Raw genomic sequence first — 115,343 nt, 5'->3', positions numbered from 1 at the left:
TGTAAATCAGGATAATTTTCACGCATGACCTCAATGACATAATCTGCCACAGGTCTTAACTGCGTTAAATCGCAGCGAAAATGTTCTAGGCGATCTTCACGCGCTAAATCAAATAAAATACCACAGCGATCGCGAATTGCTTTAGCCGAACGTAAGTACGCAATCTCCTTTTGAGAAGACACAATTTTCAATTCCTTCACGCGATTAATCTAAGCTTCGCCCTTTAATCTCAGATAAAGTTGCGGTATCGGCGACTTCGCCATTGGTATAGTATCCCGCCGCCTTTTTCGCTTCAATTTCTACGCGTGCATCTTGCGGAATCAACTCCTCTGGAATCGGTACGCGTTCCACAATTTCGATCCCAGATTGCGTCACTGCGTCGTATTTCAAATTGCTCATCGACACCATGCGATCGATGCGCGTAATTCCCAGCCAATGCAAAACATCAGGCATCAACTCTTGAAAGCGCATATCTTGGACGCCTGCAACGCATTCGGTACGTGCAAAGTAAGCATCAGCGCGATCGCCTCCAGATTGGCGTTTGCGTGCGTTGTAAACTAAAAATTTTGTCACTTCTCCCAAGGCGCGTCCTTCCTTACGGCAATAGACGATCGCACCCGCACCACCTGCTTGCGCCGTTTGGACGCACACTTCAATACCATGAACTAAATAAGGACGACACGTACAAATATCCGAACCAAAAACATCAGAACCGTTACATTCATCATGGACTCGCACCGCTAAAGGTTTATGCGGATCGGCGATCGCAGCGACATCTCCCACAATGTACACGGTAATGCCGCCAATTGGTGGCAAAAAGACTTCTAGATCCGACCGCGTGACTAACTCAGGAAACATACCGCCCGTTTGTTCAAACAAGGCGCGGCGCAAATCAGCTTCGGTAATTCCAAAGCGCTTGGCAATTCCTGGTAAGTACCACACCGGATCGATAGCGGCTTTTGTAACGACCAAATCACCGCGTGGTTTGAGAATTTTACCATCGATGCGTAATCGTCCGGCAGTTACTGCATCTTGTAGCTCTGGCATATTGATGTGAGCTTTGGTAATCGCAATCGTCGGTCGGATATCATATCCTTGCTCGTAGTAAGTCTTAAATGCTTCTCCTACCATTGCCCCAAACGGATCGAGCGAGACAATTTTTTCAGGATCTGCCCAGCTGGGATGCGGTCCAATTTGCTCGACGGGAGAGGTGTTTGTTAAATCCGCGCGATAATCTGATTGCAGCACTCCTCTAGCAACTGCTAAAGCACGATAAACAGCATAACTACCCGAATGCGTACCAATCACATTGCGGTGGGCTGGATTGGTTAATGTCGCGACGATCGGACCGCGATCGCGTGGGTCTGCGGCTCCCCAAGAAATCGGAATCGGTTTAGGACCAAATTGGCTGGGATGGGAAGTGAGAACAATATGCCGAGGAACGTGCTTTTTGTTTGGCATAAGTGCAACTATGAAGGTGGTGTTTTAAAACTGAGTGTGGAACTGCGATGAGTTTAAATTCACCATCATAGGACTTTTGTCAAGGAGTTGCCAAGCAGGTGTTGATACTGTTTTAGAGTTGCTTCATAAGCAAAAGCGATCGCGCTTTAAACCCAAGCTAGTCAAACGGCGATCGCTTCGTATTGTGTCTAGTAGAAGGAGATGAGAAACCACCGAGGTTCAAGTCTTCTCTATCCCTAACCTCCGAGTTCCGACCTCTTCGTTAAATATCTTGTTCGCCCAACTCGCTGGTCATATAGTCAAACGGCTCATCGACAAAACTCGTATCCTCTACTCCAGCTGCGGCAACTTGCTCTTTAACAATGTCCTTCATTATTTGGATACCTTGAATCGTTGGACCAATTGGTACTCCTAAGGAATTGTAAGTTTCTCGCAAACCTTGCAGCACGCGTTCATCTAAGACATCCATACTGCCAGCGACGAGTGCATAGGTAGCATAGCGCAGGTAGTAGTCCATATCGCGCAAGCAAGCAGCGTAGCGCCGTGTGGTGTAAGCATTTCCACCAGGACGAATGAGTTCGGGCAGTTCTTCAAATAATCGCGAACCTGAACGCTTGACAATGGTTGCGGCGTTGCTATTAATTGCTGCTGCGGCTTGGACTCGTGCTGTCCCTGTTTCAAAGTAAGATTTCAGCCGTTCCATAGCATCGCGGTCAAAATATCGACCTGCGACATCGTAAGTTCCAATTAAAGATGTAATCGCGTCCCGCATGAAATTGCTCTCCAAATATTTCCTATTTGTGGTTTGATATTCTTACTCGATTTTTTCGTACCTAGTATTTATGACTATGGTGCCTGAACTATGAAATAGCGATACAGGCAATTTACTGGCTACTTATGGATTCTATGCTAATTTGACGACTGATTTGAGATTTTCTGAATAATGATGTCGTGATGTACTGGATCTTTGAGCGTCGTACTCGATGATATTCAACTTTACAAGCCGTATTGTTGGGCAAAGCGAGTCAATCTGACAATCTTTCGCAAAGAATCCTAATAGAATCAGTAAAAGTAGGTTTTTGTATAATAAACTACAAAATTGCCCTAACTCTATCCTTAGGATGATCCAAAAGTGGCACAGTTTTAGTCTGAACCTAGTGGCGGCAGCAGGATAAAAAAGTTAAGGAGTTACCCATGTCTGAAGAGAAAACCCCGCAAGATGTCTTGAAGATGATTCAAGACGAAGGTATAGAACTGATCGATTTAAAATTTGTCGATCCCTTAGGTACGTGGCAACATCTTACGGTGCACAAATCGCTCATCGAAGAAGAAAGCTTTGTTGAAGGGGTAGCGTTCGATGGATCTAGCATTCGTGGCTGGAAGTCAATTCACGAATCAGACATGGCGATGCGACCAGACCCCAATACTGCCTGGATCGATCCATTCATGGCAGACAAAACGCTCTCGATGATATGTACAATCTTAGAGCCACGTACAGGAGAACTTTACTCGCGCTGTCCGCGAGCGATCGCACAAAAAGCGTTAGATTTTCTCAAAGCTGCGAACCTTGGCGATACTGCCTACTTTGGTCCTGAAGCCGAATTTTTCATCTTTGATGATGTCCGCTTCGACCAAACCGAAAACAAGAGCTACTACTACGTTGATTCCGCTGAAGGTCGTTGGAATTCGGGTCGCGAGGAAACAGGCGGTAACTTAGGCTATAAACCGCGCTATAAAGAAGGTTACTTCCCTGTTTCGCCTACCGACTCGTTGCAAGATATGCGCAGTGAAATGCTGCTGACAATGGCAAAGTGTGGTGTTGTCATTGAAAAGCATCACCACGAAGTGGCGACAGGCGGTCAGTGCGAGTTAGGTTTCAAGTTTGCCCCGCTCATCAAAGCCGCCGATCATTTGATGACGTACAAATATGTCATCAAAAACGTTGCGAAGAAATACGGTAAGACGGTCACTTTTATGCCCAAGCCGATCTTTAACGATAACGGTTCGGGTATGCACACGCACCAATCAATTTGGAAAGATGGTCAGCCTTTATTTGCAGGCGATCGCTACGCCGGCTTAAGCCAAATGGCATTACATTACATTGGTGGTATTCTCAAACACGCTCCTGCGCTGTTAGCCTTTACTAACCCCAGCACCAACTCATATAAACGTCTCGTCCCTGGTTTTGAAGCACCCGTAAACTTGGCATATTCCCAAGGAAACCGTTCGGCTTCGGTGCGAATTCCCATCGCTTCTAGCCCCAAAGCGAAGCGTTTGGAGTTCCGTTGTCCTGATGCTACCGCTAACCCCTATCTCGCGTTTGCAGCGATGTTGTGCGCGGGTATTGATGGTATCAAGAACGAAATTGACCCTGGCGATCCTTTGGATGTCGATATCTACGAACTCAGCCCTGAAGAGTTAGCTAAAGTTCCTTCGACACCAGGTTCGTTGCTGGAAGCCCTACAAGCACTCGAAGACGACCACAGCTTCTTGACGGCTACTGGGGTTTTCACCGAAGACTTTATCAACAACTGGATTACGTACAAGATTGATAAAGAAATCAACCCGATGCGGCTGCGTCCTCACCCTTACGAGTTTGCCCTCTACTATGATGCGTGATCTCTGTTACTGAAACACGATCTTGCCACCTGCACAGGTGGCTTTTTTATTGGCTATCGTTCGACTACTTAATCAAAAAACAAAAACATACATATCTCAGGGGATATTTGACTATGGGCAAATTCGTTACAATTATTCACAGTAAATCGCCGTCATCAAGATAATTTACGCCATTCTCATGCCTGATACTTTAACCAAGCTGACTTATCAAACTTTTCAGCAGGGCAAAAACTACTTTGGTCTAGCGCACAAAATACTCAGTACTCGGTTAATGAATTTGGTTTCTCCCACTGAAACTCAATCTAGACCGATACCGCCCGAAGTTTTATTAAAAATTCAACAAAGGCTAAATCAGCTACTCGAAACTGACTGGCAAGACGCAGAACAAGGTGTATATCCTAAAAGTTTATTATTTGATAATCCTTGGGATGAGTTTTTTCTTTACTATCCAGCCGTTTGGTTAGATCTACCGCAAATTTGGGAACGGGCAAAGCAAAAGCAACACCAAGACTTTCCGCCAGACATCAATACCGAAGGTTATCCAAATTACTACGTCCGTAACTTCCATCATCAAACGGGTGGCTATTTTAGCGATTTCTCTGCCAAGCTTTATGATTTACAGGTAGAAATTCTTTTTGGTGGAACAGCCGATCCTATGCGACGGCGCATTCTTGCACCACTTAAGCAGGGCTTGCAAGCGTTTGCTTCGGTTTTGCCGCACCAAGTACGTATTTTAGACGTTGCGTGTGGTACCGGGCGCACGCTCAAGTTAATTCGCGCCGCTTTACCTGAAGCATCGTTATTTGGAACAGATTTGTCACCAGCGTACTTGCGGAAGGCGAATCAACTACTATCGCAAAACCCTGGCGAGTTGCCACAATTGTTGCAAGCAAATGCCGAGGAGTTACCTTACCTCGATAATTATTTTCATGCAACAACTTGCGTATTTCTATTCCACGAGTTACCAGGTCCAGTACGTCAAAAAGTGATCGACCAATGCTTCCGCGTGACTCAGCCAGGGGGTGTATTTGTTATTTGTGATTCAATTCAAGTCAGTGATTCCCCTGAAATGACTCCTGTTATGGAAAGTTTTCATGAAACTTTCCACGAGCCTTTTTACAAGCACTATATGACCGATAACATGGTTGAACGCTTGGAAAAAGCAGGTTTCCAAAATGTTACGACTCAAACTCATTTTATGAGTAAAGTCTTTGTCGCGCACAAACCTGCGTAAAGAAGAGGTCAGGGATCAAAGGTCAGAGTTTGAGGTATTAAATTAGACTCTGACCTCTGCTACAAATTCCTTAACTCATTTTTTCAGGAGCGCGTTTACAGACGATACATTGGGTCTATACCGTTTTGCATTGAGACTGAATTTGGCATCTGTCCCAATCATGGCAGTCTTGAAATTAAATGGTATGAGTACATTTCATTAATCAGCACAGATCTAAATTTCTATGACAAGCTATCAAGCTGATCCGGAAACAGTTGCTACTCAATCGTTATCTACAAACGAAATGATCGATGAGTTGATCGATTCAGCAACCAGTGACGACCCTGTAGCCGTTATTCAAACTGTCATCGCGAGCCTAGAAGAAGATGACACTGCGATGGTCAGCCATACTCAAGAAGGTCATTTATGGAAGTTCAAGTACGGTAGTGTTGAAGTTTTTGTTCAACTGACAGGTCTAAGCGACGACGATACTCTTACGGTTTGGTCTACTGTCCTACAACTTCCCGCAAAAAATGAGCCGCAATTAATGCGGAAACTCATGGAAATGAACTGGTCAGGGACTTTTGAAGCCTGTTTTGGAATTTTTAACGACCAAGTTGTTGTTGTCGCGACACGAACTTTAGCAGGCGTTTCACCAGGTGAGATTTCGCGGTTGATTACCATCGTCGCTACGATCGCAGATGATAACGACGAAGCCTTACAATCTGAGTTTGGACAATAAACACATTACCAAAGATACTTGGCGGCTGATTCCGCTTTTCGCAGCCCCAGGGCGGGTGCAAATGGCAATTGATCGCTGGTTAGTTAAACAACACGCTGCAGGTTTGCATCCGTCTACTTTACGATTTTATACGTGGTCGCCACCTGCCATTTCTTTAGGGTATCACCAGCATAAATATCCAGAAGCTTGGCAGTATATAACTTATCAAGGTCAGTCTATTGATTTAGTGCGTCGTCCTACCGGTGGACGTGCAGTTTTACACCAAGGCGATCTCACCTATGCGGTAGTCACATCTGGTCTAACTGGTAGTCGCGTGCAAGTGTATCAACAAATTTGTGAATTTTTGATTCGTGGCTGGCGATCGCTAGGCGTCGAGTTACACTACGGTACAGCAGGACGCGGCTATATTCACAATCCCAACTGTTTTGGTACGGCGACTAGTGCGGATTTGGTTTTAGCCAATGGCACAAAGTTCATTGGTAGCGCCCAACTATTTTATCAAGGTGCGGTCTTACAACACGGTTCGATTCGTTTAGAACCTGATACGGCGCTGTTTGCTGAAGTTTTTGGTATCAATTTAGAAGCGATCGCGTTACCCCAAGATGTATACAAAAGCTCGATTGTCGAGATGACAAAGACTTTGAGTACTGCTGCAGAAGACTGCTTTGGCGTTCACTTTGAAGTACAACCGCTTTCCGTAGACGAGTGGAAGGCAATTAAGCGCGAATTAAGTGAGTAATAAACCAATCTAAAGAATTGGTCATTGGTAACTGGTAATTGCATATTACCCATCACTCACTTGAGTACAAATAGCTATTACTTAGTATAGATTTTGTAAAAAAAGTGATAAAAGCGATCGCGCCAACATTCAAATTGTAAATAAGTGCGTTACACATAGAGTTGGTGTTTAGCTACAAAAGTTCATGAATTGTTCTAACTGTCAGCACCGTGCTTCTATTGCTTGTCCTTTACAGCAAAGAGTACTGTTCGTTCCTGAGACACGCGATGCAATCTCCAAAGGCTTTTGCTCGCATTGGACGCCCAAAAACCATCATGCAAGCGTTTGAGTCCAATGAAGTGCGTAATGATTTTTAGAAGTGGCACAAATGAGTAAAGATGCAAGTTTTGATTTGCTGGAGGTACAGACCGCATCAACCCAAGCAACAGCAACCAAAAAACACCAAAAAACACTTCACTCAGCAATTCTGCGCGGTCCCTATCTGCAGCAGGGAACGCACTCTAGTATCATTATCCGTTGGGCGACTAACACTCCAGTCCAAGGAAAAGTATTGTATGGTACTGCACCAGATAAACTGTTGTTAAGTGCGACAGAAGCAGCCGCAACCTGCGACCATACAGTAAAACTCCAGGAACTTGAGTCAGATACAAAATACTATTACGCGATCGCGCATTCAACTGAAATACTTGACGAAGGTTTCTTTTTTGTCACCGCACCAAAACAAGCAAAACCAACACGGATTTGGGTTGTTGGCGATTCAGGGCGCGGAAACGAGATTGCTGCACAAGTACGCGATGGATACTTAAAGTTTACTGGCACCCGTCATACCGATTTATGGTTGATGCTGGGGGATAATGCCTACGACACTGGAACTTGGGATGAGTATCAGCGGGGAGTTTTCGAGATGTATCCGCAAATTCTCCGCAATAGCGTACTGTGGACAGCCATTGGCAATCACGATGCTGGAAGTGCGAGTTCCGAGTGGCAAAGTGGACCGTACTACGAACTATTCAATCCTCCCACACAAGGCGAAGCAGGTGGTATAGCGTCGGGAACGGCAGCGTATTATTCGTTTGACTACGGTAATATTCACTTTATTTGTCTCGATTCTTACGGTAGCGATCGCGCGTCTACAGGCGCAATGCTATCCTGGGCAGCTGAAGATGCAACATCGTCTGATAAAGATTGGAAAATTGCCTTCTGGCATCATCCACCTTATACGAAAGGATCGCACGATTCAGATACAGAAATTGAACTGATTGAAATGCGCGAACGTGCTTTGCCCATTTTGGAAGCGGCAGGTGTAGACTTAGTGCTATCTGGTCACAGTCATTCCTACGAACGCTCGTACTTAATCGATGGACATTATGGCACCTCAGACACGTTTAGTGCTGAAATGAAGAAAGACCAAGGTAGCGGTCAAGAAGATAAGTCAGGAGCATACTATAAGTCTTCAGCACCTCATGCAGGCACAGTGTACATTGTTGCTGGAACTTCGGCGCGTGCTGATGAAGTTTCACCGCACCCTGCAATGCATACATCATTAAGCATTCCTGGATCGTTAGTCATCGATGTACAAGGAAAAAGGCTCGATGTCATGTTTGTTGACGATCGCGGTGAGGTGCAAGATTACTTCACGATGAAGAAGAGGTAATTGGTAATGGGTAACAGGTGATAGAGATTTAAATTTCGACACTTGGTTGCAGTTGGTTGTCGCCAGTAGCGGGAAAGATTAATGCTTCTTGCCATTCCCAGGAAAGGAAAACGCGATCGCCTTCTTGGTATGGAGTTGCGCCGCGTCGCCGCAGTTCTAAAACGTGAAATTCTACACCAGACATGTCAACAAGGTAACTTGTCGCATAACCGAGATACTGACTTTGAATAATCTTGGCTGCATATGCTGTATGGCTAGCTTCAGCAGTAAGATTGATATTCTCTGGACGTATTACGACTGTTACAGCGCTATTGGGCGCAATTTCCGCTGCTAAAGTTCCTGTAACAACTTGGTTGTCTATTTTTACTTGACCTCGATCGCCCTCAACTTTTACGAGAACTCCTGCTAAAAAGTTAGCGCGACCAATAAATTCTGCGACATAAAGGTTGACAGGATGCTCATAAACTGCTAGAGGAGTGCCTACTTGTAACAGTTCGCCATTGTGCAGTACAGCGATGCGATCGGATAATGCTAATGCTTCTTCTTGGTCGTGCGTTACATAGATAAAGCTAATTCCAGTTTGGCGCTGAAGTTGTTTCAATTCCTCGCGCAGTTCAACGCGAATTTTAGCATCCAAAGCGGATAAAGGTTCATCTAACAGCAACACATCAGGACGATCGACAATTGCGCGGGCGATCGCAACTCGTTGGCGTTGTCCGCCAGAAAGTTGAGAAGGAAGGCGATCGCGCATTTCTAAGAGTTGAACTAATTTAAGTGCGTCAGTCACGCGCAAATAAATGTCATCACGCGGTAATCGTTTAACTTGTAAAGAAAAGCCGACGTTTTCAAACACCGATAGATGAGGAAATAGCGCATAATCTTGAAACACAGTATGCACGTTACGGCGGTACGCAGGTAAACGGCTGACATCGCGATCGCTAATCCAAATTTTGCCACTATTGGGAACTTCAAAGCCACCAATCAGCCGCAAAAGCGTCGTTTTCCCACAACCAGAAGCGCCAAGAAGCGTAAAAAATTCCCCTTGGTTGACTGTAAGACTAACTTCCTTAACGGCTTGTACTGTACCGTAACTCTTGCTAACTTGTTCTAATTTAACTGCGACTGTGTTCATCTAATATCTATGTAGAACTTACGCAATAACCCTCTCAAACTCTTATTCTTTGCGTCTTAGTGGTTTGTATAAAAAAGGGCAGACAAAGCCTACCCTACAAAATCATTCCGCATCACCAAATGCAGTAAAGTGCCAAGGTTTTCTCACATCTCCACTGAGATCGAACATAATATGTTTCGCGATCGTATACTCTTCCATGGCGTAGCGCGATAAATCTTTGCCAAAACCCGATTCTTTAAAACCGCCATGCGGCATTTCAGACGATAAAGGTAAGTGATCGTTAATCCAAACTGTGCCAAATTCTAACGCACTAGCAACGCGCCAAGCTTTGGCAACGTCTTTAGTCCAAACAGATGCAGCTAAGCCGTATTTGACATCATTAGCAACCGCGATCGCTTCTTGTTCAGAATCAATGGCATTGACGACTACCACTGGACCAAACACTTCTTCTTGCATAATTTCACTTTGGGTTGGTGCATCAGTGAAGATTGTTGGTTGATAAAAAAAGCCTTTACCATCCGGCATTTCTCCGCCTAATTTCAGAGAAATACCATCATTTTTGGCACGTTCGACAAAGCCATGAACTCGTTGTCGCTGGTCGGCAGAAATTAAGGGTCCCATGTCGGTAGTTTCGGCTTGCGGCGTTCCCAAACGCACTTGCTGTGCCAATTCAGTAAATGCACTGAGAAACTCTTGATAGCGCGATCGCTCGACTAAAATTCGCGTAGCAGCAGTACAATCTTGTCCAGTATTAATATAAGCACCGACAACTGCACCTTGCGCGGCGGCGGCGATATCCGCATCCGCAAAAACAATAAACGGCGCTTTCCCACCGAGTTCTAAATGTACTCGCGTTACTTTTTGTGCGGCAAGTTCCATAATGCGTTTTCCGGTACGCGTCGAACCTGTAAACGACACCATCCGGACATCAGAATGCGATACTAATGGTTCCCCTACACTCGCACCACCTGTGACAACATTAATCACACCAGGAGGAAAGCCGACTTCTAACGCGGTTTGTGCCAACATCAAAGTCGTTAACGGTGTTTGCGGCGCAGGTTTAATAACTACGGTGTTTCCGGCGGCGATCGCTGGGGCAATTTTCCACGCTGCCATCATAATCGGATAATTCCACGGTGCGATCGAGGCGACAACTCCCACTGGTTCGCGACGAATTGTGGAGGTGTAGCCAGAAACAAATTCTTTTGTGGCAATTCCATCAATCACTCTTGCTTGACCAGCAAAGTAACGGATATTATCAATCGCAAAAGGAACGTCACCATTAGCAACGAGTTTCATTGGTTTACCCGCGCTAAGACTTTCCATTTGGGCAAGTTGGTCGGTTTTTGCTTCTAAAGCGTCGGCGAGTTTATAAATTAATGTACTGCGTTCTCCTGGACTTAATTGCGACCAACTTGTAAAAGCAGATTTTGCGGCTTTGACCGCGTTATCAACGTCAGTATAGTCAGCTTGGGGAACCTCGGCGATTCCATCTTCGGTTGCGGGGTTAATGACAGTTTCCCAATTGGCGCTTACCGCTGCTACGGCTTCGCCATTGACGATCATCTTGTACTGTTCCATAGCAAGTATCCTACTCGCGGGCAAATTTTTGACTTAACAACACCAAACAAATCGAAAACAAAAGAATTAATGTCACTGTAGCGTTGATTTCGGGTGTAATTCCAAAACGTAACCTTGCCCAAATTTCCATTGGTAAAGTGTTATCTTGACCTGTGAGAAAAATTGTGACAATGATTTCGTCAAAGCTTAAGGTAAAAGCTAACAGCGTTGCTGAAATCAAAGCTGAACGTATTCCTGGAAATACCACTTTCCAAAATGCTTCCCAAGGCGGTGCTCCTAAATCAGCGGCGGCTTCTTCTAAACTGCGGGGTAACTGTGAAATCCGCGCGGCGACAGTATTAAAAACGACAGGAAACCCAAACGTGGCGTGACCGATAATGACGGTTAAAAGTCCGAGCGGTAAATCTAATGTTGAGAAAAAACTTAACATCGCCACACCAGTGACGATTCCAGGCAAAATTATGGGTAGTATGGCGGCGGTACGAAACGCATTTTTACCGAAGAATTGATATTTTTGGATAGCAAAAGCGGCGAGTGTTCCTAAAATAGCGGCGATGGATGTGGCGGCGATCGCCACTCGTATACTATTAAATAAACCTGCTTGTAAGCGATCGTCGGATAAAGCTGCACTGTACCAATCTACTGTCCAACCTTGAATCGGCAACGCTAACACCCTTCCCTGACTGAAGCTGAAAACAACAATCACCAAGATGGGTAGATACATGAACAAGTAAACGAGAATTGTCCACCCACCTAAAAGCTGTTTCATAAATTCTCCAGTACGCCTTGACGCGAGAGAATTGTCATTAGCCCAAATAATAACAGTAGAATTACTAAGGCAAACGCCGCACCCAATGGCCAATTATCTGCTACACCAAACTGACTAGCAACAATATTTCCCACAAGAATATCACCCGCACCACCAACTAATGAAGCGGTAATGTAGTCTCCTACAGTTAAGCTAAAAACAGATATTCCCCCTGCCAAGAGTCCAGGTAATACCAAAGGAAATGTCACTTTGCGGAAAGTATACCAAGGATTTGCGCCTAAATCTGCTGATGCTTCGAGTAAGTTTCTCGGCAATCTTTCTAAGGCGGTAACTAGCGGCAAAATCATAAATGGTAGCCACACATAACACAGCGTCACTACCATTGAAAATTGATTGTAGAGAAATAAAGAAGAAGGTTCGGCGAGAATTCCTATTGAAATCAAGAAGCTGTTAAGAACTCCGTTGTAACCTAAAATAATTCGCCACGCAAATACTCGTACTAAGTAGCTTGACCATAGTGGTAATAATATTAATAGCGTTAGCAATTGTTTGTTTTTTCCTGCATATAAAGCAATAAAATAAGCCACTGGAAAGGCTAGTAATGCATTAATTACTGTGACGATTGTGGCGATGTATAAAGTACGAAATAATGTATTTCGATACCCTGAATTATTGATAATTTGAATAAAATTTTCCCAAGTAAATTTGGGAATAATTTGCACGTATTCGTGCTGCATAAAGGCGTAGCTAAGTAAGACTATTATGGGAATGAAATAGAAGCTAATCATCCACAATGAAGGTGGAAAAAAGCTTACCCAAAATCCTGTTGGTAAGTTTTTTTTTGGCTGTTGTTTGAAGAGAGTTGATGTTGTCATTGAAATAGGATTTTGAGCGAACCACAAACACGCAAAGAAAGCGTGAATTACCTTAGCCTAAAACATTTCTAATCGCTAACCACTAGCCGCTTCTACTGTCCTCGGAATTCGTTCCACAGTGCTACCCAGTTATCGTAGTTAGGAACTGTTTCCCAAAAGTGAATTTTGTTGTAGAAGTTTTCTACGTCGTCAAGATGCAATTCTGCTTGTTGTTCAGCAGTAAGCAGTGGTAAGATTTGGCTGGAGACTGGCCAGTAACCTGTAATCTCGGTCATTTGTTTTTGGGCTGCACCAGTCAGCATATAGTTCATCCAAGCATAAGCTATATCTTGATTGGGTGAGTTTTTAATCATCATCCAAGAGTCACTCCAGCCAGTTGTTCCTTCTTGGGGAATTGTTGCACCAACAGGAAAGTTAGCGCGTTTAAGTTCTTCAATGGCAACGGGCCATCCCCAGGCTAGTGCTATTTCTTTATTTAAAAATAATTGTGCGAGTTCGCCTTGACTATTCCAAAACTTACGTACTTGCGGACGTAGTGGAAAAAGCTTTGGTTTTATCTCTTGTTCTAACTTTTCTTGACTTAATTCAAAGATATTTGAATACCCATTCCAAAGCGCAACGTCTGCATTAAAAATTGGGTAATCGGGTAGCGAAACTTTACCTTTGTATTGCGGTTCGTAGAGAATTTTCCAAGTTTGTGGTTCTGATTTAATAACTGTTTTATCATAAATCAGAAAATCTGGTCCCCAGGCAATTGAAACACCGTAAGGTTGACCGTTAAAAGTATTGTAAGGTGGTTTTTGGAAAGTTGGTAGCAGGTCTTGATAGTTTGGTACTTTGGATAAATCTAGCGGTTCTACTAAGCCAGCATCGTATAATCTTTTTGTCAAGTCTCCTGATGCTGTCACTAAATCGTAAGTTTTACCTTTACTTGCTTTGATCTTGGCGTACATTTCATCTGAAGAACCTGCATAGGTAGCAACAACTTTACACCCATACTTTTGTTCAAATGGCTTAGCAAACGATTGATCCATGTATCCTTCCCAGCCGATTATCCGCAAAGTGCAGTCTTTGGCTTGTGCGGAATCTGGAAAGCAGAAAGCCACTAAAGTTACAATGCAAATACTGAGAATAAACATTAATGGCTTGTTTTTCATCGTTTGTTATTCCTAACGAGTAGCTGTTTTTGAATCGAATGCTCACCTAGCAGTAACTTATTTGAGACCAAACTCAATAAGCTTTTTCCTAATAGCAGATTAAAACCTAGCTTGTAGAAGATAATGCTTTCTATAAATTTTGCTACATTCTGCAATAAATATTCAACGATTTTTGCCGATTGGCTGCGTAGCGGATGAAATGCTAAATTAACCCCCGCTGACTGGCGGAATTAACACTACCTCATCACCGTCATTAAGCAGCGTTTCTGGTTCGACAAATTGCAAGTTAATGCCAAACCGAGTAATGTCGCGCCATTGGTTGAGTTCTGGGTGTTCTTGGATGAGGCGATCGCGTACCTCTACTACTGGCGTACCTTGCGGAAATTCTAATATCAATTCTGACGTGCCACAGGCTTCTTGATACGCAGCGAATAATTTAACTGTCACCTGAATTTTCTCGTTAGACATAGTAAGTATTAATAATAACTTTCTTCAAGCAAAAAAACGTAGGAATTACTGTTACGCGAGTGAATAATTAAGAAATGTTAGCAAACTAGATTCTTGGGGAATAACAATAGAAACCTTGAATATATAGAAAGTCTATGCTAACTCACTGGCGCATACCACTAGGAATTATTAGTGTAGTAACTATCCTAACAGGGTACTCAGATATTACTTTAGCTTTACCTGATTCCAACCTGAGTGAACTATTAAGTCAGTCTTGTCAGATTTCAAAAACTAAGCACGATCGCCAACTTAATACCGCGTTAACGGATACTAATGCATTTATTAAACTTAATCCTAGGTATGCACCAGCGTGGGTGAGGCGTATCGAGGCGTAGCGCGTCGTCAAGCTGGAGATTTACAAGCAGCGCTTGTGGATTATCATATGGCAATTCAGTTAGCACCAAACTACGCGATCGCCTACTATGACCGAGGAGTTCTTTATGACGAACTAGGAGACAAGCAAAAAGCGATTGCAGATTACACTCGTGCTATACAACTCAATCCCAATTATGCTGAAGCTTATTATTATCGAGGTATCATACGGTATAAATTAAATGACAAACATGCCTTAAGCGATCTTTTTACAGCAAAAAACTTGCTAATTAAGCAAGGGAAATTAGACTTGTACCAACAGGCAGTTGAAATTATTAAATCTATAGAATAAGTATTAGCTCTCAACTAAAATGAGGGCAATTTATCTAAAAATTCTTTCCATCCGGCGAAAATCGCGTTCGACTTCAGACCATAATGAACGGTTGTGCGGATCGGTTTTTAAAGCTTTTTTGAGATAAATTCTCGCAGTTTCCAGTTGGCGATCGCCGATCAATTGTCGTCCCCAGCGTTGATAACTGCTGGCTAGCCACGATCTGACTTCAGGGTCTTGCGGGAGTTTTTGGGCGAGGGTTTCCGCAAGAGCGATCGCTTGGGTAAATCTGTTCTTCTTCCACAATTTCTGCAATTCTCGATAAGAATTCCACTTCACTTGAAATTCAAATGCAGATAGCGGAGGTACATAAGGAGCGGTGTCTTTACGAGTAACTTTTGTTGCGGAAGACTTGCGTTGTACTGACGGTTGCTTTTTAGCGTTATCTTGTTGTCGTGCTTGTGTTGATTGCACTGAGTCAATTAGTTTTTTATAAGCCTCTGTAATCGCAATAAATTTCTCCCTTGCTTGCCGATCGCCAGGGTTAAGATCAGGATGATACTGCTGTACTAATTTACGGTAAGCTGCTTTAATTTCCTCAAGAGTTGCTTCCGCTGTTAATCCTAATACTTGGTAATAACCTGTCATTTTCCTTATGATTTACAATTAGCCATTAGCTATTAGCAAAAAGCTACTAACTAATGGCCAACTTCTACGGTCTTTCTTCAATCACTTTATCAATCAAACCGTATTGCTTCGCTTCTTCAGCGGACATGAAAAAGTCACGATCCATGTCTTTTTCGATTTTTTCGATCGGCTGACCAGTATTCTCAGCATAAATCTGATTTAACTGGTGACGAATGCGGAGAATTTCCCGCGCTTCAATTTCAATATCGGTTGCTTGTCCGCGAGTTCCACCCGAAGGTTGGTGAATCATGATGCGCGAATGCGGTAATGCAAGTCGTTTCCCTTTAGTTCCAGCTGCTAGCAAGAAAGATCCCATCGAGGCGGCTAAACCGACGCAAATTGTCACGACATCTGATTTGATGTGCTGCATCGTGTCATAGATTGCCATACCCGATGTTACCATCCCACCAGGCGAGTTAATGTAAAGGTAAATATCCTTGCCTGGATCTTCGGAATCTAGATACAACATCACCGCGATGATTTGGTTAGCAATTTCGTCATCAACCTCTCTACCCAGAAAAATAATACGTTCGCGGTAAAGGCGATTGTAGATGTCTATCCATTGTGTATAAGGTTCCCCAGGCATCCGATAGGGGACTTTAGGAACGCCAATTGGCATATTACACTCCAAGTTTAGTAGGAAGTTAAGCTATTGATATATGAGTGGCTAGTGATTAGAATTTGATGCTCAGTGGAATCTTGAAACAAGAGTGGCTAGTGATTAGTTACTAGTGGTTAGAACTTGATGCTTAGTGAGATCTTAATACTAGGCTGCTAGCCACTAGCTACTAGTCACTAAATAACTCCTGCGGGTAGTTGCGGACTCGCGAGGTCTTCTTTCGTCAACACGCGGTCGATCAAACCATACTCTACAGCTTGCTGCGGAGATATGTAGAACAACCGATCCATATCCTTTTCAATCTTTTCACGGGGTTGACCAGTGGTGCTTGCTAGGATATCGAGCATTGCAGCTTTATTTGCTAGCACTTCTTTGGCGCGAATTTGAATATCAGTAGCTTGACCTTGAGCATAGCTCTTTGGTTGATGCAAGACGATGGTTGCATGAGGTAAGCTAGCACGACAGCCTTTTGTTCCCGCACTGAGTAACATCGCAGACATTCCCATTGCCATCCCAATACAAATCGTATGGATCGGAGGCTTGATGTACTTCATCGTGTCGTAGATTGCAAAAGCTTCGGTTTCAAAACCAACAAGTTCGCCACTGTAACCTGAAGTACCGGTAGAGTTGATATAAATTCGAATCGGCTTTTCGGGATCTTCTGATTGGAGGTATAGTAGTTCGGCAATGAGTAATTCTGTCACTGCAGGAACTAACGGCATCCCTAAGTAAACGATTCGTTCCTTCAGTAGTAGAGAAGGTAAGTCGGGTGGCGGTGTACGGTAGAAGTTATCGCCGTAGTAGGGCGCTTGAACAGCCTTGATGGGTGATTCCATAGACAATTAATTGCCTAAAATATCGCTTTGATCTTTAGTACATCCTAACGCGTGCTGAAACGAAGCCGGAGTACGGTTTACTCGCTATCAGTACACTTAAGCCTGCAAACAATTCCAAGCTTAGGATATTCTGAGTATTAGTTATAACTGTTTATATCAGTATTTCGTAAAAATAAACATCTTCAGGATGGTAACTGGTCATTGGTAATTGGCAAGAATATCGATTACCGATTACCCATCACTGATTACTCTAAAGAAATAGGAATTTAAAGTTATGAAGGTCTCTATTCAACCAGCGCTGAATGATGCCAATTTAGATGCAACTCAAGCGAACAGTCAACGGCAGTTAGCGATCGCGATCGCGGCGGATACGCACGCTGACTTTGAATTCAATCGCAGTGTACCACTTAATCTTTGTCTGATCCTCGACCACAGCGGTTCGATGAAAGGGCATCCTTTAGAAACTGTAAAACAAGCAGCGAATGAACTTGTCGATCGCCTTACCCCTGGAGTCGATCGCTTAAGCGTTGTCGTTTTCGATCACCGTGCCAAAGTGTTAGTTCCAAATCAAATTGTTGACGATCCCGAAAGCATCAAACGGCAAATTAAACGTCTTTCAGCAGCAGGGGGAACTGCAATCGACGATGGTATGCGACTAGGAATCGAAGAACTTGCCAAAGGTAAAAAAGAATCGATTTCCCAAGCATTTTTATTAACCGATGGTGAAAATGAACACGGTAACAATCAACGCTGTCTCAAATTTGCAGAACTTGCGGCAAGTTACAATCTCACGCTTAATACTTTAGGCTTTGGCGATCGCTGGAATCAAGACGTCTTAGAGCAAATTGCGGATGCTGGTGGTGGGACTTTATCGTATATTGAGTATCCTGAACAAGCCGTCGATGCGTTTAGTCGCTTGTTTAATCGGATCTCAACAGTGGGGTTGACCAATGCTTATTTGCTATTGTCACTAATGCCGAAAGTGCGCCTTGCAGAACTTAAACCAATTGCCCAAGTTGCACCGGATACGATTGAGTTACCAGTTCAACAGGAAGCTGATGGACGCTTTGCGGTGCGTTTAGGTGACTTGATGAAAGTACAGCGCGTTGTCTTGGCAAACTTGTATATTGGACAGTTACCCGAAGGTAAAAGAGCGATCGCGCAATTGCAAGTCCGTTATGACGACCCAGCAATGAATCGTACAGGCTTACTTTCAGAGACGATCCCTGTGACGATCAATGTAACGCGCGCGTATCAACCCGCGATTAATTCACAAGTGCAAACGCATATCTTGGCATTAGCAAAATATCGCCAAACGCAACTTGCTGAGACAAAACTCCAACAAGGCGATCGCGCAGGCGCAGCCACAATGCTACAAACCGCCGCCAAAACTGCACTACAAATGGGCGACAAAGGCGCGGCGACTGTCTTGCAAACCTCTGCAACGCGATTACAAGCCGGAGAAGAACTCTCCCAAGGCGATCGCAAGAAAACGCGGATCGTTTCTAAAACAGTCCTACAAGATTCGTAATCACAATTCAAGGTTTAAACAAGGCTTTCATGCAAACTACAGGAATTCATCACGTTGCAATTATTTGTTCGGACTACGAACGATCTAAAAAATTTTATGTCGAAGTTTTAGGCTGTTCGATCATTAACGAAACTTTTCGAGCTGCCAGAAACTCTTACAAACTAGATTTACAAATTGGCAAAGACCAGATTGAGTTATTTTCCTTCCCCAATCCTCCCACAAGACCGAGTACCCCAGAAGCTTGTGGTTTAAGACATCTTGCGTTTGCGGTGGAAGATTTAGAGAAAACTGTACTCGAATTACAGTCAAAAGGTGTCGAGGTAGAACCAATTCGCGTTGATGAAATAACAGGTAAACGCTTCACTTTTTTTCAAGATCCCGATGCCTTACCTTTAGAAATTTATCAGTTGTAGGGCAGGTAAATTTAATCAGCCTGGCGAATAAATTCGCGGCTAAATCAACAAAGTCCACCCAGGTGGACTCATACAAAAATGATAGTTTATCAATAGATCTCCTATCAGCGTGCTGCCTTGCATACTTTGCTTAATAAGCCCCTGACTTCAGTCGGAGGACTTCTACGATTGAGACACGCATAATTATTTCTATCAAAACCACACATCATTTTCGCGCTTTCCAAGTACCACCGTAAATGTAATACGGATTATTTTGACTCAACGGTAGCCAACACTGAGGACAAACAAAAATCCACGTACCAGATTCGTCAAACCGAATACGATATAAAACCGGCGCAGGTTGTTTGCACCGGTTACAGAATTTGATGCGCGATCGCAACGCCATATTCTTTGTAGCTGTCGATCATCTCCTCAAGCCAATGCTGAAGCTTGTGGTTTGGCAAAAATCATTCTTCCGGCGGTCGTTTGCAGCGCACTTGTCACAATCACCCTCACTTCCCCACCAACGTAGCTACTGCCTTCTTCTACCACGACCATTGTGCCATCTTCGAGATAACCGATACCTTGACTTGGTTCTTTACCTTCTTTGAGAACTTTCAAGTCAATGCTATCACCAGGTAAGTAAGTCGGACGTACTGCTTGCACCAGATCGTTAATATTGAGGACTGGCACTTTCTGAACGCTCGCAACTTTAGACAAGTTGTAATCATTCGTCACCAACGTACCATTGATCTCTTGGGCAAACCGCACTAATTTAGCATCAACTGTCGGTACATCATCATAATCTACCGGATGAATCAAAATTCGATCCGCGTAAGTTTCCTTCAAACGATTGAGGATTTCTAACCCCCGCCGCCCGCGAACGCGCTTTTGATCTTTAGCACCATCGGCGAGTTGTTGCAGTTCTTGTAAAACAAATTGTGGAACTAAAATTTGTCCTTCTAGAAATCCTGTTTCTAGCAGTGTTTCCAGACGCCCATCGATGATACAGCTAGTGTCTACAACTTTGGTCGCAGCTGCTTTGAGGGTTCCTTCGGCTAGCAATACCGACTCGACATTGTTGAAATTAATCAGTCTCAGTAACGCAGGACCGTGAGTATCTGCTAAACTCACTCCCGAAAAAGCAAACATAACACTGCCTAACACCGCGATCAATGGCTTGATGAAGCCAAAATCTGCAGGAATTGGTAGTAAGAACAACGGAGCCAACATTAAATTGGCAATGAGTAATCCCATGACTAAGCCGATCGCTCGTGTCAAAATTACCTCAATCGGCATTTCTCTGACTTGTTTTTCGATGCGACGATAGCTAATCTGGAAACTCAGTCCCGCAGCACCACCAATCAAGGCGGCGAAAGCCGCAAAAACCAAGCGCAAAGCTTCAACGTTAGTCACCTGCTGCTGCACGTTTCCAGGCAGCAGTTCTATGCTGTAATAACCTATGCCTGCGCCTGCTACAATGAATGAAATGATAATAATTGCGTCAAGCATTGTGCAAATCCAAGTTATTTAAGTTGCAAGTCTGTTTTTTCAGGATGCAACAACTGAACTTTTGTTTCCTCACCCGTTTGGTTGAGTACTTTTATTATATCTTTAGTGTTCTTCACCACAGATTTACAGTTGTTGTATCAGATCGCTCTTATTAATACAACATTACGGAAATGAGTAACTTAGCTAACATAATGCGTAATTGATAAGTTTGTTGCATTTTAATATTCCTCCGTTATGTTTCTTTTAACAAGAATATTTTGTAAGCTAGCACAGCTTAATGCGTATGACTTTGATAAATTCTTATCTACTGTGGTCGTCTCTCATATTGATTTAGATACAATAGTCACATTTTAATTAGTGAATTTTATCTATCTGTCTTTTATCTTGATTTCACACCTCTTCAAGTAGTGAAGATAATGAGATATCTGCAACGTTAGACAGTAAAATAAATATTTCATCGCTCGTCATCTGAGAAGAATTTACAAGAAATATTTAATTTTTAGAAAAAGAGTTTACACTTATTCACCATTATTTTTATTTTCATAGAAAAGTGCGTGTTAGCTAAATTAGATTTAAGCAAAAACGTCATTAATGACACTCAGCCAACCTCCGCCTATGTACATATTCCTTTTTGTAGAAGGCGGTGTTATTATTGCGACTTTCCGGTATCAGTTGTAGGCGATCGCCTAAATGGCGAAAACTCTGGCACAATTTCGCGTTATGTAGAAGTGTTGTGTCAAGAAATTGCTAACACCAACGCAGCAGGCGAACCACTCAAAACGATTTTCTTTGGTGGTGGAACTCCTTCGTTATTATCGGTGAATCAACTGCAACAAGTTGTTAATACGCTCAAATCACAATTTGGAATCGCCAATGGTGCTGAAATTTCGATAGAAATTGACCCAGGGACGTTTACTTTAGAACAGCTACAAGGTTATTGTCTTGCGGGAGTGAATCGCGTTAGTCTCGGTGTCCAAGCGTTTCAACCAGAATTATTAAAGATTTGCGGGCGATCGCATACTGTTGAAGATATTTACACCGCAATCGAGATGGTGCGAACAGTCAATGTCCCTTCATTCAGCCTTGATTTGATTTCTGGTCTACCTTATCAAACCTTAGCACAGTGGCAAGATAGTTTAGATCGAGTTGTGGCGATCGCCCCCAATCATCTTTCAATTTACGATCTGCAAATCGAACCTGGTACCGCATTTAATCGTTACTACGAAGCTGGAAAACAGCCCTTACCAACTGATGATACGACAGCGCAGATGTACCGCATGGCGCAGCAAGTTTTAACATCCGCTGGGTACGAACACTACGAAATCTCTAACTATGCTCAACCTCTTCATCAGTGTCGTCACAACCGCGTATATTGGCACAATCAACCATACTATGGCTTTGGGATGGGTGCGACTAGCTACGTTCGTGGACAACGATTCACTCGTCCGCGCAAGACACAGGAATATTATCAGTGGGTGAAAGATTACATTGCTGCTGATGGCGTACTCGATTGTCCACAGACACCTTTAAATGAGGTTTTGTTGGAAACACTCATGTTAAAGCTGCGCTTAAGTGAAGGTATTAACCTTGCTACACTCGCGCAACAATTTGGTGTGGAGACGGTGGCAAAAATTTGGCAATGCTTACAACCCTACTACGAACGAGGTTGGGTGGAAATTGTGGGAACTGAACAAATACGCCTAAGCGATCCCGAAGGATTTTTATTTTCCAACACGGTACTAGCAAGGTTGTTTCGTCAGTTAGGGAGTGAACTGGAGGTATCATAGAGGTTAGACAGGTGCTACTCTTTTCAATCCCAAACATTGTGTTGCTGACGATTGTGGTGGCGTTCTTCTAACCAAATTAAAACTTCTGGTGCTGAGTTGAGTTGCAATGTGCGATCGCTTTCGGGATCGTAAACTCGCCACTGCATTTTGCCATCAATAACAATTTCTCGCACTTGAGGTTCATTGCTAAACGCGAACAACTGGGAGAAATAACGCCCCAAACGATCGAGCAATGAATTGAATTGACTTTGCGTAGATTTCGCTGCAGGTTTTGACCGAGGAACTAGCAGTTCTTGTTCTCTGTAGTTGAGCCACTGTTGGTAGTTCATATATACTCCTCACTCGAGTTATCTGAATCGATTCAGATAGCTTACGTTAACCATTGTAACAACTTTTCTTGATCGATCAAGTCAATGTGTGTTTCAATTACAGGCAAAAAGAGGAACAGTATCCTAAAAAATGCATGGAACACGACAAAGCAAGAAAATCCATCAAACTTCAGGATATTGCTCAAGCTATCGGAGTTTCGCGGACAACAGTATCAAATGCGTTCAATCGACCGGATCAACTTTCCCCAGAACTGCGCGATAAAATCCTGGAAACAGCCAAAGAAATGGGCTACCCAGGTCCTAATCCGATGGCGCGGATGCTGCGGACAGGGCAAACAGGTGCGATTGGCTTAGTATTTGGAGAATCGCTACCGTACGCATTTAATGACTTAGCGGCGATCTCTTTTTTAAGAGGAGTTTCAAGAGTTTGCGAACGCGTCAAAGCAAGTTTGCTCATCGTACCCACACTCGAAAGCGATGCGGCGCAAAAGACAATTGAGCAAGCCACAGTAGATGGGTTTATTATTTATAACCTCCCTGATGATAGTGAAGCACTCGTACGTGTTTTAGACCGTCAGCTACCAGTTGTCGCCGTCGATCAGCCTTCGTTAAAAAATGTCCCGTCAGTTGGAATTGACGATCGCCAAGCTGCAAGAAAAGCTGCAACGCACTTATTAAGTCTTCATCACAAGCAAATCGCCATTATTGCGATGGAGTTACTTTCTGATTTATACGTTGGTTTAGTAGACGCTCAACGACTCGAACAAGCGACGCATCAAATAACTAAGCTACGATTGCAAGGCTACCGCGATGCGATCGAAGAGGCGGGAATTGACTTTAGCCAGATTCCCATTTACGAATGTCGCAACGACGAAAATCATGCACGAGAAGTCGCCACGACTGTATTGCAGCGCCATCCTCGACCAACTGCCATTTTAGCGATGAGTGATATTTTAGCTTTTGGTGCTTTGCGCACTGCACAGCAAATGGGTTTAAAAGTGCCAGAAGATTTATCAATCGTCGGCTTTGATGATATTCCCTTAGCTTGGCAAATCCGCCCAAGACTTACAACCGTACAGCAACCACTGATTGAAAAAGGAGTCGTTGCAGCAGAATTATTATTGAGTAAATCACTAACGAAAACTGCCAAAGTTTTGGGAACAAGACTTGTAGTACGCGAATCGTCAGGAATTGCACCAGTTACTTAGATAGGTGCAGAGGAGATCTGAGGAGAATTTTTCTGATTCAAAATTGATCGCTAACCACTCAAGACCGATCGCTAGTCACTAACCAGAGGTCAAAGATCGGGGAAATTTCGATTGAAAAGTGGATGATTGCAGATTAACGCCTCGATCAATGCAAAATCTCTCTTTGATACCCAATCCCTAAGTCCTACCACTTGCGATGAACATTTTCAGGGTGGTAACGTCTAGGAGCTACTTAGACTTATGGAGCTAAGCTACCAGAAATATGAAGCGATCGCTTGTTAGTCTGACTTTAATTTCAACTTTTATCGCCTCTTTTCCTTTAATTGCCTTGGCAACGCCGCCTCGAACTGCGGATCAAACCGTAGAGTGCGAACTCTTAGTAGCTGGAGGTGGTCTTGCGGGTGTGGCGACAGCGTATGAAGCCTTGTTAGCCGGAAGGACAGTTTGTTTAACTGAAATCACCGATTGGGTGGGAGGACAAATTTCCGCACAGGGAACCTCCGCACTTGACGAACGCACAACGCAACGACAGCGATTGTTTTACTCGCGTGGTTATTTAGAATTACGTCGGCGGATTGAACGCAAATATGGCAAGTTAGACCCTGGTGATTGTTGGGTCAGTGAGTCTTGCTTTTTACCGCGTGATGGTCACGTTATCCTTTCAGAAATGTTACGCGACGCTGCAAGAAGAGGGCGCGGAGAATTGAAATGGTTTCCGACAACAGTTATTAAAGATTTACAAATTGCCCAAACAGGTGCCGAAAAACGCATTCAAAGTGCGATCGCAATTCAGCACCAACCTGCTAAGGGCGCGCCACCGCTTAATACTTATCCGCTATCGCAAACAATTACCGATGCTTATAGCTATCAAAACTCGCGCTTGTTTACTAAAAATATTGTGCGGTTTGTCCCTGCTGCCAAGAGGGGTGAGTCTACTTCTGTTCCTAACTGGTATGTAATTGATGCAACGGAGACGGGCGAACTGATTGCGCTTGCAGATGTTCCTTATCGCTTAGGTATCGATCCGCGTTCTCATCTCGAACCGTCTTCTTCTAGCGCGACTAACGATCCGTATTGCACGCAAGGCTTTACTTACACTTTTGCGATGGAAGCGACTCAGCAGCCGCAAATACACGTAGAACCACCATTTTATCAACAGTATGCCAGTTACTACAGTTATGAGCTACCGCGACTTGCCAGCTTTCCTTTAGTCTTTACTTACCGTCGCATCTGGAGTCCGCGCCAAGGTGAAAATATGCGCTTTGGCGGTATCTCTTTCACGGCTCCTACTCCAGGCGATATCTCGATGCAAAACTGGACTTGGGGTAACGACTACCGCCCTGGTACGGCTGCTGATAACTTAGTTTATACGCGCAACCAACTACAGACGACAGGACAGTTGCAACCTGGTGGTTGGATGGGCGGCTTGCGTGTCGAAACGTTGCGTAAAGGGGAAGAACACGCTAAAGGCTTTTTTCATTGGCTTGTTGCCGGAACGACCGATTCGCAACTTGGTCCTGGGGTGAAGGAACCGCAGCCAAACAATCGCTACCTTGCAGGACTCGATTCGCCGATGGGAACGGCGCACGGATTATCTAAGTATCCTTATATGCGCGAGGGACGGCGGATTTTAGGACGTCCTACCCTAGCCTATCCTCAAGGTTTTACGGTATCAGAAATTGATATTTCGCGTCGCGATTATAGTGATAGTTACTATCGCTTGGTTTTATCACCGCAAAGCTATCGCAGTCTCAAGGCTGCATTAGCGGGTTTGGAAGCTGCATCGGTGATTGCAGGAAAGATTCCTCCCAGAGATGTGATGCGGCGGACGCGCTCTACGATTTATCCTGATGCTGTTGGTATTGGTCACTATGCGATCGACTTCCATCCTTGTATGCTCAAAAGTCCTGCGGAACTTCCTGGTAATATCGAGCGCCCTGGCGAACGGCTCGGTGCAGGTCAAGCGTATCCTTTTCAGATTCCGCTGCGGGCAATGATTCCTCAGCAAATCGATAATTTACTCGTGGCAGGAAAAAGTATCGCTGTCAGTCATATTGCGGCGGCTGCTTATCGCGTACATTCTTTTGAATGGTCGGTTGGTGCTGCTGCGGGGACTACCGCCGCTTTCGCCTTGGAACGCGCGATCGCACCCTATCAACTCATCGCCCGAATCCCGTTTCCCGAACCGCAGCTTGAAGCCTTACAGCGCCGTCTAGTCCAAAATGGCAATCCTACCGCTTTCCCCGATACTTCGATTTTTAATGAAGCTTGGGAAGATTGGCAGTAATCTGGAGGTCAGGTTCAAAAACAGAGACAATTTACCTGTGATTGAGGTAGTGATTTCCTCAATCTTTACTCTTTGAGAAACTTATGTTATTATCTACTTCATAATGGAAATCTATGCCGTTTAGAGAGCAAGCTTATACTTCCATTGTTTAAATAATTGTACTATAACTACAACGCATTCTGCTATTGCCTAGAAACTATTTATCCACTCAAAATTTTAGTTAAACTAGGTACTTAAAATGCACTCATTTGAAAATTCGTTTAGCTAGCTTATGACTATGAGATTTGCGACAGGTGTTTACGCGATGGCAGCCTCACCAACAGTAGCTCCTGAGAAATCGAGTCAAGTTACGCCAAAGCTGTATCCTAACTACAAAATCATCGTGTTGAATGATGATTTTAATACTTTCCAGCACGTAGCAGAGTGTCTGGCAAAATACATTCCTGGAATGACCAGCGATCGCGCGTGGGAACTTACGAACCAAATCCATTATGAAGGGCAGGCGATCGTGTGGGTAGGTCCCTTAGAACAAGCCGAACTTTATCACCAGCAGCTGCGACGTGCAGATTTAACAATGGCACCACTAGAGGCAGCATAATTTAATGAATAATCCCGCTAGTGGCAGATTGGTCTTAAACCACTCCACACACATTCCTGGTTTAATTCCTGTATTAGAACGCCTCACTAAAGTTGAAGGCATACAAACTATTACTCCAGGAGTGATTGGGCGGGTTAAAGGTCACATTCCCCGAATGCAACTGCGCGTTTCTGTTCCCATTCGGGGAGGCTTCAAAGTGATTGTTCGCCAAGGTAAGACTGTCCAAGAAGTATTTATCCTGACTACATTGAGCCAGGATAAACTTGAAGGTGCGATCGCGATCGCGTTGAATAAATAAGTTTATATTATCGGTGTAATTAAACAAGTTTCGATTGGATAGCTATTCTTCAACTTGTTTGACCGCGACTCGATGCAACGGCAAACAAACGATGCAAGCAAACGTTAGAAAGTAAGACAACGCTGCGGTTAATTTGACACTAAGCGCTAAGATTTCCCAATCTGGAAGAATCAGCTTTTGTGCAACACAAGCAATACAATAGACCAGCCAGTAAGCAAAGCTCATTCTAAACAAAATGAGTTCAGTTTCTTCTAACTCCTCGACTTGTGCTTGATTTGTTTTAGCTAGCAAGATTAAACCAACAACACTAGCAAAGAAAGAAAGCGATAGGATGACGTCGTGCCAAACAGAGTGGAGTATTTGCATATAGTTGTATATTAATAATCCAATCGCAAATCAGTCTAAAGGATTAGTGTCTTGGTATACAAAAATAGTTACAAACCTCAATATTATGAACGAGTGTTAAGTGGTTAGTGGCTAGTACTTTGATGCTAACAATCTGATTGTGTTTCACACGCACCGATGCTAACCCAGCTACTCGAACCATCTTGCCAATATTCTTTTTTCCAGATAGGTGCTTGGTGCTTTAAGGTATCAATTGCATAACGACACGCTTCAAACGCTTCCGACCGATGCGGACAACCAACCGCTACCAGTACGCTAATTTCACCAACGTGTAAGCGTCCAACGCGGTGATGAATTACAACTCGATTGACATCAGACCAAGTTTTGCGAATTTCAGCAGCAATTTGGCGAAATACTTGCATCGCCATTGGTTCGTAGGCTTGATACTCTAAAGATACGACTTGCTTACCATCAGTTTGATTGCGCACCATCCCACTCATGACAACGATCGCCCCATTTGCAGCGTCATTTGCAAGCGCATAAACTTCTTCAAGTGATAGAGGCGCGAACGTGATGGCAAAGCTATCTTCAGCTTGTTTAGATATCGGGGTGGCAAAAGGTGTAGTCAATTGATTCATTATTCATCGCAATTGAGCTTATTCACAAATTATTACAAATCGCGCCGATTCCTCAACAATTAACCTCGCCCCTAGCTTCCGACCTCATTTATCGTCACAATAATCAAAGTGTTTATTTGATTTGCTCAGTAAGAGACGTTAGCAAACTTTTATGACCTTGAAAGAAAGTAACTCCAAAGAATCTTTTTGGTTGCGAGTATGGCACAGCCAGAAGGAAAACTTGATTTTAATTCTGATTGCCTTAGTTTTAGCATTCTTGATTAGAACGTTTGTGGCGGAACCGCGCTACATTCCTTCCGATTCCATGCTACCGACATTGCACATGGGCGATCGCTTAGTTGTCGAAAAAGTCTCTTACTGGTTGCATCCGCCAATGACGGGCGATATTATCGTTTTTGAACCGCCCCCGAAACTACAAACGATGGGTTATGCCAAAGACCAAGCGTTTATTAAGCGCGTAATTGGTAAACCTGGCGATATTGTAGCTGTCGCCAATGGCAAGGTCTATCTCAATAATCAGCCATTAACCGAAGATTATATTGCCGAACCTCCGGCGTATCAATGGGGACCCCAGCAGGTGGCGGAAAATGAGTTTTTTGTGATGGGGGACAACCGCAACGATAGTAATGATTCGCACGTTTGGGGTTTTTTACCAAGAGAAAATATTATTGGACGTGCTTGTTTTCGCTTTTGGCCTTTGAAGCGTATTGGATTTGTATAAGTTATAGTAGAGGAAGCTTCAGGTGCAGAAAAGATCTAAGGAGAATATTTTTCGCGGTCTTCAAAATCCATAACTAGTCACTAGCCAAGAGTTATAAGTTAGCTGGAACAAATAATTTTAGGTTCCTCGATGATGTATTGCAATATCAAAAACACAGATAATGCATCAACTTGCTAATTGTGACTCCGGCTAGTGATAAGCGGCGTTGCAGGTCTACAAGATTGCGGTATGGTCCTAAGGATGTGCGATTTTGTACTATAGCTGCTGCTAATGCCCGATCGATGACTGGAATTTGGGCAAGCATTTCTATTGTCGCTGTGTTGGGGTTGACTAGCGGCTGTAGATAACGTTCTTCGTCGTAGTAGCAAAACTTTAATACAACTTCCAAAGGCTTCAGTCGCTGTAACGGCATATTTAATGCGGCTGCAATATCTTCAATACAGTAAAATTGAACGCCACTGCGACGTAATTCTACAAGCGATCGCGCTTGGTGAATAGAGATTCCTGGTAGTCTTAGCCAATCATCAACACTCGCTTGATTAACATCGATGCGGATACCTAACGCCGCGGCGATCGCAATTTCAGCTAGCGACTCCATGCGGTAGTATGGGTCATTGAGGAGCTTGGCGCGGATTGTCTGAGACTGCAACCAGTTCTGAAGCATGGTGGAGTCAGGGTTTACTTTGTGAAGCCTATCTCTATTCAAACAATTTTATTTAACAATTGGCGGCGTTTTTGCTCAAATTCGTACTCAGAAATTAATCCATCTTGGCGTAGATCGTCGAGTTGACGCAACGCATCAGCGATCGCACCAACGCGGTTAGGAGTTGCGGATTGATTTGGCGTTGCTGCGAAAACTTCGATATTTCCTTCAGATTGGTTAAAATTTCGGTCAAATTCCTCTGAATCTTGGGCTAGATACCAAACTCCTTCAATCGCACTTGCAACGCGCGGAATTGGCGTCCATGATAAGAGTAAATACAACACGCCCCACAGAGGTTGTCCTAGATAGAACTTGTGTAAACCGGCGATCGGTATGACTGTGCCACTAAAAGCTAAAAGTGCGGCAATTTTTCTACTTTTTAGTTTACCTAACATAGATATAGCAGTCGGAGGTCAAAGGTCAGAGGTCAGGGGAAGAAAAGTTATAAATGAGCCTTGAGTGTTGAGGTAAGAAATTCTGTAATTCAAAACTCATAACTCAAAACTTTAATATCCTAACCAGATTGACATTGCTACAAATAATATTGATTGTTCTAACACACAAAAAGTCGAGTTAAAAGCAGCTCGCGAAGATTGCTTTTATTTAAGTATGAGTTGTTGACAATATAACGCCTGTCAGCACATTCGGTGGTGGAGAACTAGCTTTATTATTTTAGACCTTGGAATTCTAACCCGTGACTTCTGACTCTTAGTTTGTCAAGTGTTGAAATCTCGACAACAATACTATGAAGTGTAGCCTTTGAGTCTAGACTAGAATGATACCAGATGCAACAGTAAAGTCTCCTGAGTGATAGCACTCAGTTGAACATAAGTGCCATGGGATTTTTTGACTCTGAGATTGTTCAACAAGAAGCCAAGCAGCTTTTTGAAGATTACCAGTCCTTAATCAAACTTGGTCAGAACTACGGCAAGTTTGACCGCGAAGGTAAAAAGATATTTATCGAGCAAATGGAAGCTCTGATGGAACGTTATCGCATTTTTATGAAGCGATTTGAACTATCAGAAGACTTCATGGCTCAGATGACGGCGCAGCAACTGCAAACGCAGTTAGGACAGTTTGGAATAACACCACAGCAGATGTTTGACCAGATGAATCTAACACTGCAACGGATGAAAGCCGAAGTCGATAAACAGCCATGAAAGAGGGATCGTGGGTCGGAGGTCAGTTGATTTAACTTTAACTTTTTCTGTTTTTTACCCCGATCCTTAGCCCCTCTTCGTGCTGTTAGTTAGCACTAGGACGCTGAAATTGCGAAGGCGAGCGGAAGTACTCAACTCGTTGATCTTTTAGTGCTTTCTGCATAAAGTCACGCCATACAGGCGCAACAAAACCACCACCAGTTGAGCCTTTGCCTAACGGTCGATAATTATCGTTTCCTACCCAAACGGCAGTTGATAGCTGTGGTACGTAACCGACAAACCAAATGTCACGCTCTGAAGACGTGGTTCCTGTTTTACCAGCAGCTTGACGGTCAAGTTGTGCTGCTCTACCAGTACCGTTGTTAATAACTCCTTGCATCACACTATTAAGTGAAGCTGCTGCCCAGGGGTCTAGTACGAGTTGAGGTTTAGGCGTGTTGTCGAGTAATACATTACCACTACTGTCACTGACACGGACGATCGCGGTCGGCGGCGAGTACCAACCATAATTCGCGAAAGCCGCATAAGCGCTAGCCATTTCTAACGGTGTTACCCCAATAGCTCCTAAGGGTAATGAGATGACTGGCTCCATTGGACTATTAATTCCCAGAACCCGACAAATTTCAATAACTTTATTCAATCCAACAGCTTGTCCAATTTTAATTGCCGGAATATTTCGCGAAACTTCTAGGGCTCGGCGAATCGACATTGGTCCTTGGAAGGAATTGTCATAGTTCTTAGGTACGTAGCGTTGCGCGCTACCATCGTTATAGCTAACTGGGGTATCATCCACAATTGAGTTAGGAGTATACTTGCCAGAGGCAAACGCTGCGTAATACACAAACGGTTTAAACGCTGAACCAGGTTGACGCTGTGCTTGTGTCGCGCGGTTAAACTCGCTTTTTCTTGGATCGACGCCACCAACGAGTGCTTTGATAAACTGAGTTCGCGGATCGACTGCAACTAATGCCATTTGATCGCCGTTGACTCCTTGGGCGCGAATTCGCTTATGCCACGTTGCTACAGTCTCTTCAGCCATCCGCTGCATATCAGCATCGACAGTTGTTTGCACGCGCATTCCACCTTTAAGTACCGCATCGCGACCAAAGCGTCTTGCTAACTCTTGCGCGGCTGCATTGGTAACATAAGGCATCGCACTACCTTGGAAGGAGCGGATGCGACCAAGTTTGATTTCTGTGTTACGCGCAGCAGCTTCTTCTTCTGGTGTAATCCAACCCAACTGCAACATTCGGTTGAGCACGACTTCCTGGCGTTGCTTTGCCCGTTCCATGCTATTAAACGGACTGTATTGCTCTGGGGCTTGAATCAAACCTGCCATCATTGCTGCTTCAGCCAAATTAAGATTCGCTGCTGATTTATTAAAGTACGTTCGGGCTGCGGTTTGGACGCCGTAGTTATTGTGTCCCCAATAAACTTGGTTGAGGTACAGTTCCAGAATTTCTTCTTTACTCAGAACTTGCTCAAGGCGAACAGCTAAGACAGCTTCTGCAACTTTACGACTAAATTTTCGCTCGGGCGACAAGAAGATATTTCTTGCCAACTGCATCGAGACAGTGGAGCCTCCTTCCGCGACAGCACCGCGTTGCCAATTGACTAGTAACGCCCGACCAACGCTGCCAACATTGATACCGTGATGATAATAAAAGTGGCTATCTTCGATCGCCATGACAGCGCGTTTGAGATCCGGCGAGATGCGGTCTAACGGAACAACTTCGCGGTTTGCTTCGCCGTGAATACTGGCAAGCAGTCTACCTTTAATGTCGTAAATATAAGATGTTTCTGAGGGAAAATAATTACGTAAAGCTCTAACGTCGGGTAGGTTGCGGAAACTGATTGCTAACCCAATTAATCCCCCAGCTACAACAGCACTCGTCAGCATGGTAATTGCCAATAATGTGCCGCCAGTTACCTGACCGACTTCTTTGACAAACTGATAACTGGGTGAAGAGCCTCGTTGTTTTTTATTATGAACAATACTAGAAGACACGGCGGTTTAACTTCCTCACTTGTAGACAAGGGTTGAAATTGAGTGATGCGCTAAAAAAAAATATTTTTTGCAATTATAGTAATCTGACATCTGAGCGAATGCGAACGCGCGCGATTCTGAATCAATTATATGAAGACCAGACAAGCTATCAAGTTCCTAGTATGACGCAAAGCCAAGGAGAAACTACAATTCAACCAACGATGGAGCGTGCCGTAAAAAATTTTACGTGGCTACGCCGTGGTGTCAGCGAGATCTTTCCCGAACAAGTTGATTCGGACGATCCGCTGGAAAATCTCGAAAAACGCTTGACAATTACGCATCGACCTTTGCGCGTCAAACTGGGCATCGATCCTACGAGTCCCGACATTCACCTTGGTCATAGTATTCCTTATAGAAAGCTCCGAGCTTTTCAAGATGCGGGGCATACAGCAGTACTTATTATTGGCGATTTTACTGCAAGAATTGGCGATCCAACAGGTAAATCAGAAGTTCGTCGGCAATTAAGCGAAGAAATTGTGGCACAAAATGCCAAAACATACTTAAATCAGTTGCGTCCTATCTTAGATTTTGACACGCCAGGCAGGCTAGAAGTTCGCTACAACTCCGAGTGGCTTTCCAAGTTGGATTTGGCAAAAATTTTAGAGTTACTTTCTACGATGACTGTCGGGCAGATGTTAGCTAAAGAAGGATTTGCCGAGCGTTATGCTCAAGAAAATCCCATTTACTTGCATGAGTTTTTATACCCGATTATGCAAGGGTATGATTCGGTAGCAGTCGAAGCTGATGTGGAATTAGGGGGTACAGACCAAAAGTTTAATATTGCGGTAGGGCGAGATTTACAACGCCACTTCGGGTTTCCACCGCAGTTTGGGGTACTGATGCCTATTCTCATTGGAACCGATGGAACGCAGAAAATGTCCAAGTCTTTGGGAAACTACATTGGTTTATCCGAAGACCCACTGACAATGTATTCCAAATTAGAAAAAATTCCCGATCATCTGCTAGAACAATACTTTGAGTTGTTGACGGATTTACCTTTAGACCGTTTACCAGAAAACCCGCGCGATCGCCAAAAGCTCTTAGCATTAAATATCGTCGCTCAATATCACGGTCAAGAAGCTGCGGTAAAAGCTCAGCAAACCGCAATGTCGCTGATTCAAGGCGCATCAACGGATACATCATCTGTGCCAGAATTTTCTTTATCACAGGTAGAGTTTCCGGCGAAGTTGTTTTATATTCTGAGTGCCAGTAAATTGTGTAAAAGCAGTTCCGACGCTCGCAGACAAATTCAAGGGGGTGCAGTGCGATTGAATAGCGATCGCATTACACAAATTGATTTAGCCTTTGAAAAACCTGAACAACTATATGAAAAAGTTCTACAAGTTGGAAAAAATAAGTTTGTCCGCCTTGTACCGTGATTAAATTGAGTGACTAGTGGCTAGTTGTAAAGGGTAGGAGTATAAAAGCGCAGAAAAGCTCTAATTACCACTTGTCTTTCCCCAACTCAAATACCCGCCGCACCGCTGCAAACCCGACCCCTGACCCCCATAATGTCCCCAGACCGCATTATTGTGCCTTTAGATGTCGCCAGCGAAGCCGAAGCGATCGCTTTACTGGAAAAACTACCAGAAGTCACTTTCTGGAAAGTTGGTTTAGAACTTTTTGTCAATAGTGGTCCAGGTATCTTAAAAATCCTGAAAAACCAGCAAAAGCGAATTTTTTTGGATCTGAAGTTTCACGACATTCCCAACACAATGGCGGGTGCGTGTCGGGCGGTGGGGCGTTATGGAGTTGATTTGCTCACCATTCACGCCACAGCCGGGAAAGATGCGATCGCCGCCGCGCATCAGGCGGTACAACAAGGGGCTGCATCAGCTGGCGTAACACCCCCGAAAGTGCTAGCGATTACACTGTTAACGAGTATTTCGGCGCGACAGCTGGCGTTTGATTTAAAAGTTCCGTTAGAGTTACCTGAATACGCGCTACAAATGGCGCTATTAGCCCAAGCAGCAGGTTTAGATGGCGCGGTTTGTTCGCCGCAAGAAGTCGCGCAGTTACGTCAAATTTGCGGTGACAATTTTTTACTCGTTTGTCCTGGGGTACGACCTCTTTGGGCAGAAGGGGGAGATCAAAAGCGATCGCTTACTCCCGCACAAGCCCTCAAAGCTGGAGCCGACTATCTTGTGGTTGGGCGTCCCATTACAGCATCTGAAGACCCAAAAACAGCTTGGATGCGCATTTGTGAAGAGTTAGCAGCCTCATGATAGCGGTGAGAAGGCTGCGGATTTCGATTTACGCTGTTTACTTATTTGCTTATAGCTTCAACCTAGAAATTATCGGAATAAAGCCAGTCAATAATACATATCTTCAACAATCGATAGGATTTGCTCAGCGATCGCCGCAGTGTCAAACCGAAGATGTAGAAACCTTAACTGCACAACTGTTGCCAGTTTTACCAAGCTATGCGAATCGAATTAGCCAACGTACTCGTCGTCGCGATGCGATCGTTGATATTTATACTTACGTAATTATTGCTGGACGTCCTGAGTTTGCACCGCTAACGCTTGGTCCTGGCGAATATACTCCTGATATAGAAGCAACAAATGCACAACAGCCGCAACAAGTCTTTATCACAACGCTCGAACGACAGTATATCGATGGAAAACCTGTCGAACTACAACAGTTTCATTGGCTATTTTTCACGCGTACCGAAGGTACTTGGCGACTCGCCATCATGTTTTCGCGCACAGGGTCGTATCCTTCTCAAAGACCTGTGACACCTCCTAGAGATAGTAGTAACGGCATTATTGCCCAAGCAATACGGACATGGTTACGCGATTGTCAAACTAATTTGTAAGTATGCGACAATAAGCGTACTTAAAAGCTGGAAACTGGTAACTGGTCAATAGTAATTGGCGATCGCAAAGAATATTAAGCAACAATGACCCATTACCCAGATTTACACAAAAGGTCTATTGCATCTCATCTAACTTGGCACGTACTGCTTGGATATCTTGCCACATCAACCATTTGGGACTACCGCGTTCGCGAGAAGGGTTGCGCAATAAATAGGCTGGATGAAAAATTGGCATGCATAAGCGTCCTTCCCACTCAATCCAGTTTCCGCGAATTTTACTAATTCCGCGTTTTTCTCCTGTCAAGCCTTTAAGAGCCGTTGCACCAGTAAATAGAATGATTTTTGGGTCAACCAAACGAATTTGTTCTAGAAGGTAAGGTTTACACGCGCTGATTTCGTCAGTGGTGGGAACGCGGTTGTTAGGCGGACGGCATTTAATGATGTTACAAATATAAACGTGTTCGTCTGTATCGAGTTTTACAGAGGCTAGAATTTTATCAAGAAGTTGCCCTGCTTTACCAACAAAGGGTAATCCGGTTTCATCTTCATTTTGCCCTGGTGCTTCACCAACGAGCATAATCGGTGCTTGCAAATTTCCGCGTCCAACTACGGCGTGCGTGCGAGTTTTGCCAAGCCCGCAGCGATGACATGCATTGCAATGCTGCGCAATTTCCGTCATTGTAGAATACGTACCGGGGGGAATCGGAATTTTAGCGTCGGTTGGAATTAATTCAGGCTGCGCTGCTGCCGATGTTTCTGAAGCAGTGTTAGGATCTGGAAAAAGACTAAGTTGCTCTTCGCTGCTAGTCATGATGTGGAATAGCGTCGTCAGTTGAAATAAAATGCGATTGCGCTTCGCGCAGCATCCTAGTTGCCCCTCAATTTTACTGTAGTGCGATCAATTTCAGGATCGTTACACTCAAAAGCTAAAATCAGTCATCATAGAAATAAGACTATCGCGCTTTTATAATGTTAGGCGCACTCATGTCAGATTTTCCTCTCTTTCGCGATCGCATTGATGCTGGCGAACAGCTAGCACAAGCCATTGCTTTTGCTTTAACTCAGCCACCACTATCAACACTTGATGCTCAACCAATTGTCTACGCACTACCACGCGGCGGTATACCTGTAGGTCTGCCAGTTGCACAATTATTACATTGTCCTTTAAGTATTTTAGTTGCTAAAAAAATTAGCCATCCTAAAAATCCCGAATTGGCAATTGGTGCTGTTACTGCTGATGGTAACGTGCTGTGGGCTGAGGAAACGCCATTTTTCATTCCTCATTCGCGTCAAGGAAAAGCCGCGCTAGCAGAAGCTACGGCAAAAGCACAAGCACAACTTGCCCAACTTGCGCCTGCGTGTCCCGAAGTTAATGCAGAAGGTGCGATCGCGATTATCGTTGATGATGGTATTGCTACCGGAATGACAATGGCTGTTGCTGCTCAAGCTTTGAAAGCCCAAAATCCCGCCGCCATACTGTTATGCGCGCCAGTTGCACCACACGGTTTGATTCCTTGGCTAGAACGGTGGGGCGATCGCGTGATTGTGTTGGAAACACCGCGATTTTTTATGAGTGTTAGTCGCTTCTATGCTGATTTTCCGCAAGTGGAAACGGAAGAAGCTTTGGCTTATTTACAACAACATAAAGAAGCAGAGGAGCAGAGGAGCAGAGGAGAATAGTTCAGAACGAATTGGTATTATTATGTCAATCAACCATCAATCGCAAAATCAAATTCTTCAAGTGACACTGCCACGAGTTTTAGAACCAGAAGTGATGGATAGCTGGGAAGAGGCGGTAGAGTACGATGCAATGGACTTTACAGAAGTTAATACTGCCTTTGCCGAAAGCGTGATTGAGTTAGGACCTCGTTGTGCAGCGAAAGTTCTGGATGTTGGTACAGGTACAGCAAGAATTCCCTTATTAATTGCCGCAAAGTGTCCGCAATGGCAGATATGGGGTATTGATTTAGCTCAAAATATGTTACAGCTTGGCTGGCAGCACGTTCAAAACGCTGACCTAGAACAACAGATTTTTCTCGAAACTGCTGATGCTAAAAAAATGCCTTATTCTGACGGACAATTTCAGATGGTGATTTCTAACAGCTTAGTACACCACTTGCCAGATCCTCTACCCTTTTTTCATGAAGTAGCACGCGTACTACAACCACAAGGCGCTTTATTTATTCGTGACTTGATTCGTCCTGCAGATGTCGAGACAATGGATGCTTTAGTTGCAAGTATTGGTGCAGAATACGACGAACAACAAAAGAAATTATTTCGCGACTCGCTTCATGCTGCGCTGACTTTGGATGAGGTTCGCGATTTGATAAAGCAAGCCAATTTACGCAATGTAAAGGTTTATCAATCTTCGGATCGACATTGGACAGCAGCAAGAGCGTGGCAAGATTAAACTTGAATTCAAAATACGAGTGGGATCTCTACAAACTGGTCATTCGACCTGTACTATTTACTGGATTAAAGACTGATCCAGAATGGTTGTATCAAAGAACGATTAGCGCGCTTAGCTTCTTAGAAAATTCACCACAGCACCCAGTGACAAAGTCAACGCAAAGTGTATTACAAAAATCACTGTGTTTAACCGATACGCGGTTGGAACAAAAACTATGGGGAATTCATTTTCCCAATCCTGTTGGTTTAGCCGCTGGATTTGATAAAGATGGTGTGGCGGCTAGCGTGTGGGAAAACTTTGGGTTTGGCTTTGCGGAAGTTGGTACAGTGACATTTCACGCGCAACCAGGAAACCCCCGCCCGCGCTTATTTCGTTTACCACAAGATCGCGCGGCTTTAAATCGCATGGGATTTAACAATTCTGGTGCGGCGATGATGGCAAAACGATTACAAAAGGCTTCTCATTTGATACCGCTAGGAGTCAATTTAGGAAAATCAAAAATTACTCCGCTAGAAGCCGCAGCCTCAGACTATTTAGAAAGTTTTCGATTACTCAAAGATTTGGGAGATTATTTTGTTGTCAATGTATCTTCCCCCAATACACCAGGGTTGCGATCGCTGCAAAATACTGCCGAATTAAGTTCAATTCTGGATGCGTTACAACAAGAAAATCAAGCTTCTAAGCCAATTTGCGTCAAAATTGCTCCCGATCTTGACTGGGAAGAAATTGCGGCGATCGTAGAAATTGCTCAAAGCTATCAACTTGCGGGGATGATTGCGACAAATACAACCATCAGTCGCGATCGCATCACTACAAAAATATTGCCACAAACGGGAAAACCGATTACCGAAGAAGCTGGCGGAATCAGTGGTTTACCCGTACGCGATCGCGCTACTGAAATTATCCGGTTTATTTACCAACAAACACAAGGACAGCTTCCGATTATTGGCGTTGGCGGAATCTTTACGGCGCAAGATGCTTGGGAGAAAATGATTGCAGGTGCGAGTCTCGTGCAAGTTTACACTGGTTGGATTTATGAAGGACCGTGGATGGTACGCCGGATCTTGCAAGGTTTGCTGCTCAAACTCGAAGAACACAAACTCGATTCAATTGTCGATGCGGTAGGATTACACTCAACCAAAAACTTATGATTGCACTTACGCAACGTCAGCCATCTAATTCTGATACTGTAGTAAATTTTACGTTAGCACTCACTGCGGAAGAACGAACTCGGAGTCGCTATCGCATTGAAACTCAAGACGAAATTGTATTTTTACGTTTACCAAGAGGTACAGTACTGCGCGATGGTGACTTACTGCAAACTGAAGATGCAAGTGTTATTGTACGGGTAGTGGCTAAACCAGAACCTGTACTTGTGGTAACGGCAACTCCAATGTTACTCCTGAAAGCTGCATATCATTTAGGAAATCGTCACGTACCTGTAGAAGTTGCCCAAGATTATTTGCAGTTGTCACCCGATCCAGTTTTACGCACCATGCTAGAACAACTCGGAACGCAAGTACGCGAAGCCGTGTTACCATTTCAACCAGAAATTGGCGCGTACAGACATCATCATTAGCAGTTAGCCTTGGTCATAAACAATTAATGACAATTGAACCGATACTGTATCTTTTGCAACTTGCTAGCCCAGCATTACCTGTGGGTGCATATAGTTATTCCGAGGGAATCGAAGCACTGGTAGATGAGGGTACGATTAGCGATGCACAAAGCTTACAGCATTGGTTAGAACAAGAACTGCGTTATGGCGCGATTCGGCTAGAAGCCGCTGTGATGGTGCGGGCGTATTCTGCGGTACAAAACAAAGATACAGAAGCTTTAAGCTATTGGAATCATTGGCTATCGGCGGCGCGAGAAACCGAGGAATTACGTTTATCAAGTTGGCAGATGGGGCGATCGCTTGCTAAACTCCTCTTACAATTACAACCGCAGGTATTGCCAATCGTTGATGCGGTAGAACCTTGTAATTATGCGATCGCGTTTGGCATGGCGGCGGCTTCTTGGCACATAGAACCGCTATCGTCAGTTGTTTTGGGATATTTACACAGTTGGACGACGAACCTTGTCACCGCTGGAGTGAAATTGATTCCCCTAGGACAAACGGCAGGACAACAAATAATATTAAATTTATTTCCCGATCTGATGAATGCTGCGACAGAGATTATCAGCTTAAGTGATGATGACTTGTCTAGCTGCACTTGGGGATTGTCGCTAGCGAGTATGGCACACGAAACTCAGTATACAAGATTATTTCGTAGTTAGTATACAGTTTAGAATAGTGAGCAAAATTCTGATAACTGCTAATCGCTAATTATGAGTGCGTTTCGAGTAGGTGTCGCAGGTCCTGTCGGGTCGGGGAAAACGGCGTTGGTTGATGCGTTGTGTAAAGCAATGCGCGAACAGTATCATCTAGCGGTAGTGACCAATGATATTTATACGCAGGAAGATGCCCAATATTTGGTACGTTCTCAAGCGCTGAGTAGCGATCGCATTTTAGGTGTGGAAACTGGAGGATGTCCGCACACGGCAATTCGCGAAGATGCTTCAATGAATTTAGCTGCGATTGAACAACTCGAACAGCGCTTTGGCGATCTTGATTTAGTTTTTCTCGAAAGCGGCGGTGATAATTTAGCTGCTACCTTTAGCCCCGAATTAGTTGATTTAACGATTTACGTCATCGATGTTGCTGCTGGCGATAAAATTCCGCGCAAAGGTGGTCCAGGAATTACTAAGTCAGATTTATTAATCATTAATAAAATTGATTTAGCACCTTTAGTCGGAGCCGATCTTAATATTATGGAACGCGATGCTAAGCGAATGCGAGGCAATAAACCTTTTGTTTTTACAAACTTAAAAACTCACGAGGGACTCGCAACAGTCATTGATTTCGTGCGAATGAATTGTGAGGAATGTTGAATAACTTTAAAATAGGGACAAAAATTGGGGCGAGTTTTGCTTTGGCATTAATAATGCTAAGCACAATTGGCATAGTTTCTTATCGCAATACAGTACAGCTGATCGATACGGCACGTAGAGAAAATCATAGCTACCGAGTTATTACAGAGTTAGAAGATCTCAGTTCAAGAATTAAAGATGCCGAAACTGGACAAAGAGGCTATATTCTGACAGGCGATACACGCTACCTTGAGCCTTATAATGCAGCAATGGCAGTGATAGACCAAAACCTTAACGCTCTGCGTCAACTCACATCAGATAATCCCAGCCAACAAAGTAGAATTGCTGTTTTGGAACCGTTAGTTAATCGCAGAATAGCACTGATTCAACAAACACTAACCCTACAAAAAACGCAAGGTTTTGAAGCAGCACGGCAAGTTATCCTGACTGGTGAAGGCAAAGATTTGATGGATCGCATTCGCGCGATCTTAGCCGATATGGAGGTAGAAGAACGCGAATTATTACAGCAGCGATCGCAACTAGCCACAGCCGCAACGCAACAAACAATTTACACTATCCTTTTTGGTGTTCCCCTCGCTTTTGGCACGTTAATTTTAATCGCTTATTTTCTGAGCAAAAATATCTCACAACCTCTCGCCGAAGTTTCTACAGTGGCGACAAAACTAGCCGCAGGAGATTTATTTGTTAGTGTTCCTGAACAAAATCGCCAAGATGAAGTTGGCGTCTTAACTCGGACATTTAATCAGATGATTGCGAGTTTACGCACAACAACGATAAAAAATAATGAGCAAGCATGGCTGAAGTCGAACTTAGCAAAGTTTGCGCTCATGCTTCAAGGTCAAAGAAATACCAAGAAAGTTGCTGAATCTGTTTTAGCTGAATTGGTTCCATTAGTAAATGCCCAACAAGGTGTTTTCTACGTGATGGATACTCACGATGAAAAACCAGTTCTGCGACTTTTAAGCAGCTATGCACATCAAGAACAGATACCACAAAAATTTCAATTAGGCGAAGGTTTAATCGGACAATGTGCCTTAACACAGCAAAAAATCATAACTGAAGTACCAAGTCACTATCTGCGAATTCGTTCAGGTTTAGGTGAAGCAACACCGCAAACGATTATTGTTTTACCGATAGTATTCAATTCCCAAGTTAGCGCCGTTATTGAACTTGCATCATTACAACGCTTTAGCGAACTGCAAGTGACATTTTTAGAGCAAGCAAGTGATAACTTAGCGATTGTTCTCAATACGATCGCTTCTGACGCGCGCACGCAGCAACTACTACAGCAAGCACAGGCTTTAACGACTGAACTGCAAGCGCAGCAAGAAGAACTGCGAAACAGCAATTACCGCCTCGAACAACAGCAAGAAGAATTACAGCAGACAAATGAAGAACTGCAGCAACTCAACGCAGAACTTGAAGAAAAAGCCGAATTACTAGCGGCGCGAAACCAAGAAGTAGAACAAAAAAACCAAGAAGTTGACCGCGCCCGACAGTCTTTAGAGGAAAAAGCTGCCGAATTAGAGCGAATTTCGCAATATAAATCGCAGTTTCTCGCGAATATGTCCCACGAACTGAGGACACCGCTCAACAGTTTATTAATTTTAGCGAAACTACTTGCGGATAATACAGCAGGCAACTTAACCGAAAAACAAGTTGAATACAGCCGCACGATTTATGCTTCGGGAAAAGACTTACTCGGACTGATTAACGACATTCTCGATCTTGCCAAAATTGAGTCGGGAACGATGTCAGTTGATGTCAATCCGCTGACGTTAACCGACTTGCGTGTCAACATTGAGCGGACATTTCAGCAAGTGGCGCAAGACAAAGGGTTAGAGTTTAGCGTCGAGGTGGATCGCGATCGCCTACCTGACGTTATCTATACCGATGGTAAACGCTTACAACAAGTTTTAAAAAATCTGTTGGCGAATGCTTTTAAATTTACTGAACAAGGAAAAGTTAGCTTTAAGATTGATATCGCAACAGAAGGATGGAACCCCGAACAAGAATCGCTAAATCGTGCGGATGCAGTGTTAGCTTTTGCAGTAGAAGATACCGGAATTGGTATTGCACCAGATAAGCACGAATTAATTTTTGCAGCGTTTCAACAAGCCGACGGTACAACAAACCGTAAATACGGCGGTACTGGCTTAGGCTTATCAATTAGCCGCGAAATCGCCCGACTTCTTGGCGGAGATATTCAGCTTGTTAGTCGTTTGGGCGAAGGTAGTACGTTCACGCTGTATCTACCGCTTAACGATCCAGAAATCAGAAGTCAGCGATCGGAGGTTAGGGAAAAACAAAAAAATGAACAAGAGAGAAAAATTCCTCGCGCCTTCCTGCAAGACGATCGCAACGAAATTCAACAAGGCGATCGCGCGCTGTTAATCGTTGAAGACGATCTCAACTTTGCCCGCGTATTACTCGATATGGCGCAACAACACGGGTTCAAGGTTCTTTTAGCACAAAATGCCAACGATGGACTGTTACTCGCCCAGCAGTATCAACCAAATGGCATTATGGTCGATATCAACTTACCGGCTCTTGATAGTAGTGCCTTATTAGAGCGTCTCCAGCAGCATCCTAAAACGCAACGCATTCCCGTACATACAATTGCGGGACGCGAACATTTTACCTACAGTTTGTCTCCTGGAGCGATCGCTTATCTACAAAAGCCGGTTAACAGTGAAGCTTTAGCGAAAGTTCTTGCTGATATTAAAGAAATCGCCGCCCATCAAGTCAAAAATCTCCTCATCATTGAAGATAACGCCGCGCAGCGTCAAAATATTGCCGAGTTGATGGAAAACAAAGATGTTGAAGTGATGGCTGTGGGTACGGGCGCAGAAGCCTTAGTCGCACTGCAACAACAGCGTTTTGATTGCCTAATCCTCGATCTAGGGCTACCCGACATGAGCGGGTTTGAACTCATTCAAGCGATTAAACAGCAGGATAATAGCGAGATCCCTATCATTGTCTATACGGGTATCGAACTTACGCGCCAAGAAGAAACTGAACTCAAACGCATTGCCCAAGCGATTGTTATTAAGGATCAACCTCAAGGAAGCGATTTGCAACTTGGTGTTTCCCTAGAACGATTATTAGATGAAACCGCGTTATTTTTGCACCGCGTGCAAGCCACTTTACCTGCACCTAAACCTCACGAACCACCAACACAGCGCGATAGCCTGCTAACAGGAAAACGCGTTTTGATTGTTGATGACGATGTACGCAATATTTTTGCACTCACAAGCGTGTTAGAGCGCTATCAAATGCAAGTTTTATTTGCAGAAAATGGTAAAGAAGCAATTGCCCTGTTAGAACAAACCCCAAATATAGATATTGTGCTCATGGATGTGATGATGCCAGAGATGAACGGTTATGAGGCAATGCAGGCAATTCGCGCCAAACAACAGTTTCAGTCTCTACCCATCATTGCGCTGACGGCGAAAGCGATGATCGGCGATCGCGAAAAATGTATCGCTGCGGGTGCATCAGATTACATTACTAAGCCCGTAGATATTGAGCAACTGCTATCGCTGATGCGAGTTTGGTTGTATCAACGAACCAACTAGCAATATGAACGAACTTGAAGATATTGAAATTCAGCTATTGCTAGAAGGTATATTTCAATACTACGGTTTTGACTTTCGCCGTTACGCTCCTGTTGCGATCAAGCGCCGCATTCAGAATATTTTATATTTAGAAAAGTTAGCCAATGTCTCAGCGCTGCAAGAAAAAGTTTTGCACGATCGCGCTTTTTTCGAGCAATTTCTTGGCTACATGACAGTCAATGTTACTGCAATGTTCAGAGACCCTAGCTTTTATCTCAGCTTCAGACAAAAGGTCGTACCTCTACTCAAAACTTATCCGTTTATACGCATTTGGTGCGCGGGGTGTTCCACTGGTGAAGAGGTATATTCACTAGCAATTTTGCTGCATGAAGAAAACTTATATCATCGTTGTCGCATTTATGCAACAGACATGAATGAGACAGTATTAAGAACTGCCAAAGCCGGAATTTTTCCGCTGCGACTGATGCAAGAATATACTCAGTATTATTTTCAAGCAGGAGGTCAACAATCATTTTCTGAGTATTACACCGCAGCCTACGACCAGGCGATTTTCCGTGCCTTTCTCAAAGAAAACATTGTCTTTTCGCAACATAATCTGGTGTGCGATCGCTCGTTCAATGAATTTAATGCAATTTTGTGCCGCAATGTCCTTATTTACTTTAATCAATCGCTACAGCAGCAAGTTCACAAGCTTTTTTATGAAAGTTTGTGCTTATTTGGCGTTTTAGGCTTAGGAAAGCAAGAAACACTCCCTTTGAGTCAGCGAGAAAGATACTATAAACAAATAGCAGGACGCGAACGCCTTTACCAAAAAATCAGTTAGTAGCGTTTCAGGTCATCATTTGCTAAAAAAAGATCATTGTCAAGTGAGAGTTTATTCATAATATCTATTTGATTGCGAAGGTAAGTAAAAGCGACTAGTAACTAGCGATCAACCACTAATTACTCTTCATCCCCTAAATTGTCTATTCAAGGTGAAGCAATGCCATCAGAACCGAAAGTCAACATTCTTATGGTAGATGACCATCCAGAGAATCTCTTGGCGCTGGAGGCTATTTTAGAAGGATTGGGGCAAAACCTTGTCAAAGCACATTCGGGGATGGAAGCGCTGCGTTGCTTATTAAATCAAGATTTTGCTGTCATTTTGCTCGACGTGCAAATGCCTGATATGGATGGCTTTGAAACCGCTACACTCATCCGTCAACGGGCGCGATCGCAACTAACACCCATTATTTTCCTGACAGCTTTTAGCACGAGCGATACGCTACAAATGCGGGGTTATTCGCTAGGGGCAGTAGATTATTTATTTAAACCGATTCAACCAGAAATCTTAACTTCCAAAGTTTCTGTTTTTGTCGAACTTTACCAGAAAACCGCGCAAATTGAAAGACAAGCTGCCGAACTTAAAAAAAGTGAAGAACGCTTTCGGCGCTTAAGTGCAAATTCTCCGGTAGGCATTTTTTTAATTGATCCCGCCGGAAAATGTACGTATATGAACTCGCGGTGTCAAGCGATTTGTGGGTGTACCCTAGAGCAAATTAGCGAAAATTGGTGGCAAATCATTCATCTTGAAGAACGCGATCGCATCTTTAGTGAATGGTCGGCGTGTTTTCAGCGCGGACAAGAATACTCAAACGAGTTTCGCATTCAAACACAACAAGATATCGTACGCTGGGTACATTTGCGCTCGTCACCGATGCTTGATGACAAAGGCGATGTGATTGGTTATGTTGGAACTTTAGAAGACATCAGCGATCGCAAGCAAGCAGAAGAAGAACGCAGTAAACTGATTTACGAGCAAGCTGCACGCGCCGAAGCTGAAGCCGCAAACCGCATGAAGGATGAGTTTCTCGCAGTTCTATCGCACGAACTACGTACCCCTTTAAACTCGATTCTTGGTTGGGCGAGACTTTTACGCACGCGCAAGTTTGACGAAAAAACAATTGCCAAAGCCTTAGAAACAATCGAACGCAACGCCAAATCGCAAGCCCAACTCATCGAAGATATCTTGGATATTTCGCGGATTATTCAAGGTAAACTGCGGTTGCATCTTTGTCCAGTGCATTTAATACCAATTGTTGAGGCTGCAGTCAACGCGGTACGCCCAGCTGCTGAGGCGAAAGCAATTCAACTTGAAACGTATTTCGACACCACTGGCAATCTTGTCTGTGCCGATCCTGAACGTTTACAACAAGTTATCTGGAATTTACTCACGAATGCAATTAAGTTTACACCCGAACGCGGTATCGTTGCGGTACGTGTAGAAGCGGTTGACGCCGCGCATATGCAGATTCACGTACAAGATACTGGTATTGGCATTAGCCCTGATTTTCTTCCCTATGTCTTTGACACTTTTCGCCAAGGCGATAGCACCACAACGCGCAGTCACGGCGGGCTTGGTTTAGGATTGGGCATTGTCCGTCATTTAGTAGAACTACATCACGGCACAGTTGCAGTTTATAGCGCTGGTGAAGGGCAAGGGACAACTTTTACGGTAACGCTACCTGTATTAGAAAAAATTCCGGGGACGGCATTAGAAACTTTACCCTCACTTTCTTAAAAAAAGCTAGCCGTGTTGCGACTAGCTGGAGGTTATGCATAGAGACACATCAAGTTAGTAGGCGCCTTTTTTACCCACAATCACCATGACGGTTTGCAGCAAGATTTGCATGTCTAACCATAATGACCAATTTTCCATGTAAGTGACGTCGAGGCGGATTACCTGTTCAAAATCCGTAATATCTGATCTACCAGAAACTTGCCACAATCCTGAAATTCCTGGTAAAACTTCCTGGCGAATAAAATGATGTTCCGAAAACTTTTCGACGTCTCTCACTGGTAACGGACGCGGACCTACCAAACTCATCTCGCCAAACATCACATTAAACAGTTGCGGTAACTCATCTAAGCTGTAACGGCGGAGAAACTTACCCACACGCGTAATTCGAGGATCGTCCTTAATCTTGAAGAGAATTCCGTCTTTATTGACGTTTTTGGCTTCGAGTTCTTTTTGCAATTTCTCTGCATTGACAACCATCGTCCGGAACTTCCATACCTTAAATGGCTTACCATGCAAGCCAATGCGAGTTTGCTTGTAGAAGATAGGACCTGGAGAGTCAATTTTAATCAGTAACGCAATTAAGAGATACAGCGGTGAAGCGAGTAAAACAAAGCTTGTGGCACAGATAAAATCAAAGCAACGCTTCATCAAAAAGTCACTACCAGTAATTAATGGAGGAGACAGCTTGAGTGCTGGTAATCCACCTACCATCTTGAGTTCTAGATTTCTTTGAATTCCTTCTAAATCAACATCAATTGGCAAAATATGTAGCGTAATTCCAGCATTCCTTAGTTTCCAGTAAAGAAACATCCGACTTTTAATCGATGCCCACGAACAAACAAAGACTTCGGATACGCCTAAACTGCATATTTGCTCGATCGTCGCGTCGAGGCGATCTTTATCTGCTACCAAAGCACTCACATCAGCCCAGCCTAAAACTTTGTAGCAATTTTCTCGCGCAAGCAATCGATTCGCTTTCTCTCGATCTTCTGGGCGCGAAATGATAAAGGTACGATAACAAACCGCTCCTTGCTTGCGTACGTATTCTACAGTGCTATCAAAGGCAAAACGAGCAACAAACGTTAGCGATATACTAAATACCCACGACAAAACAAAAGTAGAACGCGAAACAAAGCCATTTGGTTGATAGAAAAATGCTGCGAGTAACAAGAGTAGGTGCGCGATCGTCAGCGCCTTGACAAGATTGAAGTAATCTCGTCGCTCTTGCCTTGCATCATACAGTTTTTTAGCTGCGATTAACCCAATTTCAGTTGCTATGATTGGCAAAATCGAGAACGGATTGTAAGCCGTGTTCCAGGGAGAATCGAGTGGGGTGCCAAGCTTTTCTGCCAAGTGCCATGCTGTGTATAACATAGCGGCATCAAGTGACATCAATGATATGACACGCAGCCACCTGACACCTGTGCCTCTGCGAAATCTCGTGAATACGGGAGCGCGGAGATCTAATTTGTTAATTGATAAGGAAGTCGTAGACGTCATTAGCTGCACCTCCACCCTAGAACCTGGGAAAATCTTTTGTTGTCACCATTACATCAAGAACTTTGTTTAACTTACGGCTTCCCTAGTAATAATTCGGAATATTCATCACTACAAGGTACACTTTTTTACACATAATATTTAATTCATTTTGAGAACGTTGTGCAATAAACAGTTACTGATTGTGTGAGGGTTTACCGAGACATGGACTGAATCCTGGAAAATAAGTTCCTTGCTTTATTAACTTTTATGTAGGAGTAAGATTGCTAAAGTTTACAATAACATCGAGTTTTTGCCTCTATTTAGCAGCATTTCTGATACTTTGGTTAATTTTAGTAAACATATTAGCTCGATTTTATGCTTCTCGCTACATTTACGGAGTCTATATTTGTTATCGATAAGCGCTGCAATGACGAAAGAAACATGACTTTAGTTACCAGGAAGGAGTAAAAACAGTGTGTATTGCAAGTCACACTTCACAGAAACTTTAACAAATAGCCGCGCAAAGGACGATAATTTCTAGCAATCTTTACATACTCTTCACATACAAGTGTCAGTAATCTGTAGACTTCCTAGCTATCTCTTTGTACTTCTACTCATATTCGTCCGCTTTCTTAAAGACAACTACATCAAAAAAAGTTCAAAAAAAACTTTTTGGCACCTTCCTTAAGAGAGAGCTTTTAATTTAACTTGCAGTTAGCTGATTTGGCTATAGGTGAAAGAATGTGAAATTAAGCAATTTACTTTTTTTTAATATTCCAGATTTTCTGGCGGTAATTCTGTAGCAAACTTGCTAATTTCTGGCTGTAATTGATGACGCGCACTCTTTACAAGTAAGCGTTGTTCGGCGCGAACGATCGCCTGATACGTCACTTCTACTGCATCGGCTTCTACTGAGATTGCTGTAATCCCCCAGTCCACCAAAGAATCGATTAATTCGGGATACAAAACAGGTGCTTGACCGCAGATCGCGCAAGGAATGCCTGCTTGTTTCGCTTGTTGAATAATTTGGGCAATCGCGCGCATGACTACAGGGTGGCGGGCGTCAAAAGTTGCTAAATGCTCAAAATCGCGATCGACTCCTAGTAGTAACTGCGTTAAATCATTGGTACCAATCGAAACACCTTGAACTCCAGCTGCAACGTATTCTGGAAGCAAAAACAACACCGATGGTACCTCTGCCATAATCCACAGTTGAAACTGCGGAGATTGAGTTAATCCGACTCGCTCAACTCGCTGCCGACAAAAGACAAATTCTTCTACCGTCCGCATAAACGGTAGTAACAAGTGAATATTATCGTAACCTGCTTGTCGTACACCTGCTAAAGCGGTCAGTTCTAAATCAAACAGCGTGGGGTCTTGCAAATAACTCACGATGCTATGATAGCCGGAGGTAGAATCGATTTGACCTGTCGATATCGCTGGATGAGAAAGTACTTGAAACTCAGGCGATCGCCAATCGAGCGCGCGGTAAAACACTGGTTTTGGTGCAAAGGCGCGGGCAAACTGCGCAATGCGTTCTTGCCAAAGTTCGAGTAATTCTTGCTGGCGCTGCGGCAACCATCCGAGTATCGATTGTCCCTTTAGCATATTCAATACCATCAGCTCAGACCGTAACAAGCCTAAGCCATCCACTGGTAGATTTTGTACTTTATCTAAGAGATGATGCTGGCTTAAGTTGAGGAAAATTTGAGTCGCGATTGGTACAGTATAATTTGTTACAGATTTATTGACTTGTCTGCGAATTGCTTGAGAACGGTTATTTGGTACGAGAAGGCGAGGCGTTGTCATCAAGTGCGATCGCGTTTGATACCCTCTTAAACGATGAATTTCTCCCTGATTGCCATCAAGATCGATTAAATCATTGGTTTGCAGGATTTGAGTTGCTTTGGCTACATTGACAACGGCAGGAATTCCCAGTTCTCTAGCTAAAATCGCACTATGTGAAGTTAAGCCACCGCGCTCAGTAATAAAGCCCGCAGCGTGTTGTAGTAAGGGTAACCACTCGGGTGCGATCGCGGTTGTGACGACAATAACTCCTGGTGGTAAGTGCGGTGTCTTTTGAAGATCGCAAACAACGTACGCAGGCGCAATCGAGCGTCCTGGGGCAGCGGCTAGCCCTTGCAGCAATGCGGAAGATGGTGCAGGCATTATTTGAGCGTGGGTTTCTCCTGCAACCAGAGAATCGCGGCATTGCGCGATCGCTAACTGCGGCTCAATGCCTTCGCCTTCTATTTCTAACGCCCACTCGCAAATTGTTGCGGAATTGGTGATACGAATCAGTTCCTGTCCTAGATGAATTAATCGCTGTAAATCTTGTTGCAAGACATATCGTTGCTGTTGTTCGGTGTTGAGTAGATAGACTTGTAAGTCATTCTGGTTGTTAAAAGATGTATGACGTATAAATCCTGCAGGTACGGGTAGGTGAGCAACACCATAAGCAATCGTTTTGTATCCCAGCTTTTGCGATCGCACTATTCCCGATTTTGGATCTACCAAGTAAAAATCAGGAATTACCTCACCACGAGCGATTGCTAGCCCTAATCCATAACTTGCTTGAATTTCTAATTTGTCAGTTTGACAGTTGAGTGTTCCAGAAGCGATCGCATTGTGTAATGGTTGCACGAGGATAGCCACATCAAGTTGTTGTAAATCAATACCAACCCGCTGCCAATAAAATAAATTTCTCGCACTCAATAACTGACTCCAAGTGCGTAGCAAAGCTTGGGCGATCGCTGTAGGATGATGAGTACTTACTTGCGATTCCAAAACATTTTGTAAGTTTTGCGGTGTTCCTGCTGGTAAAATGAGATCCGGATGCCAAATGAGTGTCGTCCAGTGCTGCGCGGCTGTCGCGATTGTGTGGCTTAAATCAATAACTAACGATGCTTGCGCGACGAGCGCTTGACGTAATTTTTGTGCTACTTGTTGTAGCTGCTGCCAATCATCGACGTTGAGGTGAAGATAAGCATCTAGTAGAGTATCAGTTGAACTTAAAAGCTGTGCTAACAACGTTCGCCATACTTGGCTCGATACGACAAAACCTAGTTTGACTGGATAGCCGCGTTGGCGCCATTGGCTCAGTTGTAATGCTCGATTGCCTACTAAAGTACGCTGCGAAGGTTGAATTTGCTCCAGCCAGTGTATCTCTTCCACATTTTTAACGTATGATTCGCTTTGGCGATCGCGTTTGACTGCGCGACATCAGATCTTCGGTTGCGACATTTTGAATGTTCCACAGTGGAAGTTTCACAATAAAAGTCGCTCCGCGTCCAAATCCAGCACTCTGAGCCTCAACAGTGCCACCGTGTAATTCTACCAGTTGACGTACGATCGCCAGTCCCAGTCCTAAACCGCTGCTTGAGCGAGTTGTCGCCCTTTCGGCTTGGCGAAAGCGATCGAAGACATGCGGTAGAAACTCAGGGCTAATTCCAATCCCTGTGTCGCTAACTTGAATTTCAATATAACGATCGACACAATTCAGTTTAACTTCAACTTGACCGCCTTCAGGAGTAAATTTCACCGCATTTGATAACAGATTCCAAACAATTTGTTGTAGGCGATCGCTGTCACCCCAAACTAAACCAACATCCTCAGAAGTAGTAGTTTTGATTTGAATTTCTTTTGTTGCTGCTGCTGGTTGTACAGTATTAATCGCAGCTTCTATGACACGGGCTACATCCACAGGACGCATTTGTAGATGTAACTGACCGCGCATCAAACGCGAAGTATCTAAGAGATCTTCAACAAGTTGCGTTTGAATTTTCGCATTGCGTTCGATCACTTCTAGTGCTTTCGCCGTTTTTGCTTCATCAAACTGACGACTCCGCAATAATTGTACCCAACCAAGCATGGCATTTAATGGCGTGCGTAGTTCGTGCGATACGACTGCTAAAAAGTCATCTTTCAGGCGATTTGCTTCGGTGAGTTCTTCAGCTTGGCGGCGTAAAGCAACTTCTAACTGCTTGCGTTCGGTCAGATCGAGGACAAAAGCAATACAAGTATCTTGACTGCCTTCGATAATTGCACCGCCGAGTAGAACCGGAATGCGCTGACCATCTTTGCGGATATATTCTTTTTCAAAAAGACGACAAGCGCCAGATGTTCTAATTTCCTGACTTGCCACCTGATCTAAATGCTGATATTCAGCTGGTGTCAAATCGTCCCACCGCAATCCTGCTTTGAGGTCATCTTTGTCGTATCCCACCATGCGTAAAAACGCATTATTAGCTTCCAGGATTTTACCGTCTAAATCAGCCGTAATAATACCGATAATATCCGCTGCAACTAAGCAGCGAAAACGCGATTCACTCGTCCGCAGTGCAGCTTGCGATTCGTGCATTTGGGCAACTGCGTTTTGGGCTATCGTTTTAGCACGAGCTTGCGATCGCGTCAATCCAAATAATACTAGACTAATTGCGACTCCTCCGAAGAAGATGTACGGTACTGAACCAGCCTCGGAAGCACTAGCAAACTCAGGGCGTGTTGTAAAAACTAAACTCCAGGTACGTCCGGCGATATCAATAGTCGTTGTTTTTGTGAAGCGCGGTTGATTGTTAGTATTGTCTGGATGCGAACGATGCAGTAAATTTTGCGGCGCAATTGCAGTGCCATCATATACCGCAAAATCTACGTAGGAATATTTATCTTTACTAACTATACCATGCAGTAAGTCATCTGCCCTAAATGGACTGTAAACAAATCCTAGTAATGCATCTTGTCTTTGCGCGACTGTTTTCGGGTTTGAATTGTTTCTGTAAACAGGGAAGTAGATTAAAAATCCTGCTTGTTTGTGACGGTCAATTTCTTGAACAAGCGTGACTTTTCCCGATGCTGCAGCGTTACCTGTATCTCTTGCCCGTTCCATTGCCGCACGGCGAACTTTTTCTGTAAACATATCGAACCCAATTGCGGCTTGATTTCTGCGGTCTAGCGGTTCGAGGTAAATAATTGAATGGTATTCGCTACGCTCGTATTCTGGACGAATTGTTAGCTGTACGCCTTGTTGACGCAATTCGGCAATCAGGGCATCTTTTTGTGCCGCTGACACTCTTACACTAAACCCGATACCTTGAATTCCTGGATAGCGATCGCGAAGTTGCAACTGATTTACATAAGCACGAAAATCGGCACGAGTCACCGCATCGCTTGCTGCAAATAAACCACTTCCGCTACGTAGCAGCGAAATATAGGTATCTAGGCGATTTTGGATATCATCTTTGGTACGCTCAACGGCATTGTCAAAGCGCAATTGGTCTTTGGTTCTTGCAGTGAGTGCTACGTAGTAAGTTGCCATTCCAGTTAGTAGTAAGGTCACTACTAATACAAAATAAGGAATCCAAGTGCGACGTGGTTGGTGTAGATTCGAGGGTAAGTCCGGTTCCATGAAACGTTTGAATCGCGCAAAAGCCTATTTAAGTAGAATTACTTATAAGTCGCACTCGCGAGCAACTGCGATTAAGTTACCAATGGCTTTATAAACTTTTTATAGTATCTATAGTATTCCTTCTGAGCAGATTAGTTAATTTGTGCCATAGCTTAGCCCTCAAAAAATCAGGATTTACAAACTAACACATAAATTCTGCGATCGCGTACCCCTACGATTCAAGCTTCGCCTATCGGCATAGCTCTTTAGTGATATAGAGGTAATTTACTGCTAGATATAAATTAAATTTGTGAGCGTTGGAGTGAAAAAAACTTTGACAAGTATTTACTATGTTTCTCCGAGCGACTTAGGAAGTGTTGTTTTCAGAATATGTATTGCACTCGTTGTGGGAGCAATCATTGGCTTAGAACGCGAACTTAGCAAAAAACCAGCCGGTTTAAGAACTCATATGCTCGTCAGCTTTGGTTCGGCTATATTCGTACTCATTCCACTACAAATGGGTATGACTTCAGAAAGTCCTGATGCTCTCAGCCGCGTGATTCAAGGTATTGCTGCTGGTATAGGATTCCTCGGTGCAGGTGAGATTCTGCGTGCAACGCGCGATCGCAATCGTGATGGCGAACTTGCAGATATTCGCGGGTTAACTTCAGCAGCAGCGATTTGGGTGTCGGCGGCTTTAGGTGTTGTCGCTGGATGTGGATTATGGCAGCTAGCGCTAATTAGTGCAGTACTCGCTTTACTCGTTCTCAGTTTATTTAAGCAAATTAAACGCAGAATTTAATAGAGATGCTTGGTTGTAAAAACAAAGTCCACGACTTAGGACTATATTAAGTAATCTAATACTATTGCTCCCCTGCGCCTCTGCTTTTGAAGCCTCTGTGCTTCCTCACCTTAGTTCTATGCGATCTGTCCTGATTCAACGTGCAGAATTTGAGAGGCTTTGAGCCATTGAGCATCAAACGAGCCTAAATGTGTCGTTGTAATCAACGTTTGAAAGCGCTCTTGAATGGCATCGAGTAATTGATTTTGGCGGTGAAGGTCGAGTTCAGCTAAGACATCATCGAGTAAGAGTAAGGGGGACTCGCCAACTACTTGTTCAATCAGTTTGAGTTCTGCAAGTTTGAGCGCGAGAACTAAAGTTCGTTGCTGTCCTTGAGAGCCATAGGCGCGCGCGGGTGTTTGGTTAATTGTTAACTCAATTTCATCGCGGTGGGGACCTACCAAAGTTGTCCCTTGATGCTGTTCGGCGATCGCTCTTGTCGCAATTTTTTCTACAAAAGCTTGCTGTAATCCTTCTGATTCGTCTTCCCAAACGACATTAGGTGTATATTTCACCTGTAACACTTCAGTACTACCACTAATACTTTCGTGCCAATTAGCCGCAACCGGAGCTAAAAGAGCAATTGCCCGCGATCGCCTTCTAATCACTCGCACACCGGCGTTGACTAATTGCTCGTTCCAAACTGCCAATTCTTCTAAATTCTGATTGCCAGCTTCTGCACTTTGAATTTTTTTTAACAAAGCATTTCGCTGGCGTAACACTTGGTTATACTGCTGCAAAATATGCGCATAGACAGGCTCTAGCTGAATTAACAATGTATCTAACCAATTGCGGCGCTGATCGGGTCCGCCACGCACTAAATCGAGGTCGAGACTAGAAAATTGGACGGCATTCAGCGTGCCCAAAAAGTCCATTTGTCGCCTGATATTTTCACTGTTGAGCGCAATTGTTCGTCTACCATTGCGCCGCAGCGTTAACGACAAGTCAGCGATACCTGTTTGGCGTTCTAATGTTGCGCTAATTCTGGCAATCAATTCTCCGTCGCGAATCAAATCGCGATCGCGCGGACTGCGATGCGATCGCAATGTTGCTAGCAGTTCTACCGCTTCTAATAAATTTGACTTGCCTTGCGCGTTATTACCCACCAAAATCGTTTTTGGCGCCAAAAAATCAACCCACTGCTCTTGATAGTTGCGAAATTGTTGTAAATGTAGTGTTTTTAGGTACATAGTCATTCAGGAAGCAGAGGGGTAGAGAGTGCAGGGGAAATCACTACGAGCTTTTATAGTGTCCTCACGCTATTGACTGGGGCTAGTTTCTCTTTCATTAATTAGCTCGAACTTGCCACTAGCTACTAGCCACTTACTCCTAGTGTCTTTTTACAATCCGAAAGAACAGCTTTTCTAATTCGACCCATACAAATAGTAAGGTACTAAAACCAAAGCAAATTGCCAGTTCCAATGGACTGAGCCAAAAAGTATCAAAAAATGCTCTTAGTGGTGGCACATACACGAGCATCAGTTGCAAAATCGCTGTGACGATAACAGCTGCAAGCAAGTAACGGTTCGAGAAAAGATTTAATTCGATGGTCAATCTGGTGTTAGAACGAACGGCTATTGCATGACCCATCTGTGCTAAACACAAGGTAGTAAATACCATTGTTCTCCACGTTCTAGGATCGCGAGGATATTCAGGGGTATGCGTCTGGTAGTAAGCCCATACCATCAAAGTAATCGAGATGATTGCAAAGATAATGCCAATGCGCACCATGTAAAATCCTAGCCCGCGGGCAAAAATACTTTCTCGCGGACTAAACGGAGGGCGTTTCATCACATCTGGTTCAGCAGGTTCGACGGCTAAAGCAAGCGCGGGTAAACCATCTGTTACTAAATTCATCCACAAAATTTGTAATGGACTTAGTGGTACGCCACCTAAACCAATTAGTGGTGCAGCGGCAATGGTTAAAACTTCACCGATGTTACTGCCAAGAATGTATTTAATAAATCGGCGAATATTAGTATAAACAACTCGACCTTCTTCGGTGGCGGCGACAATGGTTGCAAAGTTATCGTCAAGTAGTACCATGTCGCTTGCTTCTTTACTGACATCGGTACCAGTAATTCCCATCGCGATGCCGATATCGGCTTGTTTCAATGCAGGTGCATCGTTGACGCCATCACCTGTCATCGCCACAAACCTACCGCGTTTTTGTAGCGCTTGGACAATGCGTAATTTATGTTCTGGGGAAACTCGCGCGTAAATGCTGACAAGATCGACTTGTTGTTCGAGTTCAGGTTGGCTTATATGTTCTAGTTCTTGACCTGTGAGGACGCGATCGCCCAACTGGGCAATTCCTAAATCAGCAGCGATCGCCTGTGCGGTTAATTGGTGATCTCCAGTAATCATCACCGGACGAATTCCCGCCTCGCGACACCGCGCCACAGCTTCGCGGACTTCAGGGCGTGGAGCATCGAGCATTCCGACTAATCCTAGCCAAACGAGTTCGCGCTCGGATGTGTCTTCAGAGCCTTCGTCGGGTAATGTGGCAAGTGGCTTGTAGGCAAAACCCAGCACTCTTAATCCTTTACCTGCCATAGCATTATTTTGCGCCAGAATTTCTTGCCGTTGGGCTTCGGTGAGTGGTATCGCGCGATCGCCGCGATGAACTTGAGTACAGCGCGCTAACGTTAATTCGGGCGAACCTTTAGTAAACATTAAATAAGGTGTAGTATTACCCAGCCCCATTGCATCTTGTGCTTCGTGCTTAGTACTGCAAATAACGCTCATGCGCTTGCGTTCCGAAGAAAAGGGAAACTCTGCCACGCGCGGTAATCGTGCTTCCCATTGGTCTTTTTCGATACCTGCCTTACCCGCAAGTGATAGCAGTGCGCCTTCGGTGGGATCTCCTAAAATAATCCACTGCGATTGCTCTTGCTGTAAAACGGCATCATTACATAAAACGCACGCGACAAGCAAAGCATGAACTTCAGGATATTCGGCAACTTCGATGTTTTGATTATCTAGCAGAAACTGCCCCCGAGGAGTATAACCTTCGCCAGTGACTTGGAAGTATTTGTCATTAGTGTAAAGTGCTTGCACCACCATCTTATTTTGGGTCAAGGTGCCTGTTTTATCCGAACAAATTGTCGTGACACTGCCTAAAGTTTCGACGGCTGGTAGTTTGCGAATCAATGCATTGCGGCGTACCATGCGCTGCGTTCCGAGTGCCAAAGTAACAGTAATGACAGCAGGTAGACCTTCGGGTACGACAGCAACTGCCATACTTAATGAAACTTCCAGCAATTCGTTAAAGTTACTAAAGTTAAGATTTGCCAGGTCAAAATTACTGTTTTGCAGAACCCCACCTGCAACTACTAAAGCAACTAAAACTAGCGAACCACCAACTAGCACATTCCCTAAGTGCGACATCCGTTGCTGTAAAGGCGTAGGTTCATTTTCTACTGACTGAATCATTGCGGCTATGCGCCCAAGTTCAGTCTGCATTCCTGTCGCCGTAACGATTGCCTTGGCGCGTCCTTGGACAACTTCAGTGCCTTGAAATACCATGTTGAGGCGATCGCCAATGCCAGTATCTTCCTGAAGTTGAATATCGGCTTGTTTTTCCACCGCTTGGGCTTCTCCGGTCAGCGCGGCTTCGCGGACTTGTAAGTTTTGTTCTTCAATCAAGCGTCCATCGGCGGCTAGCTGCACGCCTGCTTCCAAGAGCATAATATCTCCTGGGACAAGTTCTTTGGCTTCGACTTCAACAATTCTGCCGTCACGCATCACACGCACTAATGGCGCGGAAAGACGCTTAAGCGCCGCTAAGGCTTTCTCAGCACGACTTTCTTGCAAGTAGCCAAGAATACCATTGAGGACAACAATTAAACCAATTGCGATCGCGTCTTTAGGAAATTCATTATCCTGCAAGTCCAAGAATGCTGATATAATTGCCACCACGATCAGCATCACGAGCATGATATTTTTGAACTGATCGAGAAAAATTACCCAGGAACTGCGACCGCCCGTGTCTTTCAGTTCATTGAGTCCGTATTTTTGCAAGCGTTGTTTAACTTCTTCTGAGGTTAAACCTGTACGATCGCTCGCTAATAGCTGTAAAGTCTTCTCAACATCCAAGGCATGCCATACAGGTGTTGACTCAGGCAGAGAATGTGCAGACATGAAATAGCTCTCGGCAAAGGAGTATAGACATTAATCATAGATTAGCTACTACCTGTGAGCTATATGTATACTGACTTATCTACAAGGCTTTACTCTAGACTTAGTTCTTTGGCAAGACGCGTGGGATTGCGATCGCAAGCTAATCTGGGTGAACTAATTGCAAATTCATGCTTTGAGTCAAGGGTAAAAATCAATGTAAAGTCAAACTAGTCATTAATAAGAAAATTACTCCTTTAATTTGGAGTGTTCCTACTAAACAGTCAGAATTTCTGCTACGCATTTAGCATTAAACTGAGTTCTGTATAGCATCAATACAGGCTGGAGTTTCATGGGGTGTCTTCTCAAATTTTTGTAAAGTAAAGCGTCCAGACATTCGGTAAAGGCTTATTTATTGTGTCTATGACTTCCGCTACACCCACTTCTTCTAGCAACCTACGGCGTACCATCCGACCAATCGGTGCTGCTGCCTTGCATGGCATTGCGTTTGTTGACAGTAAACTTATTGCTATCGATCCGGTCAAAGGACACTTACTACAAATCGATCCTACCAACGACAACACAACGATCGTCAATCCCCACGCGACTTCCGAATTTGTTGATGTCACAGGAATAGCTTTGTGGAAGGATACACTTTGGTTGACGCGCGAAGATACAGTGTATTTTTGCCACTTCAATGATTTTAAGTTACAAGAGTTTGTGACTTTACCTTATCCTGCAAATGGCGTTGCGGTGTGGGAATCAACCGTCTATGTAACGTGTCAAAAAATTGGCTATATTTTGATCTTTGACCGCGAAACAAAACGTCAAATTACGCAGTTTTATGCGCCAGGCGTTGGGGTAGAAAATATTACCGTTCGCGATGAAGAATTGTGGGTTTGCGATACAACCGAACAAAGTGTTTACTGCCTAGAACGCGCCACGGGAGACATCAAGTTTAGCGTGTTGACTCCGTTTGCGTCTCCTACAGGTTTAGCATTTTATCCTCATCAAGGTGGAGAAACGCTGTATGTTGCGTATGCTGATGAAGAAGCCTACATCCGCGATAACCCTAATGCCGAGCCATCGCATGAATTAACGTATCGCGATCGCACGTTTGTCCATCCTTTGGATTATTACTACAATCCCAGCGAACACTACGCGCTGTCAAACGGCTACTTGCTAGAGATGATTTATGCGGAGGAAATTGCTCCGTTAGAAGATGTTTATGCTTTAAAGCAAGTTGAGTGGCGCATCGCTCTACCCGCAGAAACCGATCGTCAAAAAGTCAAACACGTCGAGTCGATTGGTTTACCTTTCACCGAGGAAGTTGTCGAAGGACAGCGCGTTGCTGTCTTCAAGTTTGATAGACTTGAACCGAGTGAAAGACATATCTTTGGTTGGAGAGCACTCATCGAGGTACGCGGTATCAAATATCGTCTTACTCCCAGAGACGTTGAAAATCTTCCCAACTTATCACCAGAATTTCAGTCGCGGTACTTGGTAGATGATGATGAGTTAGCGATGGATCAGCTCATTGTTCGTCGAGCAGCTAAAGAAGCTGTTGGTACCGAAACGAATCTTTTGCGTAAAGCTTACAAAATTCGTAACTATGTTTACGATGAATTATCCTACGGTATTAAACCGCATATCGATACGCCCGATGTTGTTTTAGACCGCGGTATTGGTTCGTGCGGTGAATATGTTGGTGTTTTACTGGCGCTGTTGCGGCTTAATGGTATTGCCTGTCGTACAATTGGTCGCTACAAGTGTCCTCCTTATGCCGAACAACGAGGCGTTCCCTTGCAACCAGACTTTAATCACGTTTGGTTAGAATTTTACGTACCAGGGTTAGATAAATGGTTGCCTATGGAGTCTAACCCTGATGATGTGGTAGAAAATGGACCTTATCCTTCGCGCTTTTTTATGGGCTTAGCTTGGTATCACATCGAAATTGGTAAAGGCATACCGTTTGAGACGATAACAAGTAAAGGCTTACCACTCGCAGAAATTTCGCTGGGTGATATTGCCATCAATCACATCCGCTTTACAATTTTTGAAGAATTGCCACCGCTATAAAATGTAGCAGCAGACGTTGAAAAAATAGAGTTGATAATCGATTTAGGGGAAATCAGGGTATTCTGAAGCTCCAAAAGCGTTGCTAAAATGAGTTTTTATTCCTGACTCTGCTACATTGTAAATTTGAATTGCTCTGACGCGTTATTCCATACCCCTCTCGCTAAATTTTGTGTTAAATTAGCAGCCGTGAGTCAGATTCGGTTGAAAGCTTTGTTTTTGCTACAGAACATTTTTTCTGGGTTGACGAGCATATCTCCGAAACTGGAGCTTTACTAACGAAATTGATTTTTGGAGATATTGCATGTCGATCTACGTAGGTAATTTATCCTACCAAGTTACCCAAGAAGATATCCTTGCAGTTTTTGGAGAGTACGGCAACGTCAAACAAGTTCAAGTTCCCACCGATCGCGAAACAGGTCGTCCGCGTGGTTTTTGTTTTGTAGAAATGTCTTCTGAAGCCGAAGAAACCGCAGCGATTGATGCTTTAGATGGCGCTGAATGGATGGGACGTAGCTTAAAAGTTAACAAAGCTAAGCCGCGTGAAGACAAAGGCAATCGTTATCGTGACAATCGTGGCGGTAGTAACGGTAAGTTCTCGCGAGGACGTTATTAAGTAAGAGCGAGCGAGGGGCTAGTGGTTAGTGATGGGTGGCTAGTGAATAGTTACTAGTTTCGAGAAATTTCTTAACTCCTCTGCTTTCCTGCTTCCTCTGCTCTATAACTGACCTCTAAGCTATGTTTAAGCTGTACTTTTAGATCGACCTAAAGCCGCATTACAATTAGATTAGTTGTATTCAGAAAGGAGCAATAATGACCCAAGTGGTTCTAGGAGAAAATGAAGGTATTGATTCAGCTTTGCGGCGATTTAAGCGCCAAGTTTCAAAAGCTGGCATTCTCGCAGATGTGAAATATCATCGGCATTTTGAAACACCGCAAGAAAAGCGCAAGCGTAAAGCAGTTGCAGCGCGGCGGAAGAGACGTTTTAGATAAGATGTTTTGTTACCAGTTGTGCTTGATCTCGTTGAGTTCGGCAAGCCACTGGAAGAACATCAAAAGAATTCATGAATGTAAGTGAAAAGAGTGGACTTTGCGATTGCAAAGTCTGCTTTTGCTTTTGTTGAGTCAGTTAGAAATCTTGAGTTGCAACTAAATCAACTGTATTGTAGCGATTCATTGCTTTTTCGACTCCCTGCTTTAAACACAGTTCAACACACTCAACGACTAAGGGTAAAAGTTTAGTGACAACTTGATTTTCTGAGGGAGAGAATCGCCCTAAAACGTGCGAAATCGTATTACCGTTATCAGCAACTTTTTGTGGCTTACCAATGCCAATCCGCAGACGGGGAAAATTTTGCGTACCAAGGTGCGCGATCGCGCTTTTCATGCCATTATGTCCTCCCGCCGAACCGGATAAACGCAACCGGATTTTTCCGACAGGTAAATCCATATCATCGTAAATCACTAAGATTGACTCAGGAGGCAGTTTAAACCAATCAGTAACCGCACGAATTGCCTGTCCTGAATTATTCATGTAAGTCAAGGGCTTAAGTAAGCGAATTTTTTCATGATTTGGGCTGACGCCTTCGCCAAATTCTCCCTGAAACTTACGATTTTCTGATAGGGGTATTTTCCAGGAACGTGCTAAAGCATCTACCGCCGCAAAGCCGATGTTATGTCGAGTTTGTTCGTATTTCGGTTCTGGATTTCCCAATCCGACAATCAGTTGCGGAATAACCACTGATTGTGGAGTCGCTTTGGTCATGACTAGCTTGTTTCTCTTTGACTCAGATCCCAAGCTTAACTTTGTGGCGACGAAGTTGTATTGTTTTCTGAAGCTTCAGCCGCTGCGATTTGCTTGGGTTCCAATTGTGCGGTTGTCTGAACTGCTTGTTCAATTTGTTCAGCTTCGCGCTTGAATTCCTGCTCAAATTCTTTAGAAGCCTCTTGAAAACTGCGGACTGCTTTTCCCATACTGCGACCGATCTCTGGTAGTTTCTTAGGACCAAAGATTAACAGCGCCACAATCATGATGACAGCCATTTCTGGTAAACCGATTCCAAAAATATTCACGCTTTTGTTCTCCTTGAGTCACTAACTACCTATTCTCCAGTATAAAACTTCATAAAAAAACCCGGTCGAACCGGGATAAATCATTGCTTCCCGCTTGATGAGAAGCGGAATTAACCGCCCATGTTTGTCCAATCTGGAGAAATGTCTGGTCTTTCAAAGAGTAGAGAAGAGTTGTAGATTTGCAGAATAATCAGCAAGAATACAAAAAATAACAACATAAATACTGCCATAAGTGGCGTCGTTCCCCACCCACGGGTCACTTTACCATATTCAGAATTCAAGGGTTTGAGAATATCTCCCAACCAAGTCCGTTGTGCCATGAGTCACCTTAAGATTCGTTACAACAGCATTTTTTAATCTTCTGTAATATTCTATAGGAATAGGACTCATAATTTTAATCTAGCCCATGGAACCCGCAACAGTTCTTAGCATTTCTCTTGCCGCCATTGTTATCGCGATTACAGCATTGTCGATCTATACCTCATTTGGTCCTCCTTCTAAGGAGTTGAGCGATCCTTTTGAAGACCATGAGGATTAAGACTTTGGCGTAAAGTACAAAAAGCTATTGTGGTGAATCTGACTTTGCTACGATAGCTTTTTCACCGTAAAAGAAGAAATTTTCCAAGGCGCAACGTTGTAAGTTGGCGATCGCGCAGTAGATGTTGTTTGCTCTAATAAATCAACCGTTTCGGCGATCGCTAAATCTAAGCCACTCTTGAAATCCAACTGTGCCGATTCTCCGTGACATTCATAACAACGCAAAATCCATCGCTGTGAATTGTCTTCGGACTGCTTGAATGCCATCACAATCAAGTTGTCTGCTGATAAATCAAGAAAACAGCCTACTGGCGGTAAGTTTTGCGAAACGCGATCGCCTTGTGACACTAACATCACCTGTAGCGGGTAGTTTAGCTCGTATCCGCGTCGTACTGTTTGGGCTTGTTGCCAACTACCTTGATGCGGATAAATCGCGTACGTGAATTGATGATTTCCGCGATCTGCGTCTGGGTTAGGCCATTCTGCACCGCGTAATAAAGTCAGGCGTAATTGATGAGGTTGGCTATCGTAGCCGTATTTGCAATCATTGAGCAAACTCACGCCATAATCATCTGTACTCAAATCTGCCCAGTGTAACGCTGGTACTTCCCATTTAGCTTGTTCTGCTGGTGTTTTAGGTTGAGTAGGACGTTGAATCGCGCCGCAAGGAATTTCATACGTTGCATAGTCAGTTTCAAAGTTGAACGGAAAAGCTGCTTTTACCAAAACATGACGCGCTCGCCAGTGAACATGAGTCTCTATTTTTAATAGCGGTAAATCGGCTTGTAATACATAATCTTGACAAAATTCTGATTCTCCGAGTTGACGCACAACGCGAATGCGACTTTGAATGATTCCGCGTTCTAACCACTGAATTGATTTGAGTTGCGCTGGTGGTAAGGGATATTGTGCGTAGTTTGGGTCAATGTTCCATGCATCCCAATATTGACCACTATCGGTAAATCCTTGTAGTTGATTACCTCCGTCGGAATGCAAGATTTCGCGATCGCACGTCTTATCAACAAGACTCTTTAAATTTCCATTTTCACAATCCACAATGACCCGTAAAAATTCATTTTCTAGCGTCCACTCTTCAGATTTTTTTCTGTTGTCAGAGTAATACTCAACACCTGATATAATTTTTGTATTATTGCCATTTTCTTGCTCATTTTTTGTTGTATTATTTAATACATCGGTAACATTAGCTAGCGATCTAGGTGCTACCAACCAAAAAACACGATAGCCTGTAGCAGGAATATTTTTAGCACTAAATAATAGAGTTTTGGGGGCAAGAATTTGGCTAGGTAGCTGATTTCCATCTAAGTCGCAAACGCCCCAACCTTGTGCGTCGGGTAATGTCACGCTCACAACTTCAGAACGTTGCCAGTTGAGCGAATTAAAGACAACCAAGGGTTGAGCGTCAGGATAGGGGGGTGGCGGTAATTTAATTTGAGATGCGATCGCACAAAGTGATTGCTGGGTGATTTCGGTTGTAACTTGTTCAACTGCTTCCCAAGTTGGGTTAACCTCGGCGTAGACTTCCGGAATGGAAGAACCAGGGAGAATATCGTGAAATTGGTTAAATAAAACTTTCTTCCAAGCCGCTTCTAGTTGAGCTTGGGGGTAAGTCATGTTAGCAGTGATATTAGCTAGTGCGGCAAACAACTCTGCTTGATACAAAAATCTTTCACAACGGCGATTCCAGCGCTTTTGATCGGCATGAGTAGTGTAACAACCGCGATGAAATTCGAGATAGAGTTCATCTTGCCAAACAGGGAACGCGGGGTGAGTTGCATTTTCTGCGATTTGCTGGAGATACTTTTGGGCTGTCGCGAATTGCAGTTGCGGGAAGAAAGCGGAATTTTGCCACCTTTGAGCGACTTCTAACATATCGCGAGTCGGACCACCACCATGGTCGCCAACTCCAGGAAGCCAGAGTGAAGCTTTGAAACTTGTTTGCTGTTCCCAATTGCAGGCATAAGTTGCCATTTTGATTGGGTCAATACCTTCACCAATCGGGGCAGACATGAGACTTAGTATTGCACTTCCATCCAGCGATCGCCACCAAAAAGCACCATAGGGAAACTTGGTTGTATCGTTCCACAGTAACTTTTGCGTGACAAAATACTCGATTCCGGCTTGCTGGAGAAACTGCGGTAACGTAGCGCAAAAACCAAAACTATCGGGTAGCCAAGCTACGGTAGACATCGCGCCAAATTTAGCTAAAACATAGCGTTGACCGTACAATAGCTGACGGACAATCGATTCGCCACTAATTAAATTAAGTTCAGGTTCTACCCACAATCCGCCTACTATTTCCCAGCGCCCAGCATTTACTTGTTGTTGAATTGCAGCGAATAAATCAGGACGATGTTCTTCGATCCAGGCATAAAGCGCAGGCGTAGAATGACAAAATATCAGTTCGGGAAAATCTTGTTGGAGATTGAGAACTGAAGTAAACGTACGTTGTGCGGCTTCCCAGGTATCGCTAATTGCCCACAACCAAGCTAAATCTAGGTGTGCGTGACCGAGAAGTTGAATTTGGCGTTGCTTAATCTCGCGTGCTAAATATTGCACTGAGGAACGAATTGCGAGGAGCGATTCTGTAAATGCGTGCTTGTTGGGTAGAATTGACCAATCAATTTGTGCAAGCGCTGTCGCGAGGATTGATAATTTTTCAGGATCGAAGGTTTCTAAATATAGCTGTAAAACCGCGAATTCATCTGCAATAAAGCCTGGTTCCGGATAGGCGGTGTCGGTGGATTCATAAATGCAAAGCGATCGCACTAAAGCTCCAGCATCGTGTTTAGGACTTACCAAGCGTAAACTCACTGTGATTTCTTCGCCTGGCGTTGCTGCTGAACTTAGTAATACGCGCGTTGAACAATCAAATAAATCGCCTTCTTGGACAAGTTGACCGTTAACATAGATTTGTGCAGCTTCCGCCCACCAAGTAAGCGCTAAGCGCAAACTTAAATCTGCAATTGGATACCCTGATAAATCGTTGGGAATGACAAATTTTTGGGTTAACCACAGTACTTTTTGCCCCGCTGACCAAGCAATGTGTTCTCTTGCATTAAGTTTTACTTCAGTTTGCGATTCATCTAAAATTCGCCAACGTGGTTGAACATTGACTTGAGTACAAAGACGAAGTCTCTCAATAGTAGAGGAGATTAAGTTGCTATAAGTTTGAGGTACTGTGGAGGTCATGTTTTCGATAAAATCAGATTGTTACATGAGTAAGTAACAATTAACGTAACAAGAAGACTGGTCACTGATAATTGGTAATTGGAAAAAATACTTATTACCCATTACCCATTACCCATTACCCAACCCTAATCCCTAATTATGGCTTCGGCTTCTGGTCGCTATCAAAGCAAACTCTTCAATTTTATTCACCAGCAATCGCGGCGGTTTACAGAACAATGCGATCGCGCTTTTCGCCAAATTCAATTTGCTACCAGTTGGATAGCACCAGCCGTCTTGTATCCTTTCTACGTTTTATTTCAATCAACGCGGAAGCTTAAATTTGCTCAAAAGCCAGCGTCACCACAACTACAAGTACCTCAACAAGATTCTTCCCCGCCAGCAACTCCCAGCGCTGACACGCCGATTCAGCAAGTGTTGCAGCTATTTGAAACACCTACTGAAGAGCTTGAGGTACCCCAGCACGATGAGCAACCCCAATCAAATATCCTCGCTTGGTTTTTACCACAAAGTCTCATTCATCTAGTTAAACAGACTAAAGAGTTATTCCAACCCCGCCAAGCTACAAGCGCTTCACCTGTAGAGTGGATACCTATTGCTGCAAAATTGAAGAACAACCGACGAGTCATTCGCGCAATTGCGACTGAACTTGCCAACCGCAATTTAGTCTTAGTGACAACAGAAAATGAGGTTCTTGATGTTTTTACACCGCAACAGCAGGAACAACTACAAGCAAAGATTGAGGGAGAAGTCGCAACCTACTGGCGCTGTCAACGTTTAGCGCATGCTTCCCAGACGCTAGGACAAATGAGCGGTGAGACAGATTCAGGTAATTTACTGACTCCAGCAAAATCACCGCTAACATTGCTAGATCGCGTTCTTGCTGAAATCGAATCGCATTCTTTCGCAATCACTCAACATTGGCAAAACAAGTTAAATAGCACAACTATACTGGCGAATACAGTAAACCAAAACAATATTGAATCTGAAAATTCTAAAAATCAAACTCTCCAAATTCAAGCATTAATTTGGGCAGCAATTGATTTCTTTTTTGGAAGTAGCGGTAACACAATAGGAAAAGATACATCAGCAACAAAATCTTTGCAATTCTCTAGAAAGACGCAACCCAAAAGAATACCCTATCGCCCTGTATCTCAATTACCTGCTGTTTCCTTACCAACGATAGAAGATCCTTGGTTATCGCTGAGTGACCTATTTGGAGAAGTAGAAGCCCAAGCCCAAGCAACAGCATCGACACAAATACCAAATAAAGCGCTTCCTGAAAATAAAACAAGTGATTCCCTGCGCAAGAAATTAATTAATGGTTGGCAAAGATTCAAGCCAAAAATTAATGCAGTTACTGCATTAGTTAAAGTAAGACGAACCAAGGCGATCGCTTCTGTCACTTCTGAACCACCGCCACAACCGCATCCCGCCCAAATTAATCCTACTTCTGAGTGGATCGACGTTAATGCGATCGCTGTAGGTTATGTCAAGCATCCTTTAGAGCAAGTCCTCGAATGGCTAGACCATGCGATGCTGTGGCTAGAAAAATTATTATTCAAATTCTGGCAGTGGTTAAAGCGATTCGACATCAGAAAGAGGGATCAGAGACTAGGAAAATCTTCTTGATGTAAGCTCAGGAATGAAGTAATGAATGCGCGAAAAGGACGGGCTTACTTAACATATAGAGAGACATGGTGACGGCGTAACTGGGAATTAATATTAATTGGTGCTTCCCATTACCAATTACCAGCTTTGGAATTATATTTATTTTTCCCCACTTACTAAATTTAGCTATCTACTGTAATCACTGGAATCGGACTCATTTCTAAGACCGCTTGAGACACAGAACCAAGAACGACTTCTTCCCAAACGCGGTGTCCGCGTTTACCAATAACAACATCTGTGACTTGACGCGCTTGCGCAACTTGCACGATCGCCTCTGGAACTGCACCCGACTGCGTGAGAAACTCATAGCGAATATCTGCCAGGACTTGATTAGCTTTGCTTTTTAGTTCGTCTACAGCGCGTTTGTCTCCCAAGTTATCAACGTACAACACAATCACTTCACCGTTGCTACGTCGTGCTAAATCAGCCGCTTTGCGGAGGACTTGAATTGCCAGTGGGGAAGTATCTACTGCTGCTAGAAACACAGGACGACCTGTAACTGCAACTTTGGTAGGATCGACTTCTCCTTTTTCTAAGAGTTTGGGAGCAAATACTTGCGTCGCCCATGCACCAATGGGAGCCGTTGTCAAGATCGAGAGCGCGGCGATCGCCAAAATAATTTCGCCACCTTCAATTCCTGCGGCTAAAGGTAATGCACCAATTGCGGCTTGTACTGTCGCCTTTGCCATATTTCCTGGAAGCAAGAAGACTTTTTCTTTCCAAGTCCAGTTGCTACCTAACGTGGAGAGATACCAACCAATTCCACGACCAATAACTAAACCGACTGCTAAAAGTAACAACCCAGGTAGTAGGACATTTCCTAATACCTGAAGCTGAATAGTTGCTCCTAGTAATACAAATAAGACAATCTCTGCTATTGTCCACAATACGTCAAATCCACCACGAATCAACCGCGCTAGGGGTGCATCAAATTCAATTAAAAAGAACCCCATCGCCATGACAGCCAGATAACCAGAATAGTAGGGAAAGACTTCTGTGAAAATTACAAGTAATAGTGCTGCACCTGCTGCAATAATCATGTCCTGAACAATATTGCGCGTCCAGTTTTGCTTAACTAACACAAGTACCAATAAGCGCGCAAAGACAAAACCTGCAACTAATCCCAAAACAATTTCTAGAACTATCTGAAACGGTAAAAGTTGTACAGGAGATAATGTAATTCCGAAAAGTGTTACTAGTTCCCCTTCCTGCTGTCCTAAGAAGTTAAGTAATAAGCTAAACACCAATAAAAGTAAAACATCAGATAGCGCACTTCCAGTCAAAATTGCATCGGGAATACCTTTAGCAACTCCCCAACCCAAACTCTTGAGTCGCAACATTCCTGGTACAATTACCGCAGGCGATTCGGCTCCGACAACACAGCCTAACAGTAAGCCAGTCAAAAAATCAAAGTTAAACACAAGCATCGACAAGAAAGCAACAACGACTGCTTCGGTTGACGCAGGGAGAAACCCTAATCGTAATGCTACAGTTCCTTGTTGTGCTAGCTTTTCTCGGTCTAACCCTAGTCCTGCCTTCATCAAGATAATCGTGACTGCAACTAATCGCAACTCATCAGCTGCACCTAAAACCTCAGGACTAATAAAATCTGCGAATTGCGGACCAATTGCAATTCCGACTAGGATCATACCAATGAGGGGCGGCGCTCCTAATCGTTGGGCAAGTTGACCTGCAAAAAAGCCCATGAATAAAATCCACAGCGCACTAGCTAACACTTCTTTCTCCTTCAAAAATCACTATGATTATGATGATGTTGCCAAAAGGAGTAACAGAAGCGTTAACAGCAACGGTCCTACCTTCTGGCAAGCCAGAATAGTAGGAGCCATCAGCCTTATCTAATAGGCGGTTATGGTGAGCTCCATCACCCAGTTCAAAAGCAAGAATAACACAATTTTGTTCGCACTTTACCTAAAACGGCGATCGCACCTCAGAACCTGAGAAAGGATCGGTACCGCCAACCCAGTTGAAATCACTGATTCTCAAAGTCAGCGAACCTAACTCGAGTGCTGGATTATAGCGGAGGACAACGCCATAAGTACGGCGACTGTATTCGAGAGTATAGTCGGTACTAAGTTCTTGACCTGTATCGACATTAATCGAAGTCTGCACGCCCAAGCGAAACGGTCCATAAATTTGCTGCGAGATTCCGGCGGAGAGAATTCGCGTATCCGCAGCGCGATCGAATAAAAACGGTGACGCTCCGCTTAAAATACGTTGAGAGTAGGCAAGGTTAAACCCAGTATAGTCTAAAAATGGTCGCGAAAAATTACCGAACTGCCCTTGGATGCCAATAGTTCCGGTTAATAAAGTTTGTTGGTCGCCACTTGTATAAAAACTCGCATCGCCGCGCACTCCAGCGTACAGTTGTACGTAGGGAACGATGGGTGTGGGGGTATAACGCAATCCTTGCGTTGCAGTTGCGGGTAAAGCATTTCCTTGCCAAAGTAAGAATCCGCGACTGAGTGCTGCACTACCTTGCAAGCGCCCCAGAGAGATCCGATTATTATCGCGGATTGGTTCGAGTAAATCAATGCGATCGCTATCGGCGGTAATGTATTGCGCTCCTGCTTGATAGCTGAGATTGAATCCGGTGTCTCCTAGGGGAATGACTGGCGAAGTTACAATTCCACCGATACTACTACGTACTGTTTGATAACCTAAGGAACCGTTGTACAAGCGATCGCGATAACTATACTCTACTGTTAAGCCATGCGGTCTTTCGAGAAGATTGACGGGGGTTCGCAGCCGCAAACTCGCGCGTAAGTTGTCTGCAATATCTGTCAACCCTGGAAGTACTGCTAAGCCTGTTAGTGTTGTCTGCGGTCCTAAAGTTGCTTCTAAGCCACCCCTGATGCCAAATAAATCGGGGCTAAAAATGTTACCGCCACTTTCGGTTATTGCTTGTTGCACAAAAACTTGTGGCGTGACACTAACGCGCACTGCTTCACTGTCAATCACATCGAAACTGCGTTCAACGTACAATCCCCCGCGATCCTCGCTATCGTAACCCAAGTTGACTAATCCTGGAGTTACTTGCCGTTGGCGGCGGTCAATCACTTGTTCGTTGCGCGGAATTGGGATGGATAAACCTTGGTCAAAAACTAAGCGCTGTCCTGTTGTTCTGATGCGATCGCGCGTGGGTGTCTCGCGTGTCAAGGTTAATGTATCCGCGCGTAGTTCCAACTCTGGCGGCGAAAACGGATCGTTGGTGATGCGGACATTCGTTGCTTGCCAACCTTGAGGATCGAAGTCAATTGTGTCGGCTTCGACGCGCAGGCGGCGGATTTGTCCTCCTTGTGGTACAGACCCTGTACCAATGGTAATACCACCAGGACTTGTGACTTGTTGTAGCGGTTGATTAGCAGTGATGCGATCGCTGAGTGGTTGTGGTGCGATTCCTCCAGCGGTGACATCTGTAGGTATCGGTGTAAAATCTGTCCCTGCGGTAGGAATGAAAACTTCCCCACTTGCATTCAGCACATTTCCTGTATCTTGAACAAGGTTGTAGGTGAAGCGATCGCCGCGTATCACTTGTTGTCCGCGTGTTAGTGCCACATTTCCTTCGCCAACACCGATCAGATTTTCCAAGTTTACCTGAAGGCGATCTGCATCTAACACTGTGCCATCGTACCGCAGCAAAACATCACCCTCTGCTGTGACAATTTGCCGTTGTGCGTCGTACTCTTGATAATTTGAATTTAACTCGATGATGCGATCGCGTCCTGCTGGTGCAGGTTGACTTGGCGGCGTCTGTACTGGTGCTGCTGGCTCCGGCGCACTAAAATCTAGTGTTCTTATACTACTATCACTATTTTCTTGTGCTTGAGCAATCGTTTCGCTGGCAATTTTTTTTAACTTCGCAATCGTGCGATCGCGAAGTTCAACGTCACTAACTTGCAACGGTGGAATAGGGCTAGAGGAAGTTTGTGGCGCGGTATTATTTTGCTCAACTTGATAGCCAATCGAAACAGCTTCGCCCAAAAGTGTAGCGTCTTTAGCTGCGGCTAATTGCGATCGCGCCGATGATGTTGATGAAATTGCCGTAGACGACAAATGCACAACATGATGCGATTCAGGGGGCGGTGCTGCGTGAGTCATATTTCAGTCAAAATAGGCAAACAGACAGCCCAGTGCATAACCTCAAGCGCACTTTTAACCCTTCAGCATTAAACAAATTTCACTGAACTTGTGCCTTTTGGTCTACGGCATCTTGCCTGTGGTTATTCGAGATCCCGACGACCAGGGTTACGTGCTGGGTCATTGGACAAAAAGCCAAAGACGAATAAGCCAACGAAGAAGGTAACAACTATATATACAACAACTTTAAGCGTCAACATAAAAGTATCTCCAACTCTGAGAAGCTAAAGGAAACTGCGATGCGCAGATAGTCCTTTTCATCATACCCAAATGTTGTCGCTTTTTTGGTTGATATTGTTTGACTGCCTGCAAACTTTGACGTGAGTTTGATGTTAAGGTTTCACTAGAATGGCAATCGCCGCAGTCATACTTAAATTAAAGTATTCATCGTTGCCACCTTGCGGCAGAAGTAGTTAAACAATTTTTCGATAACCGATTCGATAACCGAACACAAATCTGCCATCTTATGCAACCAATCTACACATTCAACGTCTCTCCAGCTTTGCCGCCTCATTTAGAAAAATTGCGGCAGCTTGCCTACAATCTTTACTGGGACTGGAACACCGAAGCTAAAGACTTGTTCCGCCGCTTAGATCTCGATCTGTGGGAATCGAGTCACCACAATCCTGTATTGATGCTAGGAACAATTAGTCAAACACGGCTGCAAGAAGTTGTGGAAGACGAAGGCTTTCTCGCACAAATGGATCGAGCCGCGCGCCAGTTAGAAGAATATTTGCAAGAAGCCACGTGGTATGAACGAAATCGCCCGCAGAAATCCGAGTGTTACGCGTATTTTTCTGCAGAATTTGGCTTAGTTGATTGCTTACCTATCTATTCTGGAGGTTTAGGCGTTTTAGCAGGCGACCACCTCAAATCAGCTAGCGATTTAGGATTGCCACTCGTAGGAGTTGGCTTACTGTACCAGCAAGGCTACTTTGCGCAGTATCTTAACCCTGACGGTTGGCAACAAGAACGTTATCCGATCAATGATTTTTATAATATGCCGCTGCATTTAGAGCGTAATCCTGATGGGTCAGAGTTGCGCATTGCGGTTCCTTATCCTGGGCGTACTGTTTATGCGCGGGTATGGCGCGTGCAAGTAGGCAGAGTACCGCTATACTTACTCGATACTAATATTGAACCAAATAACCCGTACGACCACGACATCACCGATCAGTTATATGGCGGTGACATTGATATGCGCATCCACCAAGAAATTATGTTGGGCATTGGTGGGGTGTTGATGCTCAAGGCATTGGGATACAAAGTGACAGCGTATCATATGAACGAAGGTCACTCGGCTTTTCTGACGTTAGAGCGTATTCGGAGCTTAATGCAAGAAGGGCTAGATTATGCTACCGCAAGACAAGTCGTCATTTCGAGTAATATTTTCACAACTCATACTCCTGTGCCGGCGGGAATTGACTTATTTCCACCCGATAAAGTTTTGTATTACTTAGGGCATTATGCCGATGAGTTTGGATTATCCAAGGATCAATTTTTGGGGTTAGGACGAGAAAATACAGGCGATCTCACTGCACCCTTTAGTATGGCAGTTTTTGCGCTGAAAATGGCAACATTTGCTAACGGTGTGGCAAAACTGCATGGTGTCGTGTCGCGCGAGATGTTTCAAGGTTTGTGGCGCAATTTACCGGAAGATGAAGTGCCGATTACTTCAATTACGAATGGCGTTCACGCGCGCAGTTGTGTTGCTAAATCAACGCAAGAATTATACGATCGCTACCTTGGTCCTACTTGGTCATCAGCACCAGCGGAGCATCCACTCTGGGAACGCGTCGATGCTATCCCCGACGAAGAATTATGGCGCAATCACGAACGCTGTAAGGTAGAAATGATTGTCGCGGTGCGCGAACACTTAGTTAAGCATTTACGCGATCGCGGGGCTTCTTTTCAAGAAATCGCGCAAGCCCAAGAAGTTCTCGATCCCGCAACGCTGACAATTGGTTTTGCGCGTCGCTTTGCAACTTATAAGCGCGCAACACTGTGGATGCACGATGTCGAGCGGATCAAGCGCATTCTCATGGCAAATAAAGATCGCAAAGTACAACTTGTCATTGCGGGTAAAGCGCATCCGAAAGATATTCCTGGTAAAGAACTGATTCGCGATATTAATCACTTTATTCAGGAACATGGTGCCGAAAAGCAAGTTGTCTTTGTGCCTAACTACGATATTCACATCGCCCGTTTACTCGTTGCAGGTTGCGATGTGTGGTTAAATACGCCGCGCCGCCCTAGAGAAGCTTCAGGTACGAGTGGAATGAAAGCAGCGATGAATGGATTGCTGAACCTCAGCGTGCTGGATGGTTGGTGGGATGAAGCTGACTATGTTCGCACTGGTTGGGCAATTGGACACGGTGAAACTTACGACGATCCCCACTATCAGGATGAAGTCGAAGCGAATGCTTTTTATGAGTTACTCGAAAAAGAAGTGGTTCCCTTATTCTATAACCGCGATGCTGACGGGCTACCGCGTCAATGGATTGCCAAAATGAAAGCAGCAATTCGTTACAATTGTCCCTTTTTTAATACTGCGCGGATGGTGCGCGATTATGCAACAAAAGCCTATTTCCCCGCGAGCGATCGCTACCATACTTTAACTGCGAATCACTATAGTCCGGCACGCGAATTAGCGCAGTGGAAAATTAATCTTCTCGATCGCTGGTTTAATATCAAAATTGTCAATATTGATATTGCTGCCGATTCTGACGTGCAAGTCAATCAAGACATCTCAGTAAAAGCCCAAATTGACTTGGCGAGTCTCTCGCCGGAAGATGTGCAGGTAGAACTCTATCAAGGTGCTGTTGACGCGAGTGGCGAAATTGTCAATGGAATCGCGCGCGAAATGAATTACCAAGGTCGCGATCAACAAGGCTATAGCATTTATACTGGCACGATTACTTATACAACTTCCGGTTTACATGGGCTATCTTTGCGCGTTTTACCGAAGCACGCGCTGCTTTCAAGTCCTTATGAGCCTAGGGTAATTATGTGGGCAAACCAGTAGTTGGTTTTTTGGGGACTATGATATAACCTGTTGTGCGATCGCCGAGAACTAAGTTTCGTTCGGTTCCCCAGTACCACCAATAAGCGGCTACGTAAGCGCAGATGAGGCTGTCGAGTTTGTCTTCGAGTGCTTTGAGGGCTGTGATGCTGGGGATTTCTTGGGGAAGCGAACCACAAAAACACATAGAGCGCAAAGAAGGTTGTAGCGTAGGTAGGAAATTATGAATGTAGTTGAGGAGTTTTGCGAGTTCTAGACAGCGATCGCTGAGGCGTCCTTTTTTGTATTTGAGGATGCGGTTAAGGTTGAATAAGTGAACGATCGCGGGATGTGGGAAAACTTCGATTTGGTATCTTCCGAGTTTTTGTGGCTCGATTTGCGGGGCGTGGGTGAAGCCTCTGGCTTCGAGTTCTAAGCCAAAGTTAATGGTGCGTTGGGCAAAGGCTAAACTTTGGTTTGCTGGGTAGCAGCCTGCGTGGTATTTGCCAAAGTATTTGTGCGTGAGTTTATCGGGTAAACGCGTTCCTGTCTTATTGGGAATGATTGTAGGAGCGTCTACGGCTACGATCGCGGGGGCTTCGCGCGCTACTTTAGTATCAATCCAGATAAAGATGTCAGCGATCGCTTCTTTTCGGTCTAAATCGACGAGTTGTAACGCGTTATCTTGCCACTCTAAGCAGCATAAACCACTTGGCTGCGATCGCCATCCAAAATCAATACCTATAAATTTCATCGTAGAGTGAGGTTATCCGCTTAGTAATATTATTGAAGGGCTAGTTATTTGGTAAAGTGCTTACCTTGGTTGTGATTGGCCGGTATATGATGGCAACTAATTATTATCTAAGTCTGTTGACTTCAACTGATTCATCAAAGGATCAGGAAATTTACTAAATTGTGGCTAAATAGCTTTCCTGCTAATAGCGGTGGTTTGATAAACTCAATTTTTTCTATTTTTTTGAGAAATCTATCGAAAGACATAGTAAAATAAACCTAGTTTGAAGGGGAGTAGCTACTGACACGTATTTTGTCAGTACACTTGAATCAACACACTGGCGGATACGCCTGGTTCGAGTGACAACTTAGCAACTATGGCAATTAAAGGGATGCTTAGGACATGATAAAAGCTCAGTTTCAGTATGATTAAGCTAGCTTTTACCTTTGACCTCTGATCCTTGCCATAGCATCGAGTGCGCTAATTTGGAAGTGAGACCTTCACTGAGTTCACAGCAGTTCTGTGTGAGCTTGGTGGGGTCACTTGGCTGTCATCAAGCTCTCTAGCTGCAGTTAGTCTAGTTTGAGGAGCTTGATCAGGTGCTATCTGCATTCATTGCGGGCTTTTTACTCATTGCAGTTTCTGAGCTAGGAGATAAAACGTTCTTTATCGCCGCAATTTTGGCAATGCGCCACTCACGGAGGCTGATTTTTGTTGCGGTGTTGGCGGCTTTAGCAGCAATGACGGTGCTATCTGTCGTTGTGGGACAAGTTGCATCGCTGCTGCCACCAAATTACATTTATTACGCTGAAATCGTTTTGTTTATTGGCTTTGGTTTTAAACTGCTGTACGATGCGAGTCAAATGCCAGCGAATACTTGTGATGCTGAAATTGTCCAAGAAGCAACAGACATTGTGGAAAAAGCAGAAGGTCATCTCTCCCAGCCAACGAATTGGGCCATTTGTGCCGAAGCCTTTGTTTTGACGTTTCTTGCCGAGTGGGGCGATCGCACGCAAATTGCAACGATCGCTTTAGCCGCGGGCAATAATCCTTTTGGGGTAACGACGGGTGCCATATTAGGTCACGCGCTTTGTGCTGCGATCGCAGTTATCGGTGGTAGAATGCTCGCTGGTCGCATTTCCGAACAGGCACTGACAATCTTTGGTGGCTGCTTGTTTTTGCTCTTCGGGTTAGTTGCGTGGTGGGAAGGTTCTTAGTTAGCAGGGCTAGGAGTTGGCGTTGTACTGGGTGCGACTTGTGGCGCGATCGCGAGTTGATTGATGCGTTCTTTGTATTGTGCAGGAGCTAAAGACGCAGCGCTATCGAATAAAGGTTTAGCTTCCTCACTTTTGCCTTGTTGCTGCAGAGCCATTGCTTTTGCTAATACTGGACGAAAGTCTTGTTTGTTATTGCTAATTAATTCGTCGTAGATCGCGATCGCCTCGTCGTAATTTTGCTGTGTGGCATAAACTTGCGCCAATAGTAGCCGAACGGCATTAACGTCGATACTGGACTGATTTCGATCGGCTTGTTGCGCGTTGGCAAGGGTATTTTGGAGTAATGTCACCGCCTCCGCTGGTCGTTTTTCGCGTAATTGAATATTTGCGAGTCCTTCGAGCGCTTGAAGATTACCTGGACTTTCTGCAAGAATCGAGCGATAAGCTGCCGCTTCACCTTCGCGATCGCCTAATCTTTGCTTAACTTCTGCTAAAAGTAGCCCGTATTCGGTTTCTGTCGGATTCAATGCTGCCAATTTCTCTAGAGGAGCAACGGCACCTTGAAGGTCCAACAACTCAAGTCGCGCTTTGACGAGTCCCCGTAGCGCTGTTTGATTTTCTGGTTCTCGCTGAAGAACAACTTCATAGCCGCGTGCTGCTGCTGTAAGTTGTTGCGCCTGATTTGTGACAGGTGCTTCGCCTGCTGGTTGACTAGCACGAAATGCGGTACTGAACAACGGAAGCATGGAAAACCCAATAAAGGCAATGATTGCCAGCACCAGAACTATACTAATAAACCAGCGTCTACGTGGTTGAGACACAAAACTGCCTTGAACTCTAGATTTAAAATAATATTATCTTTAACGCAATAGTGCATTACTGAAAAATGCTTTAACTTTGCCAAAGTATTTAGACCTACAAGTTAAAATATCTCCAATGTGACTCAAGTGGGTACTTAAAACAGATTTCAACCAATTTTTTTTGTGGGAACGCGCTGTGAAATAGAATTTGAACTTGACGAACGCTTAGAACAATGCACAGAACCTTTAGATAATGTTGGGAATGTGATGGTAGTTCTGTGTTTGATGACTAGACGGTATGTACCTGTGCTATGCTGCGCACACTGGACTTTGCAAAATGCGTTTAAGCTACTGTTCTTGCCTAGAAGCTACAAGTGCGTACTTCCTGGCAGTTTACAGCTAATGTGCAAGTGCCCAAGAAAATCTCAATTTGGATGTGTCTCCGCCGCAAGGAGTTTTTATGAATTCCTCTGTTAATCCGTTTTCCGAATCGTCTAATGCTGCTTTTGAGCGCGTCACGATCAGCTCTCAAACAAATACCGAAGCTGAATCGTTACCAAATGCACCAGAAACTACCTTAGAATCTGTCAATCGACAGCAACCGATTCCACCTCCGAGCGAACCAATGCAGTATCGCGCGATCGGGTTAGTTCGTGGCAAGTACATCCCTAGCAGCGAACAATTCACCAAAGGTCTTCTGTTGACCAGCGATCGCATAGAAATTAATACTGTCCTTCTTGGCAGGATTATGAGTTTAGTGCGGAACCACCTCGATTTATCGCAAGAGCATTTGTGGGTAGTGTATCCGCGTACGCAACAGAAAGAAGGAAGCTTACACCTACAAGTTGTCGGTGTTTGGGAACCAGATAAGTTAGCAAAACAGCAAAATACAATAGACCAAGGAGCAAAAAGCGGAAATCAAGGTGAAGAATTTCCTGCTACGCCTGAGGAAACGACATCGACTACGCCGCTACTGGAAGACGGTTATTTTTCGGTGCGAGGAGAGATCGTTTATCAGTCTGCGCCCGACGAACACTTCATTGTCAAAATCAAGCAGGCTCCGCGCAAGGACTCAGAAAAGCCTAAGTATTTTAAGTTAAAACTTCATGGCAATCTAGGAACTAAAGCGGTTGGTCAGTTTTGGGACTTACATGCCAAAAGACAGGACAAAGCTCTTGTACTAAAAGAAGGAAATGCGATCGCCATTCTGCCATCGAAGCCTAAATTAAAGCGCGGCGCTCCTCCACGTAAAGGAGGTTATCCCCTACCTAAGCGTAATGCAGAAACACCGCGCCCTGTGCGTAAAACTCTAGACTCCAAGCCGACAGCACGACCGATTCCCAAATCATCTGTTCCTAAACCAATCAAACGCCCGAAGCCACCGAACTGAAGCAGAAGAAGCAAAAGAGGAGTTATGAGCTTGAGACAATTCTTGTCCTTCAAAACTCTCAATTCTTTGCAAACAAAACTAATTACTAGCTCCTCTTTCACTCCAACGCAACTTGGGCGCCCCAAATATCTTGAGGAAGAAAAGACCGTTCTTTGGGAATAGGGGCAACAGGTTCAGTAAGTGTAAATTTTCCTGCTTCAATCCATTGTTTGAGGGTAATGGCGACTTGACGCGACAAAAACAAACTTGCCAGGGGAGCTACGCGCACAGGCTTGCCTTCAATTGTGATTCGTCCAGACTTAAGCTGTGCGTAGCTAACTAAACCAAACGTAGGACGCACGCGACGCGGAATTGAAAAATCGACAATAGGCGCAACTAAGTCGTTGTCTTGAACTGCACAGTGGGCAACGACTTCTTCATTTAAAACCGGTATTGGTACTCCGACACCAAGCATGAGTGAAGGACCATAGCTTTTAAAATAGCAACCACGTACCCAACGAGCATCCATTTGCTTAGCATCGCCAATTAACGCTAAAGTTGCCGCAGGACCAATTGGGGTATGGTTGGGAAGCCGCTTTTGTAAAGGAAAGTGCTGCGTCCCTTCCCACGCGACATAGCCAATTCCACCACCTAAAAAGATTCGCGTACCAATACCAATTGTTTGTAAATCAGGATCGTTTAATAGTGGCGAAAGCGCACCAGGGTTAGAGTAAACTGCATTACTTAAACGCGGTTGTAGTGGACCTAGATACGTATATAAAGGGCGATCGCCGCCGTTGACTCCTACGATAAAATTTTGATATAGATTTCGAGGATTAAATAAATAAAACTGGTTAATTGTATCGCGGGTAATGGTCGTTTCAAAGCTCGCACGCGGATAGCAATCGGTGACTTGTCCTACAGCACGTAACTGAACTGGTAATCCTGCAATTAAGTCAGAGATTACGTGACCGCCGCCTTTTTCTCGTGCTTCCTCACCATCAAAGGCTTCAACTGCTTGCGTTGCACCCAAATACAAGTCCACTGCACCAAAACCTGAATAAGCCGGAACACCATCGAGCCAACAACGACGAATTTTGATTGGAGGGTCGGTATGCCCTAAATTAATAATGGCTCCCGATGATTCCATCGGCTCAAATGTGCCTGTTGTAATTACATCAACTTCTTGGGCTGTTTGCGCGATTCCGACGACTGCGACCCTTGCTTTTAATTCTTCAACAGTCAATACTTTGACACTCTGGTTGGCAATTTTTTCATTAATTTCAGCGATGGTACGCATAAAAAGCAAAAGCTCGCGTTCAGCGAGAGAACAAAATAACAGGAACTTAAAAAACAGACAGGAAGCAAAAGCACCTGATTAATCGCTTATTCTGAGTGATGTAACTGCTGATAGTATCGTCGGTAAAGCGCGATCGCCATAACAATACTCGGCAGCAAAACAATCACTAAGGCATTAGTTGCCGTTGGTAAAATTGGTAAATAAGCACCGCCATACTTGATTAAAACTGATATAACAGCAGATAACAACAGGATTTTGAAAATAAACCCAGTCTGATTCATGAATCAAAGTTATAATTTTGAAACTTTAATAACAATTTAATCTGTATTTGTGTAGATTAACGCTTGCCTTACTAAAATGCCAACACGCGACTTAATTTTCTTTGAATTCGTACCAGTCTTCTACTAATTTGAAAATAGAAATTAGTTATGATTCAGGTTTTCGAAGATAATTGATCCTCCAAAGCGCTATCGCTGCTCAAAAAAATCGCTGCGCGTGAAGGAACATTTGTTACAAACAATACTGAAAATTCAAAGTTAATGCTAATAGGTGCGCGATTAGTAGGCAAAACCGTACTTTCTGATTAGCGTTTTCTTCCCAAGGAATCTGAGTTTAGGTCGATACAATCAAAGTGCGACTTAAGTAATGCTGTAACTAAATACAAGTTGCGATACGGTTACAGCATTATCAGGAGAGCAAATAGAGTATGAAAAATCAACTAAGAACCGTCGCTTTGTTAGGCTTGTTAAGTGGTTTACTTATTGCCATTAGCTATTGGGTAATCGGCGGCTTTGGAGGCGTCGCGATTGGAATTGCACTGGCGGCGGTGACAAACTTAATGTCATGGTATCAATCAGACAAAATTGCGCTAGCAGCATATCGCGCGCAACCGGTGAGCTTCAATCAAGCGCCAGAGTTGTATCAAATGGTGCAACGATTGTGCGATCGCGCGAACTTACCAATGCCAGGAATTTATATTGTTCCTAGCCCTGCTGCGAACGCGTTTGCAACCGGGCGAGATCCAGAACACGCTGCTGTTGCGGTTACAGAAGGTATTCTACAGATATTACCTAAAGATGAACTTGAGGGTGTTATCGCACACGAGCTTACTCACATTGCCAATCGCGACACGTTAACTCAAGCTGTCGCGGCTACTATTGGTGGTGCAATTTCTATGTTGGCGCAAATTGTGAGCTATAGCTTGTGGTTTCCCTCTTCCCGTGATGGAAATCGCAGTGCAAATCCTCTAGGCTTACTCCTGACGATTTTTTTAGCCCCAATGGCAGCAACTGTTATTCAGCTTGCTATCTCGCGTACGCGGGAGTTTGAAGCAGATGCAGGGGCTGCTAGAATCACGCGTAATCCTAGAGCATTGGCGCGTGCTTTACAACGCTTGGAGAGTACTGCACGTCAGTTACCTCTGAATGCTAATCCAGCGTTTGAGCCATTATTGATTGTCAATTCAATATCTGGACAATTCTTAGGTAATTTATTTTCTAGCCATCCACCTACCGAAGCACGAATTCAACAGCTATTGAAGTTAGAACAGGAACTTCCGCAATCGCCTTCTGAATTTTCCTTTGGACAATAATTGTCAGAATTTTCTAGTCAACCTTAAATTTAGGAGCAATAACAATGACTGCTGACCCTAACAACACTGATACTTCTGTAGAAGTACAAATTATCCCGCAAACGACAAATCAAATAACTCCCCAAACAAATGAACTTGTCGAAACTGAAATGGCTGGGGAAAGTGACGATCTCAAAAACGAAACAAAAGCTTTGATTGATGCACTCAAAAAACGCGCCCAAGCCGAAGCTCAATCCGCAGGAACACTGACACGCGAGGCTTATCTCAACGCTGTACGTCGAGCGCGAGAAACGATTGAAGGCAATCAACTGATTGAGCGCGATCGCATCGAATACTCTTTCTCTTTGATTCAGAAGGAAGCAGAGAAAAACTGGCACTCTGTTGTTAAAGAAGTTGCTGAATTAGGCGATCGCTTAGCAGATGCTGCCAAAGCGGCTTGGGAGGTGCTGACGGCTCCTCGTCCGCGTTAGTTGATAGGTATTGTCTTTTTGAGAGTGCTGGGATAAGTGTTTCCAGCACTTTTTTATTTTTGTTAGCAAATCTTACCTAATCGATGTGCGCGATCGCTTTGGAGATAACTACAGTCACATGTCAACAGACCAAACTTGCTCAATGCTAGAACTTACACGGGATATTTATATCTGTTGCGTGCAGCACGCGGTAAAGCTCTGGCTTGGAAGGCGGTTAGCTTTCGCGTCGATTCAATTTAAGAAAATATTTAGAGATTTTTTAAATTTGCTGACTTGCGATCGAGTTGGTGGTAAGTTAGCAGTTGGTTTATTAAAAATAAAAAAGCGATTTGTACTCTTTACTACAAGACGCAAAACAGTTACGCTAGAAGCGCTCTAACTGAAGTTCAGTATGCTGGCAGTAAAGGAGTGAGTAGCGATCGCGCTATGAGCGTTTTGTTACTGCTTACAATGAGTGTCATTGGTTTGCGCAGTTTAGGAGACAAAAAATGCCAGCAGCAGTTGGTATGGTTGAAGTAAAGGGACTTCCCCCTGCTTTAGCAGTAGCAGATGCCATGGTAAAAGCTGCTCGTGTAACCTTAGTTGGTTATGAAAAAGTCAGCAGTGCTCGATATACGATTATTGTGCGAGGGGATGTTGCGGAAGTACAAACCTCGGTTGCTGCCGGAGTTGATTCGGTAAGGCAAGTTAATACAGAAGAAGAGTTATTACTTTCCTATCATGTAATTGCTCGTCCGCACGAAAATGTCGAAACTGTACTACCGATTGACTACAGACAATCCGTGGAGCAGTTCCGCGTTTAGTTCTTAACAAGTACGATGCCTGGTGTCTCAATCATCATACCTACTTTGAATGAAGAAAGTTGTTTAGAACGTACTTTACGCAACCTTAGTTTGTTAAAACCTCCGGCGCAGGAAGTGATAGTTGTTGATGGTGGGAGTGAAGATCGAACAATTACGATCGCGCAACAAGCTGGTGTAAAAATTATTCATTCGCAGTTGTCAGGGCGATCGCTGCAAATGAATCAAGGTGCAGCTGCAGCAACAGGAGAAATCTTGTGTTTTTTACACGCCGATACTTTAGTTCCCGATGATGCGATCGCCGCGATCGAGCAAACTCTAACAGATAAGAGTATTGCTGGCGGTGGTTTTATTTCTTTAATGGTAGGAACACAAACAACACGTTGGGGAATTTCTTTACATAACTATCTCAAAACTTACTATGCTCCTCTCCTCTTTCGACCGCATCTTTTTTTAAAAGGACTGCGGTTACTTTTTGGCGATCAGGTTATGTTTTGCCGTCGCGCTGACTTTTGGAATTGTGGCGGGTTTGATAATCAGCTTCCTATTTTAGAAGAAGCCGATTTATGCTTAAAGCTCGTACGCTATGGGCGACTGCGTCAAGTCAATCGCGTCGTTCAAACCTCAGATAGACGAGTAGCGCGGTGGGGTTCGCTCAAGGCAACAGCAATTTACGTTTACATTGGTTTTTTGTGGGGCTTTGGTGTTTCCGCAGCTTATTTGAAGCAGTTCTATGAAGATGTTCGTTAGTCGCATGCAAGCGTAAAATCTAATTTAGTTTAAAAGTTTATATTAAGGTTATGCAGGGTGATTGTAATGCAATGGAAGAATGTCATTAAATTTTTACTTGGTATCAGTTTAGCTGTACTTATTTTGGTTAGTGGCGGCGTAGCAGTAGCTTTGTACTTTCTACATCGAGTAACAACTCCTCCCCCTAAACCAATTTTTGCTAATGATACTGCGCAGGTGAAAGCACGAGGTTCCTCTTCTACTTCTACGACACCTACAGCTACTACAGCAACGTCGTCAAATACTACGACAACTACAACGACACAGTCTTCGACCCCTCTAACTCCAGGAGCATATAGGGCAAGAGTAACATGGGCGCAAGGCTTGAGCGTGCGCTCGGAACCAAACGCCGATGCAGAGCGGATTGCTGGAGTTGGTTATAACGAAGAACTTACCGTGTTAGAAACAAGTTCTGATAAAAATTGGCAAAAAATTCGCTTAGAAAATAGCGAACAAGAAGGTTGGGTGAAAGCAGGTAACGTAGAACGAATTGAAGAATAGTAAATTTGACTTGTTTCTTCTTGTTCACTGCATGAATTTACAAAGGTAATAAAGCTCTTTGACAAGAAGGACATACCGCATGAATTGTCAATTGACAGTCCAGTAAGTGATATCCTTCTTTCTGGGCTGTTTTTGTTCCAATTTTTAAAATCGAATCGTTTTTAAACTCAATAGTTTTGTTGCAACGAACGCAAATTAGGTGATGATGATGATAGGGGTATGGCTGGTTTAGCTCATAGTGCTTATGTCCTTCGCCTAATTCCAATTCACGGAGGATACCCATCCGCGCCATTAGTTTTAGCGTCCGGTAAATTGTAGATAAACTAATGCCTTCTCCTTGAGCTTCTAAGTGGTGATACAAATCTTCTGCACTAAGATGTTCGCCTTTGGGAAGCTCTTGAAAAACGTGTAAAATAGTTTCTCGCTGGGGAGTTAAACGCCAACCACGATCGTTGAGTTCCGCCTTGAGCGAGGTAGCTGTATAGACAGTCATGGCAACCTTCTCAACAAAGCATATTTATTGATAATTATAAGAAAAATTCGCAGTAATTGTCAACAAGACCAAGCTATTGCAAATGATTTCCAATAGAAAGTTGCGAATACTTTAGACTCAACTAGTGGAATAGCAAGGGCACGAGCAGTCATGCCCTAAGCAGCAAAGTTTTAGCTTAAAGTCTCTAGATAGTCGCGGACTTGGTTGCGGCGCTTAGGTTGGCGCAGCTTCTGTAAAGCTTTTGATTCAATCTGACGTACGCGTTCGCGAGATAAGTCTAAGGCGCGTCCAATCTCGGCTAGCGAGTAAGAATGACCATCTCCTAAGCCAAAGCGCATCAAAATCACATCGCGCTCGCGGTCGGTTAAATCTGCAAGTAAATGCTGTAAATCGCGTTGTAGAGCTTCTCGCATTAAGACTTCTTCTGGGGAAATACTATCTGTCTCGAGTAACTCTCCAAGTTCTGTATCTTTTTCCTTGCCGACTTTGGTTTCTAAAGATACCGAGCGCGGAACTCGCAGCAGCACTTCTCTGACTTGCGGTGGTGTCATTTCTAACTCTGCCGCAATATCGTCAATGGTTGGTGTACGACCTTTTTCTTGCGAGATTTTGCGCTGCGCCTTCTTGATTTTATTGAGTTTTTCTGTTATGTGAACGGGTAGGCGAATCGTCCGACTTTGGGTAGCGATCGCGCGCGTAATACCCTGACGAATCCACCAGTACGCATAAGTGCTAAATCGATAACCTTTGGTGGGATCGAACTTGTCTACGGCTCTTTCTAACCCAAGCGTTCCTTCTTGTACGAGGTCGAGTAGCTCTAAACCTCGATTTTGATATTTTTTCGCAACTGACACAACGAGGCGTAAATTCGCCTTAATCATGTGTTCTTTGGCGCGGTTGCCTTCGCTTTGGATTTGCTCTAACTCCTGCACAGTTAAGCCGGTGATTTCAGCCCAACGCCGTTTACCTTTAACAAGCAAAGGTTTAAGTTCTGACACTTCTATGCCTGCGCAACTCGCCCAACGCTCTAAAGAAGGGCGATGTCCTAGTTCAGAGGTTAACCGCTCCTGAACTTCCATCAGTCGTTCGTAGGGAACCATAATTTCGTCCCCATTTTTGGCTGCCTTTGCGCGTAGTTCTACCAAGCGTATGTAACGCTGCACTTTCTGAGCTTCGGAAACTTCTTCGTCACGCCCCAAAAGATGTACTCGACCGATTTCTTGTAGATACAAGCGTACTAAATCGGTGGTGCGACGATTAACGTTGGGCTGCGAGTTAGCAGCATCGTTAGACTCCATATCGAAGTCAATCAAATCTCCCTCTACTAAATCAGCTTCATTGGGCTCATGCTGAAAATCTTGAGAGGATTGCTCTTCGTAAGCTGTATAGGCGTAAAAAGATGTTGCTGGCATAGGGGTCGTTTCAATCGCTCCAGGTGATTGTTAGGGTGCGTAAGCTACTTCCTGTTGCTATTGTTCCCGCTATCTAAGATGGAATAACAGGTTTGAGAGTTCCATTAACTAAATCTTTAAGTAGTTATTTTTTGTTTTTTTTGCTACTAACTTTTCAGTGAAATACTTAAAAGAGCCGAGAAAACATGGTTGATAAATTGCGATCTAGTATAATTTGGAACAACTTAGTACTTAAAAATAGCAAACTTGTAGCTACTAGAGACAACGAATTATAAAAGTATTGCAGGCAAAATAGCTGTGACTTCAGTCAAAGGCTAAGTTAATCTACAGCCGTACGATGTCGATTTCCTAAGTATTGCGCTTGATTATTCTACGAAAAAGCAAGTTTTTTAGGATTGCTGCATATCAAGCAAAAAAAGAGGGACGACAGATGATGAGTCGTCCCTGTTAAGTCTAATTTTAAGCAGAATCAGCTAATTTCCTGTTATGCCGTAACAGATTGCTTCTCAGGTACATCAGTGTACTCAGCGACAATTTGGCGAAACTCTTCGCCGTCAATCGTTTCTTTTTCGATAAGTAGATCGACTAAGCGATCGACAACGGCACGATTCTCGCGGATGATGTTTTTGGCGTTTTCGTAACACTCTTCCACAATAGCGCGGACTTGAGCATCGATTCTGGAGGCGATCGCTTCGGAGTATTCGGAGCGAGTCATCCAATCACGACCTAAAAAGACTTCTCCACTTTGACTTTCTAACGACAGTGGACCGAGATCGGACATCCCAAAGCGAGTGACCATTTGACGTGCCATTGCACTAATTTGCTGTAAATCCCCACCTGCACCTGTGGTAATCTCTGCTGCGCCAAAGATAATATCCTCAGCTGCTCTACCACCTAATGCACCAGTGATTCTTGCTTTCAGCTGTGCGCGCGAGATTAACCCTTGATCTTCACTTGGAGTAAACCACGTCAATCCTTGTGCTTGTCCGCGTGGAATTAGCGTGACTTTCTGTACTGGGTCGTGGTCTTTGAGTACGGTACCGATTAAAGCGTGACCAATCTCATGGTAAGCAATGAGTCGTTTGCTCTTGCTGTCTACAAGTGGCGTTCCTTCCATTCCGGCGACAACGCGGTCGATCGCATCATCAATTTCCAACAACGTGATTGCCTCTTTGCGTCGGCGTGCGGTCAAGATCGCCGCTTCGTTGAGCAAGTTGGCTAAATCTGCGCCGGTAAATCCTGGTGTTCGCCGTGCTACCGCCTCTAATGACACACTTGGGTCGAGCTTTTTGTTGCGGGCATGAACTTTGAGAATTTCTTGACGTCCTTTAATATCGGGAGCATCGACAATCACTTGCCGGTCAAATCGACCAGGACGCAGAAGTGCTGCATCGAGAACGTCCGGGCGGTTGGTTGCGGCAATAATAATGATGCCTGTGTTGCCTTCAAAGCCGTCCATCTCGGTGAGTAACTGGTTGAGCGTTTGCTCGCGCTCGTCGTTTCCGCCACCAATTCCCGCGCCGCGTTGTCTTCCTACGGCGTCGATTTCGTCGATGAAGATCAAGCACGGTGCGTTGTCTTTCGCTTTTTTGAATAAGTCGCGCACGCGCGAAGCACCAACACCGACAAACATTTCGACAAATTCGCTACCAGAAATGCTGAAGAATGGCACTCCGGCTTCACCGGCGATCGCTTTGGCTAACAGAGTTTTTCCGGTTCCTGGCGGTCCTACTAGTAAGACTCCTTTAGGAATACGCGCCCCTACCGCTGTGAAGCGTTCGGGTTGCTTGAGGAAGGTGACAACTTCTTGGAGTTCTTCTTTCGCTTCTTCAATTCCAGCAACATCATCAAACTTCACGCCCGTTTTCGCTTCCATCTGAAATCGAGCGCGGGATTTACCAAAGTTCATTGCTTGTCCTGGTCCTCCTGGAATATTGCTCGAACGTCGGAACAAGAAGAACAAACCACCAATTAATAAGATTGGAAAGATTAAGTTACCGAGTAGCCCCCAAATTGCTCCATCATTACGAAGTGGATGAGAATCGAAGCTGATGTTGGCATCTCTGAGCTTAGAAATCAGTTCAGGAGCGTTGTAAGGTAAATCTACCCGTAGACGTTGAATGCGGTTGTCTAATTCTGGGTCAACAGCTTCGACAATGGCGGTGCGACCACCTTCATACAGGTCTACACTCGTGACACGACCAGAATCTAGGTAATCTAAGAAGCGACCATAAGTCATGCGGGTACTGGCTGTGTTCTTACTCATGTCTGTAGGTGCGGAAGCAAACGCTCCTTGCCAAAAGAAGAAGCCAATTACCAGCGCAGGCAATGTCCACAGTAAGAGTACTCTCCAAGAAAGTTTCATCAGTTAGTTGCCTTTTGATGCATATACAACAGTTCAGCTATAGCAGGGGTCAGAGGTTGGAGGTCAAAGGTCAGGGTTAAAACAGGGGCAAGGTAATGCCGATCCTAATTCTGAGCCTCGATAGTGTCCTAACCATATTGACTATTGCTACAAAAATAGAGCTTTTAAGCGATTTTTTTAACTTTTCTACCGTTGATCCCCAGTCCTTTAATGAGTTAACTGACAAGATTAACTACAGGAAGGAGTGGTTAAAGCTAGTGGTAATCTTAATTAAATGTAACGTAATTTTAATTCTTTGGACTAGACTCCGGAAGTATGATGCTTCACTAGCACTGGAGCTCGAAGTTTTGCGCCGGTATGATAAAAGAAAGATGTAAAGAAATGTAAAGGCGCGTATGCAAGATAAAGTTGTTGTCGTTGTTGGTGCGACTGGGGGTATTGGTTCAGCCTTAAGCCACAAGCTAGCGCGTCAAGGCGCACAGTTGGTGCTAGCAGCAAGAAATAGTAATAAGCTATCGCATCTAGTAGAGCAACTCGATGCAGGTGCAGGGCAAGCTTTAACAGTGCCTACGGATATTACAGATCGACAGCAGGTCGATAGCTTGATGGAGAAAACCATGGCGCAGTTTGGTCGAATCGATGCTTTAGTCAATGCTGCGGGTGCGGGGGTAATGAAGCCTTATGGAAACTTGGAACCTGCTGATTTAGAAGCAATGCTTGATGTCAACCTCAAAGGTAGCTTTTATACGAGTCAAGCGGCTGCTGAATTCATGCAAGAGCAGAAATCAGGACACATTTGTAATGTTGTTGGTATTTTAGGGAAGCATTCGATGCCGATGGCAGCAGCATATTGTGCTTCTAAGTACGCGGTTGTTGGGTTTAGCAAGTGCATGGCGGAAGAGTTAAAGCGATTTGGCGTAAAATTCACGTTATTCTACTTTGGTGGGGTCAATTCTCCATTTTGGGATAACGTACAGTTGAAGGTAGATCGCAAAAAAATGCTGAGTACGGAAACAGCAGCGGCGGCGATCGCGTACGCACTATCGGCTGAACCGCAAGCTGTACCCATGGAAATTAACATTCAGCCTGAAAGTCATTTGTTCTTCTAATCAATGAAGGAGGATTCTTGCTTAAGAGTGACCTGCAAATCCAGCCAATTTAGGCAAAATTTACACACAGGTAACCTGTTGTGCTGGATTTTTGGAGGATATGAGGATCGATCGCGTTCACTTTTATGTAGAAGATGCCCAAGCATCGCGTAACTGGTTTGTTCAACATTTAGGTTTTCAATCAGTCAGGCGTGGCGTCAATGAACACACTCGCACGGAAGTTGTCAAAAGTGGCTCCGTGCACTTTATCCTATCTTCGCCACTGACGCCCCAAAGCCCTGTTGCATCGTATTTACAGCAGCATCCACCTGGTGTTGCTGATGTGACCTTTGGTGTTGAAGATCTTGAAGCCGTCTTACAGCAGGCGATCGCCCATGATGCGAAAGTTTTGCAACCTATTCAATACGACAATAAAGTTAAAACTGCCAAAATTGCGGGGTGGGGATCGCTATCACATACTTTGATTGAGTATTCAGAGTATGCTGACTTTTCATTATCAACAGCAGAATGGCGATCGCCTTTGAGCTTTACGGGTATCGACCACATCGTTTTGAATGTAGCCGCAGGTGATTTGGAGCGGGCTGTAAAGTGGTACCAAAATACTTTGGGTTTTCAAACGAAGCAGTCGTTTAATATTCAAACTGAGCGATCGGGTTTACACAGCCAAGTTTTGGTGTCGCGCGATCGCCAAGTGCAACTACCAATCAACGAACCTGCTTCCGCAAATTCTCAAATTCAAGAGTTTTTGGATGTTAATCGCGGACCTGGTATTCAACACATTGCTTTACAAACAGCGAACATCGTGCCAAGTGTGGCGAAATTTCGCGATTGGGGATTGTCGTTTCTTCCAGTTCCTGCGAGTTATTATACTCAGCTGCAAGAACGGCACAAACTGCCTTTATCAATGGAGGAACTTCAGGAGATTGCGCAGCATCAAATTTTGGTTGATTGGCAAGATGCTAGTCCTGATGCTTTGCTTTTGCAAATCTTCACGCAACCCATTTTCGGCGAACCTACTTTTTTCTTTGAGTTAATCGAGCGCCGATTGCAAGCCCCTGGGTTTGGTGAAGGCAATTTTCGGGCGTTATTTGAAGCAATTGAGCGCGAACAAATTAAACGCGGCAGTATGTAAAAAATGCTCTTAGATTAATAATCTTAAACACACACATTAAATATTTAAAACGCAATTGTACCAAATCTTAGTTAATGTGTAAATAAAGTTTACACTAATTACTAATGTTAAGATTAATCACTGATTTTGATGGTCCTATTATTGATGTATCAGAAAGATACTATCAAGTTTACAAACTCTGCTTGGAGAAGACGCGACGTCGAGAGCAGCAAGTAAAAGAACTTACTAAAGCCGAATTTTGGAAGTTAAAAAGGGCGCGAATTTCCGAGAAAAAAATCGGGATAATTTCCGGTTTAGATGAATTGCAGGCGCAGGAATTTGCCCAGCTACGACGCGAAACTGTTCATACGCAACCTTATTTTGAGTACGATCGCCTTGCTGCTGGTGCTGTCGCTGCTTTAGAGGAAGTACAACGCGCGGGGATAGATTTGGCAGTTATGACAATGCGGCGCGTCCGCGAGCTAGAATTCGCGTTTGAACAATACGATCTCGGTCGATTTTTCCCGAAGAATCGGTGTTATTGCTTAAGTAACGATTATGTCAAAACGCGCGATGTTGATGATAAACCGTTACTTATGGAGCGCGCACTCGTTGAACTTCCCCCCGCCTATGAGACATGGATGGTGGGAGATACGGAAGCCGATATTATCACTGCGAAAAAGCATGGTGTCAAAGTTATGGCTGTGTTGTGCGGCATTCGCGATCGCGCACAATTGGAAAAGTACCAGCCTGACTTAATCGTTAATAACTTGCAAGAAGCAGTCAATATCTTATTGTATGAGTTTCTCCCCCAAGTCGGTTAGTGATAATGGGGTTGAGGAAATTTTAACTTCCTTAGCCCCAACAATCCTAGCGAAGAAAGCTACTTATTACCCACAACAGAACAAAGGTCAGCACGGTGGAGAATTGTTCTACAGATACTCCTACACTGCTAAGCTGGGATAAAAGTACGCTACCGATAATTCCACCAACGATAAGTCCAATAATTAACCCGATTGCCGTTAGCAGTACGGCTCTACCAAACCTTTTCTCTTTGCGGTATAAGAAGAAGAAACTTGCTCCTACGCCAGCAATCAAGGCGAGTTGTAAAGCTTGAACGCTTGCTGTTGTCGCAAGAATACTTAAAGCACTTAATCCTGCAAATATAATGCCAGGTACTGCGATATCAGTTATGCTTGGCTGGTCAATCAGCCGTTGTATCCATTCTGGTGATTTCTTAGTAGGTGCTGGTTTTTCTTGGGGAGGAGCTTGCGAAAGTCGTTCGGCAAACCGAATGCCCTCAGGCACTTTGATTTTACCTTCTTGACGCATCCGCAACCGTTCCATCAGAATGGCATCGTAAGCAGCTTCGACTACTTCTAGATGCTTAGAGTCGCCACTGTACTGTTGCAGAAGGCGATTGCGAGCCTCTTGAATTTCATCGAACGTAGCGTCTTCGGTTACCCCAAGCTTTTCGTAGTAATTTTGATCGCCCATGTTGACTTAATCGCAGGAGCAGCCAGTGGAGGAGAACATTTAGGTCGTGTTGGTCGAGTTGACTACCAACAAACGATTACCAATACTCAATTTAGCACAACCTGAATCCGAGTTAGAGAAACGATTAATAATTTATCACGGCGTTATATACATTAAAAAGCAATAGTAGAATTGCGGAAGACGCTTGGCATTAATAGCTTATAAGCTGATAATTGTTTAAGCATTGTAGTTCTTGTTGCCGAATTGCGCGATCGCGTTCTTTGCGTATCTGAAGAAGTTCCTTTTGTTTGTTGTACAAAGTGATGACTATGGCTCTTGCCAAGATTCTTGTCGTTGATGACGATCCTGCCATCCGTAATTTAATCCAACGCTTTTTATCAAGCAAGAACTATCAGGTGGAGTCTGCCGAAGATGGCAAGACTGCACTTGCGGCTTTTGAGCAATTTAATCCTGACTTAGTGATTCTCGATGTCAATTTACCAGATGTTCTTGGCTATACGCTTTGCCAAGATATGCAAAATCGCACTAAGGTTTTTGTCTTGATGCTGACAAGTCGGGCGGATGAAGCTGATAAAATTCGGGGGTTTGCTCAAGGTGCGGATGACTATCTCACTAAGCCCTTCAGTTTAAGTGAATTAGAAGTGCGAGTGGCTGCTATTTTAAAGCGTCAGCGAGTTGTCACCGCGGCAGAAAAACAGCGCTTGACGTTTGAAAAGCTGGTGATCGATCCCGAACGAAGAGAAGTGACACTTAATAACCAACTCATTCCTTTAACTGCGCTAGAGTTTGACTTGTTGCGTTTTTTAGCCAGTCATCCAGGGCGAGTTTGGCGACGTGCGGAACTGATTCAAGAAGTTTGGGATTACGACTACGTGGGCGATCAAAGAGTTGTTGACGTGCATATTGGTCAAATTCGCAAGAAAATTGAAATTGATGCAACTCAACCGATTTTGATTCAAACTGTGCGTGGCGTTGGTTATAAGTTCGAGGCTCCGAATCTACCAGAGCAGAATAATTCTCAATAGCCTGTGTCTGTAATTTATATCTTTAGCGAGCGGCTGCCGTATTTATATTTTCAGGGAAGGCAGCCGCAATTTATTACGCGCAGTTGTCGCTTTAAATTCGCAATGATCAAGACAGCTAGGTACTATAGCAGTTGACCCCTACTATAAGATGCACTTACTCTAGCCACAGTGATGAAATAAGCTTTCGAGGTACACTCTAGCCGCACGGCGATCGCCGTTACCATTCTGAAGCAGAAATAGCGATAGCGCAGCCGTGAATACACGGTCTTGGTCCCAGGTAGGATGACTTTCTAAGTAGTTTTTGAGTGATTCGTGTAGTTCTTCAGGAATTTCAGTCAGGATACTAACTGTAGCGCTCATTGAGAATCTCCCTAAGTAAAGGTAAAGAGTGAAAAGGACTGGTAGTGGCTGGAATACGGTGCAACTTCTGTTTTCCCCACTGCTTTTGTGTTGTTGGGTTAGGTGCATTATTGTCCGGCAAGAATCACTGCCACGTCAATGCTGCGAAATATTACAAGAAGCTTTATGCAAAAAAAATATTTACGTAATAATCAGCTTTTGATACCATTTTTTTTTGCATATCTTTACATGATATCCGTGTTGTTTCAGGATATAGCAAGCGCGCGCAAAATCCACAGATCGGCTATCAAACGATTATTTAACGTCATTACCTGTGGAAAACTTGGCTGTCTCTGTGGAAAAACTAGGATTAACCTGTGGAAACAGTGGGGAATGTGTGGGGAAAAGTTACGACAAAAATAAGAATTGCAAAGAATTTAGAGTGAAGAAGGCAAAAGGCAGAAGTATGAATGCAGCAGCTTTTTGGGAGACAATGAGTTATGACGCAGTATTTAGAGTCGGTCGCATAGGACAAAAAATACACGTTTGTTGATACATAATTTAGAGACTGCATACTATCAAGGCATGAGGATTTATTTCTGGAGCGTAAAAGCCTTCTGCCCTATACCTTTCTTGAGTAAAATCCCGACGATACGGTGTACCTGAGTTAACTGGGGGAACCTTTTTTTGTAGCTTGTTGAATCAGAATTTGAATTGCCAAACCGATTAAGCCTAAGGCGACTAGACCAAAAATTCCAGTTCCTAACGCCGTGATTCCGACTACTAACGTACGCACAGCGGAGGCGATATTGATAACTGCTGGATTATCTGAATGGATGGGCTTAGTGGCAAAAGTTTGGGCGATCGCACTTGTTAGTGAGTAAAGCGCGATCGCGAGTCCTCCAGAAATGAGAGATCCCGTTAAGCAACGTAGTGGGGTGGGAGTGGTGTTTGTCGTTTCCGTCTTATCTGGGTTGTTCATAGTTTTTTACTTAGTACTAGTAGCGATTTGAATACCTGTACTACAAGTTTGTGCTAACCACAATTCCAAATCAGGATCGGGAATTGCTTGTCTAACGTACTGCTGCACTTTTTCTGCTTGTTCGCGCGACTCACACAAAGCAAATACTGTAGGACCTGAACCAGACATCATCGCGCCTAATCCACCAGCTTCTTGGAACACGTGGCGTAGCTGTGCAACTTGGGGGTATTCTGGTAACACGACACGCTCTAAATCATTGTGAAGCTTTTGAGCAATTTGCACGCCATCTTTACGAGCGATCGCTTTAACAATTGGTCCTGAGTGGACAGCGGCGGCGCGTGAAGTGAGGCTGTGGGTATCAGTTAAGTAAGAATCGCCGAATTGCTGTCGATAAGTTTGGTAAGCCCACGCTGTGGAAACGGCAAGACTGCGATATTTTCCTAAAACGACGTACAAGTTATCTAGGTTGGGTAATTGTGAAAGTTCGTTACCTCTACCTGTGGCGATCGCGGTTCCACCTGCAATACAAAAGGGAACGTCTGACCCGAGTTTTCCTGCAAGTTCTTCGAGTTCAGATTGCGTTAATCCTAGTTCCCACAATAAATCGATTCCGACTAATACCGCAGCGGCGTTTGTCGATCCTCCAGCTAATCCTGCGGCGACGGGAATTTGTTTATTGATTGTAATTTCAACTCCGCCATATTGCGCAAAAGCATCGGGAAATTGGTTTGTCATTAATGCTGCGGCTTTGTACGCTAAGTTACTTTTATCGGTGGGAACTTGGGGGTGTTCGCAACGGATGCGGATTGTGTCGGTACTTGCAGCGCGGATATCGATTTGATCGGCGAGACTGATGCTTTGGAGGATCATTGCCAATTCGTGATATCCATCGGGGCGATCGCCGATGATTTCTAAATATAAGTTAATTTTGGCGGGTGCAATGAGTGAGTAGGAATGCATTTTTTGGGGACGAACCACTAAGGGCACAAAGGACGCAAAGGGAAGATTTTAGGTTAGGATGACGATACTTCTAGTTGATTACTTAGGGATATCCATTGGGTAACGCTGAGGTCTTCAGCGCGCGCTTGGGGGTTAATTTCTAAATTTTCTAGTAATTTGGTGAGGCGATCGCGTTCGACGATTGCTTTCAAATTATTTCGTAACATTTTGCGCTTGGCACCAAAACCGAGTTGGATTAGTGTTTCGAGATGATGCGGATTGAGTGGGGGTGATTGTAATTGTCGCGGACGCAATCGCACGACGGCGGAATCTACTTTTGGTGGTGGGTAAAAGCTTTTGGCGCTGACGTGGTAGATGAATTCACATTCGGCTAAGTATTGGACGCGGACAGATAGTGCGCCGAAGGTTTTTGACCCTGGTTTAGCGTATAAGCGATCGGCAACTTCTTTTTGGACGAGGAGTACGATTGAGTTGAAGGGGTGAGGATTGGGGTTCGCAATTGTTCCAAGTAGTTTTTCTAAAATTGGTCCAGTGATATTGTAGGGGATGTTTGCGACGACTTTATTGGGTGATTGAAAGTTAGGAAAAGGAGTTAACAAAGTAGTTAAATCTATTTCAAGAAAGTCGCCTTGTAGGAGTAAGAAGTTTTCAATATTTCCCAGCTTTTTAGCTAATAATGCACACAAATCAGGGTCAATTTCGACAGCGACAACTGATTCAGCTAGCGGTAACAGGCGACGCGTTAATACTCCGGTTCCAGGTCCGATTTCGAGGATGCGATCGCGCGGTGTGAGTTCGGCGGCGGCGATGATTTGGTTGAGGGCTTTTTCATTTTTGAGCCAATGCTGCGCAAAGACCCTGCGCGGTTTTACCATCTATAGTTCTCTTTCTACTTGATATTTAAGCCTTCTTATCAATGCTGTTTCTTAGTTTTTGCTTACTTTTTTATCCTGCTATTTGCTTAAGCTTATATTGACTCTACGATCAATGTATGTTACGTATCTAGCTTAGCAGTTTACCTAGTTGGTGTTTGATCAGTAATTCCCTCAAAGATTTCACTTCAGCTTTGAGAACAGCATTTTCGACTTCTAATTCATCTACCCTTGCTTTTAGTGCTTCTTGAGTATTCGCTTTTTGAATCACAATTTCTTTATAAATTTCTAAGTTTGTATCCTCATTGATCCATCTTTGATAGGTCTTCGTATGCTCTTGTACAGTATGACCCATATAATCAGCCATAGTTTTTATGGGAATACGCAAGCGATGTCCGCGTAAAGCATAGGCGTGACGTAAATCGTAGGGTTTAAAATTTATATGAGTCGTTCTAAATCGAATGTGAATCTTAGCAGTTTGATTATTTAAAGTTCCACCTGTATGGGGAAACTTGACGTTTTTTAAATCAAATAACTCAACCCAATGAGGGTGTAACGGTGGAATTCCACACATACGTTCGCCTGTTTTTGTACCACCTGTAAGACTCGGATCGAGTGTGACTAAATGAAATATATTTGAGGGAGTCGTAAAAGCCTCAAGGTCTATCGCAAATAATTCATGAGGTCTTAAACCGTAGGTAGCTAACATACCATATACCCATTGCCACTGTTGGGGTTGCGTTAAATTTTCTTTACTGGCGTAGGGTGATAAAGGAGTTCCTATTGTGTCAAAACCTTGAACGATTTCTTCATCAGTAGGGATTTTGCGAAGACTAGGTGATGGTTGGGGAGTCGTGTATGAATCAATAAGTTTACTCCCATCAACACCGCAAAAATCACAAAACTTTTTGAGTTGCCAAGCTAAATAAAATCTTGTTGATGTATGAGGTGGAACTGATTCTAAAGCTTGTGCTAAAGCATTTTGAGTTAAGGGAACATCTTGAGGAAGTTTTTTGAGATGGCGCAAATAATGCGTTTCCCAAGTACGGAATCCTTGGCGATTTTTCTCGTGAGTTTTCCAAAATTCTCGCTCGTATTCTTGGATTAATTCGCTAATCGGCTTTGCGGTATTATATGGTAGTGCAATCTTCTGAGATTGCTTACCTAAGAGTTCTGGTGTCCATTGAAATTGCTTTGTCATCAACAAAAGATCCAATTCTCGTGCTTTAGCAACAGCGGTTTTGACACCAGCATCACTTGCAGGAAACCCAAGTGAAATTGTGTATTGCTTAGTAGAACTTCCATTTTTACCAATGTCGCCAGGTTTACAGGGGAAAGTACCTTGTAAGCCAATTGATTTAGCTGTCGTTAGTTTGAGTTTAACTTTGACTCGATCGATACTTAATGCTGTATTTGCTTGAGCGATCGCATACTTGATCCTGAGATATTCGCGTTCGATTTTCGCCGCCTCATTCTTCCCCGCATTCGGTTTCCACTGCTTCCACTCAGATGGATTCCATTTGTCAATAGAAACACCATTCCATGTGGCTTGACGCGGATCGTAATTAGATTGCTGGCTTGCCATAAATCAATTGAGTGCAGTTGCCTATGTTTTCCTAAACTGCATCAAGATTACAATTTTATCCTGCATGAGTTGCGATCGCGTTTGTACTATAACTGAGTTAAAATCTCATCTTCAGTGGCATAGTCGAATAACTCCCATCCTGTCCATTGAGTCATTTCTGGTGGTGAGTTAGTGCGTTCCCAATCGATCGTTTGTTTCAGCGCTTCCTCTTGAGTGACAACCTCTCTATAACCGAGTTCTTGACGAATTCGTGTTGTATCAGCAAACCAAGCTTGTTCGGTATTAAAAGGTAAATTCCAATTCGCTGGTAAATGCTGTTTGGGAACAGATATAACTTTACCTTGCCAGCCAGCAGCTTTTCCAATTCGATTGAGGCGTTCGGCTTCAGAAACAGGTAAATCTGCCACATGATAGATGCGCCCTGTAGCTTGGGGGTTTGTAACTGCTAGTGCGATCGCATATGCGACATTCTCTACATAACCATAACAACCGCGCCATTGCGCAAAATTTTCTGGTAGTAAAATTGCAGGACGATTTTCATCCATTCGCTTTAAATAAGGAAACAAGCGGTGCAATGGATCTTTTGGTCCGTAGACCATTGGTAAGCGGATAATTGTACCAGGTAAATCAGCATCACTCATCACAACTCGTTCAACAAGAATCTTTTCATAATCCGCTGGAGCGTTGAGCGCTCTTTGTGGTATGTCCTTAAAAGGATAGAGTTGCTGACGTAGTGGCGAATCTTCAGTAAGCGGTACGGGAACAATATCTGATTCTTTTCCTAAAAGGACGTTGTAGGCGCGGTATACATCCATGCTACTAATCGCAACAACACGCTGGGCAATACCTTTAAATGCCTTCATTGTTATCAACGCATCTTGCTCAGTGTAGGCAATCATGTCTAAAACTACATCAGGAGATAAATACTGCAACTCACTTTTCATTTCAGGAAGTTGAGTGCGATCGCCTTTAATTTCCTTTACTGCTATAGGTAACTCAGCTACAGTTTTTCCTCGATGAAATATAGTAACCTCATGACCTATTGCATGAAGTCGATTTACTACTGAAAGACCAATAAAATTGGTTCCTCCTATAATTAAAATTTTCATAGTTTTGTAATAATACTGTCGATTAAGCCGTAAGTTTTTGCTTCTTCAGCACTCAGGAACAAATTTCTATTTAAATCGATTTCAATTTGCTTTTGAGTCTGACCAGTATTTTCAGCAAGAATTTGATTCAGTGCCTCTTTAAGATATAAAATCTCTTGAGCAGCTACCTCAATATCAGTTGCTTTTCCTTCAGTATTTCCTGATGGTTGCTGTAATTGGATTCGGGCGTGTGGTAAAGCATATCTTTTACTCTTAGTTCCAGAAGACAGTAAAAAAGCGCCCATTGCAGCAGCAGTACCAACACAGACTGTACAAATATCTGTCCGAATTTGTTTCATTGCATCGAAAACTGTCATTGCTGCGGTTGATAAACCACCAGAAGAGTTGATAAATAAGGAAATGTCTTTTTCTGGATCTTCAGCATCGAGAAATAGTAGTTGTGCAACAATTAAGTTAGCTGCTTCCTCTGTTAATTCACCCTTTAAAAAAACAATTCTTTCAGCAAGCAACCGTGAGTAAATATCGAAGGACTGCTGATTTTGGGGAAAAGGTTGAATTACTGGGATGCTTAGCGGTATGGGAGTATTCATTGCAGTTATCGAAAAAATGTTCTATCCCAGAGTTAATGTCTAGATTAGTAGCAGTTATAGGCAGTTTCTTTAAGAAAGTGTAAGATTAGGGGATTGTGAAACTAAAACTTCCCTAAGTTTGTAATTGAGTAAATATTCCCACTTACCACTAAAATAGGAATTAAGTAGAATACTGCCTAATTGTTGAGGTTGGTTAGAAAACCACACGCGATCGCTTACTACAATTGGATGTGTTAGCTGTGCTTGCCGAGTTTGAGTATGACGTGTAGGTTGACTAAGGGCGATCGCATCCTCTTGATATCCGCGATGTTCTAGATGCAGTTGCGTACCACCATCAACAGGTATCAGCTTCCAAGTCACAATTGAGGGAGATTCTATCAAGTTGTCTTGCCAAGAATAAGCGAGTTCGTAGGGTTCTCTGAGTTTTAGTACTTCGCAGTGAATAACCTCGTTTAATCCTGGTAGTTGCGACTGAAAGCAAAACTTGTGTCCTAAATGTGGTTCAAAGTCATTTTCCATTAACCATTTTGCTAATGAAGAACGATTGGCGATCGCCTTCCATACTTTTTCTGGCGGATACGGATAGAAAGCTTCTAGTTTTACAACTCGGAACATGACTCCTCCAGATATTCACCGAGGTTATCGAGTTTCGCTTGCCAAAACTGTTCGTAGTGCGAAACCCAATTTTTCACTTGTTGCAATGGTTCGGGATTGAGTTTATATATTCGCTGACGCCCTTCCCGCCGTTGCGTAACTAAACCCGCCTCACACAAAATCTGTAAATGCTGCGAAATTGCTGGTAAAGACATCGCAAAAGGTTCTGCAAGTTGTTTTACAGGTTGTTCTCCATCCCGCAGGCGATCTAAAATTGCCCGACGTGTCGGATCGGCGATCGCATAAAAAATATCTCCTCGCATGAAAAACGCAAATACTTAAGTAAATGCTTAACTATTTTTAGGATATATAAGTAATCGCTTAAATGTCAAGTTTTAGAAACCGCAGGACAATTTTTGATATACCACCGCCACGGTAAATCGACTCCTTGCGTAATTCCAATGCGCGTCGTTTGCACAAAGCTGATAGTTTGAGCGTCAAGCTGTTGTTGAAAGTCTAGAGAACGATGTTCTAACCACAGTGGTTCGCCTGGTTGAAGCAGTACAGCATTTAAGCTACGATCGATCTGTAAAGATAAACACAATTTACCAGGTCCAGCCGCAATTCGGTGCGGTTTTGGCGATGATACTTCTGGTGGTAAAGACTCTAGTTGTAAAGCACGAATTAAAACGGCACTCGGAACACCATCCGTATCGGTGACGACATTGAAACAGTGGTAAATTCCATAGATAAGATAAACATAACTTCTTCCAGCAGATCCAAAGAGTACTGCGTTGCGTTCGGTGCGTCGTCGGTACGCATGAAACGCCGGATCGCCGACAGCATAAGCTTCAGTTTCGACAATTAAGCCTCGCAGGATTTGTCCATCAGGCAATTTGCGGACAAGCGTACAGCCGAGTAAGTCTGGTGCAACTTCAGTAGATGGACGCTCTAACCAAGAAGGTTCTACAATCTGATTGAGTGTCGTTGAATTTACGCAATTCATAGGGTAGTGAGATGGATGTCAAACTAATTCTTTTGGGCTTAACAGCTATTTTTACGGTGTCGTGCTTGTTTTTTGGGACTAAAAACGGCTTTTATGACACAGATAATTATCACGGTAACGGTTCTGCACACTAGATGAACCGCGATATCGCATCGTTAAATCAGGGGTGAGGTAAATCAAAATTCAATCGATATATTCCCTAGTTTTTAGCCTGCACTGGGTTTGAGTGGAGGTATGTATGAGCAATCGGATACCTACAGCCTCCCGCCACGTTGGAGAAACAAGTTCCGAATTAGAGTGTTTCCCGTACAGCGTTCATCATGCTGATGAAGGCGTGTGCTTATTGGTACGGATGGGACCTTATCGCATTTTACTCGACTGTGGCATTGACGATATTTCTATCTTGAAGAAAGGAAAGCGATCGCCGCCAGCCGATTTAGTCTTGTGCACTCACGCGCATCCCGATCACGCCCAAGGATTACTTGCACTACATCAAGCTTTTCCCGCATTACCGATCTACGCCAGCGAAGCCACGACGCAATTGCTACCCCTTAACTGGTTAGGGATACAAAATATACCGCAGTTTTGTCAAGCCTTACCGTGGCGATCGCCTGTAGAATTTCAAGATGGTTTGAGTGCAGAGTTATTTCCAGCGGGACATCTACCAGGTGCAGCCGCAATTTTACTGACGTACACCACACCACAACGGACGTATACGTTACTCTACACAGGAGACTTTTTTTTATCGAATTCGCGCTTAGTCGAAGGAATGCCATTAGAGGAATTGCGCGGATTAAAGCCCGATGTCTTAATAATTGAAGGAAGCTACGGAACTGCACGTCATCCGCATCGGCGGACGCAAGAAAACCAACTTGCTGAACGCATTAATCGCGCGATCGCTCAAGGTTACTGTGTTTTAATGCCAACTCCAACGCTGGGAATCGGTCAAGAAATTCTCATGTTATTGCGGAGTCATCACAGTTTTACCGGTCGCGACTTAGATATTTGGGTTGATGGTATGGTTGCTGCTGGCTGCGATGCTTACCTAGAAATGCTACCGCAGCTACCCGCGTCAGTTCAAAACTTTGCACGTCATCAACCGTTATTCTGGGATGAACGGGTACGTCCCCGAATGCGCAGGTTAACTCCACAGCAGCGCGCTGAGGTAGGAAAGTCGCCTTGCATTGTAATTACTGACGAAAGTGCAGATTTACAACAATATTGCCAGCCCCAAACAGGTCCTTGGCTCATTCTCTTGCCAGAAAAACCAGGGCGTTTACTTCCGCATCCCCAGTCGCTACCGGAATTAGCACCGCAACCTTCAACTACTGTAGAAACCTACTTACTCGCCCAACACAGCGATGGTCCTGGGATTACGCAACTGATTCATAACTTACGACCCCAACACGTTATTTTTGTTCATGGTTCGCCAGCTTATTTGGCAGATCTCACCAGCTTGGATGAGTTACAAAATCGCTACCATTTGCATTCACCGGCGAGCGGTACAGCAGTGGATCTACCAGTCGGCGATACGTTTATCCAACCAGCTGCACCAGAAACGAACTATGAAGGCGAACTCAATGAGTTAGGTACTGTAGTAACAATTACACTACCAGAGGCAATTATTGCCGATCCCCGCTGGCGCACGTTTGCGGATACTGGATTAGTTGAAGCCCGTTGGCAAGGTGAAGAATTAGTGATTCGCGGTTTATCGCAGCGCGAACTACTCAATCAAACGAGCGATCGCCTCCTTAGTAGCGAAGTTAGTTGTTGCGCCACTTGCAAATTTCAACGCGGACAGCGATGCTGGAATCAAGCTTCTCCTTTATTTGGGTTTAAAGTGACACCAGAAGGTTACTGTCCTGTATATGAACGTAATGAAGAATAATTTGTGAAATGAGAAAGTAAGAAACTTTTAGGCTTCCTACTTTCTCTTTAGCTGTTTTAATCAGGATTGGAGTCAGTGTAACGACGAATGCGTTCTGCTTCTGGACAATCGTCAGAAACTAAAGGTTCTGCATTGCCGCGCGGTACTGAAGCTAGTTTTTGCGTTACAGCGCCGATACTCTCTAGACGAACCATTTCTTCCCAAGAGCAAATTTCGTCTTCTTCTTCTGTCTCATAACGCAGGGTAACTAAATCCCCTTCAATGTCGATGATGCGGGCGCGTTCTATCCAGCGTTGCTGGTCCCGCAAGAAAACGCATACTTCACGCCCGTCGCCACACAGTTGATAAATCTTGCGGTGTAGCATCTATCGCTTCTGCCCTTTTACAACGTAAGTTAAATCTGTACATAGTTCTGGGTGTTACCCCAATGAGGTATTGCTCAGAGTGAACAATTTCCACTTTTAGTAATACGTGGCAAGGTGTTTGCCAGCAACTTTTATTGTTTTTAGTTTCATTTGCCTCCTGAGTCGCTAGCTAGACGATCGCTACTGAGCTTGGAATGTTTGCTTCGCAGCATTTTTTAAAGATTAGGTTTTAGTTTACAGCAATGAGACGTTTGCCTCAATTAAGTCGATGTTTGCCATTGACTAGAACTGCGTCTTTCATGAGCGGATCGTACACACTGTTACCAGAAAATCGGTAAGATTTGTTACCATTTTGAGTTGTTTGGTATCACCTCGAGTCAAGGGACTCGTACAGCTTGATCCTAATGTAAATGATCTTAACTCATTGTTTTGCGATACTTCATCTTTTTCTAGCAAAATTATTAGTTAATATTTACCGTAAAATTGCCGAAAATCTTCATCTTTTTGGCTTAATTGTACCCACTCAACGTTTAAATCTTGCAATTTGGCGACGAGTTGGGCACAAGCAGGGCGTTCTGTGGCGTAATGTCCAGCGTCGATCAGAATTAAACCGCGATCGCGACTTTCCTGAAATTGATGAAATTTACAATCTGATGTCAAATAAGCTGCTGCACCTGTCTTCACCACATCCGAGATAAAGCTAGCCCCTGAACCGCCTAACACCGCCACGCGGTCAATTGTTTGCTCGCGATTGGCTTCAGGAGAGAAAATGAGATCGGGTGGTTGTAGCTGAGTGTAAATCTTGGTGAGGAGTTCTTGTAAAGTCAAAGGTGGCTCTAATGTTCCTACCCGACCATATCCTAACCCTGGTTGCGTTTCTACTATAGGAGAGGTGTGCTTAAGTTCTAACACCTGCGCTAGCACATCCGCTGTACCATCAGCAACTTGGTCAAAATTCGTGTGCGCTGTGTAAATTCCGATTTGATGATGAAACGCCAAGCGTGTGATTTCGGCGATCGCATCCCCCGTTTGTAAAGATTTAACCGGCTTAAAAATCAAAGGATGGTGCGCAAAAATTAAGTTAACAGGAGTTCCTGAGGCTTTGAGGGCGATCGCTTCGTGCATTACTGCCAAAGTTGGAGTCAAACATACAAGCACCCGTGCTGATTCTTCCAACACTCCAGGTTCAATCTGCCAACCGCAATTATCCCAGCTTTCTTGCCAAGCTGGATTTGCCCATGCTTCAAACCAAGCGATTAGTTCCGCAATTTTCATACGCTACTCGATATCAAGTCTTGCTAATTGGCTTTTACCATTACCAATTACCCCTTACCAACCTACATAGAAATCATAATTCGTCAATGGGACAGATTACTGTCTGCGTATGGCAATTGTATAGCTTGGTCGCTGCGATGCTTCGCGTTGAGTTTTTACGATTCGGAGCTCGCGATCGACATAAAGATGTTCTAATTGCGGAGTTGCTAGGTAAGTTTTCTCCAATTTTTTAACAGTCTTGCTGTCTAATTTTAAATCAAGTGCTTGCGGAAGTTCTTCTTGAGTCGATTGAAATTTATTGCTGACTACACTACTAAACCAAGATTCTGCATCTTCAATTGATAGTGGAACTTCTCGATTCCGAAAAGCCTGCTCAATACCTATGTTTTGAATGTACCATTTATTATCTCGTACAGCATACTTTTGCATTACCATTAAATCTATTGCTGGTAATTTTGCCGAGATTTTTTGCCACAAACTATTTTGTCCTGGAGTATACCGAGCGATATTTGCATAGTAGCTATCATCATGGAAAATCTGGTACGATTGCTCTCTGCTCCGCCCTGGTAGAGTATCGTGAAAAGGTATAGTTGACCAAACAGGTGTCCAGACACCCAGAACAATTGGAATTTGTTCTGCAACGATTGGATAAGGATTGCGTTGTGTCAACTCTTCAATATAAGGTGTCAGTATATTTTTATAATACTGGACTTTCGTGCTTAAAGGATCGGTATCTCTTCCTTTAACTCGCTCCAATAATTCAGCTTTAAGTTCTGATGTACTTTGAGAACTTAAGTGATTTGAGTTAACTAAATGAATCATTAAACTTTGCACCCTGAAAGATTAAGAAAACTACCCTAAGAGGCAGATAAAAAACATAAAAAAGTAGGTTCATATAGGAAGTGGTTCGTAAATTAAGATAGATCGTGCTGGCAGTAAAACCACTATTTTTCCCTATGAACCTACTGTTGAATTTGAATAGACTAAGTTAGTATCTACTCATCAAGCACTACCACCAAACGCGATTTCCCTTTTCATCAACTCGCGCTAAACGAATGACGTCAGAGATCTTTTTAGCATCCCTGACATGGTGTAATGCTTCTTTCTTTCCGTCTGGATATTCGACGATAAAGTAAGTGGGAACTAAAATCCAGTCACCTGTGATATCTGGTGCATCTACAGCAACTTGCTGCGCTTTTTCTTCAACAGATTGTGACTCATCTTTAACGATATCACCAGGATTAACGGTTAAATTTCTTTCTTTAGCAGTTGGTTCCTCGCGTGCATGCCAATCTCGACTTACGGGCTGTTCGATTGGTTTCTTTTCGAGTTGCTTAGCCATAACACTTCTTAGTAAGTTGAACATCATGAACTTACTAAATTCAATTTAGAAAATATAAAGGTTAGTTTGCTCTTTCGTTAGAGAGAAACTTATTAGGCTAGGTTTATCGAAAAAACCGTATTCTTTTTTACAGGTTAACCGTACTATAGAAGTCAAGTTACTTATTTACAGTAATAATGCTTAGTTCTTGAGACACAGATTAATAGAAAAAAGCTTAAAGGTTGAACCCACAGCAATTATTAAATATAAGAAAGCAATCAGATAATCGCTTTTTACATTCCAGTAATGTGAACAACAAGTTCTCTATTATGACTGCGTCGCCGGTGTTCCCAAATGTATACGCCTTGCCAAGTACCTAGTAGTAACTCACCTCTAGCGATTGGAATTTGTTCTGATGTATGTGTAAGGACTGTACGAATATGTGCTGGCATATCATCAGGTCCTTCAGCACTGTGTATATAATAAGCATCTTCAGGAACGAGTTTCGCCAAGAAGTTTTCTAAATCTTTTAGGACGTCAGGATCGGCATTTTCTTGAATAACAAGGCTAGCCGAAGTATGACGTAAAAACAAATGGCAAATTCCTGTTTCTATCCCTGATTCAGCAACGATTGATTCAATTTTGGCGGTGACGTTATTGAGAGACTTACCTTGCGTGGGAATTTTTAAGATTTTTTGGTAATGCATTGTTTATTAATGAAAATATTCTAAAACAGCGTGGGCGATCGCTTCATTGCCATCGAGGGCGATTCCTTGCGATTTTTTTGGTGTTGAAGGCGCTTGTTCGAGAAATTCCCAGCCGCTATGGAAAAATTCGTCTGGGCTAATAACTTGATGATGCGCGCAATCTTTGATACCTTCAATTAACAAAGCCGCTTCTGCAAAATCATCGCGTGTTAATGTGACAATTGGCACTTGTTGGTGAATGGCTTCAGCGAACGTACTAAAACCAGGTTTAGAAACAACTCTGCCACAAATCTGCATAAAATCAACTGGACGATATTGCGGATCGGTGATTTTGAGTAAGTTGGGAAAATCTGGGGCGTTACGCGCAAACGTGATAAATTGCCAATCGGGAAACCGCTGTACATTATCGTAAGGAATTTGCTGTAAGCCTAAACCACCGAAAGTTAATAAAATTGTGCGTTCCTTGGGTGTTGCGATCTTCCATTTAGATCGTAGCGCATCGGCTGGGTGAGAGGGAGAACCACCAGGTAGCCCGACATCCGTGATATTTTTAAACGCACTCATCGGTTCGTGGAAGGGTAAGCGCAGTAGGCGATCGCATTGACTGTAGCAATCAAAAACCCAATCTGCGATTTCTTGAAATTCACTTCCCCAATTGCGATAAATAAAGTCCCACCCAAAATTACTGATAGTCCAACACGGAACACCTGCGGTTTTACCAATCACGCCAGCTAAATGAGGAACATCCGCTAAAATTAGATCGACGCGATTTTGTTTGATAAAGTTAACTTCTCCGGCGACGATCGCATTTTGGTGACTGCGGATATGCTGCATTTTTTCAAGGGTAGCGGCTTTATCCATTTTGAGACTATCGCTTTGCACGACACCCACATCAAACGATCGCGGACGGTAGATAAAATCATCTTGAAAGTATGATTCGAGAAACCAACGAGGTGTTGTGGTAACAAAAATTACTAACATTTCTGGACGAAGTTTCTTAATCGTCGCAACAACCGATGCAGTCCGCGCTGCATGACCAAATCCATGACTGGTAACGGCTACGTAGATAATGGGAGACATATGTTAGGGTTCAGGTTAAGAAAGTTCTTCAGTTCAAACCTCAAAACTAATCACATTCCACAATAACTTTCGATTCCGGCGATGAGTTGATCGATCTCACTTGTGGTGGTGAAGTAGTGAACGCACGCACGAACGCAATCAGGATCGAGAAGTGTGCGTGTCATCATGTTTTGTGATTCTAAGTACTGTACTAGCTGTTTGTGACTACCTGCTTGTTTTAACTGAAAAGACACAAGACTCGATTCGGGTGGAGTAGTGCGTAAACAAACAATACCAGATATTTCGTTCAACCGCCGCCAAAGATAGTGACTCAGTTGCAGAATTTGTTCGTAGCGTTGCAATGCACTTCCCCATTGTTGATGCGTTGCGATCGCTGCTCTTAATCCGCAATACTGTCCAAAAGCAGAAGTTGCAACTTCATAGCGTCGTCCATCCGGTTGCCAATCTACAGGCTTACCTCGGCTATCCATCATAATACTACGCCAGCCAATAAACGTTGGTTGCAGCGATTCCCTAGCTTCGGGACGAACATACAATCCACCCACCCCCATCGGACCACACCACCATTTATGACCCGTGAAAGCATAAAAATCTGCTTGCAATTCAGTTAAATTCAACGGTAATAAACCAACTGACTGCGCTGCATCGACTAAAATTTGTATCCTACTGTTGTACTCGCGGCAAACTTGCGCAATTTTGTCTACAGGTAAAACTTGACCTGTATTCCAAAGAATATGACTTAGAACAACAAGTCGCGTATCGGGTGTCAGGTGTTGCGCAATCACCTCCACAGGATCGCCGCCATTCAGAGTAGCCATAATTGGACAAAACGAAACTTCCACACCGAAACGTCGGGAAATTTCTTGCGTTGTCGCGATGACTCCTGGGTGTTCGCAGTCGGTGAGTAAAATGCGATCGCCTGCTTGCCAATCGATACCCCACAAGGCGATATTACAGCCTACTGTTACATCTTCGGTAATTGTTATTGTTTCAGGAGAAGCATTAAGTTCTGCGGCGATCGCCTGTCGTGTTTGTTGGACTTCCTCAACAATCCAAGCATTCACCTTTGTCGAAAAAGGACCATAGGTTTGTATGTATTCTTGCGCTTGATTTATTGCATCGATCGCCGCTTGCGGCATAGGTCCTTGACCGCCATAGTTAAAATAAGCTTTATTCGCTAAAGCCGGAAATTGTTCTCGGTGTTGTACTGTTGAAGTAATAGAAATGCTTGTCATTACTAGAAGTAGCTCGCTGTTAGTGAATAGTATGACGCGATCGCACCCATAATAGAGGAATCAGGAAACCTAAAATATCTCCTCTGACCTCCGACTCTGACCTCTTAAAATTGCTAGTCTAGAGTCATGCTAATGACTGCTGAACTGCTGCTGCAATATCAACGTTGTCAAAGACGCGCTTTTTTAGATACTCATGGCGATCGCAGCCAGCGAGATTCTCCGAGTGAGTTTTTACTTCGACTACAACAAGACAAAATTATTCATCAACAAAATGCTTTAGCGCAACAAAATCATCAACAACCGAATTATCACCAAGGAAACTGGGAAGCGGGTGCGATCGCGACACTCGAACTCATGCAGCAAGGCGTTGAGCGCATTAGTCAAGGAATCTTACTCACTACCTACCAAGAAAAATATACCCTGATAAGTCGTCCAGATTTACTGATCAAACAACCTGGAAACTCGTTATTTGGTGATTGGGTTTATATTCCTGCGCAAATCGAATTGGGAAAGCGCCCTAAGCTAGAGTATCAAATTATCGCGGCGTACAACGCGCACGTATTAGAACAAATTCAAGGAATTGCACCGAAAACAGCATGGTTATTTCTGCGTCGCCCAGAAGTTTATAGTGTAGATGTTGCGCGGTGGACATCGCAAATGCAGCGTAGTTTAGATCGCTGTCTGGAAATCTTAGAAGCAGAATTAGCACCGGAAGTTTTTATTTCGCGACAGCGATGTAGTCTTTGTCGCTGGTACAGTCAGTGTTATGCGATCGCCAAAGAACAACAGCATCTCTCACTCATTCCTGGAGTCACTCCCAATCGCTACACGCAATTACAAGCTTTAAACGTTGTCACGCTCGAATCTTTAACTCAAGTAAATCCTACCCAACTAGAATCGCTACCAGGATTCGATCGCCAAGTCGCACAAAAATTGGTTTTACAAGCGCAAGCTGTTTTTGAAAATCGTCCGATACTATTAAACGCAACTCGCACTACAGACGTTTCACCTGCACCCATAGAACTATACTTTGATATCGAAGCCGAACCGGATCTTAATTTAGATTACCTGCTAGGAGTTTTAGTCGTCGATCGCCAAACAGGAACCGAAACATTCCACAAATTCCTCGCTGAAACACCTGCTCAAGAAGAAGCGATTTGGCAGCAATTTTTAGATTTGGTTTGCCAGTATCCAACTGCGCCAATTTATCATTTTTGTGCGTATGAAGTCGATACCGTCAAACGTTTAGGTAAACTTTATCACACACCACGATCGCAAATCAAAACACTTCTAGCGCGGTTTGTGGATGTTTACGAGCAAGTTGTGCAAACGGTTGCTTTACCTGTAGAAAACTATACTTTAAAAGCGATCGCGCGGTGGTTAGGGTTCGAGTGGCGCGACCCGCAAGCAAATGGCTCGCATTGTATTTATTGGTACGATCGGTGGTTAGCTACAGGCGATCGCGCGTTATTAGATGCGATTGTCCGCTACAACGAAGACGACTGTCATGCAACACGTCATGTCAAAGATTGGTTATTAGCTTTTACAAATAGTTCGTCCTCTGCCAATCTTCAAGTAGTTGAAACACCCTAAAACGTTAAAATCATTACTTTGACTTCTGACTCCTCTTTCTATGTCATTGAGCCGCAAATTATCACAGCCAATTATATTAATTTTCTTTTGTCTATTCTTAAGTGTTATTCTTGTTACTCGTCAAACCGCACCCGCAGTCCCAGTCACCGCAGTCGATTTTTTGGGAGAAGCAACAATTCCCACTGGGTTTTCTTTTCAAGAAACAGAACTTGGCGGGCTATCAGGAATTACTTATGATTCTACAAAAGATGTCTATTACGCAGTGTCTGACGACCGCAGCGAAAAAGCACCAGCACGATTTTATACCTTGCAAATAAATCTAGATCGGGGATTGCAACAAGGTGATGTAACGCCCTTAAATGTGACGACGCTATTAAATACTGAAAATCAACCGTTTGAAAGATATAGTATCGATGCGGAGGGAATTGCGGTAACGAATCGCGAAACGGTATTTATTTCCTCTGAAGGTGATGCGCAAAGATTAATCGATCCATTTATCAAAGAATTTTCCTTGACAAGTGGCAAAGAATTGCGATCGCTACCCATACCCGAACGCTTTTTACCAACTGCAAGTCGCGATCGCGGTATTCGCAATAACAATGCGTTTGAAAGTTTGACAATAACACCCAATCAGCAATACCTCTACACCGCAACTGAGAATGCATTACTGCAAGATGAACCAGTAGGACAACCTGATACAAGTTCGCCGTGCCGAATTTTGCAATATGATTTGCGTGCGGGAAAGCGATCGCATGAATATCTCTACATGACCGAAGCTATACCAGCACAAATTAATTTACCTCGATTTATGCGAGTTGGGCTTGTGGATTTATTCGCTGTCGATGACGATGGCAATTTTATTAGCCTAGAACGCGCGTTTACAGGCTTAGGATACAGTGTTCGCTTGTACCAAGTTTCCCTAGCAGACGCCGATGATATTAGTGATATCGAGAGCCTGCGTCAGGTCGATCTTAGCAGCATCAAACCTGTTAAAAAACGATTGTTGCTCGACCTCAAAGCACTGAAAAACGTAACACTCGACAACATCGAAGGCGTCACCTTAGGACCTACATTACGAGACGGGCGATCGCTTCTTCTCGTCAGCGATAATAACTTTCAGCCTGCGCAGCGTACTCAATTCCTTGCTTTTAAAATCAGATAAAGTTTGACAAATTTAAAAAACTGTGCAAAGATAGAAATCGCTCAAAAATTGGGACTGTAGTTCAATTGGTTAGAGCACCGCCCTGTCACGGCGGAAGTTGCGGGTTCGAGCCCCGTCAGTCCCGTTCCTAGTAGATTAAGACATGCGTTAGGATAGTAAATCTGTGCTAACAGGGTAGTGGAAGTAATATCTTCCCTAGCCATCAAACCTTACAGCTAAAATCTAAAAACTTAACATGACCGTGAGAGTTCGGATCGCCCCTAGCCCTACAGGGAATCTACACATAGGAACCGCAAGAACTGCGGTATTTAACTGGTTATTTGCTCGTCATCATGGCGGTCAGTTTATTTTACGGATCGAAGATACTGATACTGAGCGATCGCGTGAAGAGTACACGCAAAATATCCTCGATGGTTTAACCTGGTTAGGATTGAATTGGGACGAAGGACCTATCTTTCAGTCACACCGTTTGGATGTGTATCGCCAAAGAGTCCAAGATTTACTCGATAAAGGACTAGCATACTACTGCTATTGTTCTGAAGAAGAACTCGACGCGATGCGCGAAGCCCAAAAAGCCCGCAATGAAGCGCCGCGCTATGATAACCGCCATCGCCATCTCACGCCCGAACAACAAGCCGCGTTTGCAGCCGAAGGGCGTCGCCCAGTGATTCGTTTCAAGATCGAAGACGATCGCGAAATTGTCTGGAATGACATGGTGCGCGGACACATGAGTTGGCGCGGTAGCGACTTGGGAGGCGATATGGTAATCGCCCGTGCGGCGAAAGCTGGGGACATTGGTCAGCCGCTGTATAATTTTGCGGTGGTTGTCGATGACATGGATATGCAAATTACCCATGTAATTCGCGGAGAAGACCACATTGCTAATACTGCTAAGCAAATTCTACTTTATGAAGCTTTTGGGGCAACCGTACCAGAATTTGCGCATACACCCCTGATTTTAAACGCAGAGGGACGCAAGCTTTCCAAACGCGACGGAGTAACGTCGATTTCTGATTTTAAAGAAATGGGCTTTGTCGCCGAAGCAATGGTTAATTATATGACTTTACTCGGTTGGTCGCCTCCGGATTCAACGCAAGAATTGTTTACTTTGGAAGAAGCAGCGCAGCAATTCAGTTTTGAACGCGTTAATAAAGCTGGGGCAAAATTTGACTGGGCAAAATTAGACTGGATTAATAGTCAGTATCTGCACGCAATGCCTGCCAAAAAACTGACGGATTTGTTGATACCATATTGGCAAGCCGCAGGATATAAATTTGACCCGACAAGCGATCGCGTTTGGCTAGAACAGATTTCTAGTGTCATTGGTCCTAGTTTGACGCGTCTCAAAGATGCGGTAGAGATGAGTTGGCTATATTTTACTGACTCGTTAACTTACAGCGACGATGCAATGCATCAATTACAGCAAGAAGGTTCTAAAGCAGTACTTGAAGGGGTTTTAGCTGCACTCAACGATGGTACGGACTTAACTGAAGCGAGTAGTCAGGAAATTATTAAACGCGTCGTCAAAGAGAAGAACGTCAAGAAAGGATTGGTAATGCGATCGCTGCGTGCAGCCTTAACCGGAGATATGCAAGGACCTGACTTAATTCAATCTTGGGTCATTTTACACCAACGCCAGTTTGATAAACCGCGATTAGAAAGTGCGATCGCAAATGCTAACTAAAACTAAAGTCCGCTGCGGCGGGCTTTTTTTGGAACTATCTTGTTTGACTATAAGTCGAATGAAGGAGTAAGGTTTCGATATTCTATTTCTGACTTTGATAAATCCAGAATGCCCAACAAAGTGCTAAATCTAGGCGTAATTTTAGTGATTTTTGTCGCTATTGTTGGGCTAAGGACACCCAAAGTGCAAGCACAGTCAGCACCACTGTTTGAAAATGTGACAATTGAGCGCGACTTTTCTTCACCGTTGACGCTGAGAGGGATTAGTGGTGGTTCAGTACCAGCTCAAAAAGTAGCAGGAAGAAGTGAAACTGTGAATGGACCATGCGTTGGTTTTGTCGATGTAGAACCGGATCACACTTTAGTATTAAAAGACTTTTTTAAGTATCTCCGACTTCAGATACAAAGTCCTCAAGATACTACTATCATCGTTCGCGGTCCTGGTGGTACTTGGTGCAACGATGACGCGGAAGGAAAAAATCCTGGTATTGGTGGAGAATGGCTAGCTGGTAGTTACGATGTTTGGGTAGGCTCGTTTGAGCGAGATAAGTATTATCCTTATATTTTGAGAATTACGCAAGAACCCTAGTCTAAACTTATGGTTTTTGCAAACAAACTACATAGATGTAGCATTCCCGCAGCGTAGACACACAGGACACAAAGAAATAAGAGTTGTTTGTGTAAGTCCTCATGAAAGCAGCTTGTTTACATGACAAAGACGATTTTTTCTGGCAACATACGACTTGGTACGGCTTGCAGGAAGATACGCTGAAGCAAGTT

The 115,343-nt window shown here is 43.9% G+C and carries 111 protein-coding genes, 1 tRNA gene and 1 riboswitch (2 of these 113 only partly in view); of the genes, 54 read left to right on the top strand and 58 right to left on the bottom strand.

The window, feature by feature from the left end:
• The 3 genes from B1A85_RS09730 to apcB all read right to left on the bottom strand — a co-directional run.
• Positions 1 to 182, bottom strand: partial view of a URC4/urg3 family protein gene (locus B1A85_RS09730; protein WP_104546847.1) — the 5' portion only. 1,039 nt of this gene lie to the left of the window's left edge; only the first 182 of its 1,221 coding nucleotides appear in the window; it begins with the start codon at positions 180 to 182; its stop codon lies off the left edge, out of view.
• Between the two features lie 22 nt (positions 183 to 204).
• Positions 205 to 1,461, bottom strand: a complete 1,257-nt coding sequence (locus B1A85_RS09725) for a GTP cyclohydrolase II (RefSeq protein ID WP_104546698.1) — start codon at positions 1,459 to 1,461, stop codon at positions 205 to 207.
• Positions 1,462 to 1,723: 262 nt separating this feature from the next.
• Positions 1,724 to 2,233: an allophycocyanin subunit beta gene (apcB, locus tag B1A85_RS09720; RefSeq protein ID WP_104546697.1), complete on the bottom strand. Its 510-nt coding sequence runs from the start codon at positions 2,231 to 2,233 to the stop codon at positions 1,724 to 1,726.
• Positions 2,234 to 2,655: 422 nt separating this feature from the next.
• On the opposite strand from apcB, the gene glnA reads away from it, so the two are divergent.
• The 5 genes from glnA (at position 2,656) to B1A85_RS09695 (ending at position 8,428) form a co-directional block, all read left to right on the top strand.
• Positions 2,656 to 4,080 carry a type I glutamate--ammonia ligase gene (glnA, locus tag B1A85_RS09715; RefSeq protein ID WP_104546696.1) on the top strand — a complete coding sequence of 475 codons (1,425 nt, stop codon included), beginning with the start codon at positions 2,656 to 2,658 and terminating at the stop codon, positions 4,078 to 4,080.
• Between the two features lie 178 nt (positions 4,081 to 4,258).
• Positions 4,259 to 5,314, top strand: a complete 1,056-nt coding sequence (locus B1A85_RS09710; protein ID WP_104546695.1) for a class I SAM-dependent methyltransferase — start codon at positions 4,259 to 4,261, stop codon at positions 5,312 to 5,314.
• 223 nt (positions 5,315 to 5,537) lie between these two features.
• The gene (locus B1A85_RS09705; RefSeq protein ID WP_104546694.1) at positions 5,538 to 6,035 is read left to right on the top strand and encodes a YbjN domain-containing protein; all 498 of its coding nucleotides are present in this window, start codon (positions 5,538 to 5,540) and stop codon (positions 6,033 to 6,035) included.
• A complete protein-coding gene (locus B1A85_RS09700) occupies positions 5,995 to 6,774 on the top strand; it encodes a biotin/lipoate A/B protein ligase family protein (RefSeq protein WP_104546693.1) in 780 nt (259 codons plus the stop codon). Before B1A85_RS09705 ends, B1A85_RS09700 begins: the two co-directional genes overlap by 41 nt.
• Positions 6,775 to 7,141: 367 nt before the next feature.
• Positions 7,142 to 8,428 carry a metallophosphoesterase family protein gene (locus tag B1A85_RS09695; protein ID WP_104546846.1) on the top strand — a complete coding sequence of 429 codons (1,287 nt, stop codon included), beginning with the start codon at positions 7,142 to 7,144 and terminating at the stop codon, positions 8,426 to 8,428.
• A gap of 28 nt (positions 8,429 to 8,456) precedes the next feature.
• Here the strand turns inward: B1A85_RS09695 and B1A85_RS09690 are convergent, their stop codons facing one another.
• The 6 genes from B1A85_RS09690 to B1A85_RS09665 all read right to left on the bottom strand — a co-directional run bounded on the left by B1A85_RS09690 (position 8,457) and on the right by B1A85_RS09665 (position 14,410).
• Positions 8,457 to 9,560, bottom strand: coding sequence for an ABC transporter ATP-binding protein (locus B1A85_RS09690; RefSeq protein ID WP_104546692.1), 1,104 nt, complete (start codon positions 9,558 to 9,560; stop codon positions 8,457 to 8,459).
• A 102-nt stretch (positions 9,561 to 9,662) separates the two neighbouring features.
• Positions 9,663 to 11,141, bottom strand: coding sequence for an aminobutyraldehyde dehydrogenase (locus B1A85_RS09685; protein ID WP_104546691.1), 1,479 nt, complete (start codon positions 11,139 to 11,141; stop codon positions 9,663 to 9,665).
• A gap of 10 nt (positions 11,142 to 11,151) precedes the next feature.
• Complete coding sequence (locus tag B1A85_RS09680) at positions 11,152 to 11,910, bottom strand: ABC transporter permease (RefSeq protein ID WP_104546690.1); 759 nt, start codon at positions 11,908 to 11,910, stop codon at positions 11,152 to 11,154.
• Positions 11,907 to 12,785 (bottom strand): ABC transporter permease, encoded by an 879-nt coding sequence (locus tag B1A85_RS09675; RefSeq protein ID WP_210404336.1) that lies wholly within the window; start codon positions 12,783 to 12,785, stop codon positions 11,907 to 11,909. The genes B1A85_RS09680 and B1A85_RS09675 overlap by 4 nt, the downstream gene beginning before the upstream one ends.
• A 92-nt stretch (positions 12,786 to 12,877) precedes the next feature.
• The gene (locus B1A85_RS09670) at positions 12,878 to 13,942 is read right to left on the bottom strand and encodes a PotD/PotF family extracellular solute-binding protein (protein WP_104546688.1); all 1,065 of its coding nucleotides are present in this window, start codon (positions 13,940 to 13,942) and stop codon (positions 12,878 to 12,880) included.
• Positions 13,943 to 14,149: 207 nt separating this feature from the next.
• Positions 14,150 to 14,410: a MoaD/ThiS family protein gene (locus tag B1A85_RS09665; protein WP_104546687.1), complete on the bottom strand. Its 261-nt coding sequence runs from the start codon at positions 14,408 to 14,410 to the stop codon at positions 14,150 to 14,152.
• Positions 14,411 to 14,544: 134 nt separating this feature from the next.
• Between B1A85_RS09665 and B1A85_RS23575 the strand changes: the two genes are divergently transcribed.
• Entirely contained in the window at positions 14,545 to 14,784 is a 240-nt protein-coding gene (locus B1A85_RS23575; protein ID WP_146087161.1) for a hypothetical protein, read from the top strand.
• Positions 14,760 to 15,113, top strand: coding sequence for a tetratricopeptide repeat protein (locus B1A85_RS09660; protein ID WP_104546686.1), 354 nt, complete (start codon positions 14,760 to 14,762; stop codon positions 15,111 to 15,113). Before B1A85_RS23575 ends, B1A85_RS09660 begins: the two co-directional genes overlap by 25 nt.
• A gap of 30 nt (positions 15,114 to 15,143) precedes the next feature.
• Here B1A85_RS09660 and B1A85_RS09655 read toward each other — a convergent pair whose 3' ends face one another.
• The 3 genes from B1A85_RS09655 to B1A85_RS09645 form a co-directional block, all read right to left on the bottom strand.
• Positions 15,144 to 15,740 (bottom strand): DnaJ domain-containing protein, encoded by a 597-nt coding sequence (locus B1A85_RS09655; RefSeq protein WP_104546685.1) that lies wholly within the window; start codon positions 15,738 to 15,740, stop codon positions 15,144 to 15,146.
• Between the two features lie 64 nt (positions 15,741 to 15,804).
• Positions 15,805 to 16,398, bottom strand: a complete 594-nt coding sequence (locus tag B1A85_RS09650; protein WP_104546684.1) for an ATP-dependent Clp protease proteolytic subunit — start codon at positions 16,396 to 16,398, stop codon at positions 15,805 to 15,807.
• A 176-nt stretch (positions 16,399 to 16,574) separates the two neighbouring features.
• The gene (locus B1A85_RS09645; protein WP_104546683.1) at positions 16,575 to 17,234 is read right to left on the bottom strand and encodes an ATP-dependent Clp protease proteolytic subunit; all 660 of its coding nucleotides are present in this window, start codon (positions 17,232 to 17,234) and stop codon (positions 16,575 to 16,577) included.
• 274 nt (positions 17,235 to 17,508) lie between these two features.
• On the opposite strand from B1A85_RS09645, the gene B1A85_RS09640 reads away from it, so the two are divergent.
• Positions 17,509 to 18,765 (top strand): VWA domain-containing protein, encoded by a 1,257-nt coding sequence (locus B1A85_RS09640; RefSeq protein WP_104546682.1) that lies wholly within the window; start codon positions 17,509 to 17,511, stop codon positions 18,763 to 18,765.
• Between the two features lie 29 nt (positions 18,766 to 18,794).
• The gene (locus B1A85_RS09635; protein WP_104546681.1) at positions 18,795 to 19,178 is read left to right on the top strand and encodes a VOC family protein; all 384 of its coding nucleotides are present in this window, start codon (positions 18,795 to 18,797) and stop codon (positions 19,176 to 19,178) included.
• Between the two features lie 205 nt (positions 19,179 to 19,383).
• Here B1A85_RS09635 and B1A85_RS09630 read toward each other — a convergent pair whose 3' ends face one another.
• Both B1A85_RS09630 and B1A85_RS09625 read right to left on the bottom strand, forming a co-directional pair.
• Positions 19,384 to 19,563, bottom strand: coding sequence for a hypothetical protein (locus B1A85_RS09630; protein WP_104546680.1), 180 nt, complete (start codon positions 19,561 to 19,563; stop codon positions 19,384 to 19,386).
• Between the two features lie 26 nt (positions 19,564 to 19,589).
• The gene (locus tag B1A85_RS09625; RefSeq protein WP_104546679.1) at positions 19,590 to 20,669 is read right to left on the bottom strand and encodes a PIN/TRAM domain-containing protein; all 1,080 of its coding nucleotides are present in this window, start codon (positions 20,667 to 20,669) and stop codon (positions 19,590 to 19,592) included.
• A 554-nt stretch (positions 20,670 to 21,223) separates the two neighbouring features.
• Here B1A85_RS09625 and hemW point away from each other — a divergent pair.
• Positions 21,224 to 22,456 (top strand): radical SAM family heme chaperone HemW, encoded by a 1,233-nt coding sequence (gene hemW, locus B1A85_RS09620; RefSeq protein WP_246841384.1) that lies wholly within the window; start codon positions 21,224 to 21,226, stop codon positions 22,454 to 22,456.
• Positions 22,457 to 22,479: 23 nt separating this feature from the next.
• Here hemW and B1A85_RS09615 read toward each other — a convergent pair whose 3' ends face one another.
• Positions 22,480 to 22,785, bottom strand: a complete 306-nt coding sequence (locus B1A85_RS09615) for a hypothetical protein (protein WP_104546678.1) — start codon at positions 22,783 to 22,785, stop codon at positions 22,480 to 22,482.
• A 134-nt stretch (positions 22,786 to 22,919) separates the two neighbouring features.
• Here B1A85_RS09615 and B1A85_RS09610 point away from each other — a divergent pair, with 134 nt between their 5' ends.
• From B1A85_RS09610 to B1A85_RS09595, 4 genes are all read left to right on the top strand, one after another.
• On the top strand, positions 22,920 to 23,993 hold the full coding sequence (locus B1A85_RS09610; RefSeq protein WP_104546677.1) for a LacI family DNA-binding transcriptional regulator: 1,074 nt from the start codon (positions 22,920 to 22,922) through the stop codon (positions 23,991 to 23,993).
• Positions 23,994 to 24,255: 262 nt separating this feature from the next.
• Positions 24,256 to 26,280, top strand: coding sequence for an FAD-dependent oxidoreductase (locus tag B1A85_RS09605; protein ID WP_104546676.1), 2,025 nt, complete (start codon positions 24,256 to 24,258; stop codon positions 26,278 to 26,280).
• A 271-nt stretch (positions 26,281 to 26,551) separates the two neighbouring features.
• Positions 26,552 to 26,878: an ATP-dependent Clp protease adapter ClpS gene (gene clpS, locus B1A85_RS09600; protein WP_015188823.1), complete on the top strand. Its 327-nt coding sequence runs from the start codon at positions 26,552 to 26,554 to the stop codon at positions 26,876 to 26,878.
• A gap of 4 nt (positions 26,879 to 26,882) precedes the next feature.
• The gene (locus B1A85_RS09595) at positions 26,883 to 27,176 is read left to right on the top strand and encodes a DUF2103 domain-containing protein (RefSeq protein ID WP_104546675.1); all 294 of its coding nucleotides are present in this window, start codon (positions 26,883 to 26,885) and stop codon (positions 27,174 to 27,176) included.
• Between the two features lie 42 nt (positions 27,177 to 27,218).
• Here the strand turns inward: B1A85_RS09595 and B1A85_RS09590 are convergent, their stop codons facing one another.
• Together B1A85_RS09590 and B1A85_RS09585 are read right to left on the bottom strand one after the other, a co-directional pair.
• Positions 27,219 to 27,542 (bottom strand): hypothetical protein, encoded by a 324-nt coding sequence (locus tag B1A85_RS09590; protein ID WP_104546674.1) that lies wholly within the window; start codon positions 27,540 to 27,542, stop codon positions 27,219 to 27,221.
• Positions 27,543 to 27,667: 125 nt separating this feature from the next.
• On the bottom strand, positions 27,668 to 28,159 hold the full coding sequence (locus B1A85_RS09585) for a molybdenum cofactor biosynthesis protein MoaE (protein WP_104546673.1): 492 nt from the start codon (positions 28,157 to 28,159) through the stop codon (positions 27,668 to 27,670).
• Positions 28,160 to 28,310: 151 nt separating this feature from the next.
• On the opposite strand from B1A85_RS09585, the gene lepB reads away from it, so the two are divergent.
• Positions 28,311 to 28,880, top strand: coding sequence for a signal peptidase I (gene lepB, locus B1A85_RS09580; protein ID WP_104546672.1), 570 nt, complete (start codon positions 28,311 to 28,313; stop codon positions 28,878 to 28,880).
• Positions 28,881 to 29,025: 145 nt separating this feature from the next.
• Here the strand turns inward: lepB and B1A85_RS09575 are convergent, their stop codons facing one another.
• Both B1A85_RS09575 and B1A85_RS09570 read right to left on the bottom strand, forming a co-directional pair.
• Positions 29,026 to 29,544, bottom strand: coding sequence for a ComEA family DNA-binding protein (locus tag B1A85_RS09575; protein ID WP_104546671.1), 519 nt, complete (start codon positions 29,542 to 29,544; stop codon positions 29,026 to 29,028).
• Between the two features lie 38 nt (positions 29,545 to 29,582).
• Positions 29,583 to 29,978: an NINE protein gene (locus B1A85_RS09570; RefSeq protein WP_104546670.1), complete on the bottom strand. Its 396-nt coding sequence runs from the start codon at positions 29,976 to 29,978 to the stop codon at positions 29,583 to 29,585.
• 441 nt (positions 29,979 to 30,419) lie between these two features.
• On the opposite strand from B1A85_RS09570, the gene B1A85_RS09565 reads away from it, so the two are divergent.
• Positions 30,420 to 30,743: a DUF1825 family protein gene (locus B1A85_RS09565; protein ID WP_104546669.1), complete on the top strand. Its 324-nt coding sequence runs from the start codon at positions 30,420 to 30,422 to the stop codon at positions 30,741 to 30,743.
• An 85-nt stretch (positions 30,744 to 30,828) separates the two neighbouring features.
• On the opposite strand, the gene B1A85_RS09560 is transcribed toward B1A85_RS09565, so the two are convergent.
• Complete coding sequence (locus B1A85_RS09560; RefSeq protein WP_104546668.1) at positions 30,829 to 32,751, bottom strand: transglycosylase domain-containing protein; 1,923 nt, start codon at positions 32,749 to 32,751, stop codon at positions 30,829 to 30,831.
• A gap of 200 nt (positions 32,752 to 32,951) precedes the next feature.
• Here B1A85_RS09560 and tyrS point away from each other — a divergent pair, with 200 nt between their 5' ends.
• From tyrS to B1A85_RS09545, 3 genes are all read left to right on the top strand, one after another.
• On the top strand, positions 32,952 to 34,169 hold the full coding sequence (gene tyrS / locus B1A85_RS09555; protein WP_104546844.1) for a tyrosine--tRNA ligase: 1,218 nt from the start codon (positions 32,952 to 32,954) through the stop codon (positions 34,167 to 34,169).
• 132 nt (positions 34,170 to 34,301) lie between these two features.
• Positions 34,302 to 35,015, top strand: a complete 714-nt coding sequence (pyrF, locus tag B1A85_RS09550; RefSeq protein ID WP_104546667.1) for an orotidine-5'-phosphate decarboxylase — start codon at positions 34,302 to 34,304, stop codon at positions 35,013 to 35,015.
• A complete protein-coding gene (locus B1A85_RS09545; protein WP_104546666.1) occupies positions 35,012 to 35,608 on the top strand; it encodes a hypothetical protein in 597 nt (198 codons plus the stop codon). Before pyrF ends, B1A85_RS09545 begins: the two co-directional genes overlap by 4 nt.
• Positions 35,609 to 35,723: 115 nt before the next feature.
• Here B1A85_RS09545 and B1A85_RS09540 read toward each other — a convergent pair whose 3' ends face one another.
• On the bottom strand, positions 35,724 to 36,419 hold the full coding sequence (locus B1A85_RS09540; RefSeq protein WP_104546665.1) for a uracil-DNA glycosylase family protein: 696 nt from the start codon (positions 36,417 to 36,419) through the stop codon (positions 35,724 to 35,726).
• 173 nt (positions 36,420 to 36,592) lie between these two features.
• Between B1A85_RS09540 and B1A85_RS09535 the strand changes: the two genes are divergently transcribed.
• The 9 genes from B1A85_RS09535 to B1A85_RS09495 all read left to right on the top strand — a co-directional run bounded on the left by B1A85_RS09535 (position 36,593) and on the right by B1A85_RS09495 (position 47,090).
• Positions 36,593 to 37,288, top strand: coding sequence for a phosphoribosyltransferase (locus B1A85_RS09535; protein ID WP_168192377.1), 696 nt, complete (start codon positions 36,593 to 36,595; stop codon positions 37,286 to 37,288).
• Positions 37,289 to 37,310: 22 nt separating this feature from the next.
• Complete coding sequence (locus B1A85_RS09530) at positions 37,311 to 38,018, top strand: class I SAM-dependent methyltransferase (RefSeq protein ID WP_210404335.1); 708 nt, start codon at positions 37,311 to 37,313, stop codon at positions 38,016 to 38,018.
• Complete coding sequence (locus tag B1A85_RS09525) at positions 38,006 to 39,169, top strand: quinone-dependent dihydroorotate dehydrogenase (protein ID WP_104546663.1); 1,164 nt, start codon at positions 38,006 to 38,008, stop codon at positions 39,167 to 39,169. Before B1A85_RS09530 ends, B1A85_RS09525 begins: the two co-directional genes overlap by 13 nt.
• On the top strand, positions 39,166 to 39,597 hold the full coding sequence (gene ureE, locus B1A85_RS09520; protein WP_104546662.1) for an urease accessory protein UreE: 432 nt from the start codon (positions 39,166 to 39,168) through the stop codon (positions 39,595 to 39,597). Before B1A85_RS09525 ends, ureE begins: the two co-directional genes overlap by 4 nt.
• Before the next feature lie 26 nt (positions 39,598 to 39,623).
• Positions 39,624 to 40,298: an urease accessory protein UreF gene (locus tag B1A85_RS09515; protein WP_104546661.1), complete on the top strand. Its 675-nt coding sequence runs from the start codon at positions 39,624 to 39,626 to the stop codon at positions 40,296 to 40,298.
• A 51-nt stretch (positions 40,299 to 40,349) separates the two neighbouring features.
• A complete protein-coding gene (gene ureG, locus B1A85_RS09510) occupies positions 40,350 to 40,952 on the top strand; it encodes an urease accessory protein UreG (protein ID WP_104546660.1) in 603 nt (200 codons plus the stop codon).
• Positions 40,946 to 44,530, top strand: a complete 3,585-nt coding sequence (locus tag B1A85_RS09505; protein ID WP_104546659.1) for a response regulator — start codon at positions 40,946 to 40,948, stop codon at positions 44,528 to 44,530. Before ureG ends, B1A85_RS09505 begins: the two co-directional genes overlap by 7 nt.
• Before the next feature lie 4 nt (positions 44,531 to 44,534).
• On the top strand, positions 44,535 to 45,353 hold the full coding sequence (locus tag B1A85_RS09500) for a protein-glutamate O-methyltransferase CheR (RefSeq protein ID WP_104546658.1): 819 nt from the start codon (positions 44,535 to 44,537) through the stop codon (positions 45,351 to 45,353).
• Between the two features lie 159 nt (positions 45,354 to 45,512).
• The gene (locus B1A85_RS09495; RefSeq protein ID WP_104546657.1) at positions 45,513 to 47,090 is read left to right on the top strand and encodes an ATP-binding protein; all 1,578 of its coding nucleotides are present in this window, start codon (positions 45,513 to 45,515) and stop codon (positions 47,088 to 47,090) included.
• A gap of 54 nt (positions 47,091 to 47,144) precedes the next feature.
• On the opposite strand, the gene B1A85_RS09490 is transcribed toward B1A85_RS09495, so the two are convergent.
• The 3 genes from B1A85_RS09490 to B1A85_RS09480 all read right to left on the bottom strand — a co-directional run bounded on the left by B1A85_RS09490 (position 47,145) and on the right by B1A85_RS09480 (position 53,973).
• On the bottom strand, positions 47,145 to 48,590 hold the full coding sequence (locus tag B1A85_RS09490) for a sugar transferase (RefSeq protein WP_104546656.1): 1,446 nt from the start codon (positions 48,588 to 48,590) through the stop codon (positions 47,145 to 47,147).
• 747 nt (positions 48,591 to 49,337) lie between these two features.
• Complete coding sequence (locus tag B1A85_RS09485; protein ID WP_104546655.1) at positions 49,338 to 51,743, bottom strand: putative PEP-binding protein; 2,406 nt, start codon at positions 51,741 to 51,743, stop codon at positions 49,338 to 49,340.
• Between the two features lie 4 nt (positions 51,744 to 51,747).
• Positions 51,748 to 53,973 (bottom strand): CHASE domain-containing protein, encoded by a 2,226-nt coding sequence (locus tag B1A85_RS09480; RefSeq protein WP_104546654.1) that lies wholly within the window; start codon positions 53,971 to 53,973, stop codon positions 51,748 to 51,750.
• A gap of 313 nt (positions 53,974 to 54,286) precedes the next feature.
• Between B1A85_RS09480 and B1A85_RS09475 the strand changes: the two genes are divergently transcribed.
• Positions 54,287 to 54,754: an MgtC/SapB family protein gene (locus B1A85_RS09475; protein ID WP_104546842.1), complete on the top strand. Its 468-nt coding sequence runs from the start codon at positions 54,287 to 54,289 to the stop codon at positions 54,752 to 54,754.
• A gap of 116 nt (positions 54,755 to 54,870) precedes the next feature.
• Here B1A85_RS09475 and recF read toward each other — a convergent pair whose 3' ends face one another.
• Positions 54,871 to 55,983 (bottom strand): DNA replication/repair protein RecF, encoded by a 1,113-nt coding sequence (gene recF / locus B1A85_RS09470; RefSeq protein WP_104546653.1) that lies wholly within the window; start codon positions 55,981 to 55,983, stop codon positions 54,871 to 54,873.
• A gap of 139 nt (positions 55,984 to 56,122) precedes the next feature.
• Positions 56,123 to 58,936: a cation-translocating P-type ATPase gene (locus tag B1A85_RS09465; RefSeq protein ID WP_104546652.1), complete on the bottom strand. Its 2,814-nt coding sequence runs from the start codon at positions 58,934 to 58,936 to the stop codon at positions 56,123 to 56,125.
• Between the two features lie 399 nt (positions 58,937 to 59,335).
• Here B1A85_RS09465 and B1A85_RS09460 point away from each other — a divergent pair, with 399 nt between their 5' ends.
• The 3 genes from B1A85_RS09460 (at position 59,336) to rpsU (ending at position 61,981) form a co-directional block, all read left to right on the top strand.
• Positions 59,336 to 60,991 (top strand): transglutaminase family protein, encoded by a 1,656-nt coding sequence (locus B1A85_RS09460; RefSeq protein ID WP_104546651.1) that lies wholly within the window; start codon positions 59,336 to 59,338, stop codon positions 60,989 to 60,991.
• A gap of 301 nt (positions 60,992 to 61,292) precedes the next feature.
• Positions 61,293 to 61,604: an RNA-binding protein gene (locus B1A85_RS09455; RefSeq protein ID WP_104546650.1), complete on the top strand. Its 312-nt coding sequence runs from the start codon at positions 61,293 to 61,295 to the stop codon at positions 61,602 to 61,604.
• Positions 61,605 to 61,801: 197 nt separating this feature from the next.
• Complete coding sequence (gene rpsU / locus B1A85_RS09450; protein ID WP_015188793.1) at positions 61,802 to 61,981, top strand: 30S ribosomal protein S21; 180 nt, start codon at positions 61,802 to 61,804, stop codon at positions 61,979 to 61,981.
• 136 nt (positions 61,982 to 62,117) lie between these two features.
• Here rpsU and pth read toward each other — a convergent pair whose 3' ends face one another.
• The 3 genes from pth to psbH all read right to left on the bottom strand — a co-directional run bounded on the left by pth (position 62,118) and on the right by psbH (position 63,381).
• Positions 62,118 to 62,753, bottom strand: a complete 636-nt coding sequence (gene pth / locus B1A85_RS09445) for an aminoacyl-tRNA hydrolase (protein WP_104546649.1) — start codon at positions 62,751 to 62,753, stop codon at positions 62,118 to 62,120.
• A 35-nt stretch (positions 62,754 to 62,788) separates the two neighbouring features.
• On the bottom strand, positions 62,789 to 63,061 hold the full coding sequence (locus B1A85_RS09440) for a TatA/E family twin arginine-targeting protein translocase (RefSeq protein ID WP_104546648.1): 273 nt from the start codon (positions 63,059 to 63,061) through the stop codon (positions 62,789 to 62,791).
• A gap of 110 nt (positions 63,062 to 63,171) precedes the next feature.
• Positions 63,172 to 63,381: a photosystem II reaction center phosphoprotein PsbH gene (psbH, locus tag B1A85_RS09435; protein ID WP_104546647.1), complete on the bottom strand. Its 210-nt coding sequence runs from the start codon at positions 63,379 to 63,381 to the stop codon at positions 63,172 to 63,174.
• 86 nt (positions 63,382 to 63,467) lie between these two features.
• Between psbH and psbN the strand changes: the two genes are divergently transcribed.
• On the top strand, positions 63,468 to 63,599 hold the full coding sequence (gene psbN, locus B1A85_RS09430) for a photosystem II reaction center protein PsbN (RefSeq protein ID WP_015188789.1): 132 nt from the start codon (positions 63,468 to 63,470) through the stop codon (positions 63,597 to 63,599).
• A 47-nt stretch (positions 63,600 to 63,646) separates the two neighbouring features.
• Here the strand turns inward: psbN and B1A85_RS09425 are convergent, their stop codons facing one another.
• The gene (locus B1A85_RS09425) at positions 63,647 to 66,808 is read right to left on the bottom strand and encodes an alpha-mannosidase (RefSeq protein WP_104546646.1); all 3,162 of its coding nucleotides are present in this window, start codon (positions 66,806 to 66,808) and stop codon (positions 63,647 to 63,649) included.
• A 138-nt stretch (positions 66,809 to 66,946) separates the two neighbouring features.
• Here B1A85_RS09425 and B1A85_RS09420 point away from each other — a divergent pair, with 138 nt between their 5' ends.
• Positions 66,947 to 68,437 (top strand): hypothetical protein, encoded by a 1,491-nt coding sequence (locus B1A85_RS09420; protein ID WP_104546645.1) that lies wholly within the window; start codon positions 66,947 to 66,949, stop codon positions 68,435 to 68,437.
• Positions 68,438 to 68,598: 161 nt separating this feature from the next.
• Here the strand turns inward: B1A85_RS09420 and B1A85_RS09415 are convergent, their stop codons facing one another.
• The 3 genes from B1A85_RS09415 to B1A85_RS09405 all read right to left on the bottom strand — a co-directional run bounded on the left by B1A85_RS09415 (position 68,599) and on the right by B1A85_RS09405 (position 72,834).
• A complete protein-coding gene (locus B1A85_RS09415; protein WP_104546644.1) occupies positions 68,599 to 70,212 on the bottom strand; it encodes a sodium:proton antiporter in 1,614 nt (537 codons plus the stop codon).
• A gap of 94 nt (positions 70,213 to 70,306) precedes the next feature.
• A riboswitch (Fluoride riboswitch) is annotated at positions 70,307 to 70,372 on the bottom strand.
• Positions 70,373 to 70,405: 33 nt separating this feature from the next.
• Positions 70,406 to 72,595: a DUF3769 domain-containing protein gene (locus B1A85_RS09410; protein ID WP_104546643.1), complete on the bottom strand. Its 2,190-nt coding sequence runs from the start codon at positions 72,593 to 72,595 to the stop codon at positions 70,406 to 70,408.
• A 122-nt stretch (positions 72,596 to 72,717) separates the two neighbouring features.
• Positions 72,718 to 72,834 carry a photosystem II reaction center protein I gene (locus B1A85_RS09405; protein WP_104546642.1) on the bottom strand — a complete coding sequence of 39 codons (117 nt, stop codon included), beginning with the start codon at positions 72,832 to 72,834 and terminating at the stop codon, positions 72,718 to 72,720.
• 266 nt (positions 72,835 to 73,100) lie between these two features.
• On the opposite strand from B1A85_RS09405, the gene glgP reads away from it, so the two are divergent.
• The gene (gene glgP, locus B1A85_RS09400) at positions 73,101 to 75,659 is read left to right on the top strand and encodes an alpha-glucan family phosphorylase (protein ID WP_104546641.1); all 2,559 of its coding nucleotides are present in this window, start codon (positions 73,101 to 73,103) and stop codon (positions 75,657 to 75,659) included.
• Here glgP and B1A85_RS09395 read toward each other — a convergent pair.
• Positions 75,640 to 76,389, bottom strand: a complete 750-nt coding sequence (locus B1A85_RS09395) for a DUF429 domain-containing protein (RefSeq protein WP_104546640.1) — start codon at positions 76,387 to 76,389, stop codon at positions 75,640 to 75,642. The genes glgP and B1A85_RS09395 overlap by 20 nt on opposite strands.
• A 578-nt stretch (positions 76,390 to 76,967) precedes the next feature.
• Here B1A85_RS09395 and B1A85_RS09390 point away from each other — a divergent pair.
• On the top strand, positions 76,968 to 77,585 hold the full coding sequence (locus tag B1A85_RS09390) for a TMEM165/GDT1 family protein (protein WP_104546639.1): 618 nt from the start codon (positions 76,968 to 76,970) through the stop codon (positions 77,583 to 77,585).
• On the opposite strand, the gene B1A85_RS09385 is transcribed toward B1A85_RS09390, so the two are convergent.
• The gene (locus tag B1A85_RS09385) at positions 77,582 to 78,406 is read right to left on the bottom strand and encodes a tetratricopeptide repeat protein (protein WP_104546638.1); all 825 of its coding nucleotides are present in this window, start codon (positions 78,404 to 78,406) and stop codon (positions 77,582 to 77,584) included. The two genes, B1A85_RS09390 and B1A85_RS09385, sit on opposite strands and share 4 nt — an antisense overlap.
• A gap of 439 nt (positions 78,407 to 78,845) precedes the next feature.
• On the opposite strand from B1A85_RS09385, the gene B1A85_RS09380 reads away from it, so the two are divergent.
• The gene (locus tag B1A85_RS09380; protein WP_104546637.1) at positions 78,846 to 79,775 is read left to right on the top strand and encodes a hypothetical protein; all 930 of its coding nucleotides are present in this window, start codon (positions 78,846 to 78,848) and stop codon (positions 79,773 to 79,775) included.
• Positions 79,776 to 79,872: 97 nt separating this feature from the next.
• Here B1A85_RS09380 and B1A85_RS09375 read toward each other — a convergent pair whose 3' ends face one another.
• Together B1A85_RS09375 and B1A85_RS09370 are read right to left on the bottom strand one after the other, a co-directional pair.
• Positions 79,873 to 81,054 carry a homocysteine biosynthesis protein gene (locus B1A85_RS09375; protein ID WP_104546636.1) on the bottom strand — a complete coding sequence of 394 codons (1,182 nt, stop codon included), beginning with the start codon at positions 81,052 to 81,054 and terminating at the stop codon, positions 79,873 to 79,875.
• A gap of 86 nt (positions 81,055 to 81,140) precedes the next feature.
• Entirely contained in the window at positions 81,141 to 81,335 is a 195-nt protein-coding gene (locus B1A85_RS09370) for a hypothetical protein (RefSeq protein ID WP_104546635.1), read from the bottom strand.
• Between the two features lie 425 nt (positions 81,336 to 81,760).
• Here B1A85_RS09370 and B1A85_RS09365 point away from each other — a divergent pair, with 425 nt between their 5' ends.
• The 5 genes from B1A85_RS09365 to B1A85_RS09340 all read left to right on the top strand — a co-directional run bounded on the left by B1A85_RS09365 (position 81,761) and on the right by B1A85_RS09340 (position 85,205).
• Entirely contained in the window at positions 81,761 to 82,645 is an 885-nt protein-coding gene (locus B1A85_RS09365) for a zinc metalloprotease HtpX (protein ID WP_104546634.1), read from the top strand.
• A gap of 44 nt (positions 82,646 to 82,689) precedes the next feature.
• Positions 82,690 to 83,115 carry a hypothetical protein gene (locus B1A85_RS09360; protein ID WP_210404334.1) on the top strand — a complete coding sequence of 142 codons (426 nt, stop codon included), beginning with the start codon at positions 82,690 to 82,692 and terminating at the stop codon, positions 83,113 to 83,115.
• Positions 83,116 to 83,603: 488 nt separating this feature from the next.
• Positions 83,604 to 83,918, top strand: coding sequence for a carbon dioxide-concentrating mechanism protein CcmK (locus B1A85_RS09350; RefSeq protein ID WP_104546632.1), 315 nt, complete (start codon positions 83,604 to 83,606; stop codon positions 83,916 to 83,918).
• 15 nt (positions 83,919 to 83,933) lie between these two features.
• Positions 83,934 to 84,665, top strand: a complete 732-nt coding sequence (locus B1A85_RS09345) for a TIGR04283 family arsenosugar biosynthesis glycosyltransferase (RefSeq protein ID WP_104546631.1) — start codon at positions 83,934 to 83,936, stop codon at positions 84,663 to 84,665.
• A gap of 66 nt (positions 84,666 to 84,731) precedes the next feature.
• Positions 84,732 to 85,205, top strand: coding sequence for an SH3 domain-containing protein (locus B1A85_RS09340; RefSeq protein WP_104546630.1), 474 nt, complete (start codon positions 84,732 to 84,734; stop codon positions 85,203 to 85,205).
• Between the two features lie 37 nt (positions 85,206 to 85,242).
• On the opposite strand, the gene B1A85_RS09335 is transcribed toward B1A85_RS09340, so the two are convergent.
• From B1A85_RS09335 to ftsH2, 3 genes are all read right to left on the bottom strand, one after another.
• Positions 85,243 to 85,698 carry a Fur family transcriptional regulator gene (locus tag B1A85_RS09335; protein WP_104546629.1) on the bottom strand — a complete coding sequence of 152 codons (456 nt, stop codon included), beginning with the start codon at positions 85,696 to 85,698 and terminating at the stop codon, positions 85,243 to 85,245.
• 170 nt (positions 85,699 to 85,868) lie between these two features.
• Positions 85,869 to 87,110, bottom strand: coding sequence for an RNA polymerase sigma factor SigC (gene sigC / locus B1A85_RS09330; RefSeq protein ID WP_104546628.1), 1,242 nt, complete (start codon positions 87,108 to 87,110; stop codon positions 85,869 to 85,871).
• A gap of 484 nt (positions 87,111 to 87,594) precedes the next feature.
• Entirely contained in the window at positions 87,595 to 89,475 is a 1,881-nt protein-coding gene (gene ftsH2 / locus B1A85_RS09325) for an ATP-dependent zinc metalloprotease FtsH2 (RefSeq protein WP_104546627.1), read from the bottom strand.
• Positions 89,476 to 89,870: 395 nt separating this feature from the next.
• Between ftsH2 and B1A85_RS09315 the strand changes: the two genes are divergently transcribed.
• The 3 genes from B1A85_RS09315 to B1A85_RS09305 all read left to right on the top strand — a co-directional run bounded on the left by B1A85_RS09315 (position 89,871) and on the right by B1A85_RS09305 (position 92,519).
• Positions 89,871 to 90,584, top strand: coding sequence for an SDR family oxidoreductase (locus tag B1A85_RS09315; protein ID WP_104546625.1), 714 nt, complete (start codon positions 89,871 to 89,873; stop codon positions 90,582 to 90,584).
• 100 nt (positions 90,585 to 90,684) lie between these two features.
• Complete coding sequence (hppD, locus tag B1A85_RS09310) at positions 90,685 to 91,716, top strand: 4-hydroxyphenylpyruvate dioxygenase (RefSeq protein WP_104546624.1); 1,032 nt, start codon at positions 90,685 to 90,687, stop codon at positions 91,714 to 91,716.
• Positions 91,717 to 91,820: 104 nt separating this feature from the next.
• Positions 91,821 to 92,519 (top strand): HAD family hydrolase, encoded by a 699-nt coding sequence (locus B1A85_RS09305; RefSeq protein ID WP_104546623.1) that lies wholly within the window; start codon positions 91,821 to 91,823, stop codon positions 92,517 to 92,519.
• 46 nt (positions 92,520 to 92,565) lie between these two features.
• Here the strand turns inward: B1A85_RS09305 and B1A85_RS09300 are convergent, their stop codons facing one another.
• Positions 92,566 to 93,192, bottom strand: coding sequence for a CPP1-like family protein (locus tag B1A85_RS09300; protein WP_104546622.1), 627 nt, complete (start codon positions 93,190 to 93,192; stop codon positions 92,566 to 92,568).
• A gap of 308 nt (positions 93,193 to 93,500) precedes the next feature.
• Between B1A85_RS09300 and B1A85_RS09295 the strand changes: the two genes are divergently transcribed.
• Entirely contained in the window at positions 93,501 to 94,217 is a 717-nt protein-coding gene (locus tag B1A85_RS09295) for a response regulator transcription factor (protein ID WP_104546621.1), read from the top strand.
• A 159-nt stretch (positions 94,218 to 94,376) separates the two neighbouring features.
• Here the strand turns inward: B1A85_RS09295 and B1A85_RS09290 are convergent, their stop codons facing one another.
• The 10 genes from B1A85_RS09290 to B1A85_RS09240 all read right to left on the bottom strand — a co-directional run bounded on the left by B1A85_RS09290 (position 94,377) and on the right by B1A85_RS09240 (position 102,254).
• Positions 94,377 to 94,577: a DUF2811 domain-containing protein gene (locus B1A85_RS09290; protein WP_104546620.1), complete on the bottom strand. Its 201-nt coding sequence runs from the start codon at positions 94,575 to 94,577 to the stop codon at positions 94,377 to 94,379.
• 646 nt (positions 94,578 to 95,223) lie between these two features.
• Positions 95,224 to 95,538, bottom strand: coding sequence for a DUF3082 domain-containing protein (locus tag B1A85_RS09280; protein ID WP_104546618.1), 315 nt, complete (start codon positions 95,536 to 95,538; stop codon positions 95,224 to 95,226).
• 6 nt (positions 95,539 to 95,544) lie between these two features.
• Positions 95,545 to 96,498: a 4-(cytidine 5'-diphospho)-2-C-methyl-D-erythritol kinase gene (ispE, locus tag B1A85_RS09275; protein ID WP_104546617.1), complete on the bottom strand. Its 954-nt coding sequence runs from the start codon at positions 96,496 to 96,498 to the stop codon at positions 95,545 to 95,547.
• 53 nt (positions 96,499 to 96,551) lie between these two features.
• Positions 96,552 to 97,373, bottom strand: coding sequence for a 16S rRNA (adenine(1518)-N(6)/adenine(1519)-N(6))-dimethyltransferase RsmA (rsmA, locus tag B1A85_RS09270; protein ID WP_104546616.1), 822 nt, complete (start codon positions 97,371 to 97,373; stop codon positions 96,552 to 96,554).
• 127 nt (positions 97,374 to 97,500) lie between these two features.
• Complete coding sequence (locus tag B1A85_RS09265) at positions 97,501 to 98,955, bottom strand: integrase (protein WP_104546615.1); 1,455 nt, start codon at positions 98,953 to 98,955, stop codon at positions 97,501 to 97,503.
• Between the two features lie 86 nt (positions 98,956 to 99,041).
• Positions 99,042 to 100,064, bottom strand: coding sequence for an NAD-dependent epimerase/dehydratase family protein (locus tag B1A85_RS09260; protein ID WP_104546614.1), 1,023 nt, complete (start codon positions 100,062 to 100,064; stop codon positions 99,042 to 99,044).
• Complete coding sequence (locus tag B1A85_RS09255; RefSeq protein WP_104546613.1) at positions 100,061 to 100,654, bottom strand: ATP-dependent Clp protease proteolytic subunit; 594 nt, start codon at positions 100,652 to 100,654, stop codon at positions 100,061 to 100,063. The genes B1A85_RS09260 and B1A85_RS09255 overlap by 4 nt, the downstream gene beginning before the upstream one ends.
• Before the next feature lie 69 nt (positions 100,655 to 100,723).
• On the bottom strand, positions 100,724 to 101,269 hold the full coding sequence (locus B1A85_RS09250; RefSeq protein WP_104546612.1) for an SRPBCC domain-containing protein: 546 nt from the start codon (positions 101,267 to 101,269) through the stop codon (positions 100,724 to 100,726).
• Complete coding sequence (locus tag B1A85_RS09245; RefSeq protein WP_104546611.1) at positions 101,254 to 101,571, bottom strand: helix-turn-helix transcriptional regulator; 318 nt, start codon at positions 101,569 to 101,571, stop codon at positions 101,254 to 101,256. Before B1A85_RS09245 ends, B1A85_RS09250 begins: the two co-directional genes overlap by 16 nt.
• Positions 101,572 to 101,636: 65 nt before the next feature.
• Positions 101,637 to 102,254: a DNA-3-methyladenine glycosylase gene (locus B1A85_RS09240; RefSeq protein WP_104546610.1), complete on the bottom strand. Its 618-nt coding sequence runs from the start codon at positions 102,252 to 102,254 to the stop codon at positions 101,637 to 101,639.
• An 11-nt stretch (positions 102,255 to 102,265) separates the two neighbouring features.
• On the opposite strand from B1A85_RS09240, the gene B1A85_RS25550 reads away from it, so the two are divergent.
• Both B1A85_RS25550 and B1A85_RS09235 read left to right on the top strand, forming a co-directional pair.
• Entirely contained in the window at positions 102,266 to 102,388 is a 123-nt protein-coding gene (locus B1A85_RS25550) for a hypothetical protein (protein ID WP_256387444.1), read from the top strand.
• Between the two features lie 104 nt (positions 102,389 to 102,492).
• Positions 102,493 to 104,142 (top strand): MBL fold metallo-hydrolase, encoded by a 1,650-nt coding sequence (locus B1A85_RS09235; RefSeq protein ID WP_104546609.1) that lies wholly within the window; start codon positions 102,493 to 102,495, stop codon positions 104,140 to 104,142.
• A gap of 56 nt (positions 104,143 to 104,198) precedes the next feature.
• Here the strand turns inward: B1A85_RS09235 and B1A85_RS09230 are convergent, their stop codons facing one another.
• The 7 genes from B1A85_RS09230 to B1A85_RS09200 form a co-directional block, all read right to left on the bottom strand.
• Positions 104,199 to 104,507, bottom strand: coding sequence for a DUF6679 family protein (locus B1A85_RS09230; protein WP_104546608.1), 309 nt, complete (start codon positions 104,505 to 104,507; stop codon positions 104,199 to 104,201).
• Positions 104,508 to 104,972: 465 nt separating this feature from the next.
• Positions 104,973 to 105,782, bottom strand: a complete 810-nt coding sequence (locus B1A85_RS09225) for a Nif3-like dinuclear metal center hexameric protein (RefSeq protein WP_104546607.1) — start codon at positions 105,780 to 105,782, stop codon at positions 104,973 to 104,975.
• A gap of 96 nt (positions 105,783 to 105,878) precedes the next feature.
• Positions 105,879 to 106,604, bottom strand: a complete 726-nt coding sequence (locus tag B1A85_RS09220) for a hypothetical protein (RefSeq protein ID WP_104546606.1) — start codon at positions 106,602 to 106,604, stop codon at positions 105,879 to 105,881.
• A gap of 187 nt (positions 106,605 to 106,791) precedes the next feature.
• Positions 106,792 to 107,124: a hypothetical protein gene (locus tag B1A85_RS09215; protein WP_104546605.1), complete on the bottom strand. Its 333-nt coding sequence runs from the start codon at positions 107,122 to 107,124 to the stop codon at positions 106,792 to 106,794.
• Between the two features lie 272 nt (positions 107,125 to 107,396).
• Entirely contained in the window at positions 107,397 to 107,810 is a 414-nt protein-coding gene (locus B1A85_RS09210; RefSeq protein WP_104546604.1) for a secondary thiamine-phosphate synthase enzyme YjbQ, read from the bottom strand.
• 6 nt (positions 107,811 to 107,816) lie between these two features.
• Entirely contained in the window at positions 107,817 to 108,890 is a 1,074-nt protein-coding gene (locus B1A85_RS09205; RefSeq protein WP_104546603.1) for a glycosyl transferase, read from the bottom strand.
• Between the two features lie 50 nt (positions 108,891 to 108,940).
• The gene (locus B1A85_RS09200) at positions 108,941 to 110,125 is read right to left on the bottom strand and encodes an aminotransferase class V-fold PLP-dependent enzyme (protein ID WP_104546602.1); all 1,185 of its coding nucleotides are present in this window, start codon (positions 110,123 to 110,125) and stop codon (positions 108,941 to 108,943) included.
• A gap of 126 nt (positions 110,126 to 110,251) precedes the next feature.
• Between B1A85_RS09200 and B1A85_RS09195 the strand changes: the two genes are divergently transcribed.
• The 6 genes from B1A85_RS09195 to B1A85_RS24475 all read left to right on the top strand — a co-directional run.
• The gene (locus B1A85_RS09195; protein ID WP_168192376.1) at positions 110,252 to 111,718 is read left to right on the top strand and encodes a TM0106 family RecB-like putative nuclease; all 1,467 of its coding nucleotides are present in this window, start codon (positions 110,252 to 110,254) and stop codon (positions 111,716 to 111,718) included.
• 40 nt (positions 111,719 to 111,758) lie between these two features.
• Entirely contained in the window at positions 111,759 to 112,880 is a 1,122-nt protein-coding gene (locus B1A85_RS09190; protein ID WP_104546600.1) for an esterase-like activity of phytase family protein, read from the top strand.
• A gap of 50 nt (positions 112,881 to 112,930) precedes the next feature.
• A tRNA-Asp gene (locus B1A85_RS09185) sits at positions 112,931 to 113,004 on the top strand.
• A gap of 111 nt (positions 113,005 to 113,115) precedes the next feature.
• On the top strand, positions 113,116 to 114,564 hold the full coding sequence (gene gltX / locus B1A85_RS09180) for a glutamate--tRNA ligase (protein ID WP_104546599.1): 1,449 nt from the start codon (positions 113,116 to 113,118) through the stop codon (positions 114,562 to 114,564).
• 108 nt (positions 114,565 to 114,672) lie between these two features.
• Complete coding sequence (locus tag B1A85_RS09175; RefSeq protein ID WP_210404332.1) at positions 114,673 to 115,152, top strand: hypothetical protein; 480 nt, start codon at positions 114,673 to 114,675, stop codon at positions 115,150 to 115,152.
• Between the two features lie 101 nt (positions 115,153 to 115,253).
• Positions 115,254 to 115,343 carry the 5' end (the start) of a hypothetical protein gene (locus B1A85_RS24475; protein ID WP_210404331.1) on the top strand. Its footprint extends 204 nt past the window's final position, so the window shows 90 of its 294 coding nt (coding positions 1-90); the start codon lies at positions 115,254 to 115,256; the stop codon falls past the right edge of the window.

Source organism: Chroococcidiopsis sp. TS-821 (genome assembly GCF_002939305.1).
GTDB lineage: Bacteria > Cyanobacteriota > Cyanobacteriia > Cyanobacteriales > Chroococcidiopsidaceae > Chroogloeocystis.
Note: the sequence above shows the minus strand (reverse complement) of the source record. Positions and strands in the feature narration are given on the sequence as shown.

Excerpts from the sequence above, each read along its gene's own strand:
- B1A85_RS09395 (WP_104546640.1), bottom strand. The coding sequence starts at position 76,389 with ATGAAATTTATAGGTATTGATTTTGGATGGCGATCGCAGCCAAGTGGT.
- psbH (WP_104546647.1), bottom strand. The coding sequence starts at position 63,381 with ATGGCACAACGGACTTGGTTGGGAGATATTCTCAAACCCTTGAATTCT.
- B1A85_RS09250 (WP_104546612.1), bottom strand. The coding sequence starts at position 101,269 with ATGTTCCGAGTTGTAAAACTAGAAGCTTTCTATCCGTATCCGCCAGAA.
- recF (WP_104546653.1), bottom strand. The coding sequence starts at position 55,983 with ATGTACCTAAAAACACTACATTTACAACAATTTCGCAACTATCAAGAG.
- B1A85_RS09315 (WP_104546625.1), top strand. The coding sequence starts at position 89,871 with ATGCAAGATAAAGTTGTTGTCGTTGTTGGTGCGACTGGGGGTATTGGT.
- B1A85_RS23575 (WP_146087161.1), top strand. The coding sequence starts at position 14,545 with ATGCTAACTCACTGGCGCATACCACTAGGAATTATTAGTGTAGTAACT.
- B1A85_RS09370 (WP_104546635.1), bottom strand. The coding sequence starts at position 81,335 with ATGAATCAGACTGGGTTTATTTTCAAAATCCTGTTGTTATCTGCTGTT.
- B1A85_RS09710 (WP_104546695.1), top strand. The coding sequence starts at position 4,259 with ATGCCTGATACTTTAACCAAGCTGACTTATCAAACTTTTCAGCAGGGC.
- B1A85_RS09290 (WP_104546620.1), bottom strand. The coding sequence starts at position 94,577 with ATGAGCGCTACAGTTAGTATCCTGACTGAAATTCCTGAAGAACTACAC.
- B1A85_RS09570 (WP_104546670.1), bottom strand. The coding sequence starts at position 29,978 with ATGTTAGGTAAACTAAAAAGTAGAAAAATTGCCGCACTTTTAGCTTTT.
- B1A85_RS09225 (WP_104546607.1), bottom strand. The coding sequence starts at position 105,782 with ATGAAAATTGCGGAACTAATCGCTTGGTTTGAAGCATGGGCAAATCCA.
- ftsH2 (WP_104546627.1), bottom strand. The coding sequence starts at position 89,475 with ATGAAACTTTCTTGGAGAGTACTCTTACTGTGGACATTGCCTGCGCTG.
- B1A85_RS09255 (WP_104546613.1), bottom strand. The coding sequence starts at position 100,654 with ATGAATACTCCCATACCGCTAAGCATCCCAGTAATTCAACCTTTTCCC.
- B1A85_RS09350 (WP_104546632.1), top strand. The coding sequence starts at position 83,604 with ATGCCAGCAGCAGTTGGTATGGTTGAAGTAAAGGGACTTCCCCCTGCT.
- B1A85_RS09205 (WP_104546603.1), bottom strand. The coding sequence starts at position 108,890 with ATGTCTCCCATTATCTACGTAGCCGTTACCAGTCATGGATTTGGTCAT.
- B1A85_RS09625 (WP_104546679.1), bottom strand. The coding sequence starts at position 20,669 with ATGCTTGACGCAATTATTATCATTTCATTCATTGTAGCAGGCGCAGGC.
- pth (WP_104546649.1), bottom strand. The coding sequence starts at position 62,753 with ATGACCAAAGCGACTCCACAATCAGTGGTTATTCCGCAACTGATTGTC.
- B1A85_RS09405 (WP_104546642.1), bottom strand. The coding sequence starts at position 72,834 with ATGTTGACGCTTAAAGTTGTTGTATATATAGTTGTTACCTTCTTCGTT.
- B1A85_RS09375 (WP_104546636.1), bottom strand. The coding sequence starts at position 81,054 with ATGCGTACCATCGCTGAAATTAATGAAAAAATTGCCAACCAGAGTGTC.
- psbN (WP_015188789.1), top strand. The coding sequence starts at position 63,468 with ATGGAACCCGCAACAGTTCTTAGCATTTCTCTTGCCGCCATTGTTATC.
- B1A85_RS09175 (WP_210404332.1), top strand. The coding sequence starts at position 114,673 with ATGCCCAACAAAGTGCTAAATCTAGGCGTAATTTTAGTGATTTTTGTC.
- B1A85_RS09200 (WP_104546602.1), bottom strand. The coding sequence starts at position 110,125 with ATGACAAGCATTTCTATTACTTCAACAGTACAACACCGAGAACAATTT.
- B1A85_RS09300 (WP_104546622.1), bottom strand. The coding sequence starts at position 93,192 with ATGGGCGATCAAAATTACTACGAAAAGCTTGGGGTAACCGAAGACGCT.
- B1A85_RS09505 (WP_104546659.1), top strand. The coding sequence starts at position 40,946 with ATGTTGAATAACTTTAAAATAGGGACAAAAATTGGGGCGAGTTTTGCT.
- B1A85_RS09515 (WP_104546661.1), top strand. The coding sequence starts at position 39,624 with ATGACAATTGAACCGATACTGTATCTTTTGCAACTTGCTAGCCCAGCA.
- B1A85_RS09630 (WP_104546680.1), bottom strand. The coding sequence starts at position 19,563 with ATGGCGTTGCGATCGCGCATCAAATTCTGTAACCGGTGCAAACAACCT.
- B1A85_RS09595 (WP_104546675.1), top strand. The coding sequence starts at position 26,883 with ATGAATAATCCCGCTAGTGGCAGATTGGTCTTAAACCACTCCACACAC.
- B1A85_RS09650 (WP_104546684.1), bottom strand. The coding sequence starts at position 16,398 with ATGCCAATTGGCGTTCCTAAAGTCCCCTATCGGATGCCTGGGGAACCT.
- B1A85_RS09725 (WP_104546698.1), bottom strand. The coding sequence starts at position 1,461 with ATGCCAAACAAAAAGCACGTTCCTCGGCATATTGTTCTCACTTCCCAT.
- B1A85_RS09240 (WP_104546610.1), bottom strand. The coding sequence starts at position 102,254 with ATGAATTGCGTAAATTCAACGACACTCAATCAGATTGTAGAACCTTCT.
- B1A85_RS09665 (WP_104546687.1), bottom strand. The coding sequence starts at position 14,410 with ATGTCTAACGAGAAAATTCAGGTGACAGTTAAATTATTCGCTGCGTAT.
- B1A85_RS09245 (WP_104546611.1), bottom strand. The coding sequence starts at position 101,571 with ATGCGAGGAGATATTTTTTATGCGATCGCCGATCCGACACGTCGGGCA.
- glnA (WP_104546696.1), top strand. The coding sequence starts at position 2,656 with ATGTCTGAAGAGAAAACCCCGCAAGATGTCTTGAAGATGATTCAAGAC.
- B1A85_RS09700 (WP_104546693.1), top strand. The coding sequence starts at position 5,995 with ATGATAACGACGAAGCCTTACAATCTGAGTTTGGACAATAAACACATT.
- ispE (WP_104546617.1), bottom strand. The coding sequence starts at position 96,498 with ATGCATTCCTACTCACTCATTGCACCCGCCAAAATTAACTTATATTTA.
- B1A85_RS09680 (WP_104546690.1), bottom strand. The coding sequence starts at position 11,910 with ATGAAACAGCTTTTAGGTGGGTGGACAATTCTCGTTTACTTGTTCATG.
- B1A85_RS09235 (WP_104546609.1), top strand. The coding sequence starts at position 102,493 with ATGAGCAATCGGATACCTACAGCCTCCCGCCACGTTGGAGAAACAAGT.
- B1A85_RS09695 (WP_104546846.1), top strand. The coding sequence starts at position 7,142 with ATGAGTAAAGATGCAAGTTTTGATTTGCTGGAGGTACAGACCGCATCA.
- B1A85_RS09425 (WP_104546646.1), bottom strand. The coding sequence starts at position 66,808 with ATGACCTCCACAGTACCTCAAACTTATAGCAACTTAATCTCCTCTACT.
- B1A85_RS09535 (WP_168192377.1), top strand. The coding sequence starts at position 36,593 with ATGTCAGATTTTCCTCTCTTTCGCGATCGCATTGATGCTGGCGAACAG.
- B1A85_RS25550 (WP_256387444.1), top strand. The coding sequence starts at position 102,266 with ATGGATGTCAAACTAATTCTTTTGGGCTTAACAGCTATTTTTACGGTG.
- B1A85_RS09605 (WP_104546676.1), top strand. The coding sequence starts at position 24,256 with ATGAAGCGATCGCTTGTTAGTCTGACTTTAATTTCAACTTTTATCGCC.
- rpsU (WP_015188793.1), top strand. The coding sequence starts at position 61,802 with ATGACCCAAGTGGTTCTAGGAGAAAATGAAGGTATTGATTCAGCTTTG.
- B1A85_RS09670 (WP_104546688.1), bottom strand. The coding sequence starts at position 13,942 with ATGAAAAACAAGCCATTAATGTTTATTCTCAGTATTTGCATTGTAACT.
- B1A85_RS09410 (WP_104546643.1), bottom strand. The coding sequence starts at position 72,595 with ATGACTCACGCAGCACCGCCCCCTGAATCGCATCATGTTGTGCATTTG.
- B1A85_RS09220 (WP_104546606.1), bottom strand. The coding sequence starts at position 106,604 with ATGATTCATTTAGTTAACTCAAATCACTTAAGTTCTCAAAGTACATCA.
- B1A85_RS09195 (WP_168192376.1), top strand. The coding sequence starts at position 110,252 with ATGCTAATGACTGCTGAACTGCTGCTGCAATATCAACGTTGTCAAAGA.
- B1A85_RS09265 (WP_104546615.1), bottom strand. The coding sequence starts at position 98,955 with ATGGCAAGCCAGCAATCTAATTACGATCCGCGTCAAGCCACATGGAAT.
- B1A85_RS09615 (WP_104546678.1), bottom strand. The coding sequence starts at position 22,785 with ATGAACTACCAACAGTGGCTCAACTACAGAGAACAAGAACTGCTAGTT.
- B1A85_RS09295 (WP_104546621.1), top strand. The coding sequence starts at position 93,501 with ATGGCTCTTGCCAAGATTCTTGTCGTTGATGACGATCCTGCCATCCGT.
- B1A85_RS09230 (WP_104546608.1), bottom strand. The coding sequence starts at position 104,507 with ATGCTACACCGCAAGATTTATCAACTGTGTGGCGACGGGCGTGAAGTA.
- B1A85_RS09675 (WP_210404336.1), bottom strand. The coding sequence starts at position 12,785 with ATGACAACATCAACTCTCTTCAAACAACAGCCAAAAAAAAACTTACCA.
- B1A85_RS09490 (WP_104546656.1), bottom strand. The coding sequence starts at position 48,590 with ATGACGTCTACGACTTCCTTATCAATTAACAAATTAGATCTCCGCGCT.
- B1A85_RS09540 (WP_104546665.1), bottom strand. The coding sequence starts at position 36,419 with ATGACTAGCAGCGAAGAGCAACTTAGTCTTTTTCCAGATCCTAACACT.
- B1A85_RS09500 (WP_104546658.1), top strand. The coding sequence starts at position 44,535 with ATGAACGAACTTGAAGATATTGAAATTCAGCTATTGCTAGAAGGTATA.
- B1A85_RS09480 (WP_104546654.1), bottom strand. The coding sequence starts at position 53,973 with ATGGAACCGGACTTACCCTCGAATCTACACCAACCACGTCGCACTTGG.
- B1A85_RS09705 (WP_104546694.1), top strand. The coding sequence starts at position 5,538 with ATGACAAGCTATCAAGCTGATCCGGAAACAGTTGCTACTCAATCGTTA.
- B1A85_RS09305 (WP_104546623.1), top strand. The coding sequence starts at position 91,821 with ATGTTAAGATTAATCACTGATTTTGATGGTCCTATTATTGATGTATCA.
- pyrF (WP_104546667.1), top strand. The coding sequence starts at position 34,302 with ATGTCCCCAGACCGCATTATTGTGCCTTTAGATGTCGCCAGCGAAGCC.
- B1A85_RS09280 (WP_104546618.1), bottom strand. The coding sequence starts at position 95,538 with ATGAACAACCCAGATAAGACGGAAACGACAAACACCACTCCCACCCCA.
- B1A85_RS09465 (WP_104546652.1), bottom strand. The coding sequence starts at position 58,936 with ATGTCTGCACATTCTCTGCCTGAGTCAACACCTGTATGGCATGCCTTG.
- B1A85_RS09345 (WP_104546631.1), top strand. The coding sequence starts at position 83,934 with ATGCCTGGTGTCTCAATCATCATACCTACTTTGAATGAAGAAAGTTGT.
- B1A85_RS09610 (WP_104546677.1), top strand. The coding sequence starts at position 22,920 with ATGGAACACGACAAAGCAAGAAAATCCATCAAACTTCAGGATATTGCT.
- B1A85_RS09360 (WP_210404334.1), top strand. The coding sequence starts at position 82,690 with ATGACTGCTGACCCTAACAACACTGATACTTCTGTAGAAGTACAAATT.
- B1A85_RS09575 (WP_104546671.1), bottom strand. The coding sequence starts at position 29,544 with ATGCTTCAGAACTGGTTGCAGTCTCAGACAATCCGCGCCAAGCTCCTC.
- B1A85_RS09460 (WP_104546651.1), top strand. The coding sequence starts at position 59,336 with ATGACTTCCGCTACACCCACTTCTTCTAGCAACCTACGGCGTACCATC.
- B1A85_RS09455 (WP_104546650.1), top strand. The coding sequence starts at position 61,293 with ATGTCGATCTACGTAGGTAATTTATCCTACCAAGTTACCCAAGAAGAT.
- ureE (WP_104546662.1), top strand. The coding sequence starts at position 39,166 with ATGATTGCACTTACGCAACGTCAGCCATCTAATTCTGATACTGTAGTA.
- B1A85_RS09365 (WP_104546634.1), top strand. The coding sequence starts at position 81,761 with ATGAAAAATCAACTAAGAACCGTCGCTTTGTTAGGCTTGTTAAGTGGT.
- lepB (WP_104546672.1), top strand. The coding sequence starts at position 28,311 with ATGACCTTGAAAGAAAGTAACTCCAAAGAATCTTTTTGGTTGCGAGTA.
- B1A85_RS09690 (WP_104546692.1), bottom strand. The coding sequence starts at position 9,560 with ATGAACACAGTCGCAGTTAAATTAGAACAAGTTAGCAAGAGTTACGGT.
- clpS (WP_015188823.1), top strand. The coding sequence starts at position 26,552 with ATGACTATGAGATTTGCGACAGGTGTTTACGCGATGGCAGCCTCACCA.
- rsmA (WP_104546616.1), bottom strand. The coding sequence starts at position 97,373 with ATGGTAAAACCGCGCAGGGTCTTTGCGCAGCATTGGCTCAAAAATGAA.
- B1A85_RS09260 (WP_104546614.1), bottom strand. The coding sequence starts at position 100,064 with ATGAAAATTTTAATTATAGGAGGAACCAATTTTATTGGTCTTTCAGTA.
- glgP (WP_104546641.1), top strand. The coding sequence starts at position 73,101 with ATGCAACCAATCTACACATTCAACGTCTCTCCAGCTTTGCCGCCTCAT.
- B1A85_RS09635 (WP_104546681.1), top strand. The coding sequence starts at position 18,795 with ATGCAAACTACAGGAATTCATCACGTTGCAATTATTTGTTCGGACTAC.
- B1A85_RS09420 (WP_104546645.1), top strand. The coding sequence starts at position 66,947 with ATGGCTTCGGCTTCTGGTCGCTATCAAAGCAAACTCTTCAATTTTATT.
- B1A85_RS09190 (WP_104546600.1), top strand. The coding sequence starts at position 111,759 with ATGTCATTGAGCCGCAAATTATCACAGCCAATTATATTAATTTTCTTT.
- apcB (WP_104546697.1), bottom strand. The coding sequence starts at position 2,233 with ATGCGGGACGCGATTACATCTTTAATTGGAACTTACGATGTCGCAGGT.
- B1A85_RS09640 (WP_104546682.1), top strand. The coding sequence starts at position 17,509 with ATGAAGGTCTCTATTCAACCAGCGCTGAATGATGCCAATTTAGATGCA.
- B1A85_RS09590 (WP_104546674.1), bottom strand. The coding sequence starts at position 27,542 with ATGCAAATACTCCACTCTGTTTGGCACGACGTCATCCTATCGCTTTCT.
- B1A85_RS09210 (WP_104546604.1), bottom strand. The coding sequence starts at position 107,810 with ATGCATTACCAAAAAATCTTAAAAATTCCCACGCAAGGTAAGTCTCTC.
- B1A85_RS09645 (WP_104546683.1), bottom strand. The coding sequence starts at position 17,234 with ATGGAATCACCCATCAAGGCTGTTCAAGCGCCCTACTACGGCGATAAC.
- hppD (WP_104546624.1), top strand. The coding sequence starts at position 90,685 with ATGAGGATCGATCGCGTTCACTTTTATGTAGAAGATGCCCAAGCATCG.
- B1A85_RS09335 (WP_104546629.1), bottom strand. The coding sequence starts at position 85,698 with ATGACTGTCTATACAGCTACCTCGCTCAAGGCGGAACTCAACGATCGT.
- B1A85_RS09655 (WP_104546685.1), bottom strand. The coding sequence starts at position 15,740 with ATGACAGGTTATTACCAAGTATTAGGATTAACAGCGGAAGCAACTCTT.
- ureG (WP_104546660.1), top strand. The coding sequence starts at position 40,350 with ATGAGTGCGTTTCGAGTAGGTGTCGCAGGTCCTGTCGGGTCGGGGAAA.
- B1A85_RS09565 (WP_104546669.1), top strand. The coding sequence starts at position 30,420 with ATGGGATTTTTTGACTCTGAGATTGTTCAACAAGAAGCCAAGCAGCTT.
- gltX (WP_104546599.1), top strand. The coding sequence starts at position 113,116 with ATGACCGTGAGAGTTCGGATCGCCCCTAGCCCTACAGGGAATCTACAC.
- sigC (WP_104546628.1), bottom strand. The coding sequence starts at position 87,110 with ATGCCAGCAACATCTTTTTACGCCTATACAGCTTACGAAGAGCAATCC.
- B1A85_RS09585 (WP_104546673.1), bottom strand. The coding sequence starts at position 28,159 with ATGAATCAATTGACTACACCTTTTGCCACCCCGATATCTAAACAAGCT.
- tyrS (WP_104546844.1), top strand. The coding sequence starts at position 32,952 with ATGGAGCGTGCCGTAAAAAATTTTACGTGGCTACGCCGTGGTGTCAGC.
- B1A85_RS09545 (WP_104546666.1), top strand. The coding sequence starts at position 35,012 with ATGATAGCGGTGAGAAGGCTGCGGATTTCGATTTACGCTGTTTACTTA.
- B1A85_RS09340 (WP_104546630.1), top strand. The coding sequence starts at position 84,732 with ATGCAATGGAAGAATGTCATTAAATTTTTACTTGGTATCAGTTTAGCT.
- B1A85_RS09530 (WP_210404335.1), top strand. The coding sequence starts at position 37,311 with ATGTCAATCAACCATCAATCGCAAAATCAAATTCTTCAAGTGACACTG.
- B1A85_RS09380 (WP_104546637.1), top strand. The coding sequence starts at position 78,846 with ATGAATTCCTCTGTTAATCCGTTTTCCGAATCGTCTAATGCTGCTTTT.
- B1A85_RS09685 (WP_104546691.1), bottom strand. The coding sequence starts at position 11,141 with ATGGAACAGTACAAGATGATCGTCAATGGCGAAGCCGTAGCAGCGGTA.
- B1A85_RS09495 (WP_104546657.1), top strand. The coding sequence starts at position 45,513 with ATGCCATCAGAACCGAAAGTCAACATTCTTATGGTAGATGACCATCCA.
- B1A85_RS09215 (WP_104546605.1), bottom strand. The coding sequence starts at position 107,124 with ATGGCTAAGCAACTCGAAAAGAAACCAATCGAACAGCCCGTAAGTCGA.